The 115,343-nt window shown below is 69.9% G+C and carries 88 protein-coding genes, 2 tRNA genes and 8 pseudogenes (2 of these 98 running past the window's edge); 41 read left to right on the forward strand and 57 right to left on the reverse strand.

Annotated features, from left to right (window positions below; genetic code table 11):
* The 5 genes and pseudogenes from A3Q37_RS25105 to A3Q37_RS38010 form a co-directional block, all read right to left on the reverse strand.
* Positions 1 to 1,027, reverse strand: the 5' portion of a protein-coding gene (locus A3Q37_RS25105) for an amino acid adenylation domain-containing protein (protein WP_369691471.1). The gene continues 4,943 nt to the left of window position 1, outside the view; only the first 1,027 of its 5,970 coding nucleotides appear in the window; its start codon is at positions 1,025 to 1,027; its stop codon lies off the left edge, out of view.
* Positions 960 to 2,573 carry a condensation domain-containing protein gene (locus A3Q37_RS35985; RefSeq protein WP_079137979.1) on the reverse strand — a complete coding sequence of 538 codons (1,614 nt, stop codon included), beginning with the start codon at positions 2,571 to 2,573 and terminating at the stop codon, positions 960 to 962. The genes A3Q37_RS25105 and A3Q37_RS35985 overlap by 68 nt, the downstream gene beginning before the upstream one ends.
* 20 nt (positions 2,574 to 2,593) lie before the next feature.
* Positions 2,594 to 4,336, reverse strand: a complete 1,743-nt coding sequence (locus A3Q37_RS25110) for an amino acid adenylation domain-containing protein (protein WP_065487896.1) — start codon at positions 4,334 to 4,336, stop codon at positions 2,594 to 2,596.
* A gap of 153 nt (positions 4,337 to 4,489) precedes the next feature.
* Positions 4,490 to 4,732: pseudogene (locus A3Q37_RS38370) on the reverse strand (condensation domain-containing protein); the annotation flags it as partial.
* 91 nt (positions 4,733 to 4,823) lie between these two features.
* A pseudogene (locus A3Q37_RS38010) lies at positions 4,824 to 8,648 on the reverse strand (amino acid adenylation domain-containing protein); the annotation flags it as partial.
* A 657-nt stretch (positions 8,649 to 9,305) separates the two neighbouring features.
* Here A3Q37_RS38010 and A3Q37_RS25120 point away from each other — a divergent pair.
* The 5 genes from A3Q37_RS25120 (at position 9,306) to A3Q37_RS25140 (ending at position 13,247) form a co-directional block, all read left to right on the forward strand.
* Positions 9,306 to 10,250 carry an ABC transporter ATP-binding protein gene (locus tag A3Q37_RS25120; RefSeq protein ID WP_065487898.1) on the forward strand — a complete coding sequence of 315 codons (945 nt, stop codon included), beginning with the start codon at positions 9,306 to 9,308 and terminating at the stop codon, positions 10,248 to 10,250.
* Entirely contained in the window at positions 10,247 to 11,242 is a 996-nt protein-coding gene (locus A3Q37_RS25125; protein WP_065487899.1) for an ABC transporter permease, read from the forward strand. Before A3Q37_RS25120 ends, A3Q37_RS25125 begins: the two co-directional genes overlap by 4 nt.
* A 45-nt stretch (positions 11,243 to 11,287) precedes the next feature.
* Positions 11,288 to 11,692, forward strand: coding sequence for a GntR family transcriptional regulator (locus tag A3Q37_RS25130; protein ID WP_079137981.1), 405 nt, complete (start codon positions 11,288 to 11,290; stop codon positions 11,690 to 11,692).
* Positions 11,693 to 12,051: 359 nt separating this feature from the next.
* A complete protein-coding gene (locus A3Q37_RS25135; RefSeq protein ID WP_255311939.1) occupies positions 12,052 to 12,333 on the forward strand; it encodes a hypothetical protein in 282 nt (93 codons plus the stop codon).
* Positions 12,334 to 12,386: 53 nt separating this feature from the next.
* Positions 12,387 to 13,247 (forward strand): helix-turn-helix transcriptional regulator, encoded by an 861-nt coding sequence (locus A3Q37_RS25140; protein ID WP_065487901.1) that lies wholly within the window; start codon positions 12,387 to 12,389, stop codon positions 13,245 to 13,247.
* Positions 13,248 to 13,249: 2 nt separating this feature from the next.
* On the opposite strand, the gene dapF is transcribed toward A3Q37_RS25140, so the two are convergent.
* Entirely contained in the window at positions 13,250 to 14,134 is an 885-nt protein-coding gene (gene dapF, locus A3Q37_RS25145) for a diaminopimelate epimerase (RefSeq protein ID WP_065487902.1), read from the reverse strand.
* Positions 14,131 to 14,421 carry a hypothetical protein gene (locus tag A3Q37_RS25150; RefSeq protein WP_065487903.1) on the reverse strand — a complete coding sequence of 97 codons (291 nt, stop codon included), beginning with the start codon at positions 14,419 to 14,421 and terminating at the stop codon, positions 14,131 to 14,133. Before A3Q37_RS25150 ends, dapF begins: the two co-directional genes overlap by 4 nt.
* 115 nt (positions 14,422 to 14,536) lie before the next feature.
* On the opposite strand from A3Q37_RS25150, the gene A3Q37_RS25155 reads away from it, so the two are divergent.
* The 3 genes from A3Q37_RS25155 (at position 14,537) to A3Q37_RS25165 (ending at position 17,432) form a co-directional block, all read left to right on the forward strand.
* Positions 14,537 to 15,292, forward strand: a complete 756-nt coding sequence (locus A3Q37_RS25155) for a GntR family transcriptional regulator (protein ID WP_065487904.1) — start codon at positions 14,537 to 14,539, stop codon at positions 15,290 to 15,292.
* 101 nt (positions 15,293 to 15,393) lie between these two features.
* Positions 15,394 to 16,302, forward strand: coding sequence for a hypothetical protein (locus tag A3Q37_RS25160; protein ID WP_065487905.1), 909 nt, complete (start codon positions 15,394 to 15,396; stop codon positions 16,300 to 16,302).
* 113 nt (positions 16,303 to 16,415) lie between these two features.
* Positions 16,416 to 17,432 (forward strand): dihydrouridine synthase, encoded by a 1,017-nt coding sequence (locus A3Q37_RS25165; protein ID WP_065487906.1) that lies wholly within the window; start codon positions 16,416 to 16,418, stop codon positions 17,430 to 17,432.
* A gap of 39 nt (positions 17,433 to 17,471) precedes the next feature.
* Here A3Q37_RS25165 and A3Q37_RS25170 read toward each other — a convergent pair.
* From A3Q37_RS25170 to A3Q37_RS25225, 13 genes and pseudogenes are all read right to left on the reverse strand, one after another.
* Positions 17,472 to 19,551 (reverse strand): annotated as a pseudogene (locus tag A3Q37_RS25170) (serine/threonine-protein kinase).
* Positions 19,552 to 20,252: 701 nt separating this feature from the next.
* On the reverse strand, positions 20,253 to 20,912 hold the full coding sequence (locus A3Q37_RS36900) for an AlpA family transcriptional regulator (RefSeq protein ID WP_141693610.1): 660 nt from the start codon (positions 20,910 to 20,912) through the stop codon (positions 20,253 to 20,255).
* A 1,184-nt stretch (positions 20,913 to 22,096) separates the two neighbouring features.
* Positions 22,097 to 22,170, reverse strand: a tRNA-Thr gene (locus tag A3Q37_RS25175).
* Between the two features lie 108 nt (positions 22,171 to 22,278).
* Positions 22,279 to 23,808, reverse strand: a complete 1,530-nt coding sequence (locus A3Q37_RS25180; RefSeq protein WP_065487907.1) for an alpha/beta hydrolase — start codon at positions 23,806 to 23,808, stop codon at positions 22,279 to 22,281.
* Positions 23,809 to 23,948: 140 nt separating this feature from the next.
* Entirely contained in the window at positions 23,949 to 25,154 is a 1,206-nt protein-coding gene (locus A3Q37_RS25185; protein ID WP_065487908.1) for a DNA polymerase III subunit delta', read from the reverse strand.
* Between the two features lie 167 nt (positions 25,155 to 25,321).
* Positions 25,322 to 28,597 carry a dTMP kinase gene (gene tmk, locus A3Q37_RS25190; RefSeq protein WP_065487909.1) on the reverse strand — a complete coding sequence of 1,092 codons (3,276 nt, stop codon included), beginning with the start codon at positions 28,595 to 28,597 and terminating at the stop codon, positions 25,322 to 25,324.
* Positions 28,598 to 28,763: 166 nt separating this feature from the next.
* A complete protein-coding gene (topA, locus tag A3Q37_RS25195; protein WP_065487910.1) occupies positions 28,764 to 31,655 on the reverse strand; it encodes a type I DNA topoisomerase in 2,892 nt (963 codons plus the stop codon).
* A 281-nt stretch (positions 31,656 to 31,936) separates the two neighbouring features.
* A complete protein-coding gene (locus A3Q37_RS25200; RefSeq protein WP_065487911.1) occupies positions 31,937 to 32,134 on the reverse strand; it encodes a hypothetical protein in 198 nt (65 codons plus the stop codon).
* A gap of 880 nt (positions 32,135 to 33,014) precedes the next feature.
* Positions 33,015 to 34,550, reverse strand: coding sequence for a methyltransferase (locus A3Q37_RS25205; RefSeq protein ID WP_065487912.1), 1,536 nt, complete (start codon positions 34,548 to 34,550; stop codon positions 33,015 to 33,017).
* 127 nt (positions 34,551 to 34,677) lie between these two features.
* Positions 34,678 to 35,400, reverse strand: a complete 723-nt coding sequence (locus tag A3Q37_RS25210; RefSeq protein WP_065487913.1) for a small secreted protein — start codon at positions 35,398 to 35,400, stop codon at positions 34,678 to 34,680.
* 336 nt (positions 35,401 to 35,736) lie between these two features.
* Positions 35,737 to 38,166, reverse strand: coding sequence for a sodium-translocating pyrophosphatase (locus A3Q37_RS25215; protein WP_065487914.1), 2,430 nt, complete (start codon positions 38,164 to 38,166; stop codon positions 35,737 to 35,739).
* A 585-nt stretch (positions 38,167 to 38,751) separates the two neighbouring features.
* Positions 38,752 to 39,222, reverse strand: coding sequence for an ATP-binding protein (locus A3Q37_RS25220; RefSeq protein ID WP_065487915.1), 471 nt, complete (start codon positions 39,220 to 39,222; stop codon positions 38,752 to 38,754).
* Positions 39,223 to 39,422: 200 nt separating this feature from the next.
* A complete protein-coding gene (locus tag A3Q37_RS25225; protein ID WP_003967428.1) occupies positions 39,423 to 39,776 on the reverse strand; it encodes an STAS domain-containing protein in 354 nt (117 codons plus the stop codon).
* 79 nt (positions 39,777 to 39,855) lie between these two features.
* On the opposite strand from A3Q37_RS25225, the gene A3Q37_RS25230 reads away from it, so the two are divergent.
* Positions 39,856 to 42,336 carry a DEAD/DEAH box helicase gene (locus tag A3Q37_RS25230; RefSeq protein WP_079137982.1) on the forward strand — a complete coding sequence of 827 codons (2,481 nt, stop codon included), beginning with the start codon at positions 39,856 to 39,858 and terminating at the stop codon, positions 42,334 to 42,336.
* Between the two features lie 51 nt (positions 42,337 to 42,387).
* Here A3Q37_RS25230 and A3Q37_RS25235 read toward each other — a convergent pair whose 3' ends face one another.
* From A3Q37_RS25235 to ssd, 7 genes are all read right to left on the reverse strand, one after another.
* Complete coding sequence (locus A3Q37_RS25235) at positions 42,388 to 42,825, reverse strand: Rv3654c family TadE-like protein (RefSeq protein WP_079137983.1); 438 nt, start codon at positions 42,823 to 42,825, stop codon at positions 42,388 to 42,390.
* 59 nt (positions 42,826 to 42,884) lie between these two features.
* Positions 42,885 to 43,217, reverse strand: a complete 333-nt coding sequence (locus tag A3Q37_RS37365; RefSeq protein WP_065487918.1) for a TadE family type IV pilus minor pilin — start codon at positions 43,215 to 43,217, stop codon at positions 42,885 to 42,887.
* Positions 43,218 to 43,440: 223 nt separating this feature from the next.
* Entirely contained in the window at positions 43,441 to 43,707 is a 267-nt protein-coding gene (locus A3Q37_RS25245; RefSeq protein WP_065487919.1) for a DUF4244 domain-containing protein, read from the reverse strand.
* Between the two features lie 130 nt (positions 43,708 to 43,837).
* Positions 43,838 to 44,641, reverse strand: a complete 804-nt coding sequence (locus A3Q37_RS25250; protein ID WP_065487995.1) for a type II secretion system F family protein — start codon at positions 44,639 to 44,641, stop codon at positions 43,838 to 43,840.
* 35 nt (positions 44,642 to 44,676) lie between these two features.
* Positions 44,677 to 45,603: a type II secretion system F family protein gene (locus A3Q37_RS25255; RefSeq protein WP_176711510.1), complete on the reverse strand. Its 927-nt coding sequence runs from the start codon at positions 45,601 to 45,603 to the stop codon at positions 44,677 to 44,679.
* A gap of 26 nt (positions 45,604 to 45,629) precedes the next feature.
* Entirely contained in the window at positions 45,630 to 46,778 is a 1,149-nt protein-coding gene (locus tag A3Q37_RS25260; protein WP_065487920.1) for a TadA family conjugal transfer-associated ATPase, read from the reverse strand.
* Positions 46,775 to 47,911, reverse strand: a complete 1,137-nt coding sequence (gene ssd / locus A3Q37_RS25265) for a septum site-determining protein Ssd (protein ID WP_065487921.1) — start codon at positions 47,909 to 47,911, stop codon at positions 46,775 to 46,777. The genes A3Q37_RS25260 and ssd overlap by 4 nt, the downstream gene beginning before the upstream one ends.
* Before the next feature lie 501 nt (positions 47,912 to 48,412).
* Between ssd and A3Q37_RS25270 the strand changes: the two genes are divergently transcribed.
* Positions 48,413 to 49,258, forward strand: coding sequence for an HAD family phosphatase (locus A3Q37_RS25270; protein ID WP_065487922.1), 846 nt, complete (start codon positions 48,413 to 48,415; stop codon positions 49,256 to 49,258).
* Between the two features lie 661 nt (positions 49,259 to 49,919).
* On the opposite strand, the gene A3Q37_RS25275 is transcribed toward A3Q37_RS25270, so the two are convergent.
* Positions 49,920 to 50,744, reverse strand: a complete 825-nt coding sequence (locus A3Q37_RS25275; protein WP_065487923.1) for an oxidoreductase — start codon at positions 50,742 to 50,744, stop codon at positions 49,920 to 49,922.
* 102 nt (positions 50,745 to 50,846) lie between these two features.
* Here A3Q37_RS25275 and A3Q37_RS25280 point away from each other — a divergent pair, with 102 nt between their 5' ends.
* Positions 50,847 to 51,842 (forward strand): ATP-binding protein, encoded by a 996-nt coding sequence (locus A3Q37_RS25280; RefSeq protein ID WP_065487997.1) that lies wholly within the window; start codon positions 50,847 to 50,849, stop codon positions 51,840 to 51,842.
* Positions 51,843 to 51,989: 147 nt separating this feature from the next.
* Here A3Q37_RS25280 and A3Q37_RS25285 read toward each other — a convergent pair whose 3' ends face one another.
* Positions 51,990 to 53,336 carry a hypothetical protein gene (locus A3Q37_RS25285; protein ID WP_065487924.1) on the reverse strand — a complete coding sequence of 449 codons (1,347 nt, stop codon included), beginning with the start codon at positions 53,334 to 53,336 and terminating at the stop codon, positions 51,990 to 51,992.
* A gap of 382 nt (positions 53,337 to 53,718) precedes the next feature.
* Between A3Q37_RS25285 and acs the strand changes: the two genes are divergently transcribed.
* The 5 genes from acs to A3Q37_RS38015 all read left to right on the forward strand — a co-directional run bounded on the left by acs (position 53,719) and on the right by A3Q37_RS38015 (position 59,325).
* Positions 53,719 to 55,719 (forward strand): acetate--CoA ligase, encoded by a 2,001-nt coding sequence (gene acs, locus A3Q37_RS25290; RefSeq protein ID WP_065487925.1) that lies wholly within the window; start codon positions 53,719 to 53,721, stop codon positions 55,717 to 55,719.
* A gap of 266 nt (positions 55,720 to 55,985) precedes the next feature.
* Positions 55,986 to 57,407, forward strand: coding sequence for a Na+/H+ antiporter NhaA (gene nhaA / locus A3Q37_RS25295; RefSeq protein WP_065487926.1), 1,422 nt, complete (start codon positions 55,986 to 55,988; stop codon positions 57,405 to 57,407).
* 40 nt (positions 57,408 to 57,447) lie between these two features.
* Positions 57,448 to 57,987 (forward strand): phage holin family protein, encoded by a 540-nt coding sequence (locus tag A3Q37_RS25300; protein WP_065487927.1) that lies wholly within the window; start codon positions 57,448 to 57,450, stop codon positions 57,985 to 57,987.
* The gene (locus A3Q37_RS25305) at positions 57,984 to 59,006 is read left to right on the forward strand and encodes an alpha/beta fold hydrolase (RefSeq protein WP_065487928.1); all 1,023 of its coding nucleotides are present in this window, start codon (positions 57,984 to 57,986) and stop codon (positions 59,004 to 59,006) included. The genes A3Q37_RS25300 and A3Q37_RS25305 overlap by 4 nt, the downstream gene beginning before the upstream one ends.
* 115 nt (positions 59,007 to 59,121) lie before the next feature.
* Entirely contained in the window at positions 59,122 to 59,325 is a 204-nt protein-coding gene (locus A3Q37_RS38015) for a hypothetical protein (RefSeq protein ID WP_079137985.1), read from the forward strand.
* A 55-nt stretch (positions 59,326 to 59,380) separates the two neighbouring features.
* On the opposite strand, the gene A3Q37_RS25310 is transcribed toward A3Q37_RS38015, so the two are convergent.
* From A3Q37_RS25310 to nth, 3 genes are all read right to left on the reverse strand, one after another.
* Complete coding sequence (locus A3Q37_RS25310; protein ID WP_065487929.1) at positions 59,381 to 60,586, reverse strand: MarP family serine protease; 1,206 nt, start codon at positions 60,584 to 60,586, stop codon at positions 59,381 to 59,383.
* Between the two features lie 91 nt (positions 60,587 to 60,677).
* A complete protein-coding gene (locus A3Q37_RS25315) occupies positions 60,678 to 61,439 on the reverse strand; it encodes a CoA pyrophosphatase (protein ID WP_065487930.1) in 762 nt (253 codons plus the stop codon).
* A 114-nt stretch (positions 61,440 to 61,553) separates the two neighbouring features.
* Positions 61,554 to 62,426: an endonuclease III gene (gene nth, locus A3Q37_RS25320; RefSeq protein ID WP_255311940.1), complete on the reverse strand. Its 873-nt coding sequence runs from the start codon at positions 62,424 to 62,426 to the stop codon at positions 61,554 to 61,556.
* Positions 62,427 to 62,856: 430 nt separating this feature from the next.
* Between nth and A3Q37_RS25325 the strand changes: the two genes are divergently transcribed.
* Positions 62,857 to 63,531: a Crp/Fnr family transcriptional regulator gene (locus A3Q37_RS25325; protein WP_003967450.1), complete on the forward strand. Its 675-nt coding sequence runs from the start codon at positions 62,857 to 62,859 to the stop codon at positions 63,529 to 63,531.
* Between the two features lie 82 nt (positions 63,532 to 63,613).
* Here A3Q37_RS25325 and A3Q37_RS25330 read toward each other — a convergent pair whose 3' ends face one another.
* The 4 genes from A3Q37_RS25330 to A3Q37_RS36600 all read right to left on the reverse strand — a co-directional run bounded on the left by A3Q37_RS25330 (position 63,614) and on the right by A3Q37_RS36600 (position 66,134).
* Positions 63,614 to 64,444: an MBL fold metallo-hydrolase gene (locus A3Q37_RS25330; protein ID WP_065487931.1), complete on the reverse strand. Its 831-nt coding sequence runs from the start codon at positions 64,442 to 64,444 to the stop codon at positions 63,614 to 63,616.
* The gene (locus A3Q37_RS25335) at positions 64,441 to 65,331 is read right to left on the reverse strand and encodes an NUDIX hydrolase (protein ID WP_065487932.1); all 891 of its coding nucleotides are present in this window, start codon (positions 65,329 to 65,331) and stop codon (positions 64,441 to 64,443) included. The genes A3Q37_RS25330 and A3Q37_RS25335 overlap by 4 nt, the downstream gene beginning before the upstream one ends.
* Before the next feature lie 174 nt (positions 65,332 to 65,505).
* Positions 65,506 to 65,976, reverse strand: coding sequence for a RidA family protein (locus A3Q37_RS25340; RefSeq protein WP_006126400.1), 471 nt, complete (start codon positions 65,974 to 65,976; stop codon positions 65,506 to 65,508).
* Positions 65,976 to 66,134 carry a DUF4177 domain-containing protein gene (locus tag A3Q37_RS36600; RefSeq protein WP_003967454.1) on the reverse strand — a complete coding sequence of 53 codons (159 nt, stop codon included), beginning with the start codon at positions 66,132 to 66,134 and terminating at the stop codon, positions 65,976 to 65,978. The genes A3Q37_RS25340 and A3Q37_RS36600 overlap by 1 nt, the downstream gene beginning before the upstream one ends.
* 72 nt (positions 66,135 to 66,206) lie before the next feature.
* On the opposite strand from A3Q37_RS36600, the gene A3Q37_RS25345 reads away from it, so the two are divergent.
* On the forward strand, positions 66,207 to 67,181 hold the full coding sequence (locus A3Q37_RS25345; protein WP_065487933.1) for an ArsA-related P-loop ATPase: 975 nt from the start codon (positions 66,207 to 66,209) through the stop codon (positions 67,179 to 67,181).
* Entirely contained in the window at positions 67,178 to 68,719 is a 1,542-nt protein-coding gene (locus A3Q37_RS25350) for an ArsA family ATPase (RefSeq protein WP_255311941.1), read from the forward strand. Before A3Q37_RS25345 ends, A3Q37_RS25350 begins: the two co-directional genes overlap by 4 nt.
* A gap of 111 nt (positions 68,720 to 68,830) precedes the next feature.
* Here the strand turns inward: A3Q37_RS25350 and A3Q37_RS25355 are convergent, their stop codons facing one another.
* Complete coding sequence (locus A3Q37_RS25355; RefSeq protein ID WP_006126397.1) at positions 68,831 to 69,181, reverse strand: WhiB family transcriptional regulator; 351 nt, start codon at positions 69,179 to 69,181, stop codon at positions 68,831 to 68,833.
* A 596-nt stretch (positions 69,182 to 69,777) separates the two neighbouring features.
* Here A3Q37_RS25355 and A3Q37_RS25360 point away from each other — a divergent pair.
* Complete coding sequence (locus A3Q37_RS25360; RefSeq protein ID WP_065487934.1) at positions 69,778 to 72,027, forward strand: transglycosylase domain-containing protein; 2,250 nt, start codon at positions 69,778 to 69,780, stop codon at positions 72,025 to 72,027.
* A gap of 99 nt (positions 72,028 to 72,126) precedes the next feature.
* Here the strand turns inward: A3Q37_RS25360 and A3Q37_RS25365 are convergent, their stop codons facing one another.
* Positions 72,127 to 72,591, reverse strand: coding sequence for a GatB/YqeY domain-containing protein (locus A3Q37_RS25365; protein ID WP_065487935.1), 465 nt, complete (start codon positions 72,589 to 72,591; stop codon positions 72,127 to 72,129).
* Positions 72,592 to 72,682: 91 nt separating this feature from the next.
* Between A3Q37_RS25365 and A3Q37_RS25370 the strand changes: the two genes are divergently transcribed.
* Both A3Q37_RS25370 and A3Q37_RS25375 read left to right on the forward strand, forming a co-directional pair.
* On the forward strand, positions 72,683 to 73,621 hold the full coding sequence (locus A3Q37_RS25370) for a metallophosphoesterase (protein WP_065487936.1): 939 nt from the start codon (positions 72,683 to 72,685) through the stop codon (positions 73,619 to 73,621).
* 166 nt (positions 73,622 to 73,787) lie between these two features.
* A tRNA-Pro gene (locus A3Q37_RS25375) sits at positions 73,788 to 73,861 on the forward strand.
* 273 nt (positions 73,862 to 74,134) lie between these two features.
* Here A3Q37_RS25375 and A3Q37_RS38375 read toward each other — a convergent pair.
* From A3Q37_RS38375 to A3Q37_RS25390, 5 genes and pseudogenes are all read right to left on the reverse strand, one after another.
* On the reverse strand, positions 74,135 to 75,334 hold the full coding sequence (locus A3Q37_RS38375; RefSeq protein WP_369691469.1) for a sigma factor-like helix-turn-helix DNA-binding protein: 1,200 nt from the start codon (positions 75,332 to 75,334) through the stop codon (positions 74,135 to 74,137).
* Positions 75,309 to 75,554, reverse strand: a complete 246-nt coding sequence (locus A3Q37_RS36905; RefSeq protein ID WP_141693611.1) for a hypothetical protein — start codon at positions 75,552 to 75,554, stop codon at positions 75,309 to 75,311. Before A3Q37_RS36905 ends, A3Q37_RS38375 begins: the two co-directional genes overlap by 26 nt.
* A gap of 422 nt (positions 75,555 to 75,976) precedes the next feature.
* Positions 75,977 to 77,481, reverse strand: a pseudogene (locus tag A3Q37_RS25380) (LacI family DNA-binding transcriptional regulator).
* Between the two features lie 32 nt (positions 77,482 to 77,513).
* Positions 77,514 to 77,891, reverse strand: a complete 378-nt coding sequence (locus A3Q37_RS25385) for a helix-turn-helix domain-containing protein (RefSeq protein WP_079137986.1) — start codon at positions 77,889 to 77,891, stop codon at positions 77,514 to 77,516.
* A gap of 128 nt (positions 77,892 to 78,019) precedes the next feature.
* Positions 78,020 to 78,535, reverse strand: coding sequence for a helix-turn-helix transcriptional regulator (locus A3Q37_RS25390; RefSeq protein ID WP_065487937.1), 516 nt, complete (start codon positions 78,533 to 78,535; stop codon positions 78,020 to 78,022).
* 294 nt (positions 78,536 to 78,829) lie between these two features.
* On the opposite strand from A3Q37_RS25390, the gene A3Q37_RS25395 reads away from it, so the two are divergent.
* The 4 genes from A3Q37_RS25395 to A3Q37_RS25410 all read left to right on the forward strand — a co-directional run bounded on the left by A3Q37_RS25395 (position 78,830) and on the right by A3Q37_RS25410 (position 83,831).
* Positions 78,830 to 80,107, forward strand: a complete 1,278-nt coding sequence (locus A3Q37_RS25395) for a DUF3631 domain-containing protein (protein WP_079137987.1) — start codon at positions 78,830 to 78,832, stop codon at positions 80,105 to 80,107.
* A gap of 212 nt (positions 80,108 to 80,319) precedes the next feature.
* On the forward strand, positions 80,320 to 81,375 hold the full coding sequence (locus A3Q37_RS25400) for a DUF2637 domain-containing protein (protein ID WP_079137988.1): 1,056 nt from the start codon (positions 80,320 to 80,322) through the stop codon (positions 81,373 to 81,375).
* Between the two features lie 102 nt (positions 81,376 to 81,477).
* Positions 81,478 to 82,143, forward strand: coding sequence for a plasmid mobilization relaxosome protein MobC (gene mobC, locus A3Q37_RS25405; RefSeq protein ID WP_065487939.1), 666 nt, complete (start codon positions 81,478 to 81,480; stop codon positions 82,141 to 82,143).
* A complete protein-coding gene (locus A3Q37_RS25410; protein WP_065487940.1) occupies positions 82,140 to 83,831 on the forward strand; it encodes a relaxase/mobilization nuclease domain-containing protein in 1,692 nt (563 codons plus the stop codon). Before mobC ends, A3Q37_RS25410 begins: the two co-directional genes overlap by 4 nt.
* Positions 83,832 to 83,861: 30 nt before the next feature.
* Here A3Q37_RS25410 and A3Q37_RS25415 read toward each other — a convergent pair whose 3' ends face one another.
* Genes A3Q37_RS25415 through A3Q37_RS25425 form a run of 3 tightly spaced genes read right to left on the reverse strand, consistent with a single transcriptional unit; the run spans position 83,862 to position 86,386 of the window.
* Positions 83,862 to 84,551, reverse strand: coding sequence for a WbqC family protein (locus A3Q37_RS25415; RefSeq protein ID WP_065487941.1), 690 nt, complete (start codon positions 84,549 to 84,551; stop codon positions 83,862 to 83,864).
* A gap of 46 nt (positions 84,552 to 84,597) precedes the next feature.
* The gene (locus A3Q37_RS25420; RefSeq protein ID WP_065488002.1) at positions 84,598 to 85,266 is read right to left on the reverse strand and encodes a YdcF family protein; all 669 of its coding nucleotides are present in this window, start codon (positions 85,264 to 85,266) and stop codon (positions 84,598 to 84,600) included.
* A gap of 16 nt (positions 85,267 to 85,282) precedes the next feature.
* Positions 85,283 to 86,386 (reverse strand): helix-turn-helix domain-containing protein, encoded by a 1,104-nt coding sequence (locus A3Q37_RS25425; protein WP_065487942.1) that lies wholly within the window; start codon positions 86,384 to 86,386, stop codon positions 85,283 to 85,285.
* Between the two features lie 154 nt (positions 86,387 to 86,540).
* On the opposite strand from A3Q37_RS25425, the gene A3Q37_RS25430 reads away from it, so the two are divergent.
* From A3Q37_RS25430 to A3Q37_RS25450, 5 genes are all read left to right on the forward strand, one after another.
* Positions 86,541 to 86,969: a hypothetical protein gene (locus A3Q37_RS25430; protein ID WP_032780140.1), complete on the forward strand. Its 429-nt coding sequence runs from the start codon at positions 86,541 to 86,543 to the stop codon at positions 86,967 to 86,969.
* An 8-nt stretch (positions 86,970 to 86,977) separates the two neighbouring features.
* A complete protein-coding gene (locus A3Q37_RS25435) occupies positions 86,978 to 87,430 on the forward strand; it encodes an ATP-binding protein (protein WP_065487943.1) in 453 nt (150 codons plus the stop codon).
* A gap of 53 nt (positions 87,431 to 87,483) precedes the next feature.
* Positions 87,484 to 88,587: a radical SAM protein gene (locus tag A3Q37_RS25440; protein ID WP_079137989.1), complete on the forward strand. Its 1,104-nt coding sequence runs from the start codon at positions 87,484 to 87,486 to the stop codon at positions 88,585 to 88,587.
* Complete coding sequence (locus tag A3Q37_RS25445; RefSeq protein ID WP_065487945.1) at positions 88,584 to 88,796, forward strand: hypothetical protein; 213 nt, start codon at positions 88,584 to 88,586, stop codon at positions 88,794 to 88,796. Before A3Q37_RS25440 ends, A3Q37_RS25445 begins: the two co-directional genes overlap by 4 nt.
* A gap of 120 nt (positions 88,797 to 88,916) precedes the next feature.
* Positions 88,917 to 89,711: an aminoglycoside phosphotransferase gene (locus tag A3Q37_RS25450; RefSeq protein WP_255311950.1), complete on the forward strand. Its 795-nt coding sequence runs from the start codon at positions 88,917 to 88,919 to the stop codon at positions 89,709 to 89,711.
* A 22-nt stretch (positions 89,712 to 89,733) separates the two neighbouring features.
* Here A3Q37_RS25450 and A3Q37_RS25455 read toward each other — a convergent pair whose 3' ends face one another.
* The 4 genes and pseudogenes from A3Q37_RS25455 to A3Q37_RS25470 form a co-directional block, all read right to left on the reverse strand.
* Positions 89,734 to 90,963 carry a TerD family protein gene (locus tag A3Q37_RS25455; RefSeq protein ID WP_079137990.1) on the reverse strand — a complete coding sequence of 410 codons (1,230 nt, stop codon included), beginning with the start codon at positions 90,961 to 90,963 and terminating at the stop codon, positions 89,734 to 89,736.
* A 218-nt stretch (positions 90,964 to 91,181) separates the two neighbouring features.
* Positions 91,182 to 91,376: a hypothetical protein gene (locus tag A3Q37_RS37370; RefSeq protein WP_176711507.1), complete on the reverse strand. Its 195-nt coding sequence runs from the start codon at positions 91,374 to 91,376 to the stop codon at positions 91,182 to 91,184.
* 804 nt (positions 91,377 to 92,180) lie between these two features.
* Positions 92,181 to 96,602, reverse strand: coding sequence for a hypothetical protein (locus A3Q37_RS38020; protein WP_255311942.1), 4,422 nt, complete (start codon positions 96,600 to 96,602; stop codon positions 92,181 to 92,183).
* A gap of 589 nt (positions 96,603 to 97,191) precedes the next feature.
* Positions 97,192 to 97,869, reverse strand: a pseudogene (locus A3Q37_RS25470) (tyrosine-type recombinase/integrase); the annotation flags it as partial.
* A 1,116-nt stretch (positions 97,870 to 98,985) separates the two neighbouring features.
* On the opposite strand from A3Q37_RS25470, the pseudogene A3Q37_RS25475 reads away from it, so the two are divergent.
* Positions 98,986 to 99,557 (forward strand): annotated as a pseudogene (locus A3Q37_RS25475) (O-methyltransferase).
* Here A3Q37_RS25475 and arsM read toward each other — a convergent pair.
* Positions 99,528 to 100,265 (reverse strand): arsenite methyltransferase, encoded by a 738-nt coding sequence (gene arsM, locus A3Q37_RS25480; RefSeq protein WP_176711511.1) that lies wholly within the window; start codon positions 100,263 to 100,265, stop codon positions 99,528 to 99,530. The pseudogene A3Q37_RS25475 and the gene arsM overlap by 30 nt on opposite strands.
* On the opposite strand from arsM, the pseudogene A3Q37_RS25485 reads away from it, so the two are divergent.
* Positions 100,239 to 100,433 (forward strand): annotated as a pseudogene (locus A3Q37_RS25485) (ArsR/SmtB family transcription factor); the annotation flags it as partial. The gene arsM and the pseudogene A3Q37_RS25485 overlap by 27 nt on opposite strands.
* Positions 100,434 to 100,466: 33 nt before the next feature.
* Positions 100,467 to 100,580, forward strand: a pseudogene (locus tag A3Q37_RS36610) (arsenical-resistance protein); the annotation flags it as partial.
* A 127-nt stretch (positions 100,581 to 100,707) separates the two neighbouring features.
* Here the strand turns inward: A3Q37_RS36610 and A3Q37_RS25490 are convergent.
* A complete protein-coding gene (locus tag A3Q37_RS25490; RefSeq protein WP_065487950.1) occupies positions 100,708 to 101,289 on the reverse strand; it encodes a GNAT family N-acetyltransferase in 582 nt (193 codons plus the stop codon).
* A 46-nt stretch (positions 101,290 to 101,335) separates the two neighbouring features.
* Complete coding sequence (locus A3Q37_RS25495) at positions 101,336 to 102,124, reverse strand: DUF899 family protein (protein ID WP_079137991.1); 789 nt, start codon at positions 102,122 to 102,124, stop codon at positions 101,336 to 101,338.
* A 230-nt stretch (positions 102,125 to 102,354) separates the two neighbouring features.
* Here A3Q37_RS25495 and A3Q37_RS25500 point away from each other — a divergent pair, with 230 nt between their 5' ends.
* The gene (locus A3Q37_RS25500) at positions 102,355 to 102,750 is read left to right on the forward strand and encodes a molybdopterin-binding protein (protein ID WP_065487951.1); all 396 of its coding nucleotides are present in this window, start codon (positions 102,355 to 102,357) and stop codon (positions 102,748 to 102,750) included.
* A gap of 16 nt (positions 102,751 to 102,766) precedes the next feature.
* Here the strand turns inward: A3Q37_RS25500 and A3Q37_RS25505 are convergent, their stop codons facing one another.
* Complete coding sequence (locus A3Q37_RS25505) at positions 102,767 to 104,317, reverse strand: PucR family transcriptional regulator ligand-binding domain-containing protein (protein ID WP_065487952.1); 1,551 nt, start codon at positions 104,315 to 104,317, stop codon at positions 102,767 to 102,769.
* 203 nt (positions 104,318 to 104,520) lie between these two features.
* Between A3Q37_RS25505 and A3Q37_RS25510 the strand changes: the two genes are divergently transcribed.
* The 4 genes from A3Q37_RS25510 to A3Q37_RS25525 all read left to right on the forward strand — a co-directional run bounded on the left by A3Q37_RS25510 (position 104,521) and on the right by A3Q37_RS25525 (position 109,896).
* Complete coding sequence (locus A3Q37_RS25510) at positions 104,521 to 105,378, forward strand: xanthine dehydrogenase family protein subunit M (protein WP_065487953.1); 858 nt, start codon at positions 104,521 to 104,523, stop codon at positions 105,376 to 105,378.
* Positions 105,375 to 108,131, forward strand: a complete 2,757-nt coding sequence (locus tag A3Q37_RS25515) for a molybdopterin-dependent oxidoreductase (protein WP_065487954.1) — start codon at positions 105,375 to 105,377, stop codon at positions 108,129 to 108,131. The genes A3Q37_RS25510 and A3Q37_RS25515 overlap by 4 nt, the downstream gene beginning before the upstream one ends.
* Before the next feature lie 185 nt (positions 108,132 to 108,316).
* Complete coding sequence (locus A3Q37_RS25520) at positions 108,317 to 108,805, forward strand: molybdopterin-dependent oxidoreductase (RefSeq protein ID WP_065487955.1); 489 nt, start codon at positions 108,317 to 108,319, stop codon at positions 108,803 to 108,805.
* Between the two features lie 284 nt (positions 108,806 to 109,089).
* A complete protein-coding gene (locus A3Q37_RS25525; RefSeq protein ID WP_065487956.1) occupies positions 109,090 to 109,896 on the forward strand; it encodes an SGNH/GDSL hydrolase family protein in 807 nt (268 codons plus the stop codon).
* Between the two features lie 62 nt (positions 109,897 to 109,958).
* Here the strand turns inward: A3Q37_RS25525 and A3Q37_RS25530 are convergent, their stop codons facing one another.
* Positions 109,959 to 110,390, reverse strand: a complete 432-nt coding sequence (locus A3Q37_RS25530; RefSeq protein ID WP_176711512.1) for a nuclear transport factor 2 family protein — start codon at positions 110,388 to 110,390, stop codon at positions 109,959 to 109,961.
* 78 nt (positions 110,391 to 110,468) lie between these two features.
* Positions 110,469 to 111,308, reverse strand: coding sequence for a bifunctional 2-polyprenyl-6-hydroxyphenol methylase/3-demethylubiquinol 3-O-methyltransferase UbiG (locus A3Q37_RS25535; protein ID WP_065487958.1), 840 nt, complete (start codon positions 111,306 to 111,308; stop codon positions 110,469 to 110,471).
* 122 nt (positions 111,309 to 111,430) lie between these two features.
* On the opposite strand from A3Q37_RS25535, the gene A3Q37_RS25540 reads away from it, so the two are divergent.
* Together A3Q37_RS25540 and A3Q37_RS25545 are read left to right on the forward strand one after the other, a co-directional pair.
* Positions 111,431 to 113,257 (forward strand): prolyl oligopeptidase family serine peptidase, encoded by a 1,827-nt coding sequence (locus A3Q37_RS25540; RefSeq protein ID WP_065487959.1) that lies wholly within the window; start codon positions 111,431 to 111,433, stop codon positions 113,255 to 113,257.
* Between the two features lie 62 nt (positions 113,258 to 113,319).
* On the forward strand, positions 113,320 to 114,222 hold the full coding sequence (locus A3Q37_RS25545) for an SURF1 family protein (RefSeq protein WP_065487960.1): 903 nt from the start codon (positions 113,320 to 113,322) through the stop codon (positions 114,220 to 114,222).
* Here A3Q37_RS25545 and A3Q37_RS25550 read toward each other — a convergent pair.
* Positions 114,192 to 115,343 carry the 3' portion of a hypothetical protein gene (locus A3Q37_RS25550; RefSeq protein ID WP_065487961.1) on the reverse strand. 537 nt of this gene lie beyond the right edge of the window, so 1,152 of the gene's 1,689 nt are visible here — the last part of the coding sequence; its start codon lies off the right edge, out of view; its stop codon occupies positions 114,192 to 114,194. The two genes, A3Q37_RS25545 and A3Q37_RS25550, sit on opposite strands and share 31 nt — an antisense overlap.

The raw sequence follows: 115,343 nt of genomic DNA on the forward strand, positions 1-115,343 counted from the left end.
CGTCCGCGACGGACCGCTCGACCGCGTCACCGCCGTACATCACCGTCTTCACACCGGCCAGCAGGTCCGGGCAGTCGGTGACGTGCTGATTGAACAGCGGAGCCGTCAGCCAGATCGTCGAGACCGACCGCGCCCGGATCTGCTCCCGCAGCCGCTCGGGATCGAGCACGACGTCCTTCGAGAGAACCGCGAGCGAGGCACCGGCGGTGAGAGCGCCCCAGCATTCCAGAGTGAAGGCATCGAAGGAGAAGTTGGCCGCCTGGGCAACGACATCCGCGGGGGTGATGTCCGCGAACCAGTTGTTGTCGACCAGTCGGCAGATCGACCGGTGCTGCACCATCACGCCCTTGGGGGTGCCGGTGGATCCGGAGGTGTAGATGATGTACGCCAGGTCGTCGGGGCCGCTCCGCGGCGAGGGGTTCGTCTCCGGCCGGGTGGCGACAAGCGTGTTCCGATCAGCGTCGACAAGGATCTGAGGGGCGGCGGCGGGGAGCCGACCGGCCAGGTGGGACTGGGTGATGATCAAGGACGCCCGGGTGTCCGTGAGCATGAACTCCAGGCGGGCGGAGGGATAGTCCGGGTCGAGGGGGACGTACGCGCCGCCCGCCTTCAGCACACCGAGCAGCGCCACGATCATGTCGATACCGCGGTCCACACACACCGCTACCAGGTCACCGGCCTCGACACCCTGAGCGATGAGGTGATGCGCGAGCTGGTTGGCACGGACATTGAGCTCCGCGTACGACAGTTCCTCCACACCGAACGTCACGGCCACCGCGTCGGGGCTCCGGGTGGCCTGCTGCTCGAAGAGTTCGTGGACGGTGATGTCGTTGCGGTAGGGGACGGTGGTGTCGTTGAAGGTGACAAGGAGTTGTTCGCGGTCTGCCGCTGTGAGGATGTCGAGTTCACCGACGGGTGTGCCCGGGTCCGCGACGGCAGCGGCCAGCAGCCGGGTGTAGTTACCGGCGAGCCTTTCGACGGTCGCCCTGTCGAAGAGCTCGGTGGAGTAGACGATTTCGGCCTCGATGGTGCCGTCCGTCTGCTCGGTGAGAAAGAGAGTGAGGTCGAACTTCGATGTCTGAGCCGCGACTTCGATGGTGTCGAGGGTGAGTCCGGGAAGGGTCCAGGTGCTGTCGGGAACGTTCTGGAGAGCGAACATGACCTGGAAGAGAGCATTGCGGGAGAGATCCCGTTCGGGGGCCAGCTCCTCGACGATCCGCTCGAACGGCAGATCCTGNGAGCTCGGTGGAGTAGACGATTTCGGCCTCGATGGTGCCGTCCGTCTGCTCGGTGAGAAAGAGAGTGAGGTCGAACTTCGATGTCTGAGCCGCGACTTCGATGGTGTCGAGGGTGAGTCCGGGAAGGGTCCAGGTGCTGTCGGGAACGTTCTGGAGAGCGAACATGACCTGGAAGAGAGCATTGCGGGAGAGATCCCGTTCGGGGGCCAGCTCCTCGACGATCCGCTCGAACGGCAGATCCTGGTGAGCATAAGCACCCAGAGCAGTCTCCCGGACCTGGCCGAGAAGATCCACGAAGGTGGGATTGGCCGTCAGATCGGCCCGCATGACCAAGGTATTGACGAAGAACCCGACCAGATTCTCCACCTCAGCGCGATTACGCCCCGCAATAGGCGTACCGACCGTGAACTCGTCCTGACGCGACCAACGCGACAACAAGACCTGAAACGCCGCAAGACCCGCCATGAACAATGAAGCGCCCTGGCTGGACGCCAGTTGCCGCAGACCGAGCGTGGTACCGGCGTCGATCGTGAAGGTGACAGCGTCACCCGCACCGGAGCGGACCAGGGGGCGGGGTCGGTCGGTGGGCAGCTCCAGCGCCTCGACGCCCGCAAGGTTCTCGCGCCAGTACGACAGCTGACGCCCCTCCCGCTCCGGGGTCAGCCACTGGCGCTGCCACAGCGCGAAATCCCCGTACTGAATGGAGAGTTCGTCAAGCTGCGGCATACGGGACTCGACCGCCGCCGTGTACAGCTCGCGCAGTTCATCGGTGAGAACGGAAGCCGACCAGCCGTCGGCCACGATGTGATGGATCACCATCATCAGCAGATGCCGGTCATCCGCGAGCCGAACCACCACGACCCGCAACAACCGACCACTCGTGAGATCGAAAGGCTCTGCGGACTTCGTATCGACCAGCTCACGGGCGGCCCGCTCCCGGTCCGCCGGTTCCATGGTTCTGGGTGTTCCGGGTATCCCGGAGGAGAGGTCGATGAGTTGGGCCGGCACGTGCCAGGGGTCGTCGACGGCCTGAACGGGCTCACCGTCCTCGCCGGTGACGAAGCGGGTGCGCAGCACCTCGTGCCGGGCGACCAGACCGGAGAAGGCGGTCTCCAGAGCATCCAGATCAAGGCTGCCTTCGAGTTCGAACCCAAAAGGAATTACGTACTCCGCGCTTCCCGGCTCCAGCTGGTCCAGGAACCACAGCCGCCGCTGGGCGAACGACAGGGGCTTGTTACGAGGGCTCTCGACGCGCTGAATGCGGTCGTCCGCCGTGCGCTTGCTCATCCGGGCGAGGAGCCGCGCCTGGAGGTTGTTGGCTGCAACGTCAGTCATCAGATTCTTTCCTTACCTGGTCAGAGAGAAGTCGAGGTGCCGGCGGGAGCGGAGGCGGCGTCTTCGACCGCGAGCAGTTCGAGGACATGCGCGCTGATGTCCGCAACGGTGGGCGCGAGGAAGAACTGCCGGAGGCTGACTTCCAGTCCGGCGAGCAGGTCGATCTGGTTGATCACACGGGTGGCGAGGAGCGAGTGCCCGCCGATGTGGAAGAAGTTGTCGTGGACGCCGATGCGGTCGAGGCCCAGGACCTCGCTCCAGATCCCGGCGATGATGCGTTCCACCTCGGTGCGGGGTGCCACGAAGTCGGTGTCCGTGTCGGGGCGGTCGCCCTCGGGCTGTGGCAGCGCCTTGCGGTCGACCTTGCCGTTCGGGGTCAGCGGCAGGGCCTCGAGCAGCACGAACCAGTTCGGGATCATGTAGTCCGGCAGGCTGTCGCGCAACCGGTCCCGCAGGCCGGCGGCGGTCGGCTCGCGGCCCGCGGCGGGGACGCAGTAGCCGACGAGGCGCTTGTCCCCCGGGGTGTCCTCGCGGACGACCACGACGGTCGACGCAATGTCCTCCTGGGCGGCAAGAGCGGCTTCGATCTCGCCGAGTTCGATGCGCAGTCCGCGGATCTTGACCTGCTGGTCGATCCGGCCGAGGAACTCCAGGTTCCCTTCGGGCAGCCAGCGCACCAGGTCGCCTGTGCGGTAGACCCGCTCGTCGGAGGCCCCGGGGCCGTCGTCGAACGGGTGCGGGACGAAACGCTCGGAGGTCAGCTCGGGCCGCTCCCAGTAGCCGCGGGCGACGCCCTCACCGCCGATCCACAGCTCACCGGGAACACCGACCGGCGCGAGGCCGCCGAAACGGTCCATCACGAACACCTCGGTGTTCGCGACCGGCGAGCCGATGAGGATGACGTCGCGCGGCCGGGTGATCAGGCTCGACGTGGCGGTGATCGTCGTCTCGGTCGGACCGTACGTGTTGTAGATCGGTACGGACGTGTGCTGGAACCACTCACGTACGACCGCGGCGGGTACCTGCTCGCCGCCCAGGACCAACAGCCGGAAGTGCGGTGGCAGCGACCGCGAGCCGCCAAGGTGGGGAACGACCTGCTCCCACAGGGCAGGGGTCAGCTCGCCGACCGTTACGCCCTCGGAGGTGATCGTGCCGATGAGGGACGTGGGGCTCCACTTCTCAATACCCCGCATGACCAGCCGTGCGCCGGACATCAGGGCCGGGAAGATCTGCTCCGCCGCGGCGTCGAAGGTCACCGAGGCGAACTGCAGGACTCGGTCCTCGGCCGTGATCCCGTACCGATTCCGCATCTCCTGGAGCCTGTTGCTCATCGACCGGTGCTGGATCATGACGCCCTTGGGGGTGCCGGTGGATCCGGAGGTGTAGATGATGTACGCGAGATCGTCGGGGCCGCTCCGCGGCGCGGGGTTCGTCTCCGGCCGGGTGGCGATGATGCTCCGGTCGGCGTCGAGAAGAACCTGGGAGGCGGTCTCCGGAAGTCGGCCGGCCAGGTGGGACTGCGTGACGACCAGCGGTGCCCGGGTGTCCCTGAGCATGAACTCGATACGGGCGGCCGGGTAGTCGGGATCCACCGGAACATACGCGCCGCCGGCCTTCATCACACCGAGCAGCGCCACAATCATGTCGATACCGCGGTCCACACACACCGCTACCAGGTCACCGGCCTCGACACCCTGAGCGATGAGGTGATGCGCGAGCTGGTTGGCACGGACATCGAGCTCCGCGTACGACAGTTCCTCCACACCGAACCTGACAGCGGGAGCGCCGGGTGTGCGGGCTACCTGCTCCTCCACCAGTGCCTGGAGCGTCGTCCCGCCCTCGTACTCCACCACATCGGCGCTGGTGAGCAGCTGTTCCCGCTCGCTCCCGGAGAGGATGTCCAGCCGACCAACCGGGCGGCCCGGGTGAGCGAGCACCGCCGTAAGCAGGTTGAGGTAGTTGTCGGCGAGGCGTTCGATCGTCTCCCGGTCGAAGAGCTCGGTGGAGTAGACGATTTCGGCCTCGATGGTGCCGTCCGTCTGCTCGGTGAGAAAGAGAGTGAGGTCGAACTTCGATGTCTGAGCCGCGACTTCGATGGTGTCGAGGGTGAGTCCGGGAAGGGTCCAGGTGCTGTCGGGAACGTTCTGGAGAGCGAACATGACCTGGAAGAGAGCATTGCGGGAGAGATCCCGTTCGGGGGCCAGCTCCTCGACGATCCGCTCGAACGGCAGATCCTGNGAGCTCGGTGGAGTAGACGATTTCGGCCTCGATGGTGCCGTCCGTCTGCTCGGTGAGAAAGAGAGTGAGGTCGAACTTCGATGTCTGAGCCGCGACTTCGATGGTGTCGAGGGTGAGTCCGGGAAGGGTCCAGGTGCTGTCGGGAACGTTCTGGAGAGCGAACATGACCTGGAAGAGAGCATTGCGGGAGAGATCCCGTTCGGGGGCCAGCTCCTCGACGATCCGCTCGAACGGCAGATCCTGGTGAGCGTAAGCACCCAGAGCAGTCTCCCGGACCTGGCCCAGAAGATCCACGAAGGTGGGATTGGCCGTCAGATCGGCCCGCATGACCAAGGTATTGACGAAGAACCCGACCAGATTCTCCACCTCAGCACGATTACGCCCCGCAATAGGCGTACCGACCGTGATGTCATCCTGGCGCGACCAACGCGACAACAAGACCTGGAACGCCGCAAGACCCGCCATGAACAATGAAGCGTTCCGTTGGGTGGCGAGCGCGCGCAGGCCCTGGGCACACCCGGCGTCGATGGCGAAGGTCAAGGAGGCGCCGGCACCGGAGCGGACCAGGGGGCGGGGCCGGTCCGTGGGCAGCTCCAGCGCCTCGACGCCCGCAAGGTTCTCGCGCCAGTACGACAGCTGACGCCCCTCCCGCTCCGGGGTCAGCCACTGATGCTGCCACAGCGCGAAATCCCCGTACTGAATGGAGAGTTCGTCAAGCTGCGGCATACGGGACTCAACCGCCGCCGTGTACAGCTCACGCAATTCATCGGTGAGAACGGAGACGGACCAGCCGTCCGCCACGATGTGATGGATCGTGATCATCAACAGATGCCGGTCGGCCGCGAGCCGGATCACGGTGGCGCGGAGGAGTCGGCCGCTGGTGAGATCGAAGACCTCGCCGGCCTTCGCGTCGAGCACGCGCCGTGCGACCCCCTCCTTGTCCCCCGTCTCCGCGGTGCCGGAGGAGAGGTCGATGAGCTCGGCTGCGACCCGCCACGGGGTATCGACGGTCTGGAAGGGTTCGCCCTGCTCGTCGGTGACGAAGCGGGTGCGCAGGACCTCGTGGCGCTCGACGAGACCGGAGAAGGCGATCTCCAGGGCGGTCACGTCAAGGGGACCGTCGACCTCGAAGCCGATGGGGACGACGTACTCGGCGCTTCCCGGCTCCAGCTGGTCCAGGAACCACAGGCGCCGCTGGGCGAACGACAGCGGCAGAACGTCCGTTCCGTTCTGACGCGGGACCAGCGGCACCGCGAGCCCGCTGTCGCCGGTGGTAAGGACCTCGGTCAGCAGCGCGACCGTCGGGGCGTTGAAGATCTCGCGGACGGTCATCTCGACGTCGAGCCGCTTCGCGACACGTGAGGCGATCCGGAACGCGTGCAGGGAGTGCCCGCCGAGCTGGTGGAAGTCGTCGTGGACACTCACCTGGTCGAGGCCGAGGACCTCGCGCCAGATGTCCGCGACGATGCGTTCGGTCTCGGTGCGCGGGGCGGTGAAGCCGCCTTCGGCGATCTGGCGGGGCACTTCAGGGGCAGGGAGGGCCCTGCGGTCGACCTTGCCGTTCGGAGCGAGCGGCAGGGCGTCGAGGAGGACGAACCAGTTGGGGACCATGTAGTCGGGCAGCCGCGTGCGCAGTCGTTCCCGCAGGTCGGCGACGGTCGGTTCGTGACCGGCGGCGGGGGCGCAGTAGGCGACGAGGCTCTTGTCGCCGGGGGTGTCCTCGCGGACGACCACGACGGTCGAAGCGATGTCCTCGTGGGCCGCGAGAGCGGCTTCGATCTCGCCGAGTTCGATGCGCAAGCCGCGGATCTTGACCTGCTGGTCGATCCGGCCGAGGAACTCGATGTTGCCGTCAGGAAGCCACCGGACGAGGTCGCCCGTGCGGTAGACCCGCTCCTCGGAACTCGCGGGGCCGTCACTGAACGGGTGGGAGACGAAACGGTCGGCGGTCAGCTCGGGCCGGTCCCAATAGCCCTGAGCGACGCCCGGGCCGCCGACCCACAGCTCGCCGGGGACGCCGATGGGCGCGAGGCCGCCCGACCTGTCCATCACGAACACCTCGGTGTTGGCGACCGGGCGGCCGATGGGCATGGTGGTGATCTGTGGGCCGTCGGGACCGACGACGAAGTAGGTCGCCAGAACGGTGGTCTCGGTCGGGCCGTAGAGATTGACGAGATTCTGCGGGGCGTACGGGCCGGCGACGAGGGTGTCCGCGACGGACCGCTCGACCGCGTCACCGCCGTACATCACCGTCTTCATCCCGGCCACGAGGTCCGGGCAGTCGGTGACGTGCTGGTTGAGCAGAGGGGCCGTCAGGAACATCGTGGAAATCGACCGCTCCCGGATCTGCTCGCGCAGCCGCTCGGGATCGAGCACGACGTCCTTGGCGAGGACCGCGAGCGAGGCGCCTGCCGTGAGGGCGCTCCAGCATTCCAGGGTGAAGGCGTCGAAGGAGAAGTTGGCCGCCTGGGCGACGACGTCGGTGGGGGTGATGTCCGCGAACCGGTTGTTGTCGACCAGTCGGCAGACCGACCGGTGCTGGATCATGACGCCCTTGGGGGTGCCGGTGGATCCGGAGGTGTAGATGATGTGCGCGAGGTCCCGGGGGCCGCTCCGGGGCTCCGGGGCGGTGCCGGGCCGGGTGGCGATGGTGCTCCGGTCGGTGTCGATGAGCAGCTGGGGGGCGGTGGCGGGGAGCCGGTCCGCCAGATGCGACTGTGTGATGACCAGCGGTGCCCGGGTGTCCGTGAGCATGAACTCGATACGGGCGGCGGGGTAGTCGGGGTCCACCGGAACGTACGCGCCGCCGGCCTTCATCACACCGAGCAGCGCCACGATCATGTCGATACCGCGGTCCACACACACCGCTACCAGGTCACCGGCCTCGACACCCTGAGCGATGAGGTGATGCGCGAGCTGGTTGGCACGGACATCGAGCTCCGCGTACGACAGTTCCTCCACACCGAACGTCACGGCCACCGCGTCGGGGCTCCGGACAGCCTGCTGCTCGAAGAGTTCGTGGACGGTGGCGTCGTCCCGGTACGGAACCACGGTGTCGTTGAAGCCGATCAGGAGTCGCTCCCGCTCCTCGGCACCGAGAATGCCGAGGCGGCCGACCGGTCGGGCGGGGGCAGCGACGGCCGCCGCCAGCAGGTTGACGTAGTGGCCCGTGAGGCGCTCGACCGTCGCCCGGTCGAACAGCTCTGCCGCGTAGGCGAGCGTGCCGGCGAAGCCGCCGTCCTCGGAGGGCCTCAGAACCAAGGAGATGTCGCACGCCTCGGCCTCCGGCGTCACGGCCACACCCGTATGCCGCTCGTCCTCGCACAGCTCGAACATGACCTGGAAAAGGGGGTTGCGGGAGAGATCGGTATCGGGTGCGATCTCCTCCACGATCCGACCGAACGGCAGGGCCTGGTGCTCACAGGCGCACCGCGCCGTGGCGTGAACCTGATCAAGGAGAGCGGAGAAGGACGGGTCGGCGGAAAGGTCCGCCCGCATCACCAGGATGTTGGGAAACACATCGCCCGCACCCGCGTCGATGGGGGTGCCGACCACGATGTCGTCCTGCCGCGACCAACGGGAAAGCAGAGCCTGAAGGCCCGCGAGCCCCGCCGCGAACACAGAGGCGTCCTGCGCCGAGGCGAGCTTGCGCAAGCCCTCCGCCGTGGCGGCAGGAACGGTGAAGCCGACCGCGTCGGTGATACCGGGACGGCTGAGTGGCCGGGGCCGGTCCGTCGGAAACTCGAGTGGTTGCACCCCGGCCAGGCTCTTTTTCCAGAATTCCAGCTGCTGGGCGAGCACATCAGCGGGTACGAAGAATTCCATGGAAAGCGTCATGTCATCACCGATTCAGATTCAGGAGCGCCGGAGGAATGGCGCCAGTTGCGCGGAGAGAGGCGCCGGGCGGGAAAGAGGGGAAGCTCGGCGTGAAATCGGAACTGCTGCCACCGAGAGGGCCTCATGGGGCCAACCGGGGAAGTTCGAGGTCAGGACGGTTGCCTGCGACCTGATAGTCGTCCTGTCGATCCGCCGACCGGCTCGGCTGAACCTGGCAAAGAGTTGCCCGGACTACGCGTCACGCCCCTATGAACAAGCGTTCCGATATTCACGATCACTCCCCTTCCCGTCCCTGCCCTCGTCGACGTACGGACATCAGCGTCGAAGAGTCGCCACTGTCGGCCATTTCCTGGGGGTCAACCCCCGGTGATCACAGCTTTGCCTGCTTCTCGGAGGGGTGAAAGAGAGATCCGGTGGCCGGAATCGGCACCGTCATGAACCGTCCTGGCCGATCACCTTCATCGCCATCGACCGGCACCTGGGGGGGAGGGCGTCACGAGCACCGGCGCAGCCGGCCCGCCCCGGCCCACCCCGGCCCACCCCGGGCTCCCCCGGCCCGCGGAGCTTGACAGTCATTCCCTCGCGACTCCATGATTCCATTAATTGATTCATGGAATCGCATGATGGATCACGGATCACGGAACCGAGGTGAGGCGCGTGGCAGACACGAGCACCCCGAACGCGACGTCCGGCAGCTGGGCGCTGGAGGCGCGTGGGCTGGGCAAGCGGTACCGGCGCGGCTGGGCGCTGCGTGACTGCTCCTTCCGGATTCCGGCCGGCCGCATCTGCGGGCTGGTCGGGCCGAACGGGGCCGGTAAGAGCACCCTGCTCGGGCTGGCGACCCGGCAGGTGCAGCCGACCGCCGGCGAGCTGCGCGTCTTCGGCGTGCCGGTCGACGACCTCGCCGTGCTGCCCCAGGTCGCGTTCCTCGGCCAGGACAAGCCGCTGTTCAAGCGGTTCACCGTGGCGGAGACGCTGCGGATGGGCGCCGAGCTGAACCCGGGCTGGGACGCGGCCGCCGCGGAGCGGATCGTCCGCGCGGGCAACGTGCCGGCGGACGCGAAAGTGGGCACGCTCTCCGGCGGGCAGCGCACCCGGGTGGCCTTCGCGCTCGCCTTCGGCAAGCGGCCCGAGCTGCTGCTCCTGGACGAGCCGATGTCGGACCTCGACCCGCTGGCGCGGGACGAGATGAGCACCCTGCTGATGGCGGAGGCCGTCGAGCGCGGCACCACGGTGGTGATGTCCTCGCACATGCTGACCGAGCTGGAGGACATGTGCGACTACCTGCTGGTCGTCTCCGAGGGCCGGATCCGCATGGCCGGTGACGCGGACGCGCTGGTGCCGGCCCACACCCTGGTCACCGGGGTGTCCCGGGACGGCTCGCTGCCGGCCGAACTCGCCGGTCACACCGTCGTCGAATCCCGCGTACAGGGGCGGCAGTTCCAGGCGATGATCCGTCCCGGCGGCCCGCTCCCGGCCGACTGGGAGCGGGCCGAACCCTCGCTGGAGGAAGTCCTCCTCGCCCACCTCCGCTCCCCGGACGCGCCCCCGCTCTACACCCAGGGCGCCCGCGTCGATGCCGAAGGGACCCAGACAGCATGAGCAGCACCACCCTCACCGAGAAGCCCCGGAAGCCCGGGAAGTCCTCCGAACTCGGGTCCGGGCGACGCCTGTTGCGCGGTCTTCCCTGGCTCGTCGTCCGCCAGCACCGGGTCGCACTCGCCTGTGTCCTCGGCCTCACTCTGCTCACCGCGCTCTGGATCGCGTACGAGCGCCACGAGCTGGTGCAGCTGCTCGACGCCAAGGGCTGGCCGGAGAAGGACCCCGGCCGGCCGATGGACAACAACCGCGGCTACAACTACATCACCAGCATCATCAACGGCCTGCCGCTGATCCTCGCCGTCTTCGTCGGCGCCCCGCTGATCGCGGGCGACCAGGAGAGCGGCACCGCGCAGCTCGTCACCACCCAGTCCGTGACCCGCCGCCAGTGGCTGATCGCCAAGCTGGGCCTGGCCTACGGCCTCGCGCTGGTCTCCGGCCTGGTGCTCTCGGCGCTGTTCACCTGGTGGTGGCGGCCGCACCGTTCCCTCTTCCTCAGCGAGTGGCTCGACGGCGTCATCTTCGACAACACCGGCCCCGTCCTGCCCGCCTTCCTTCTCTTCCTCACCGCCGCCGGCATCACCATCGGCGCCCTGGTCCGCCGGATGCTCCCGGCCATGGTGGGCGCGTTCCTCTTCACGGCGGTCACCACCATGTTCGTCTGGGACGAGATCCGCGTACGGCTCGGCTCCCCGAAGATGTTCACGTACCCGATGGACACCGAACTTCCGGCCCGCTTCAACGACGCGCGCGAGCTGGACCGCTGGGTCGGCAGCGCGGACGGGACGCTGTACGGCTGGGGCACCTGCGCCGAGGCGACGGAGAAGGCGCAGAACGCGTGCATCAAGGAGCACGGCATCGTCAACGACGTGATCGAGTACCTCGATTTCGGCCAGATGGCGACGATGCAGTGGACCGCGGCGGGCATCCTGCTCGCCGGAACGATCCTGCTCACGGCGTTCACCCTCTGGTGGACCTCGCGCCGCCCGCTGTGATCCCCGCGCCCTCCCCTACGCAAAGTGTCGGCAATCGAGCGGAAGGTGAAGTCCGTGGTCGTGTTCCGCATCGACCGGCGCAGTGGAGTGGCGACCTATCTCCAGATCGTCCGGCAGGTCGAGCAGGCGCTGCGCATGGGCGCGCTGGAGGAGGGCGACCGGCTGCCCACCGCGGCCCAGGTCGCCGCGACTACCAAGGTCAACCCCAACACGACCCTCAAGGCCTACCGCGAACTGGAGCGCATGGGCCTCGCCGAGGTACGCCAGGGGGCGGGCACGTTCATCACCCGCACCCTCGCCCAGCCCCAGTCCGGCCCCGACTCCCCGCTGCGCGCCGCCCTCGCCGACTGGCTGGACCGGGCCCGCGCCGAGGGGCTCACCGGGCAGGACGTCACGGCGCTGTTCCACTCGGCGTTCGAGAGCGCGTACCCGGGTGAGGCGCCGGACTGACGGACAGCGGACGGGCAACCGACGGGCAGCCGACGAACAGAGACAGATCCGAAGGGCTGTCACGGACCATGCGTTCGTGACAGCCCTTCGGGTTGCGGCATCGCACGCGGACAGGTGGCGGCCACGCTGCCGAAGGTCACGCTTCACGCGCAATACGCCGCAAGCCACCTCTTTTCCGTAAGACATGCCTGCTTCCCGCCTTCCCGGCATTCGCGACGAAGAGCGAGCACGTTCGGGCACACACATCGGGATCACCGAAAAGGTGCGGCAAACAGAGGCAAGTCGATGGCGGGGCAAGCCCGGGCGAAGCAAGCTCATCAGCGTCACGTCGCCGAAATCCACGCCAGCGGGAGGAACTCATGGCACTTCGCTTGCTGTGCAAAGACCCGGAAAGCCCCAACAACGGCAGTCCGACCCTCTATTACGACGACAGTTCGGGAACGTATCTCTTCCAGTCGTGGAAGGTCCTCGATACGGAACGCCTCTCGGGAATCGTCGTCCCCGAGCACGAGACGGTCATCGAGTTTCCCGAACGCCTGCTCGCCCTCTTTCCGCAGCCCGCATCCAGGCGCGAAGCGGGGCAGTGCCTCTGCGGAGGGGCACCGGCGGACAGCGGGGAACCGGGCCCCGGCCAGCCGTAGCGCGCTCCGGTCGGCCGCTGGCCAACCGGGTCGGCGGCCACCACACTGATCCCATGGCAATGGTGAGCATCGATCAGGCGAAGAAGGCGCTGGGCAGTCAGCTTCGGGCCCTGCGCCGCCGACGCGGAATCAGCGCTCGCGAGCTGGCCGCCCTGGCCGGATGGCACGAATCCAAGTGCAGCAAGATCGAAAATGGGAAGACCATGCCGTCCGAGGCGGACATCCGGCTCTGGGCCCGCCTCTGTCACGCCGCCGACCAGGCCGACGACCTGATTTCCGCTGCCGCGGGAATCAAGGACATGTACGTCCAGTGGCGCCATATGGAGGTCCCCGGGCTCCGGAGCGCCCAGAACAAGGTGCTGCCCGTCTGGGAGAACACCACCGAGTTCCACGCGTACTCCCACTCCCTGATCCCCGGCCCGCTCCAGACCCGCGAGTACACCCGCACCGTCCTCACGTCGATCAAGGTCCGCCGTTCACTCGCCGTCGACGACGTGGACGCCGCGGTCGACGCCCGTATGCGCAAACAGGAGCTCCTTCACGACAGCCGCCGCACCTTCCGGATCGTCATCGAGGAATGCGTACTGTGGAACCGCATCGGCGGCCCGGACATAGCCGTCCGCCAGATGGCCCGGCTCGTGGATATCAGCACGCTTCCGAACATCGAACTCGGCGTCATCCCCGAGAACAGCGACACCGTGACCCGGGACCTGATGTGGCCCGTCGAGGACTTCTGGATATTCGACCGCAGGATGGTGAACGTGGAACTGGTCGCCGCCTACATGACCTTCACCACGGAACACGAAGTCCGCCTGTACGAGCAGGCGTTCAATGAGCTTTCCGAGCTGGCCGTCTTCGGAAGGGAGGCGCGTTCCCTCATCGCGACAGCGCTCAAGGACACCGCCGGCGGTTGACTTCAGTGACGTACGGGCCCGAAACGGCCATGGGCGACGATCACCGCAGATCCGGCCAGCTCCATCGTCCCGTCGGAGCGCACCGCCACCCCCAGGCTGCCGCCCGGGGAGTCCACCCGATACCGGCCGGGGCCCGAACCGCCCTCGACGGCACGGTACGCCGCCACAGCGGCACACGCGCCCGTACCGCAGGCGGGTGTCTCCCCCACCCCCCTTTCGTGAACCCGCAATTGGAGGTGTCCGGCACCATGGGATACGACGAACTCGACCGTGACCCCGTGCGGATAGGCACCGGCCGGCTCGACCCGCGGCGCTGAGCGCAGATCTCCCAGGGCCGCCAGGTCGGGGACGAACGCGACCGCATGCGGATTGCCCATGTCGACCTGGACCGCCGGCCAGTCGTGGTCGCCGAGCGCGACCCTGACGGTCTTGGCGTCGCGCCCCGGCCCGGACCGTCCGGCCCCCAGACCCGGCAGTATCGGCGTGCCCATCAGCACGGCGACCGGGACCCGGGGATCGGCCGGAACATCCACCTCACGGACACCGGCACGGGTCGCCACGGCGAACCGCCCGGCGGGCACGCGGCCGGTGTCCACGAGGTAGCGGCCCAGGACGCGCAGACCGTTGCCGCACATGCCGCCCCGGCTCCCGTCGGCGTTGCGGTAGTCCATGAACCAGGCGGCCTCGGCACGCATCGCCGCGGCCTCCGGCTCGGCGGAACAGCGGACGGCCCTCAGGACGCCGTCGGCCCCGAGGCCCGCACGGCGGTCGCACAGCCGCACGGTCTCGTCCGCGGACAGATCGAGTTCACCACCTGGGTCGGGCAGCAGCAGGAAGTCGTTGCCCGCTCCGTGGCCCTTGGCGAAAGTCCAGGAGGGTCCGGTCACGTCCGCGGATCCGTGCCGTGGACGGGAGCGGGTCCGGGCCGCGGACCGGTGCCGCGGGGGACGCGCAGCCAGGCGGTCGTCCGGGTCGGCGTCGTGCGCAGTCCGTAGGTGCCACCGCTTTCCAGGACGGAGAGCAGCCGGTCCCAGGACGCGCCCCGCACCCCGGTGACATCGGTTTCGATGCGGACCGCGTCGGGCTCGTCCACGACCTCCGGCGGATTGCCCGTCAGCGCCGTGAGCCGGCTGACCGCGCTCCGTATGAGCGCGCTCTCGCCCCTGTCCCTCATGGCTGCCACCGCTTCGGCCCGAGTTCGATCACACAGAGAGATTCTGGTTAACCAGCTTGTGACCCGCACGTTAGCTTGTCAATCCGTACACGTTGGCCCTGCCGCGAGGAGAGGTATGACTGACGGGGCAGCAGCGGCGCACCCGTACCAGCGTGTGGCCGCCGCCCTGCGGGACCGGATCGACCGCGGCCTCTGGCCCACCGGTCACCGGCTGCCCTCCCGCTCAGCCCTGGCCCTGGAGTTCGGCGTCGGGGAGAACGTGGTCCGGCGCGCCCTGGAGCTGCTGGTGGCCGAGGGCAGTCTGGAGGGCCGCGCCGGTTCGGGCACGTACGTACGGCTCCGGCAGGAACGCCGGATCATGCTGCGCAGCCTCATCAGCCAGAGCCGCGCCGGCATCGCCCCGCACGGATTCGAGGGGACCTGGGAGGCGGAGAGCGCGGCCCGGGTGCCGCCGCCCGCGCCGGTGGCCCGGCGCCTCCGGCTGACCGACGGCGAGCTGTGCGTCCGCACCGCCTACGAGTTCCTGGCGCCCGACCGGCGACCGGTCATGCTCACCACGAGCTGGGAGCCGATGGCGCTGACCGGGAAGACGGTGGTGGTCCTGCCGGAGGGCGGGCCGCTGGCCGGTCAGGGCGTCGTGGCCCGCATGTCCCACATCGGGATCACCGTGACCCGTGCCGTGGAGCGCATCCACCCGGTCCGGGTCGACCGGCCCCAGGCCGAGCTGCTGGGCATCGCCACCGGCGCCCAGGCGACCTGCATCCAGCGCACGCACTACGACACCGACGGCCGCCCCGTGGAGACCGCCGACATCGTGGTCCCGGCGGAGCACTGGGAGATCGCGTACGAAATCCAGATCCAGTTGACCTGACACAGCACGGGCGGGCCCCGCACCCCACGGGTACACGTGCCGTCAGGCACGCGACGCGTACCGGAACCGGGGCGGGGCCGCCCTCCGGGGGGAGTCTCCGCATGACCGAACAACGCCGTGACCCGGTGTCCCGCGCGACCGAGGTGCTCCTGTCGCCGGTCCTCAGCTCACTCGTGGGCCTGGCCGGCGTCGTCGTCCCGGTCGCCGCCTGGGTCAGTGAGCGGGCCGAGGTCAGGAACGCTTTGATGATCGCCGAAACGGTGATCGTCATCGCCCTGACGGCAACGCTTCTCTGGCTGCGCAAGGCGCACATCACCCTGCGCCGGGTGAACAACCTCAAGCACATGGACGACGCCCGCTACTACGGCCTGATCCGCAACCACCTGGAGAACGAACTCGTCTCGGACTACAGCGATATCGCGGACGGCCACATGCGCGTCTACGCGAGCGAGGTCCCGCAGCTGTCGGTCCTCCTGGTCGACACGCTCACCACATCCGCGTCCGCTCCCCGCCGCATCCTCGCGGCGGACCTGACGACCAACCCCTCGCTGCTCACCCAACGGCACGAATACCTCGCCGCCAACCGCCGCTTCATCGAGGGCGGCGGGGAGATCCGCCGGCTGTTCATCGCCTACCGGGACGATCTGGTCGAGGAGGGGTACGCCACCAGTCTCCTCGAACTGATCGACCGTCACCGCGATCTCGGCGTCATCTGCGGCATCGCCGTACGGGACCGGCTGCGCGCGGAAGAGGCCGTGGACTTCATCGTGTTCGCCTCGGCCGCCGTACTCGTGGAGGAGGAACAGGGGGACTCGGCCTACCGCCGTGGGCGCTCCAGCGTCTACTTCAAAGGCGTCGGGCGCTGGATCCGGCGGTTCGAGTCCGTCTGGGGTCAGGGGTCCGGTGCGGGACCACGGCGACTGGAGAAGTACGAGGCGGCCGTCCGCCCCATGCTCGGCACGGACCAGTGGGTTCAGGACAGGGTGGATGCGGTTCTGGACAGCTTCTGATCGCGATCGGCTCCGATCGGCCAACCGCCCCGCAAGCTGGTGCACCAGCTATACGGTGAGTGACGTCCTGGGCGGGACTCTCCCGCCCCGCGTCTGCCTCGGGGTTCCTCACCATGCTGCTGGCACTGAGTGTTCTCGCGTCGGGCGTGGTCCTCCGCCAAGTGGACCGCGCCTGGTTCGCCACAGACCGACCGCGCGCCGCGAGTGCGGGCGAACTCCTCGCCCACCAGCGGTCCCGGGCGAACAACACGACCCCCGCACTGCTGCTCGCCGGGCAGTGGACGCAGATCCTCGGCTGGTGGCTGCTGGCCGCCGAAGGCCCTCTCGGCGCGCTGATCGCGGCGTTCGGCGTCGCCGTGCAGTTCCGGCACCTCCAGGAAGTCAGCCACTTCGCGGTCCACGGTGTCCTGGCCCGCACGTCCCGGGCCAATCACATCCTTGCTGAAACGTTTGTGCACCACCCCATGGCCCTGGGACCGGCCCGTGCCCGCCGCATTCGGCACGTACGCGAGCACCACCCCAACGCCACCGTGACAGGCGCCGACCCGAACCTCGCCGAGCTCGAACAGGCGGGCCTCCGCCCGGGCATACGGACCGGCCGCCTCGTGCTGGCGCTGCTGCACCCGCTGACCGCGGCAGGCATGAGGACCACGGGGCGCACGCTCCGCGACAACCTTCTCGGCCATGGCGCCGTGAGCAGGGTCGGGGCCGTCGTGGCCCTCCTGGCCGCAGCCCAACTGGTCGGCGGCTGGCAGGCCGTGGTCTTCGGCGTACTCGTACCGCGGCTCCTGCTGTATCCGCAGCTCGCCTGGTTCAGCCTCTTCGTCGAACACACCTGGTTCGATCCGGACCCCCGCAGCGGTCCGCCGGCCTGGACGGAAGCGGGGCGATGCCTGCGGCTCTACCCGCGCAACCCCGCCCTCGCCCTCCTGGCCCGCGGCACCTGGCTCCCCTACGGAGACCTGTACCACTACGCGCACTCGGCCCATCCGGGAATGCGCTGGAACTACCTCCGCGCCTTCGAACTGACCCTGGACGAACCACACTTCCTGCCGGACGGACTCGTGCTGGGCTCCGCATCGGTGCTGCGCCGCCATCGCTACGCGCTCGCGCGGGCCGCGTCCTCCTGACGACACGCCCGGGCCCGCCCGCGGCGAACCCGGGCCCGCTCAAGCGCGGTTGTAGCGGTAGCCGCTGCCGTGGGCGGGCCCGACGTCGTGCAGGATGCCGGACCCTGCGACGGTGAAGAACGAGGGGTCGGTGTCGCGGCACATCGGGCCGGAACGGGCCTTGTCCACCACGGCGGTACCGACGTTGATCCGGTTCCCGCCGTCCGCCACGGAGCTGAGCTTCGCCGTGTACTCGCAGTGCCCCGACCCCTGTACGTCGGCGATGAGGGTCACCGCCGACTGCCCGGGCGACACCCGCCGGATGACCACGGTGTGCGGCTGGAGGACGTCGTACTGGGACGCGATGGACCAGGTCCCGACGAAGTGCTGCGGCACCCGGCCGTCGGGGGCGGGATCCGGGGCGGGCGGCTTCGCGGCACCGCCCGACCCGGATGAACCCGACGAACCGGAGCCGCCCTGCGTACTTCCACCGCCGGAGGCGCCGGCCCCCTCGGCCCCGGACGATCCCCCGCCGGCAGCGGAACCGTCGCCGCTGCCGACGCCCTTCCCGCTGCCGGGGTCGCCGCCGCCCTCTCCGTCCTGCCCCTCTTCCGTACGTTCCTTGTCCTTCTCGTCCCCCTTGCCCTTGTCCTTCCCGTCGTCCTTCGAGCCGTCCTTGCCGCCCCCGTCTTCGCCCTTGTCGTCCTTTCCGGCGGGGGCGGCCGGGTCGCCGGAGGGGCCGTCACTGGCGGCGGGCGGGGCGGCGGACTCTCCGCCCCGGGCATCCGCGCCACCGCCGGGGTCGCGGTTGAGGAAGGCCGTGGTCCCACCGGCGGCCAGAACGGCGACGACGACGGCCGCGACGACCCAGGCTCGACGCCGCTGCCGACGCCGCGCCCCGTCGGCGACCGGAACTGCCGCGGCGGCACCGGTCGGTTCGGGGCTCGGCCCTGTCACCGGTTCCGGTCCCGGTTTCGGTCCCGGTTTCGGTCCCGGTTTCGGTCCCGGAGCAGGCCGCAGATCGACCGTACCGAGGTCGCGAGACTCGGGTTCCGGAGGCTCGGGAGCAACCGGAGAAGCAGGCTCCTCGCCGCTCCCCGCCGCCGCGGACTCCACCTTCTCCGGTACGTCCACGCCCTCCGGTACGTCCGTGGGCTCCGGCACATCCGCACGCTCCGGCACATCCGCGTCGAGCAGCAGCGCCGACTGCTGCGCCAGCCGGGCCAGGAGCACCGGCGGCAGCCAGGCCCCGCGCAGCGCATCCGGGGACCGGTCGGGCTCCAACTCCTCCAACAGCGCGTCCACGCCCGGGCGTTCGGCGGCACTCTTGATCAGACAGCGTTCGACGATCCCGCGCAGGGAGGCATCCTCCACCGCGTCCAGGTCCGGCGGGGACTGGACGATCCGGAACATCACCGCGTGCTGGTTGCTCGCACCGGCACCGAACGGCAGCTGCCCGGTGGCCGCGTACATCAGGACACAGCCGAGGGAGAAGACATCCGCCCCCGCCCCGGTCTCCTCGCCGAGGATCTGTTCCGGCGCCATGAACCCGGGCGAGCCGATGACCATGCCCGTACTGGTCAGCAGGGACTCCACGGAGACCTGGAGCGCGCGGGCGATGCCGAAGTCGATGACACGGGGGCCGTCGACAGTGAGCAGGACGTTGGACGGTTTCAAGGTCCCGGTGGACGATCCCGGCGGCGTGAATACCGCGCAGGGCCCTCAACAGCCCGTCGGCCAGGGCGTGGACCGAGGCGGCGGGCAGCGGACCGTGCTCCCGTACGGCCTGTTCGAGCGAGGGCCCTGGGACGTAGCCGGTGGCCACCCACGGCCGTTCGGCGTCGGCGTCGGCATCGAGTACGGGAGCGGTGTACCGCCCGCCGACGCGGCGGGCCGCCTCGATCTCCCGGCGGAAGCGGGCCCGGAACTCCCCGTTCGCGATGTGCTCCTCGTGCACCACCTTCACGGCAACGGTACGCCCGCCCGCCGAACGGGCCAGGTACACCCGGCCCATCCCGCCCGCCCCGAGCCGGCCCAGCAGCGGATAGGGCCCGATCCGCACCGGATCACCGGCCGCGAGCGGCCGTATGCCCTCCATCGCCGTGTACCCCCGGCTGCCCTTGCCCGCGCCCTCGCTCATGCCGACCCGATCCCCCGATGGCCTTATTACCTGCGGTCGTTGACGCCCGGCCGAAGCCGTGCGCGCGATCAGGATAGGCCGGAGGCCGGTCACACAAGCATGAGCAATACCGCTTTCCGGCCTGGCCACGGGAAGAAACGACTCGGGACCGGGGCAGTGAGGGAGAAATCTGGCGGACGAACGACGGTGAGGAGAGATGGAGGAGAAAGGCGGAGGAAACATGAGAAGCTGGCATCCCCTGGCTGCCGAACTCCCCATGCAGCACTGGCTCGTTGCGCAGCAGCTTCGGGCACTCAGGGGCCGCGAGTTCCGCCGGCCCTGGGCCGCAACGCGGCGGACCCGGCGCTGCTGCGGGTGCTATGGCGCACGGCCGGATACTCGCGGCTCCCCGCCCCTCCGATGCCGGTCGGCGCCCCCGGACCAGGGCCTTTCGTTCGAATCAGGTCGGATCAGGGGAGCGGGGTCCGGCGCGTGCAGCTGCAAGGCGGAGGATTGAGGCAACGCGATGGGGTCTCCCCTGCTCGAGCAAAGCCCGAGAGCTTGGGGAAGTGCGCACCAGACCGTGCGAGCCCGACATGATCCAAACGAAAGGCCCTAGGGGAAGCCCCCGCCGCGAGGCCCGCGATGCACCTGGAACATCCGCGATCACCCGCACCCCGGCCTGGCCGAGTCCCCGGACGATTCCGCCGACTACACCACAGTTACGCTGCATCATCACGCGCATGAAGAGCGCCATTCTCAACGTCGTCAATATACACAATGGCGTCTGGAATATCCTTGAAATGCATGAGCGCCCTGACGGACACTCTGTAACTCCGACCCGCCCTCGCTACCGGGAAAGGAAACTGACCAGCACTGATCAGTCGACGTGCGGCAGATTCAGCGATCCCCATCACGCTTGCAGCTTCTCGTAGCCCGATATACGAGGGATAGAGGTCTGAAGCGTAATAGTAGTGATTCGGGTTGGAAATCCAGTATCGATGCAACCCCGAAGCTTTGCTCTTACTGACCGAACCCAAACGGCGGCCAGCACGAATCTCCTCATGGAAGAATCGCACGGCATCGAAATGACCTAACCTCTCGAAAAGCGCCCCGAAACGCTCACCTCTGATCTGTTCCACAAAATCCGCGTCACGCATGAAGTTCAAGTCAATGACGGATGCCGCCTTCAAACTGGTGCGCGGCCCAGATATATCTGGGCCGTCGTAAATTTCGACGTCATCAGTCGGGTACTCCGATGGGCTGGAATTTCCGAGTTGCCAGGCCACATCGAAAGCCGCCTTCACCATTCGATCTCGCACATGACGTGGCGGAACACCTGCTGCAGTGTCCGCCCAGACTTCCAATGCAGTTGCCACCATGGCAGATCGGAGCTCTTCACGATCGACGCGAAAATCTCGGGAGATCCTCGTCGAGGTAGTCCGGAAACAGGGAACTATGCAGTCGAGAATCACTAACCTCCACGTATCGTCACCCTCGAGATCACTCAATCTCCCCATGGCAATAAGAGACTCCCACAGACGGGAGCTCGCAGCCGACCGGACTCCCGACGATATCGCCTCAGCGCGAAACTTGGGGTAAGTGGGATGCCGCTTGATCTCACACTCTTCAACATTCCCTACATGCACACAAACTGGACCCTCCCCGAAAACATCGCGAACTTTCCATTCGATCCGGTCGAAAACATCCGGCATGACCTTCCCCAATCCGTGATCTCCGCCAGCCACTCCGCGACCAACTATGAGGGATCAGGAACAAGCCCAATGCCCAAAATCCGAACTACCTCACCCGATCGTGTTGGAAACTTCAGTACTCACCCCATGTGGTTCACATATCAGCTAGGGCGCCGTCAACGTCAGATCCCGCGGTTCCGGCAAGCACCCGGATAGCTCGCGGCACAAGAGGAGGGCGGGTGCCACGTGGGCGGGAAGGAGGTGTGCCTCGCCACACCGTGCGAGTTGAGGCGGCGTCGCCTTTCTGCTCGGCAGAGGGCCTTCATGTCGCCAGTTGGCCGCTCATCAAGCGGGACTCATCGACCGTCTCGCGCTCACCGCCCGGACAGGGGGTTCCGTCCCGAGCAGGGACGCCCTTCGAGAGGTGCTCCGGAAGGCAAACCTCTCCCACCGCGAGGTTGCGGTCATGAGCCATGGAGCTCTGAAGCGCTCCACGATCGGAGCGGTACTCCGCAGCGAACGCAGCGCCCGACCGCGAAAGGCGGCGAGAGCGGAAATGAGAGGCGTACAGCTTCCTGCGGCATTCCGCAGCCTCCCCGGCCACCGGAAGGCGTCAGCCTGGTCCAGGTACATGAGAAGCAAGAACCGTGAGGAAATTCTGCGAGTCCAGGCCGACCGAAGCTGAGCGGGGCAGCCACCGCCTCTCCTCACACCCGCATCAGACACTCCTCCAACCTGCGCCCTCACCGGAGGGCTGACCCAGACTGAAGAAACACACCCGGGGCTTCCCGAACCGCACCCCCTGTTCCCAGGGAAACCATCCCGGAAGCGAAAACCCCAGGTCACGAGTTACGCAACCTGGGGTTCTTCTGAGCCGCCTTCGGGATTCGAACCCGAGACCTACGCATTACGAGTGCGTTGCTCTGGCCAACTGAGCTAAGGCGGCGCGCCCTGTCGCACTATGGTGCGATCAGCAGCGGAGCCAAGTCTACACAGTTTCCGGGGGTGCTCCGCACACGGCACCCCCGGAGGCGTTTGCCCTGGTCAGAGTGGGTCAGGTGCACTTCTTGGCGTCGGTGGGCGGGGTGCCCTCCAGGAGGTACGTGTTGATCGCCGTGTCGATGCAGTCGCTGCCCCGGCCGTACGCGGTGTGGCCGTCGCCCTCGTAGGTGAGCAGGGTGCCGGAGGAGAGCTGCTCCGCGAGGGCCTCGGACCACTTGTACGGAGTGGCCGGATCGCGGGTGGTGCCGACGACGACGATCGGGGCCGCACCCTTCGCCTCGGTGCGGTGCGGGGTGCCCGTGGCCTTGGTCGGCCAGTACGCGCAGTTCAGGGAGGCCCAGGCGAAGCCGCGGCCGAAGACCGGGGAGGCCTTCTCGAAGTCCGGGACCGCCTTCTCGACCGCGTCGGGGCCGTCGAAGGCGGGCGGCAGGTCGAGGCAGTTCACGGCGGCGTTGGCGAACATCAGGTTCGCGTACTTCCCGTTCGGCTCGCGCTCGTAGTAGCTGTCGGCCAGCGAGAGGAGGCCGGAGCCGTCGCTGCGCTGCGCGCCCTCCAGCGCCTCGCGGAGCTGGGGCCAGGCCGCCTCGTCGTACATCGCGGCGATCACCCCGGTGGTCGCCAGGGACTCGGTCAGCTCGCGGTCGTCGCCGGTCGGGATCGGCTTCGCGTCCAGGTCCGTGAAGAGCTGCTTGAGGGCGGTCGCCGCGTCGGCGGTGGACGTGGTGCCGAGCGAGCAGTCCGGCTGCTTCACACAGTCGGCGGCGAAGGACTGGAAGGCCCCCTCGAAGCCCGCCGTCTGGTCCCGGTTCATGTCGATCGCCTTCAGGGACGGGTCCATCGCGCCGTCCAGGACCAGCCGGCCGGCCCGGTTCGGGAAGAGGTCCGCGTAGGTGGCGCCCAGGAACGTGCCGTACGACGCTCCGACGTAGTGCAGCTTCTCGTCGCCGAGCAGGGCGCGCAGGACGTCCATGTCGCGGGCCGTGTCCACGGTGGAGACGTACGGGAGGATCTCGCCGGACCGCTTCTCGCAGCCCTCCGCGAACTTCTCGAAGGCGTCGGTGAGCTTCCGGACCTCCGCGTCGTCGTCCGGTGTCTGGTCGACCTGCGTGAAGGCGTCCATCTCCTTGCCCGTGAGGCATTCGACGGGCTCGCTGCGGGCCACGCCGCGCGGGTCGATGGCCACCATGTCGTAACGGGCCCGCACCTGGGCCGGATAGCCGAGCGCCGCGTACCCCTGGAGATAGCCGATCGCGGAGCCGCCGGGGCCGCCCGGGTTCACCAGGAGGGAGCCGATCCGCTTGCCCGGGCCGGTGGCCTTCTTACGGGAGACGGCGAGCTCGATGTCGCCGTCGTCCGGCTTGTCGTAGTCCTTCGGCGCCTTCATCGTCGTGCACTCGAACCCCTCCACCCCGCAGTCGCGCCAGCTCAGCTTCTGCGCGTAGTACGACGACAGCCCCTCGGGGGCCGCGGTGCCGGTGGCCGAGGCGTTCGGCGAGGAGCCGCTGCTGCTACAGCCGGAGATGAGCAGGCCGGCAGTGCCGATCCCGATGGCGAAGGTGCGGAGCAGGCGCCTGGTATCCATTCAGGGAGCGTATCCGCCGGGTGACGAGTCGTACGATTCCCTGCTCATTCGGGTGAACAGGGCCCCGGAACCGGCAGAGTCCCGAGCCTGGACCTTGAGCCCGGAATCCTGCGGCCCCGCGGCCGAAGACTCCAGGAGCCTCAGCCCGCCCGCAGCGCCATCGTCATCGCCTCCACCGCGAGCAGCGGCGCCACATTCCGGTCCATCGCCTCCCGGCAGGCGATCACCGACTCGATCCTGCGCAGGGTCTGCGCGGGCGTCGAGGACTCCGCGATCCGGTCGAGGGAGTCCCGCACATCGACATTGGCGATGGCCAGCCTCGAACCCAGCTGGAGCGCCAGCACATCCCGGTAGAACCCGGTCAGCTCGGTCAGCGCCAGGTCCAGGCTGTCGCGCTGCGTACGCGTCTTGCGGCGCTTCTGCTTGTCCTCCAGCTCCTTCATCGCCCCCGCCGTACCCCGCGGCATCCGGCCACCGGCCACCCCGCCGAGCGCCGCCTTGAGGTCCTCGGTCTCCTTCGCGTCGACCTCCTCCGCCAGCTGCTTGGCGTCGTCGGTCGCCGTGTCGATCAGCTCCTGGGCCGCCTTGAGGCAGCCGCCCACATCGGCGACCCGCAGCGGAACCTTCAGCACCGCCGCCCGCCGCGCCCGCGCCCGCTCGTCCGTGGCGAGACGGCGGGCCCGCCCGATGTGCCCCTGGGTGGCGCGCGCCGCGTTGTGCGCCCGCTCGGGGTCGACGCCGTCGCGGCGGATCAGGACATCGGCCACGGCCTCCACCGGCGGGGTGCTCAGGGTGAGGTGCCGGCAGCGGGAACGGATCGTGGGCAGGACGTCTTCGAGCGAGGGGGCGCACAGCATCCAGACCGTGCGCGGCGCGGGCTCCTCGACGGCCTTCAGCAGGACGTTGCCCGCGCCCTCGGTGAGGCGGTCGGCGTCCTCCATGACGATGACCTGCCAGCGCCCGACCGCCGGGGAGAGCTGGGCGCGCCTGACCAGGTCCCGGGTCTCCTTCACACCGATGGAGAGCAGGTCCGTGCGGATGACCTCGACGTCGGCGTGCGTACCGACCAGGCTCGTGTGGCAGCCGTCGCAGAAGCCGCAGCCGGGGGCCCCGCCCAGCGCCCGGTCCGGGCTCGTGCACTGGAGCGCGGCGGCGAACGCCCGGGCCGCCGTGGACCGGCCGGAACCGGGCGGTCCGGTGAACAGCCAGGCGTGCGTCATCTTCGAGCCCTGGTCCAGCGGCTTGCCGTCGGACACAGCGGTGACCAGCGCATCGGCGTCCCGGGCGGCAGCGGCGAGCTGTTCCCGCACCCGGTCCTGTCCGACCAGGTCGTCCCATACGGTCATGGGTCACCGCCCTTCCGGTGGTGTCGTGCACTGCCCGCGAACCGCGGTGCGGCGTCGCTCTCCATTGGTCGCTCTCCATTGTGGAGGACGCCACTGACAGTCCGGCCCGCCCGCCCCCGGAGGGACGGACGGGCCGGGACTTCACCGTCAGCGGTGGGGCGGGTACGTCAGCCGCGCGGGCGGCGTCCCCGGCCCCCGCGGCCGTCGTCGTCCTGGCCGCCGAGCAGCTCGTCCGCCAGCGTCGGCAGATCATCGAGCGGGGTCTCCTCCGCCCAGTCCGGTCGGGGGCGCTTGCGGGCCCGCTTCTGCCGGTCCGGGGCCGGAGCGTTCGGGTCCTCGACCTGCGGCAGTTCCCGGGTGCGCTCGTTCTCGCTCTCGGCGGGCGAGGGCGCCGGGCTCTCGTCCCGGAAGAAGCCCCGGGGCACCCGGTCGGAGGGCCGGTCGTCCCGCACCGGCGGCAGCACGGCGGTCTCGTCGGCGTCCCGGTCCTGCCGAGACCCAGCCGATCCCGCCGATCCCACAGATCCCGCCGCTCCCGCAGACCCCGCCGATCCCGTCGGCCGCTGGTCCGTGTAGCGCGGCAGCATCGCCGTCTCGTCGTCCCCGGAACCCGAACCAGAGCCGGAACCGGAACCGGAACCGGAGCGACCGGAACCCGAGGATTCGGAACCGGAAGGCCCGTCATCCTCCGGTCGCGCCGCCGGCACCGGCTGCGTGATCTCGTTCGGGTTCACGATCGGCGTGGGGACCGTGATCTCGTTCTCCGGCACCGTCGGCCCCGACACGCCCTCGGAGCGCGAGGACGTCTCCGTACCGGACGTACGCGACAGCCGCTCGGCCTCGGCCCGTGCCGCCTCCGTACGCGCGGCCGCCTCGGCCTCCGCCCGGCGGCGGGCCTCCTCGGCGCGCAGCAGGGCCTCTTCGGCCTTGCGCTGCTTCTCCAGCCGCAGCGCCTCGGCCTCCTGGCGCTGCCGGGCCTCCTCCTCGGCCTTCAGACGCAGCCGCTCCTGCTCGGCGGCGCGGACCCGCTCCTCGGCCTCCAGCCGGAGCCGGTCCTCCTCGGCGCGGCGGCGGGCCTCCTCGGCGCGCTGCCGGGCCTCCTCCGCCTGGCGTTCGGCCTCGCGGCGGCGGGCCTCCTCCAGCTCGCGCTGCTTGCGCTCCTCCTCCTCGGCGCGCAGCCGGGCGAGCTGCTCCTGGCGCTCCTTCTCCAGGCGCTCCTCCTCGGCCTTGCGGGCGGCCTCTTCCTCCGCCTTGCGCCGCGCCTCCTCCTCGGCCTTGCGGCGGGCCTCCTCGATGGCCTCGATCTCGGCCTCGGAGAGCGGAAGGAGCTGGTCGAGCCGGTGCCGTACGACCGTGGTGATCGACTCCGGCTCCTGGCCGGCGTCCACCACCAGATAACGCGTCGGGTCGGCCGCGGCCAGGGTCAGGAACCCGGACCGTACCCGCTCGTGGAACTCCGCCGGCTCCGACTCCAGCCGGTCCGGCGCCTCCGTGAACCGTTCCCGCGCGGTCGCCGGGTCGACGTCCAGCAGCACCGTCAGATGCGGTACGAGGCCGCTCGTCGCCCACCGCGAGATCCGGGCGATCTCGGTCGGGGCCAGGTCCCGGCCCGCGCCCTGGTAGGCCACGGACGAGTCGATGTAGCGGTCGGAGATGACGATCGCGCCGCGCTCCAGCGCCGGGCGGACGACGGAGTCGACGTGCTCGGCGCGGTCGGCGGCGTACAGCAGGGCCTCGGCGCGGTTGGAGAGACCGGCGGAGGACACGTCGAGCAGGATCGAGCGCAGCCGCTTGCCGATGGGGGTGGCCCCGGGCTCGCGGGTGACGACGACCTCGTGGCCCTTGGACCGGATCCAGTCGGCGAGCGCCTCGACCTGGGTGGACTTGCCCGCTCCGTCACCGCCCTCCAGGGCGAGGAAGAAGCCGGTGGCCGCCGGCGCGACGGCCGGTTCGTCGCCGCGCAGCGCCTCGCGCAGGTCCCGGCGCAGCGGCACGCCCGCCCGGTCGTCCGTCTTCGCGAGGACGAAGGCGGCGACGGGCAGCAGCAGCGCGCCGAGCAGCATCAGGGTGAAGGCGGCCCCGCCGTGGGCGAAGACGAAGTCACCGGCGACCAGGCGGTGCCGCCCGATCGCGGCGGCCAGCAGCGGTCCCGCGACCGCGCCGAGGGCGACGAGCACCCGGACGACGGCCTGGAGGTGCTCGGTGGTCCGGGCCTGCCGGAACGCCTCGGTCTCCTGGTCGATCAGGGTGTGCCCGGTGTTCGCGGCGACCCCGGCGGCGTAACCGGCGAGCAGGGCGATGGCGATCCCGGTCGCGGTGTCCGGCACCAGACCCAGCGCGAGGAGCGCGAGGCCGATGACCATGACGGCCAGCGCCAGCAGACGGCGGCGCGACAGGGTCGGCAGGACGTGGCGTGCGGTACGGATGCCGAGGGCGGTGCCGCCGGTCAGTCCGAGGATCAGCAGCGCGAAGGTGGCCGGCCCGCCGCCGAGGTCGTAGGCGTGCAGGACGGTGACGGCCGCCGCGGCGGCGATGGCTCCGGCGACGGAGGCGCAGACCGCGACCAGCAGCGGGACGGCGCCGGTGCGGCCCTTGTCGGGGCCGGTGCCGGTGGCGGGGCGGCGCAGGCCCTCCAGCGGGGAGCGCGGCCGGGGCGTCCGGTCGGCGGGGAACTCCAGGAAGTACAGGGTGGAGATGGAGGCGGAGAAGAGCCCCGCCGCGACGTAGGACCCCAGGGCCGCCTGGTGGAAGGAGAACCACTCCAGACCCGAGCCGAGGAGGTTGCCGACCAGCGTGGCGGCCAGCAGGACCACCGCAGCGGCCGGCACGGCGAGGAAGTTCGTCCGCAGCGACAGCCGGCGCAGTGCGTCGAGGTGGTCGGGCAGGGGGCGTACGGCCGCGCCTTCGAGGGGCGGGCCGGGCAGCAGCGCCGGGGCGGCGCCGTCCTTGGCCACGGCCCACAGGCGCTCACCGGCACCGGTCACGAAGACGGTGATGAGGATCATCATGAGCGCCTTGTCGGGCGTCCAGTCGATCCACAGCGGGGCGACGACCAGCAGCGCCAGGCGCAGCCCGTCCGCCCCGATCATCAGCCATCGCCGGTCCAGCTTTCCGCCGGGCTCCGTGAGGGACGTCAGGGGTCCCAGGAGTACGGCTCCGAAGAACAGGGTGGAAAGGATCCGGGCACCGAAGACGGCGGCGACGGCGAAGGCCGCCCCGCGGTATCCGGTGCCGAATGAGCCCTCAAGGACCGCCGCTTGCAGCGACAGCAGCACCAGCACGAGAAGGGCGAGTGCATCGCCGATACCGCCGACGAGCTGGGCGCTCCACAACCGCTTCAGCGGAGGAATGCGCAACAGGGCCCGTACGGCGCGCTCGCGTGAGTCTGCGGCAAGTGTGTCGGAGGTGGGGCTCACGACCGTTGGCTGCTCGGCTCGCGTCATCCGCCCAGCCTATCGGCAGCGGCGCCGTGACTGTCGGCCCGTCCGAACATATGGACGCGGACACTTTCCGGCCAGGTCCCTCACCGGCCGATGACACACCGCCGCCCGGCGCCGGGATCGCGGAGATCGAGGCGCCGGGCGGGGTGCTATCCGCTCGGTGCGGCTGTCAGTCGTCCGACGGGGCGGCGGACGAGGCGGTCTTCGTGGCCGTCGCCTTCTTGGCAGCGGTCTTGGTGGCCGTCGCCTTCTTGGCGGTCGTCGTCTTCTTCGCCGCGGTCTTCTTGGCGGCCGTGGTCTTGGTGGCCGTCGTCTTCTTCGCGGCCGTCTTCTTGGCCGTCGCCTTCTTCGCGGGCGCCTTCTTGGCCGTCTTCTTCTTGGCGGGCCCCTTGGCGCGCTTCTCGGCGAGCAGTTCGTAGCCGCGCTCGGGCGTGATCTCCTCGACGCTGTCACCGGTCCGCAGCGTCGCGTTGGTCTCGCCGTCGGTGACGTACGGGCCGAAGCGGCCGTCCTTGACCACCACGGGCCGCTCGCTGACCGGGTCGGTGCCCAGCTCCTTCAGCGGGGGCTTGGCGGCGGCCCGGCCGCGCTGCTTGGGCTGGGCGTAGATCGCCAGGGCCTCTTCGAGGGTGATGTCGAAGAGCTGGTCCTCTGAGGTCAGCGACCGGGAGTCGGTGCCCTTCTTCAGATACGGGCCGTACCGGCCGTTCTGCGCGGTGATCTCGACACCCTCGGCGTCCTCGCCGACGACGCGCGGCAGCGACATCAGCTTGAGGGCGTCGGCGAGGGTGACCGTGTCCAGGGACATGGTCTTGAAGAGGGAGGCGGTCCGCGGCTTCACCGCGTTCTTGCCGGTCTTCGGCGTCCCCTCGGGCAGCACCTCGGTGACGTACGGGCCGTAGCGCCCGTCCTTGGCGATGATCTGGTTGCCGGTCACCGGGTCGGCGCCCAGCTCGAAGTCGCCGCTGGGCTTGGCCAGCAGCTCCTCGGCCAGCTCGACGGTCAGCTCGTCGGGGGCCAGGTCCTCGGGCACGTCGGCGCGCTGGTGGCCCTCGGCGTCCTTCTCGCCCCGCTCGATGTACGGGCCGTAGCGGCCGACGCGGAGCTTGATGTCGTTGCCGACGGGGAAGGAGGAGATCTCCCGGGCGTCGATCGCGCCGAGGTCGGTGACCAGCTCCTTCAGACCGCCGAGGTGGTCGCCGTCGCCGTTGCCCGCGTCGGACGCGGATCCCGCACCGGCCGGGTCGTCACCGGAACCGGTCGTTCCGAAGTAGAAGCGCTTCAGCCACGGTACGGACTTGGCCTCGCCCCGCGCGATGCGGTCGAGGTCGTCCTCCATCCGGGCGGTGAAGTCGTAGTCGACGAGCCGGCCGAAGTGCTTCTCCAGCAGGTTGACCACGGCGAAGGACAGGAAGGACGGAACGAGAGCGGTGCCCTTCTTGAAGACGTAGCCGCGATCCAGGATGGTCCCGATGATCGAGGCGTACGTGGAGGGGCGGCCGATCTCGCGCTCTTCCAGCTCCTTGACCAGCGAGGCCTCGGTGTAGCGGGCCGGGGGCTTGGTGGCGTGCCCGTCGACCGTGATCTCGTCGGCGGTCAGCGCGTCGCCCTCGGCGACCTGCGGCAGCCGGCGCTCGCGGTCGTCCAGCTCGGCGTTCGGGTCGTCGGCGCCCTCGACGTACGCCTTCATGAAGCCGTGGAAGGTGATCGTCTTGCCGGACGCGGAGAACTCGGCGTCCCGGCCGTCGCTCGCCCGGCCGCCGATCTTGACGGTGACCGAGTTACCGGTCGCGTCCTTCATCTGGGAGGCGACGGTCCGCTTCCAGATCAGCTCGTACAGCCGGAACTGGTCGCCGGTGAGGCCGGTCTCAGCCGGGGTGCGGAAGCGGTCGCCGGAGGGGCGGATCGCCTCGTGCGCCTCCTGCGCGTTCTTGACCTTGCCGGCGTACGTGCGCGGCTTCTCGGGGAGGTAGTTCGCCCCGTACAACTGCGTGACCTGGGCCCGGGCCGCGACGACCGCGGTGTCCGAGAGGGTCGTGGAGTCCGTACGCATATAGGTGATGAAGCCGTTCTCGTACAGCTTCTGCGCCACCTGCATGGTCGCCTTCGCACCGAAGCCCAGCTTGCGGCTCGCCTCCTGCTGGAGGGTCGTGGTCCGGAAGGGGGCGTACGGGGAGCGGCGGTACGGCTTCGACTCGACGGACCGGACCGTGAAGGCGGAGTCGGCGAGCGCGGCGGCGAGCGCGCGGGCGTTCGCCTCGTCCAGGTGCAGGGTCTGGGCGGAGCCGGCCTTGAGCTGCCCGTCGGGGCCGAAGTCGCGGCCCTGGGCGATCCGGCGGCCGTCGACCGCGCTGAGGCGGGCGGTGAGGTTCGAGGGGTCGGAGGCGTCGCCCGTACGGCCGGTGGCGAACTTTCCGGTCAGGTCCCAGTACTCGGCGGAGCGGAAAGCGATGCGCTCGCGCTCCCGCTCGACGACGAGGCGGGTGGCGACGGACTGGACGCGGCCCGCCGAGAGCTTCGGCATGACCTTCTTCCAGAGGACCGGCGAGACCTCGTAGCCGTACAGGCGGTCGAGGATACGGCGGGTCTCCTGGGCGTCGACCATGCGCTGGTTCAGCTCGCGCGGGTTGGCGACGGCGGCCCGGATCGCGTCCTTGGTGATCTCGTGGAAGACCATCCGGTGGACCGGGACCTTGGGCCGCAGGACTTCCTGGAGGTGCCACGCGATGGCTTCGCCCTCGCGGTCCTCATCGGTGGCGAGGAAGAGTTCGTCGGACTCGGCCAGCAGCTGCTTGAGCTTCCTGACCTGGGCCTTCTTGTCCGCGTTGACGACATAGATGGGCTGGAAGTCGTGCTCGACGTCCACGCCGAGGCGGCGCACCTCACCGGTGTACTCGTCCGGGACCTCGGCCGCGCCGTTCGGGAGGTCGCGGATGTGCCCGACGCTCGCCTCGACGACGTATCCGGGGCCGAGATAGCCCTTGATCGTCTTCGCCTTGGCAGGCGACTCGACGATGACGAGTCGGCGGCCGCCCTGTGCGGTCTCGCTGGTCGGGGACAACTTCGCTCTTCTCTCCGGTCGACACTCGGTGGGCATCCGGGCGGCGTCATGACGCTGCCCGCGGTGCTGTCGCTGCGGAGTGTGACGGTACAACCCGCCCCCGTGTCAAACGGCAAAAGCCCGCAACGGCCACTCGAACGGTAACCCGACTTCCGCCATTCCTGCCGCCCGGACCGCCGGGTCCGCATCACGCGGGGCCGCGGCCTGCGGCTTTTCGGAGACGGTCGCGGTGTCCGCCGGGAGAGCTGCCGACCCGGGCACCGCCCGGCCGGAGGCGGGGATCAGACGTGCGTGAAGACCCACACACCGAGGCCGAGGAAAACTACGCCGAAGAGCGTCGTGAGTGCGGTGGAGGCGACGGGGCTCACACCGTGCGCCACCGGCGCGCGGTGCAGGGCTCGCGCCCCTGTCCAGACCAGGAGGGCGGCGCCGAACAGCGTCAGGGCCGTACCGGCGAAGACTGCGGTGACGCTCTCCATGTCGTACCCCTAGACCGTCGTATGCCCCGTCGCGCGACCCGTCGGCGGGCCCCCCGGGACGGACCGGGCCCGGCGCGCCGGAGCCGGACCTCGGCGGCCCGGCACGGGGAGGCTGTCACCCCGGGGCATCGCCCACGCGAACCCCGGGTGAACAGCACTCCCCCGCCGAGGGACGGAACTCCATCGGCGGTACGCGGGGGGGTGCCCCCTGTCCCGGGGCCGGGGCCGGGGGGGTGCCCCTGCCCCCGGGACAGGGGCCCGGGGGCAGGACTCGGGCCGGGGCCGGCGCGCCCGTGACCGGAATGTGCGGGCCGGGCGCGTCACGGGAGGGCGCGGACACGAACGCGCTGGTTAATAAGGACAGCGCGTCTCGAACGACGGTCACGAACGGCGGGTACCGGAAGGTGAGCGGGGCGGGAGGCCCGGCGGCGGACGGCGACCGGGGCGAGAGACCCCGGGGGGGGCGGACGGCGACCGGGGGCGGGCAAGCGGGCGGCCAGGGCGACAGGGGCGCGGGCACCCGGGGCGGGACGGGCGCGCGGGCGGCCAGGGTGACGGGTGCGGGCGACGGGCTCGCGAGCGGCCAGGGCGACAGGCACGCGGGCAGCCAGGGCGACAGGCAGACGGACACCCGGAGCAACAGGCACGCGGGCGGTCAGGACGACGGGCTCGCGAGCGGCCGGGGCGACGGGCCCTGGGCATCCGGGGCAGCGAACGCCTGGGGCCGCAGCCGTCCGGACAGCCGAACACACCCGGCGCACAGGCATCCGGGGCGAAGGGCACCCGGACGGCCCGGACATCCGGCACCCGGGTGTCCAGGGCAGAGAGCACGTGGGTGTCCGGTCCGGCCGACCGGCACCCCGAGCCCCGCGCGGCCGGCCTACTCCCCCCGCGCCGCGACGCCGGGCACCGGCTCCAGGAAGCCCTCCTCCACCAGCAGCCGGATCGCCTGCGGTGTCCGGTCGCGCAGCAGCACCGGGTCCTCCGCCATCAACTGCGCGATCGCGTCCAGGATCCGCCCGGCGGGCAACGACCCGTCACACACGCCCGCGAACCCGGCGGCCACCGCATCGACCTTCGTCGCCCGCATCATGCCCCGGTGCTGACGCAGCACCACATGCTCGGGGTCCTCCGCCCCCGGCAGGCCGACCTGCTCCTGCACGACCTCGGCGGCGAGGGAGAAGTGCCCGGCGAGCAGCGCCGCGTCGTCCTGGTCGCGGAGGTAGTCCTGGCGGGCGAAGTGCTCCTCCACCGCCCGGCCCAGCGGCTGCTGCACCGCGTGCGGCCACTCCTCGACGACGATCGAGGGGTTCCCGTCCGCCGCGGCGGGGGACTTGCGCAGGGTGATCCAGCCGAACCCGACCGCCGTGGTGCCCCGGGCCTCGAACTCGTCGAGCCACGCCTCGTACCGCTCGTCGTACTCGGCGGGGTCGCTGCGGTGATCGCCGCTGTCCCGCAGCCACAGCTCGGCGTACTGCGTGACGTCCTGGACCTCGCGCTGGACGATCCAGGCGTCGCAGCCGTACGGCACCCAGGAGCGCAGCCGGTCCTGCCACTCCTCGCCCTCCACGTGCTGCCAGTTGGCGAGGAACTGGGCGTAACCCCCTTCGTTCAGATGGTCGCCCGCCTGCTGCACCAGCGTGCGGCACAGGTCGTCGCCGCCCATGCCGCCGTCCCGGTAGGTGAGGCGGGCGCCGGGCGAGATGACGAACGGCGGATTGGAGACGATCAGGTCGAACGTGTCCGAGCCCACCGGCTCGAAGAGGGACCCCTCGCGCAGGTCGGCGGGGGCGGCGCCGGACAGGGCGAGGGTGAGCCGGGTGAACTCCAGGGCACGGGGGTTGAGGTCGGTGGCGGTGACCCGGGTCGCGTGCTGGGCGGCGTGCAGCGCCTGGATGCCGGAGCCCGTACCGAGGTCGAGCGCCGAGGCCACCGGCGTACGCACGGTGATCCCGGCGAGAGTGGTGGAGGCGCCGCCGACACCGAGGACGACGCCCTCCTCGCGCGAGCCGATCCCGCCCGCGCCGCCGACCGCGCATCCGAGGTCGGACACGATGAACCAGTCCTCGCCGTCCGGCCCCCCGTACGGCCGTACGTCGACACACGCGCGGACCTCCCCGTCCGCACCGCCGTCGCGGGTCACCCAGCCGTCCGCGACGCACTCGTCCAGCGGCAGGGCCGCACGGGCCCGCTCCTCGGCGACGGGACGCTGGAGAAGGAACAGCCGCACCAGCGTGTCGAGCGGAGTGTCGCCCCGGGTGGCCCGCAGGGCGGGGACGGTCTCGCTGCGCGCGAGGGCTGCGTAGGCGGGCGCGCCGAGGCGGTCGAGGAGCCCGTCCGCGGTGAAGTCCGCGGCGAGCAGGGACTCACGGAGGGCGGCGGCGTGGTCGGGTGCGGGAAGGCTGCTCTTACTCACCCTCCCATTGTGTCCGCTCGCACCGACAACGGCAGCGGCCCGGACGCCCACCGGGTGTCCGGGCCGCTGCCGGAAGAGACAGAGCCACTGCCGGGAGAGACAGGGCTGCTGCCGGGAGAGACGAGGCTCAGGACTTCTTCTCCGAGGATTCCTTCTCCTCCGACTCCTTGTCCTCCGACTTCTTGTCCGCGGAGCCCTTGTCCGCGGACTCGGACTCCTTGTCCGCGGACTCCTTCTTGTCGGAGGCCGAGCCCTCCGAGGACCCGTCGGCGTCGGCCGCCCCGGAACCGGAGGGACCGGTCGAAGCGGTCTGCTTCTGGCAGCCCTCCTGCTTCGACATCGCGACCCCGACCTCGCCGGACTGGAGCTTCTTCAGCGCCTGGTCACCACCGGTACTGATCTTGTTCAGCTCGTCGGCGATGGTCTTCAGCCCGTCGGCGAACTTGCTCTGCGACTTGGTGTCGAGTGCGTCGACCTGGGTCTTGAGGTCGGCGTATGCCTTGGAGGAGGCGTTGAGCTCCTTCACCGCTGCCTTCTGCGTGGCCTCGCCGCCGTCGACGGGCGGCGGTCCGGCCGAGTCCACAGCCGTGCCCAACGCCTTGTACGCCTCGGACATCTCCTGGAAGGCGACCGAGTCGGCCTTCTGGACGTCGGCGGGCTTGTTGTTGTCCCCGGTCTTCTCGAGGATCGAGGCGTTGGCGTTGTTGATCTTCTGGAGTTGCGGCTGAACCTGGTCGCAGACCTTCTTGGCCCAGTCGTTGACCTTGCTGTCGCTGTCGTCGCTGCAACCCGACAGCGTCAGCACGAGTACCGCACCGCCGGACAGTGCGGCTGCAAGCTTCTTGTTCACCGGATCGGTCCCTTCCAAGGCTCTCGGCCCGGAACTTACACGCCGAGGGGACGACAGCCGGGTGCCGGTCATCCGGTATGCACGCTTTTGAAGCCATTTGCACCAAGGCGAATGAGGGAGATGCCACTCATGAACAGAACCGCACGCACGAGCGGTCACTCATCCGAATGACGGATTCCGCGTTGGCCGTGTCCGGGCAGGGGAATCCGCGATCCGCCCACCGAAAGACGAGGTGGGCGGACGCCCCGTCAGTACGGGCCATCCACCCACCTCTTGATCACACATCACCTCAGCCCCACAACGAGGCCGACGCCGAAGCCGCCCCTTACGTACGGGTCACGGCGCCGCCGCCGGATCCGGCGCGGGAACCGCGGGACCGCCGTCCCCCGAAGCGTCGTCGTCGCCCACGGCGATGCCCCGCCGCTTGGAGACGTACACCGCGGCGACGATGATCCCGATGGCAATGACGGCCACCAGCGCCCGCACCCAGGGGTTCGCGTCCGCGCCGTAACTGAACTGCACGATCGCCGGGGCGATGAGCAGGGCGACCAGGTTCATCACCTTGAGGAGCGGGTTGATCGCCGGGCCCGCCGTGTCCTTGAACGGGTCGCCGACCGTGTCGCCGATGACGGTCGCGGCATGGGCCTCGCTGCCCTTGCCGCCGTGGTGGCCGTCCTCGACGAGCTTCTTGGCGTTGTCCCAGGCGCCGCCGGAGTTGGCGAGGAACACCGCCATCAGCGTTCCGGTGCCGATCGCGCCGGCGAGGTACGAGCCGAGCGCGCCGACGCCGAGGGTGAAGCCGACCGCGATCGGCGCCAGCACCGCGAGGAGCCCGGGCGTGGCCAGTTCCCGCAGGGCGTCGCGGGTGCAGATGTCGACGACGCGCCCGTACTGCGGCTTCTCCGAGTAGTCCATGATCCCGGGGCGCTCGCGGAACTGCCGCCTGACCTCGTAGACCACGGATCCGGCGGACCGGGACACCGCGTTGATGGCGAGCCCGGAGAACAGGAACACGACCGCCGCGCCCAGGATCAGGCCGACGAGGTTGTTGGGCTGCGAGATGTCCAGGCTCAGCCCGAGCTCGCCCACCCCGGCCCCGACGTCGTCGACCGCCGTGGCGATGGCGTCGCGGTAGGACCCGAAGAGCGCGGCGGCCGCGAGCACGGCGGTGGCGATGGCGATGCCCTTGGTGATGGCCTTGGTCGTGTTGCCGACCGCGTCCAGGTCGGTGAGCACCTGGGCGCCGGCCCCCGTGACGTCGCCGGACATCTCGGCGATGCCCTGGGCGTTGTCGGAGACCGGACCGAAGGTGTCCATGGCGACGATGACGCCCACCGTGGTGAGGAGCCCCGTCCCGGCGAGCGCGACCGCGAAGAGCGCCAGCATGATCGACGTACCGCCCAGCAGGAACGCCCCGTAGACGCCGAGGCCGATCAGCAGCGCGGTGTAGACGGCCGACTCCAGGCCGATGGAGATGCCTGCGAGCACCACGGTGGCCGGACCGGTGAGCGAGGACTTCCCGATGTCGCGGACGGGGCGGCGGTTGGTCTCGGTGAAGTAGCCGGTGAGCTGCTGGATGAGCGCGGCCAGGACGATCCCGATGGCTACCGCGACCAGGGCGAAGACCCGCGGATCGCCGCCGTGCCCGGTGATCGCCTCGTCGCCGACCCCGTCCAGCTCGGCGTACGAGGACGGCAGATAGGTGAAGGCGGCGACGGCCACGAGGCCGAGCGAGATCACCGCGGAGATGAAGAAGCCGCGGTTGATCGCGGTCATCCCGCTGCGGTCGGCGCGGCGCGGGGCGACCGCGAAGATCCCGATCATCGCGGTGACGACACCGATCGCCGGGACCATCAGCGGGAAGGCGAGACCGGAGTCCCCGAACGCGGCCGTACCGAGGATGAGCGCGGCGACGAGCGTCACGGCGTACGACTCGAAGAGGTCGGCGGCCATGCCCGCGCAGTCACCGACGTTGTCGCCCACGTTGTCGGCGATGGTGGCGGCGTTACGCGGATCGTCCTCCGGGATGCCTTGCTCCACCTTGCCCACCAGGTCGGCGCCCACATCCGCGGCCTTGGTGAAGATCCCGCCACCGACCCTCATGAACATGGCGATGAGCGCCGCACCGAGGCCGAATCCCTCCAGCACCTTGGGCGCGTCGGCGGCATAGACGAGCACCACGCAGGAGGCCCCGAGCAGACCGAGTCCCACCGTGATCATTCCGACCACACCACCGGTACGGAAAGCGATCTTCATCGCTTTGTGCGAGACGGAGGTGAGATCCTTTTCCGGTTCGCCTTCCGCCGGAGTCGCCTCCCGCGCGGCCGCGGCGACCCGCACATTGCTCCGTACGGCGAGCCGCATGCCGATGTATCCGGTCGCCGCCGAGAAAAGCGCACCCACCAGGAAGAAGAGGGAACGCCCCGCGCGCTGCGACCAGTTGTCGGCCGGCAACAGGAACAGCAGGAAGAACACGACGACGGAGAAGACACCGACCGTACGCAGTTGCCGGGCCAGATAGGCGTTCGCACCCTCCTGGACCGCCGCGGCGATCTCCTTCATCCGTTCGGTACCCTCGCCGGCCGCCAGGACCTGGCGTACGAGCAGCTGCGCGACGATCAGCGCGGCGACGGCGACGACCGCCACGACGATGACGATCAGCCGGTTGCCGTCGGTGAGTGCCGCCGCCGCGAGGGAAGCGGGTCGGTCGGAAAGTGCGGATTCTTGCGTCAGTACTGCCATTGGGGTGGTGAAGAACTCCGCCATACGTCCTCCTTGACGCTCAGCGCTCAAGTCGTGGACGGATTGTAGGGAGCGGAACCTGATCAAAACAGTGGGCGGGAAGATAATTGATCACTCTCCCCCCAACGCCGAAAGATCAGCGGCGCGATTCTGCTCGAATGCAGTAATGAGGCAGAAGCATTACCCGCAAACCCCCAACGAGCCCTCAACGAGCCCTCAACGAAAAAGACCCTGCTCAACAGGGCCTACAAAATCGAAACCTGTGTGCGCGAGCGCAGGGGGTACGGGCACGGGCACGGCCACGGATGCGGGCACGACCACGGCACAGGACCAGATACTGCCAAGGGCACAGCGATGCGCACAGGCACGAGCGCGGTCCTCAGGGCGGGACCGCCGCCTCGGGGTCGCACCGCAGGCCAAGGGCCGGACTACGGCACCAAGCCCGACCGCGGGCCACGGGGTCGCACCACGGCTCCAGGCCCGACCGCGAGCTCCAGGGCCGGACCGCAGCTCCAGGCCCAAACCGCGGCCTCAAGGACGCACCGCGGCTTCAAGCTCGACCACCGGAAGCCAGAGCTCTACCGGGGGCTCAGGGCCGTACCGCGGGCCTCAGGACCGCACCGTGGCGTCGGCCGTCGGCCAGCTCATGCGGATCACTCCGCCACCCGCACCGGAACGGACCTCCACGTCATCGACGAGACCACTGATGACGGCGAGGCCCATCTCGTCCTCGCCCTCACCGTCGGCCTCGGAATCGGGCCGCGCCGAGCCCGCTCCGGACCCACCGGAGGCATCACGCGCCCCGGGCTCGGCCGGATCGGCGCCGGGGCCGGGAACGCTGTCCCCGACCTCGATGGAGAACGCCTTCTCCTCCTCGGTCAGCGCGACACTGACCGGCGCGGTGATGCCGTGACTGCGGTGCAGCCCGACCGCGCGGCTGCACGCCTCGCCGACGGCGAGCCTGACCTCGTCGAGTACCGCCTCGTCCACGCCGGCCCGGCGCGCCACGGCGGCCGCCACCAGGCGGGCCGTCCTGACATGTTCAGGCTGGGCGCTGAAGCGGAGTTCAACGGTGGCCATGCCATCCCCCTCGAACGTTCGGGCGTACGCCTCAGGGGCCCCGGGCGTATCGCCCGGCACCCCTGCTCTCCTCCTCCGGAAGCCGACAAAGCCGACAGCCGACCCGAGGGGTCGACCGCCTGCCCGTCGCGGCCCATGCACTGCCGCTGCCGGCCTGTTCACTGCCTGCCGACCGGCCCGGAGGCCGGTCCGCTCCGACCTCAGTCGGTGGCGGCGACAGCCTCGTCGACCGTGGTGTGAATCGGGAACACCTTGGTCAGACCCGTGATCCGGAAGATCTTGAGAATGCGCTCCTGGTTGCAGACCAGGCGCAGCGAGCCCTCATGGGCCCGGACACGCTTCAAGCCGCCCACGAGCACGCCGAGGCCGGTGGAGTCGAGGAAGTCGACGCCTTCCATGTCGACAACCAGGTGGTAGCTGCCGTCATTCACCAACTCGACCAACTGCTCGCGCAGCTTGGGCGCGGTATACACATCAATCTCGCCACCGACCTCGACGACCGTACGGTCGCCACCAGGGCCGGACACATTGCGAGTCGACAGGGACAGGTCCACGGATCCTCCAGCACCTTGCTATCGAGCGGTCGCCCCTCGGTCTCCCCGACGGAGGCCAGGGGACGGATCGCCAGCCGCGATGGCATTCAATCACTTACCAGCAGCCATGCACGACGCCTTGGGACCATTGTCCGTCACGCCAGTGACACACTCGGTGCCGATGGCCAAGAATCACCGTCCCGGACGACCAGCCGAGAGCAGGGGCTCGCGCCCCTCTCCCGCCATGATCCTCGACCGGCTCGCCACAGGGGCGGGCCGGGCCGCGCGCATCACTCATACGGAGCACTTGCCCCCGAGATCGGGAACCCATGCCATCTGGCCGGATCGCGTGCGGCCAGAAGTGATCTCGGCGATCGAGAAAGCCGGGATCGAGCATCCGTGGGCGCATCAGGCGGCCGCGGCCGAGCACGCTCTGGACGGCGAATCGGTCGTGATCGCCACCGGCACGGCCTCCGGGAAGTCCCTGGCGTACCTGGCGCCGGTCCTCAGCACCCTCCTGGACGGCTCCGAGGCCCCCAACGGCCGTGGGGCCACCGCCCTGTACCTCGCCCCCACCAAGGCGCTCGCCGCCGACCAGCGCCGCTCCGTGAAGGCCCTGGCGGCCCCCCTCGGCAACGCCGTCCGGCCCGCGGTCTACGACGGCGACACCCCGGTCGAGGAACGCGAATGGGTACGGCAGTACGCCAACTACGTCCTGACCAACCCCGACATGCTGCACCGCGGAATCCTCCCCTCCCATCCCCGCTGGTCCTCGTTCCTGCGCGCCCTGCGGTTCGTCGTGATCGACGAGTGCCACACCTACCGGGGCGTCTTCGGCTCCCACGTCGCCCAGGTCCTGCGCCGTCTGCGCCGCCTGTGTGCCCGTTACGGGGCCGATCCGGTCTTCCTGCTCGCCTCGGCCACTGCGGCGGACCCTGCGGTCGCAGCCGGGCGTCTGACGGGCCTGCCGGTCGTCGAGGTGTCCGACGACGCCTCCCCGCGCGGCGAGCTGGTCTTCGCCCTGTGGGAGCCCCCGCTGACCGACCTGCACGGCGAGAAGGGCGCCCCCGTACGCCGTACCGCGACGGCCGAGACCGCCGACCTGCTCACCGACCTGACCCTCCAGGACGTCCGCTCGGTCGCCTTCGTACGCTCCCGGCGCGGCGCGGAACTGATCTCGGTGATCGCCAAGGAGCGCCTCGCGGAGGTCGACCGCTCGCTGCCGAAGCGGGTCGCCGCCTATCGCGGGGGTTACCTTCCCGAGGAGCGCCGGGCCCTGGAGCGGGCGTTGCACTCCGGCGAGCTGCTCGGCCTGGCGGCCACCACCGCCCTGGAGCTCGGCATCGACGTCTCCGGACTCGACTCGGTGGTCATCTGCGGCTACCCGGGCACGCGGGCCTCCCTCTGGCAGCAGGCGGGGCGGGCCGGCCGCTCGGGGCAGGGCGCCCTGGCCGTCCTCGTGGCCCGGGACGACCCGCTGGACACCTATCTGGTGCACCACCCGGAGGCGCTGTTCCGGCAGCCCGTCGAGTCGACGGTGCTGGACCCCGACAACCCCTATGTCCTGGCCCCCCACCTCTGCGCCGCGGCCGCCGAGCTCCCCCTCACCGAAGCCGACATCGCCCTCTTCGGCCCCGCCGTGCCCGAACTTCTGCCGCAACTGGAGGCAGCGAAACTGCTGCGCCGACGGGCGTCGGGCTGGCACTGGACCCGCCGCGAACGGGCCGCCGACCTCGCCGACATCCGAGGCGGGGGCGGCCGCCCCGTCCAGATCGTCGAGGAGGGCACCGGCCGGCTGCTGGGCACCGTCGACGCGGCCGCCGCCCACATGGCCGTCCACGAGGGATCCGTCCACCTACACCAGGGCCGCACCCACCTGGTCCGCAAACTGGACCTGGAGGACTCCGTGGCCCTCGTCGAACAGGCCGAACCCCCGTATTCGACGGTCGCCCGCGACACGACGGCCATCACCGTCCTGGAGACCGACACCGAGATCCCCTGGGGCCAGGGGCGGCTCTGCTACGGCTCCGTCGAGGTCACCAACCAGGTCGTCTCCTTCCTCCGCCGCAAACTCATCACCGGGGAGGTCCTGGGCGAGACCAAGCTCGACCTGCCGCCCCGCACTCTGCGCACCCGCGCCGTCTGGTGGACGGTCACCGAGGACCAACTCGACGCCGCCCGCGTCAACCCGGAGATCCTCGGCGGCGCCCTGCACGCCGCCGAACACGCCTCGATCGGGCTCCTCCCCCTCTTCGCCACCTGCGACCGCTGGGACATCGGCGGCGTCTCCGTACCGCTGCACCCGGACACCCTCCTGCCGACGGTCTTCGTCTACGATGGCCACCCCGGCGGAGCCGGATTCGCCGAGCGGGCCTTCCACACCGCCCGCGCCTGGCTGACGGCGACCCGGGAAGCCATCGCGTCCTGCGAGTGCGAGGCGGGCTGCCCCTCCTGCATCCAGTCCCCCAAGTGCGGCAACGGCAACGAGCCCCTGCACAAACGCGGAGCCGTACGCCTCCTCACCGAGCTCCTCAGAGCCGCCCCCGTGCCCCCGGACGAACCAGCCACCGCAGAGGACTGACCCAACGAGGCGGAACCCAACGGCCAACCCACCCGCCACACCGCCAGAACCTCAGGGCCCGACACTCGGCTCACCCAGACCCTCGGCCAAGGGATCAGCCGAAAGCCCAACACGCGGCTCGGCCGGAGGGCCCGCGCGGGACCTGACCGTGGGTAGGTAGGGCCCGAATCCCGAGCGGGCGGTCACATCGGCGACCTCCCCCTCCACCGCGCAGCGAACGACCACGGCGTCCTGCGCCAAGGCCACCCTCCGCGCCGCCTCACACGCAACCTCCGCCCCCTCCAGCGCCCGGTCCGCAGCCGCGAGAGCCGCCAGATCCGCGGCCCCGCCCGCCCGGTGACGGGCCGCCACCGCCTGCCCCAACGCGAGCACCGCGGCGAAGACGGTGCACAGACCGGCCGCGGTGACAGCCACCCACACGGTCGCCACGCCCCGGTCCGCACCGCCGCCCGCGCCCCGGCCCCCACGGCAGCCCCACCGCCGGAACACACCCCGACTCAGTCCCCGCCCAAGGCCACCCAGCCGCCAACCCCCAACTCTTCTCGCTCTCATGGCCCGGCACCCCCCACCGTGTCCTCCGCCAGGGCAGCCGCCTCGGCGCTCAACGTCAGGGCCAGCACACCCGGCCCCCGGGTCGGCGCCTCCACCCGGACGCGCCACAGGTCCCCCGCCCGCCCCAACGCGACCCGAGCGCCCTGGGGCGCCGCGCCACGCGCGGCGTCCAGCACCGCCGCCTCCGGTTCCGAACGGGCCGCGGCCCGGGCCCCCGCCCGCGCCGCATCCACGCACCGGATCTGGTCCGCGGCGGCCGTCAACACCCAGAGCAGAGCCAAGGCGAACGCCACCAGCACCGGAATCACCACAGCCGCCTCAGCGGTCACCGCGCCCCGATCGCCGGCCCGATCACCGAGCCGATCACCGAGCCGATGGTCGCCTCGGCCGTCACCCCGGCCGTCACCCCGGCGGCCGCCCCCGTCCCCGCTCGGGGCCCGGCCCCGGTGCCGCCCGTGCGCGGGGCCCCGGCTGAAACACCGGGAGAGGCACCGGGGAAGGCACCGGCACGACGCCCCGAACCGAGCCCCCGGGCTGGCCCCCAACCCCACCTCAGAACTTCGCATCGAGTGCGCCCTCGACCAGTGACTGCAACGCCGACAGCACCGGCCCGCTGTTCACCACCTTGTAGAGCACCGCCGCGAAGGCGCACGCCGCGATCGTTCCCACCGCGTACTCGGAGGTGGTCATCCCCCGATCGGACCGGCCGAGCCGCCCCGCCCACCGCGCGGACCACTTCGCCCGCCGGTCCAGAGACTCCGTGAACAGCCGTCCCCCGCGCAGAGCGCCGACGGCCCGGTCCCAGAACTTCGTTTCCATTTCATCCCCCGATGAGCATCGATGACGATCGGGCGTCCGAATGGAACACCCGTGAGTGACAGCGAAAATGAATGACCGACAGAACGACCGACCCGATAGCCGCAGCAGCGATCGCGAACCGTGCGCGGCCTCACCGGCCAGGACCGCCGGTCGCGAGCAGGTCGCCGGCCAGGCCGATGATCACCGGCGCCACCCCGACCGCCAGGAAGGCGGGGAGGAAGCAGAGGCCGACCGGCGCGGTGATCAGCACCCCGGCCCGTTGCGCCCGCGCCACTGCCGTGGCGGCTCGCTCGGCGCGTATCGACGCGGCCAGCCTGGCGATGGGCTCCGCCGCCGGGGCCCCTGTCGCACCTGCCCGGTGCAGACAGCGGGCCAGCGGGCCTGCGCCCGGTATCTCCCCGAACCGGCCCCACGCCTCGGCAGGTTCGCCGCCGAGCCGGATCTCCACGGCGGTTCGGGCGAGCCGGTCTCCGACCGGGCCGCCGATGGAACGGCCCACCTCCTCGGCCGCCTCCCGGGGACCGGCCCCGACCGCGACACAGGCGGCCAGCAGATCCGCGGCCAGGGGAAGCTGCCCGGCGATCACGGCGCGCTCCGGAGGGCTCTGGCCGGGACGATCGCGGGGCCGGGTCCGCTGCCACCGCCACATCCCGTACGCCGCGGCCGCCCCGACCGCGCAGCCGAGCACATCGCCGACCAGAATCCATCCGGTCAGCCAGGCCCCTCCCGGAGCCGCCCATCGCCGCGCGGCCTCGGAAAGGCTCGGACCGCCGCTCGACCGAAGCCGCGCAACCAGCCGGCCCAGCCTGCCGGGCCGTGGGGCCGCATCCGTCCCCAACAACTGCGCGCCCCGCCCACGAACCGCTCGTTTCCGGTATCTGGCAACGATCACGGCTGCCACCTGCACCGCCGTCCCCAGCACCGCCGCCGACATCCCCAGGCTGTGGAGAACTTCTCCGCCCACCACGTTCACGCCGCCTCACCTCCCCGCACAATCCGGCCGGCCCAGTACAGCCCGGCCGCCTCCAGGAACGAGCCCACCGCCAGACAGGCCAGGCCGCCCGGGGTGTGCAGCAGTACGCGCAGGGGCTCGGCGCCGAGAGCCGCGCCCAGCCCCAGACCCGCGACGGGGAGCAGCGCCAGGACCACGACCGTCGACCACGCCCCCGCCAGCTGGGCGCGCAACTCCTCCCGTCTGCGCCGGTCCTCCCGTAGCGCGGCCTCCAGGCGCTCCAGCCCGGCCGCCAGGCCCGCCCCGCCGTCCACGGCGACTCGCCAGCACGCGGCCATCCCGGCCAGACCGCCCATCCCCGGGCCCTCCGCCGCCTGCCGCAGCGCGGCCGACACATCCCCGCCGAACCGTGCCGCCGCCAACACCGCGGCCTCCGCCTCCCCCAGCCTGCTGCCGGAAGCGGTCGTCGCCGCAGGTCCGTCCTGCGCGACGCCTTCTCGCAGCGCGACCAGCAGCGCCTGTCCCGGCTCGCGCCCGGCCCGCAACTCCCCGACCACGGCTCCGCACAACGCCGCGACCGCGACCGCTCCTCTCTCCGCCTCCCGCGCTCCGGCCCGCCTCCGCAGCCATCGGCGTACCAACGGGACCGCCACGGCTCCCGCGACCAGCGGCAGCACCGAACTCCCCAGCACCGCGAGCAGGACCGCGCCCGGAACACACCACCACTCCCGACGCCCCCGGGCCATCTCAGTCACGCGCCCCCAGGCCTTGAGCAGACGTAACCACCGGCCCCACGACCGCCGCGGCTCGGGCTGAGCGTCCACGAACAGCACCCGCGCCCGCCGCACCCCCGGCTCCCGCATCATCGCGATCCACACCGCCGAGCCCGCGCAGAGAGCCACCGCATGGGCCGCGTACGCCGATGTCACCGCCGTCGCCGCCATCACCATCTCCGCCGTCGCCGTCGCCGTCACAGCGCACCGCCGATCAGCGACCGCAGCCGTTCCCATCCCCGCTCCGGAACGAAGCCACCGACACCCCAGCTCAGCGCCGGGACCGTGAAGACGAGGCCGGCGGCATCCCGCTCCAGGACATGCACCTCGGCGACCCGTCGTTGCCCCGCGCGGTCCCGTACAAGGTGAACGACCACCGAGAGCGCGGCCGACAACTGGCTGTGCAGGGCGACCCGGTCGAGGCCGGCCGCAGTACCCAGGGCCTCCAGTCGGGCGGGGACATGTTCGGCTGCGTTCGCGTGGACGGTGCCGCACCCTCCTTCGTGTCCGGTGTTCAAGGCGGCCAGCAACTGGGTCACTTCGGCGCCTCGCACCTCGCCGACCACCAGCCGGTCGGGTCTCATGCGCAGCGCCTGCCGCACGAGATCGCGCAACGTCACGCGGCCCGCGCCCTCCTGGTTGGCCGGGCGGGACTCCAGACGGACCACATGGGGATGGTCAGGTCGCAGTTCGGCGGAGTCCTCGGCGAGCACGATCCGCTCGTTCACGCCGACCGCGCCCAGCAGGCTGGAGAGAAGCGTCGTCTTGCCCGCCCCGGTGCCCCCGCTGATCACGTAGGAGATCCGGGCTTCCACGAGGGCCCGCAGGATCCGGTCGCCGCCCGGCGGCACGGTACCCGCGTCCACCAACTCCGCGAGCGAGAAGGCCCGTGGGCGCACCACGCGCAGGGAGAGGCAGGTCGAGCCGACGGCCACCGGGGGCAGCACGGCGTGCATCCGTGTTCCGTCGGGCAGTCGTGCGTCGACCCAGGGCCGTGCGTCGTCCAGCCTCCTGCCGGCCACCGCCGCGAGACGCTGGGCCAGCCTCCGGACCGCCGCCGCGTCCGAGAAGGTGACGCCCGTCAGCTGGAGCCCGCCGCCCCGGTCCACCCACACCCGGTCCGGTGCGGACACCAGCACATCGGTCACCTCGGGATCCGCGAGCAACGGCTCCAGCACGCCCGTGCCGACGAGTTCACCGCGCAGCTCCTCTGCCGCCCCGAGCACCTCGGCATCCCCCAGCAGCCTCCCCTGGGCCCGCAGGGCGGCGGCCACCCCGGCAGGTGTGGGAGCGGCGCCGCTACGTGCCAGCCGCTGACGTACGGCGTCGAGCAGTTCTTCCGTCATGCCGCCCCTCCCCCGGGCAGGCCGGTCACGGGACTCGTGTCTCCCGCTGCCGCCACCTGGTCCCAGAAGGCCGCGCAGAACCGGGCCAGCGAGCTCCGGGCGTTGCCGCCGGGCGGGGTGCCGTCGTCCTGGGAGTCGAGAAGTCCTGATTCCCAGGGGAGTTCACCGACGAGCGGAAGGCCGATGGCCCGGGCCACCCACCGCCCGTCCAGTCCCGACGCATACGGGCCCCGGGGCACCACCCGCAGGTCGTCCAGCACCATTCCGGCCGTGGACGCGACGCGCTTGGCCGCTGCCACCGCGCGCAGTTCGCCCGGCACCACGAGCAGCCCGAGATCGAGTTGGGCCAGGGCCTCGGCGACTCCCTCGTCGACCCGGCGCGGGAGGTCCACGACCACCACTCCACCGAGCCGACGCGCGGCGGCGAGCACCGCCCGCATCGCCTGCGGCGGGATCACCACCTCGTCGTCCCGTCCCCAGCTCAGCACCCGCAGCCCGTGGAGCGCGGGCAGCGAGTCCTCAAGGGCTCCGCCTCCGAGCCGCCCCTTCGACTGCGCGAAATCCGGCCACCGCATGCCCTCGGCCCGTTCGCCGCCGAGCAGGACGTCGATGCCGCCTCCCAGCGGGTCGGCGTCGATCAGCATCGTCCGCCGACCCGCCCTCGCCGCACTCACGGCAAGGGCGCAGGCCAGCGTCGATGCGCCGGAGCCGCCCCGGCCGCCCATCACGCCGACGGTGAGCGCGGGCCGTCCCACGCCTTCGGCGGCGTTGGCGATCTGATCGACGAGCCAGCCCTCGGAATCGGGAAGCCGCAGCACATACTCGGCGCCGATCTCCACCGCCCGCCGCCATACGTCCGGATCGTCCTGGTCCCGGCCGACCAGCATCACCCCCTTCCTCCGGCCGGCGCCCCGGCATCGCGCGGCGGCGTCATCGCCCACCAGCACCATCGGAGCCCGCTCCCAGCTGCCACGACGCCCGGGCGGCCCGTGATGAACCTCCGGCTCGGCACCGGCCGCCGCGCACAGCCGCAGCAGGTCGTCGAGCAGCTCCACGTCCTCCGTCACGATCAGCGGGCCTCCGCGCCGCCCGCCGACGACCGCCGCCTCTTCTCCTGCGAGGGATCCAGCCACGATCTCCGCCCCCTTCTCACTGCCCCTTCAGTGCGGTTCGCGGTGTTCTCGGAGCGTTTCCGAGATGCGCGATTCCGGCACCCGCGGACTTCGCGGGTGGAATCAACGTGCAGCACCGCGGAAAAACATGTGGATCTTGATGGAAAACTGTGGACAACCCCGGGGTTGTGAATAACTTCGTCACCCAAACCAGCGACTTCCGGAGTGCAGCCCCTTGGCTACACACTGTGACGAGACGAGTCGCACGAGGGTCGGCTCACACGATCAGGCCGATGACGGCCGGATGGGAGACATAAGGTGGTTTCCGCCCCTAAAACGCGTCCGGACATGCGACGACCCCCGCCGGGGGGGAGAGCGGGGGTCGTCCCCACGGCCGACTCGGGGGGGGAGGAGTCGGACCGGGTTAGCACGGTCGCGAACGATCCGTGACTTCCATGGTGTACCCGAGGCCCTTCTCAGGCAAACCCACGCGCCGGAGTTTACGCCGAATGGTGGGCCCCTATGCTCAGCGTTGTGGAAAACTGCTTCTCGCCGCGCACAGCAGCCTTCTTTGACCTGGACAAGACGGTCATTGCGAAGTCTTCGACGCTGACCTTCAGCAAGTCCTTCTACCAAGGCGGACTGATCAACCGCCGCGCTGTACTGCGCACCGCGTACACACAGTTCGTGTTCCTCGCCGGGGGCGCCGATCACGACCAGATGGAGCGGATGCGTGAATACCTCTCCGCCCTCTGCAAGGGGTGGAACGTCCAGCAGGTCAGGGAGATCGTCGCCGAGACCCTGCACGACCTGATCGACCCGATCATCTACGACGAGGCCGCCACCCTCATCGAGGAACACCACACGGCAGGGCGCGACGTGGTCATCGTCTCGACCTCGGGCGCCGAAGTCGTCGAACCCATCGGCGAACTGCTCGGCGCCGACCGCGTCGTCGCCACGCGCATGGTCGTCGGCGACGACGGCTGCTTCACGGGAGAGATCGAGTACTACGCCTACGGGCCCACCAAGGCCGAGGCCGTGCGGGCGCTCGCAGCGTCGGAGGGGTACGACCTTTCGCGCTGCTACGCCTACAGCGACTCGGCGACCGACGTACCGATGCTGGAGTCGGTCGGCCACCCGCACGCGGTCAACCCCGACCGCGCGCTGCGCCGCGAAGCGACCCTTCGCGAGTGGCCGATTCTCGTCTTCAACCGCCCGGTCCGGCTCAAGCAGCGGCTGCCCGCCTTCTCGATGCCGCCGCGCCCCGCCCTCGTGGCGGCGGCCGCAGTCGGCGCGGCGGCCGTCACCGCCGGGCTGGTCTGGTACGCCAGCCGTCGCCGCACCGCCGCCACCGCCCTGCCCGGGTGAGGCGGAGCCAGGCGGCACCCATCGCCCGATTCGCCCTTGATTGAACCTAAAAGTAAAGAAGCGAGGCCAGGGGTTTCCGTTCCCCTGGTCCTGGAGTACAAAGGACATAACGGCCCGCGAGACCAAGGACATCCGCGAGGATGACCTGTTGTACGCAGGACGGCCCCACGGACCGCGCACGAAAGCCGAGCACCCACGCGACGTCGACCCGTCGAATACGGGCCAGCCGCACCAGGTGACGGGCAAAGTACCCGACCTGATGGGCAATTTACGAGGACGCTTGGTAACTGGGCCGACGTGCCAGCGGCGGTACCGCACACCGGTACCGCCGCAACCCTTGCACCGGGCCATGGGCCATGACCCCCGCCCGCGCCATCACCTTCGGGCCCGGACCGCCGGCCGGGCACTTCGCACCGGGCCGCCGCCCTCGGCCAGACCATCGCCTTCGGACGGGCCGCCCCCTTGCACCGACACCATCACCCTCGGGCCGAGCCACCCCCTTGCACCGGGCCACCGATTCAGGCCGAGCCATCACCCTCGGGCCGACCCGGGCCGCCCACCTTGCACCCGCACCATCACCCCCGGGCCGAGCCGCCCACCTCGCACCGGGCCGCCGCCCTGACCTCAGCCATCACCCTCGGCGCGGCCCATCGCCGGACCGTCAGGCGGCGCCTCGCTGGAGGGCCTCGCACACCGCGGTCGACTCGCGTACGCCCAACTCGATCGAGCGGCCGCAGTGGGTGATCCAGGCGGCCATGCCCTCGGGGGTTCCGGCCGTGTAGCCCTCGAACGCCGCGACATAGGCCGCCCGGCCCTGTTCCGCGTGTCCCACCTCGGCCGGGCAGATCGACTTCGGGTCCAGCCCGCTGCCGATCAGCACGATGCGTTCGGCCGTCCGGGCCACCAGTCCGTTGTGCGAGCCGAACGGGCGCAGCGCCAGCAGTTCACCGTGCACCACGGCGGCCGTGACCAGGGCGGGGGCGCTGCCGCCCGCGATGATCAGCTGCGAGAGCCCTTCGAGCCGTCCGGCGACCTCCTCGGCCCCGGGCAGCGGCGCCTCGATCAGCGGCTCGTCCACAGCCTCGCCCGCCAGGCGAGGGCGCCCCACCGCATCGTCGGGCGCCGCCCCGCCGGCGGCCACCAGATGCAACCGGGCCAGCACCCGCAGCGGCGACTGCCGCCAGATGGAAAGGAGTTGCCCCGCTTCCGCGGTGAGCCGCAGCGCCGCACCGACGGTGCGCGCCTCGTCCTCCCCGCTGAAGTCCGTACGCCGGCGCACCTCTTCGAGGTTCCAGTCGGCACCGGCCAGCGCGGCCGAACCACGAGAACCCCGCAGTGCGGCTTCGGCCGTGACCTCATTGCTGCGGCGGCGCATGACGCGGTGGCCGTAGACCCGGTCGACGGCCTTGCGCACGGAGTCCACGGCATCGGGCACGCCGGGCAGGGAACCGAGCGCGGCAAGCGGGTCTGAGGCAGTCGTACTCATAAGTAGCGAGGCTACGCGCCCAGCCCACCCGGACCACCCTCAAGTGGCCATCTTCACGAACGATGGCAGCGCAACGCGACGAACCCACTACCCTAGGTGAACATGAAGATCGCTTTCGTCGGGAAGGGCGGCAGCGGCAAGACCACGCTGTCCTCGCTCTTCATCCGCCACCTCGCCGCCAACGAAGCCCACGTCATCGCCGTGGACGCCGATATCAACCAGCATCTGGGGGCAGCCCTCGGGCTGGACGACGCGGAGGCCGCCGCGCTGCCCGCCATGGGCGCCCACCTCCCCCTCATCAAGGACTATCTGCGGGGTTCCAACCCCCGTATCGCTTCCGCCGAGACGATGATCAAGACAACTCCGCCCGGCGAGGGCTCCCGGCTGCTGCGGGTCCGCGAGGACAACCCGATCTTCGATGCCTGTGCGCGTACGGTGCGGCTCGACGACGGGGACATCCGGCTGATGGCGACGGGCCCCTTCACGGAGTCCGATCTCGGAGTCGCCTGCTACCACTCCAAGGTCGGGGCGGTGGAGCTCTGCCTCAACCACCTGGTCGACGGACCCGAGGAGTACGTCGTGGTCGACATGACGGCGGGCTCGGACTCGTTCGCCTCGGGCATGTTCACCCGCTTCGACATGACGTTCCTGGTCGCGGAGCCGACCCGTAAGGGGGTGTCGGTGTACCGGCAGTACAAGGAGTATGCCCGCGACTTCGGCGTCGCCCTGAAGGTCGTCGGGAACAAGGTGCAGGGCCCGGACGACCTGGAGTTCCTGCGCGCGGAGGTCGGCGACGACCTGTTGATCGGGGTCGGCCACTCCGACTGGGTGCGGTCGATGGAGAAGGGGCGGCCGTCGAGGTTCGAGCTGCTGGAGGCCGACAACCGGATGGCCCTGCAAACGCTTCAGGACACCGCCGAGGACTCGTACGAGCTGCGCGACTGGGAGCGCTACACGCGCCAGATGGTGCACTTCCACCTGAAGAACGCCGAGAGCTGGGGCAACGAGAAGACCGGCGCCGACCTGGCCGCCCAGGTCGACCCGGCCTTCGTACTCGACGAGCGGCACGCCGGGGCGGGCATCGCAGCACCCGCCTGAACTGAAGCGGTACGCACGGGAGTCGGCGCGGATCACCGGTCCCGGAACGTCGTTCGCCGGCCACCCCAGGGCGGCCGGCGAACAAAGCGGTGATGCCGTGATGCGGTGAGGCGGTGAGGCGACGAGACAGGAGCGGTCAGTCGGGGGTCAGTCAGTCGCTCCGGCCGGCGGCGCGCCCGCGTCGGCGTTCGCGGGCTTCTCCGCGGGCTGTGCGGCGCCCGGCTGCTTGCCGAGGTAGGACGACCAGCCCGTCTTCGGGGCCTCGCCGACACCGAGCGTCGTGAGCTTGGCCAGCGTCTTCGGGTCCTGGGCGTCCAGCCAGTCGACGAGCTGCCGGAAGGACACGCAGCGCACGCCTTCCTTGGGACACACGTTCGCGATGGTCTCCTCGACGGCGCGCATATAGGTGCCACCGTTCCAGGACTCGAAGTGGTTGCCGATGATCAGGGGCGCCCGGTTGCCCTTGTACGAGCGGTCGAAGGCCTGGAGCAGCCCGTCCCGCATCTGGTTCCCCCAGTACTCGTGCTGGGACGGGTCCCCCTGGGTGGTCGTGCCGGACTGGTTGACCATGAAGTTGTAGTCCATCGAGAGGGTCTCGAAGGCGCGGCCGGGCATCGGGACGAGCTGGAGCGGGATGTCCCAGACCCCGCCCTTCTTCTGGGGCCAGACCTGGTTGCCGACGCCGCTGGAGTCATAGCGGAAGCCCATGGTCCGGGCGGCGGCGATCATGTTGTCCTTGCCTTCGAGGCAGGGAGTACGGGCGCCGATCAGTTCCTTGTCGTAGTCGAAGGGGAGCGGGGCCTCGCCCTTCAGCTCCGGGGTGTTGGTCTTCCAGCCCTTGACGAAAGCTTTCGCCTGGCTGATTTCGCTCTTCCACTCATCGACGGACCAGGTCCCGACGCCGCCGTCCGCGCCGCAGAAGTGGCCGTTGAAGTGGGTGCCGATCTCGTTGCCGTCCTTCCAGGCGGCACGGACCTCGGCGAGGGTGTCGCGGATGCCCTCGGTGTCGTTGAAGCCGATGTCGGAGCGGCCCGGCGCGTGCTGGGGCGGGTTGTAGAGGTCCTTCTTCTCTTCCGGCAGCAGGTACACGCCGCTCAGGAAGTACGTCATCTTGGCGTTGTACTTCTTGGCCACGCCGCGGAAGTGCGAGAAGAGCTTCTGGCTGTCCTCCCCGGCGCCGTCCCAGGAGAACACCACGAACTGGGGAGGCTTCTCGCCGGGAGCGAGGCGTTCGACGGCCGGCATGTTCGGCTGGACGCCGGTGAAGGCGGTGGACCCGTCCCCGATGAGCTTGACCGCGTTCTTCGGGGCGTTGGCCGGCGGGTTCTCCTTGGCGCCGTGGGCGCCCTTCTCCGCGTCGGTCTCCGCACCTCCGGACGCCGGTCCTCCGGCTCCGGATCCGTTGCCGGACACAGAGCCGGAACAGCCCGCGAGAACGGCGACCAGGGCCGTGGACATGACGCCCATGGCGATCCTCTTCGTGGCGGCCATCATCCGCCCACCCTCTTCCTTGCAGGTCAATTGCGTCGAAGTGCGTCAAAGTGCGCTGAAGTGCGTCGAAGTGCCGACGACGGCGCGGCCAAATTCGCACGCGGTCCCACGCAAGCAAGGGCGACATACCGAATGAAAAGCTTCTTATTCACCGATAAGAGTTATCAAATAGCCCGAACGCTTCCGGCCTGAACCGGACGAGCCCAAAGCCCGTGCCATCAGATGACCCGCAGACGACCCCGTTCGGATGGCCGGAAATGCCGCGCGCCACGCGTCGTCCGGCGACTCCGGAACGCGGAGCGGGATCATGGCTCCATACACGAAAACACAGGTCTAAACCAATTCCCGGCAGACCCTTGTCACCCGGCCTCGCGCCTGATGAGCTATGCCCCGGGACACAACGGACACCCTGGGACTGGGAGAAGTCGTGAGCAACGAGAGCCTGGCCAACCTGCTTCGGGAAGAGCGGAAGTTCGCTCCGCCTGCCGAGCTGGCCGCCAACGCCAACGTCACCGCAGAGGCGTACGAGCAGGCCGAGGCGGACCGGCTGGGATTCTGGGCCGAGCAGGCCCGCCGCCTGACGTGGGCCACCGAGCCGACCGAGACCCTCGACTGGAGCAACCCGCCCTTCGCCAAGTGGTTCGCGGACGGCAAGCTCAACGTCGCGTACAACTGCGTGGACCGCCACGTCGAGGCCGGCAACGGCGACCGGGTCGCCATCCACTTCGAGGGCGAGCCGGGCGACAGCCGGGCCATCACCTACGCGGAGCTGAAGGACGAGGTCTCCCGGGCCGCCAACGCGCTCACCGAGCTGGGCGTCGGCAAGGGCGACCGGGTCGCCGTCTATCTGCCGATGATCCCCGAGGCCGCCGTCGCGATGCTGGCCTGCGCCCGCATCGGCGCCGCGCACTCCGTGGTCTTCGGCGGCTTCTCGGCCGACGCCATCGCCGCCCGTATCAAGGACGCGGACGCCAAGGTCGTCATCACGGCCGACGGCGGCTACCGCCGCGGCAAGCCCTCCGCCCTGAAGCCCGCCGTCGACGACGCCGTCTCCCGGTTCGACACCGTCGAGCACGTCCTCGTCGTACGCCGCACCGGCCAGGACACCGCGTGGACCGAGGGCCGCGACATCTGGTGGCACGAGATCACCGCCCGGCAGTCCGCCGAGCACACCCCCGAGGCCTTCGACGCGGAGCAGCCGCTCTTCATCCTCTACACCTCGGGCACCACGGGTAAGCCGAAGGGCATCCTGCACACCTCCGGCGGCTACCTCACCCAGGCCTCGTACACGCACCACGCGGTCTTCGACCTCAAGCCGGAGTCCGACGTCTACTGGTGCACCGCCGACATCGGCTGGGTGACCGGCCACTCGTACATCGTCTACGGGCCGCTGGCCAACGGCGCGACCCAGGTCATGTACGAGGGCACCCCGGACACCCCTCACCAGGGCCGGTTCTGGGAGATCGTGCAGAAGTACGGCGTCACGATCCTCTACACCGCCCCGACGGCGATCCGTACGTTCATGAAGTGGGGCGACGACATCCCCGCGAAGTTCGACCTGAGCAGCCTCCGGGTCCTCGGTTCGGTCGGTGAGCCGATCAACCCCGAGGCGTGGATGTGGTACCGGAAGAACATCGGCGCCGACAAGTGCCCCATCGTGGACACCTGGTGGCAGACCGAGACCGGCGCGATGATGATCTCGCCACTGCCCGGTGTGACGGAGACGAAACCGGGAAGCGCCCAGCGCGCGCTGCCGGGCATCTCCGCCACCGTCGTGGACGACGAGGCCAACGAGGTGCCGAACGGCGGGGGCGGCTACCTCGTCCTCACCGAGCCGTGGCCCTCCATGCTCCGCACCATCTGGGGCGACGACCAGCGCTTCATCGACACCTACTGGTCGCGCTTCGAAGGCAAGTACTTCGCGGGTGACGGCGCCAAGAAGGACGAGGACGGCGACGTCTGGCTGCTCGGCCGGGTCGACGACGTCATGCTCGTCTCCGGGCACAACATCTCGACCACCGAGGTCGAGTCGGCCCTCGTCTCCCACCCGTCGGTGGCCGAGGCCGCCGTGGTCGGCGCCGCCGACGAGACGACCGGTCAGGCCATCGTGGCGTTCGTGATCCTGCGCGGTACGGCGACCGCCTCCGACGAGCTGGTCGCGGACCTGCGCAACCATGTCGGGGCGACGCTCGGCCCGATCGCCAAGCCCAAGCGGGTACTGCCGGTCGCCGAGCTGCCGAAGACCCGGTCCGGCAAGATCATGCGCCGGCTGCTGCGCGATGTCGCCGAGAACCGCGAGCTGGGCGACGTCACGACGCTGACCGATTCCTCCGTCATGGACCTGATCACCACCCAGCTCCCGTCCTCCTCGTCCGACGAGGACTGACGAGGACCGACGGGGACCGAAGCGGAACAACACGGAACCCTGCACGCGTACGACTCCGATGGGCATCCGGCCACGCGCCGGGTGCCCATCGGGCGTTAAGCCGATGATCACCTCGTACGATCCCGCTCCGCACGCCCCAGGTAGGGTGGGCGCTTCACCGACACGTTCGGACAACTTCAGAGAACATCTCCACAGGGGCGCCGGGAAGTCTGGTCGGCACGTCGACCGACCATGCCCGTACGCCGCCCCACCTGGAGGTCTCTCCCGTGGCACCGCCCACCCAGCACACCCCGCCCACGCCCGCGCCGCCCCGCCGCCCGCTGCTCGGCAGGCTCTCGCTCCCCGAGCGGAACTACGTGGCGGAGGCCCTCCGTACCGAGACGGTCGGCGGCGTACTGCTGCTCGTGGCGGCGGTCGCCGCACTCGTCTGGGCCAACACCTTCGGCGGCTCGTACAAGCAGGTCAGCGGCTTCCACTTCGGGCCCGGCGCCCTCGGCCTGGACCTTTCCGTGGCGCACTGGGCGGCGGACGGACTGCTCGCCGTCTTCTTCTTCGTCGCCGGCGTCGAGCTGAAGCGCGAACTGGTCGCGGGCGAACTCCGCGATCCGAAGGCCGCGGCCCTCCCCGTGGTGGCGGCCCTGTGCGGCATGGCGGTGCCCGCCCTCATCTACACCCTCACCGCGGTCGTCGGCGGCGGCTCGACGGACGGCTGGGCGGTCCCGACGGCGACCGACATCGCCTTCGCGCTCGCCGTCCTCGCGGTGATCGGCACCTCACTGCCGTCCGCGCTGCGCGCCTTCCTGCTGACCCTGGCCGTCGTCGACGACCTCTTCGCGATCCTGATCATCGCGGTGTTCTTCACCTCGGACCTGAACTTCCCGGCCCTCGGCGGAGCCATCCTCGGCCTGGTCGTCTTCCACCTCCTCCTCCGTTTCGACGTACGCGGCTGGTACGTCTACGTCCCGCTCGCCCTGGTCATCTGGGGCCTGATGTACAACAGCGGCGTCCACGCCACCATCGCCGGTGTCGCCATGGGCCTGATGCTGCGCTGCACCCGGCGCGAGGGCGAGCAGCACTCCCCCGGCGAGCACATCGAGCACCTCGTCCGCCCGCTGTCGGCCGGAATCGCCGTCCCCCTCTTCGCCCTGTTCTCGGCGGGAGTCTCGGTGAACGGCGAGGCGCTGGCCGGCGTCTTCACCCGGCCCGAGACGCTCGGTGTCGTCCTCGGCCTCGTCGCCGGCAAGACCGTCGGCATCCTCGGCGGCACCTATCTGACCGCCCGCTTCACCAAGGCGGAGCTGAACAAGGACCTGGCCTGGGCCGATGTCTTCGCGGTGGCCGTCCTCGCCGGTATCGGGTTCACCGTCTCGCTGCTCATCGGCGAGCTCGCCTTCGAGGGCGATCCGGACACGGTCGACGAGATCAAGGCCGCCGTCCTGCTCGGATCGCTGATCGCGGCCCTGCTCGCCTGTGTGCTGCTCAAGCTCCGCGTACGCACGTACAAGGAGTTGTACGACGCCGAGGAGCTGGACGAGGACGAATCCGGGGTACCGGATGTCTACGAGCAGGATGATCCGGAATATCACCTGCGGATGGCCGCCATCCACGAGCGCAAGGCGGCCGAACACCGCCGTCTCGCCGAAGAGCGGGCGGGGGCAGCGAGCGACGAGCCGAACAGTCCGGCATGATCTGACATCGGATGTGTCGAAGACGGAGAGGGAGTCAGGGATGAGCGACCCCGGCAACTACGCGGGCAGCACGGACCGCAGCATCGGACAGCTGGTCGCTGCGGCGACGGCCGAGATGTCCGCGCTGGTGCACGACGAGATCGCCCTGGCCAAGGCGGAGGTACGACAGGACGTCAGGCGCGGGGCGATCGGCAGCGCCGCGTTCATCGGCGCGGGAGTGCTGCTGCTGTTCATGATGCCGATGCTGAGCTTCGCGGCCGCGTACTGGATCCACACTTCGGGCCTGGGCCTGGCGTGGTGCTTCCTGATCGTGGCCGGCGCGTACTTCCTCCTGGCCATCCTGATCGCGTTCATCGGACTGCGGAAGTTCAAGAAGATCAAGCCGCCGGAGAAGTCCATCGCCTCCGCCAAGCAGACCGCCGCCGTCCTACAGAAGGCCAAGCCGCATCCGCGCCCGTCCATCGAGGCCGCCGCGATCATCGAGCGCTCCCCCGGCTCCGGCAGCTCGCTGGCGAAGAAGGGTGTCGAGGGCGGCTCGGGCCAGGACAAGGCCGGGTCTGTGGCACGCTCGTCCACATGACCGTTCCCGATTCCAGCGCATTCGGCCCGACGGGTCCCGCGGGCCCGGAAGGCACGGCTGCCCCGTCCGACCCGGCCCCGGGCCCCTCGGGCCGGGCCGCGGCCGGGGGGCCGGTGCGGCTAGACGGCCCCTGGACCCACCGCGACGTGGCGGCCAACGGCGCGCGCTTCCACATCGCCGAGCTGGGCGAGGGGCCGCTGGTGCTCCTGCTGCACGGCTTCCCGCAGTTCTGGTGGACCTGGCGCCACCAGATGACCGCGCTCGCCGACGCCGGTTTCCGGGCGGTCGCGATGGACCTGCGCGGGGTGGGCGGCAGCGACCGTACGCCGCGCGGTTACGACCCCGCCAACCTGGCCCTCGACGTCACCGGCGTGATCCGCTCCCTCGGTGAGCCCGACGCGGCCCTGGTCGGCCACGACCTCGGCGGCTACCTCGCCTGGACGGCCGCCGTGATGCGACCCAAGCTGGTCCGCCGGCTCGTCGTCTCCTCGATGCCGCACCCGCGCCGCTGGCGCTCCTCGATGCTGTCCGACTTCGCCCAGTCGCGGGCCGGGTCGTACGTCTGGGGCTTCCAGCGCCCGTGGCTGCCGGAGCGTCAGCTCCTCGCGGACGACGCCGCCCTGGTGGGGAGCCTCATCCAGGACTGGGCGGGCCCCCGCACCCCGGAGTTCCCCGACGAGGAGACCCTGGACGTCTACCGGCGGGCCATGAGCATCCCCTCGACCGCCCACTGCTCGATCGAGCCGTACCGCTGGATGGTGCGGTCGATGGCGCGTCCGGACGGGATCCAGTTCAACCGGCGGATGAAGCGCCCGGTCCGGGTGCCCACGCTGCACCTGCACGGGTCGCTCGATCCGGCGGTCCGCACCCGCAGTTCGGCCGGGTCCGGCCAGTACGTCGAGGCGCCCTACCGGTGGCGACTTTTCGACGGTGTCGGTCACTTCCCGCACGAGGAGGATCCGATCGCCTTCTCCACCGAACTCATCAACTGGCTCAAGGACCCCGAGCCGGACCGGTAGCCGCCGGGCCCGCCCGGGCACACGTGTCCGACGAACAGCCAATTGCCTGCCGCATAGGCCAATTGGCTGACGCGCGCACGATTACCGACCTTGGGTCACGGGCAGACGTCGGGGTATGGGCTGGACGCACGACTTCACTGACGAAGCACGCAACCGCCGCTCCACCGCGTCAGCCGGTGTGAGCACTCATGAGGGGAGCGGCCCCCGGGGCCGGGTGCACCAAGTGCATGACCTTCACCGTTCCCGTCTCGGGATTTCCCGCATCCTCCGCCGCCGGGCCCGCTGGGTCTCGGCACGGCTCCGCCACCCCCGTAACTGACCCTCGCCGAAGGCCCCCGGGGGCTCTTGAAGCTTCCCGGGGCCCCTAAGGGCGTTCAGAGCGCGCAGCCCTGGCTGTCGACCTGCTGGTTCGCGGAACGGCCGATCTCGATGTCCTCGCGGATCTCGTCCGCCGTCAGCGCGTAGCCGGTGTCCGGGTCGTCGAGCGACTTGGCGAACACGACTCCGTACACCTTTCCGTCCGGAGTGAGCAGCGGGCCGCCGGAGTTGCCCTGGCGTACCGTCGCGAAGAGCGAGTACACATCGCGGCGCACCGTGCCCCGGTGGTAGATGTCCGGGCCGTCGGCGTTGATCCGGGCGCGGACGCGGGCCGAGCGCACGTCGTACGCGCCGTTCTCGGGGAAGCCCGCGACGATCGCGCTGTCGCCGGTCACCGCGTCGTCGTCCGGGCCGGTGAACTTCAGCGGCGTGGCCCGGAGGTCGGGGACGTCCAGGACGGCGATGTCGCGCTGCCAGTCGTAGAGGACGACCTTCGCGTCGTACAGCCGGCCCTCGCCGCCGATCTGGACGGTGGGCTCGTCCACACCGCCGACCACGTGGGCGTTGGTCATCACCCGGCGCTCGGAGAAGACGAAGCCCGTCCCTTCGAGGACCTTGCCGCAGCTCGGGGCCGTACCCACGACCTTGACGATCGACTTCTTGGCGCGGGCGGCCACCGGGCTGCCCACGAGGGCCGGGTCCGGGGCCTTCACTTCGGTGATCGGCTCGTTGGCGAACGGGCTGAAGACCTGCGGGAAGCCGTTCTGCGCGAGGACGGAGGAGAAGTCCTGGAACCAGCTGGGCGCCTGGTCCGGCATCACCCGGTCGACGCCGAGCAGCACCGAGGAGTTGCGGACCTCCTTGCCGAGGGTCGGCAGCGAGGTGCCCGCCAGCAGCAGGCCGATCATCCAGGCCACCAGCAGCATGGCCACGACGTTGACCAGCGCGCCGCCGGTGGCGTCCAGGGCGCGCGCGGGCGACCAGGTGATGTACCGGCGGAGTTTGTTGCCGAGGTGGGTGGTGAAGGCCTGGCCGACCGAGGCGCAGATGATCACGACGACGACCGCGCCGATGGCGACCGCCGTGGAGACCTCGGCGTCCTCCGTCACCCGGTTCCAGATGACCGGCAGCAGATAGACGGCGACGAGACCGCCCCCGAGGAAGCCGATCACCGACAGGATGCCGACGACGAAACCCTGGCGATAGCCGATGACCGCGAACCACACGGCAGCCAGCAGCAGCAGGATGTCCAGCACGTTCACCGTCGGTAGCCTCGCAGTTTCGTCACCTGGCCCGTCGGTGGTGACGGGGTCCGGGCCCGGCCCGGAACAGCGCAGCAGAACAGCCAGCGTGTCATGAGCGCCAGTCGAGCGGCACCTGTCTGGTCCTGTCCCAGGGGCGTTCCCATCCCGCGTAGTGCACAATCCGGTCGATCACTCCGGCCGTGAATCCCCAGACCAGGGCCGATTCGACCAGGAATGCCGGACCGCTGTGTCCGCTCGGGTGGACGGCCGTCGCCCGGTTCCCGGGATCCGTGAGATCCGCCACGGGAACCGTGAAGACCCGGGCCGTCTCGGCCGGATCGACCACCCCGACCGGGCTGGGCGCCCGCCACCAGCCGAGCACGGGCGTCACGACGAAGCTGCTGACCGGGATGTAGAGCCGGGGCAGCACGCCGAAGAGCTGGACGCCCCGGGGGTCGAGCCCGGTCTCCTCCTCGGCCTCGCGCAGTGCCGCCCGCAGGGGCCCGGTGGTGGCCTGGTCGCCGTCCTCGGGATCCAGCGCGCCACCGGGGAAGGACGGCTGCCCGGCGTGGGAGCGCAGGGTCCCGGCCCGCTCCATGAGCAGCAGCTCGGGTCCGCGCTCCCCCTCGCCGAACAGGACCAGGACGGCGGACTGCCGGCCCGCCCCGCTCTCGGGCGGCAGGAATCGGCTGAGCTGCTGCGGCCGGACGCTGCGCGCGGCGCTCGCGACGGGGTCGAGCCAGGCGGGCAGGCCGTCGGTGGTGACGGCGACGGCCGTGTCGGGAACACGGCTGACGGGGCCGCGGCCCGACGGGCTCTCGGCGGGGCCGTTCGTGGCCTGCGCCGTGCTGTGTGTATGCGTGTGCGTCATAGGCACCCCCGTCGATTCACAACGCCTGTCGTCGGCCATTTCGTTCCGAGCCGCTCCGTCCTGGGGATCGAATCCGCCTTGAGGGTGAACCTGAGCAATCAGCCGGCCCGAGGTTTATCCGGCCCCCAGCGCGGGCGCGGGCTTGCCCGGGTAGTCGGCGGGCGGGCTGAGGCGCTGCCCCGGATAGCCGCCCATCTCGTACTTCAGGAGCTTCCTGGCCTTCTCCGGATCGGTCTCGCCCTCCCCGTACGACGGGCAGAGCGGCGCGATCGGGCAGGCCCCGCAGGCGGGTTTGCGGGCGTGGCAGATGCGGCGGCCGTGGAACACGACGCGGTGCGAGAGCATCGTCCACTCGCTCTTCGGGAAGATCCCGGCGACGACCGCCTCGACCTTCACCGGGTCCTCCTCGTCCGTCCACTTCCAGCGCCGCACCAGGCGCCCGAAGTGCGTGTCGACCGTGATTCCCGGGACTCCGAAAGCGTTGCCGAGAACGACGTTGGCGGTCTTGCGGCCGACGCCGGGCAGCTTGACGAGATCCTCCAGCCGCCCCGGGACCTCGCCGCCGAACTCGTCCCGCAGAGCGGCCGAGAGCCCTATCAGCGACTTGGTCTTGGCCCGGAAGAACCCGGTCGGCCGGATGATCTCCTCCATCTCCTCCGGCACCGCCGCCGCCATGTCCTCGGGCGTGGGGTACGCGGCGAAGAGCGCGGGCGTCGTCTGGTTGACCCTGAGGTCGGTGGTCTGGGCGGAGAGGACCGTGGCCACGAGGAGCTCGAAGGGATTACGGAAGTCCAGCTCGGGGTGGGCGTACGGATAGATCTCGGCCAGCTCGCGGTTGATCCGGCGCGCCCGGCGGACCATCGCGAGATGCGACTCGGGCTTGGGCGCCTTGCGCGGGGCCGCCGCCTTGGCCGTGGCTGCCGCCTTACGCGCCGGGGCTGCCGCCTTGGCCGTGGCCGCCGCCTTACGCGCCGGGGCCGCCTTCACTTTCTTTCCGGATGTGCCGGGCGTTTTCCTTCCGGATGTGCCGGGCGTTGACGATGACACTGCGGACCTCCTGGCCGACTTCCCGAACGACTTCCCCGGCCCTCCGGGGGAACCGTGCGCGTCTCCGAGGGAGCCATTCGCGGCATTCTTCGGGCGCGGCCGGCGTTGTTCGCCCACAGCGGAATCGTCGCCCTTCACCACCCCGTCAGCCCCCTTGGCCTGCGCTCTCCCCGGCGATCTGGACACCCGGCCAGCCTAGGGCCAGGCACCGACAACCACCCTTGCCACGGCATATCCGCCCCCGATCGGCCCCCTGCCGTAGGGTCCGGCACGCCCGTGCGTCAAACTGGTTTGTGATTGATCGCACTGTTTTACCGTCCGGCATGATGGGGACCACGGTTCCCTGGACAGGCCGACAAGGAGAGAACTCGTGGACGACGTTCTGCGGCGCGCCCCGCTTTTCGCGGCGCTCGATGACGAGCAGGCCGCGGAGCTCCGCGCCTCGATGAGTGAGGTGACCCTCGCGCGCGGAGACGCGCTGTTCCACGAGGGCGACCAGGGTGACCGCCTGTACGTGGTCACCGAGGGCAAGGTGAAGCTCCACCGCACCTCGCCCGACGGGCGCGAGAACATGCTGGCCGTGCTCGGCCCCGGCGAACTGATCGGGGAGCTGTCGCTCTTCGACCCGGGCCCGCGTACGGCGACCGCCTCCGCACTGACCGAGGTCAAGCTCCTCGGCCTCGGCCACGGCGACCTCCAGCCCTGGCTGAACGCCCGGCCCGAGGTGGCCACCGCGCTGCTGCGCGCGGTCGCCCGCCGGCTGCGCAAGACCAACGACCAGATGTCCGACCTGGTCTTCTCCGATGTGCCGGGCCGTGTGGCCCGCGCCCTCCTGGACCTGTCGCGCCGCTTCGGCGTCCAGTCCGAGGAAGGCATCCACGTCGTGCACGACCTCACCCAGGAGGAGCTGGCCCAGCTGGTCGGCGCCTCCCGCGAGACGGTCAACAAGGCGCTCGCGGACTTCGCGGGCCGCGGCTGGCTGCGCCTGGAGGCCCGCGCGGTCATCCTGCTGGACGTCGAGCGGCTGGCGAAGCGCTCGCGCTGACGCACGAAGGGCCCGCACCTCCCGGAGTACGTCCGGCAGGCGCGGGCCCCTCACGTTCGGGCAGGCCTCGGATGCGCAGGCCTCAGATGAGCCCGTGCCCCGCGAGGTATTCCAGCTGCGCCCGTACGGACAGCTCGGCGGCCGGCCACAAGGAGCGGTCCACGTCGGCGTACACCGCCGCCACCACATCCGACGGCGTACGGTGCCCGGCCTCCACCGCCGTCTCCACCTGGGCGAGCCGGTGCGCGCGGTGGGCCAGGTAGAACTCCACCGCCCCCTGCGCGTCCTCCAGCACCGGCCCGTGGCCCGGCAGCACCGTGTGGACGCCGTCGTCGACCGTCAGCGACCGCAGCCGCCGCAGCGAGTCCAGATAGTCGCCGAGCCGCCCGTCCGGGTGCGCGACCACCGTCGTACCGCGGCCGAGGATCGTGTCGCCCGTCAGCACGGCCCGGTCGGCGGGCAGATGGAACGAGAGCGAGTCCGCGGTGTGCCCCGGCGTCGGCACCACGCGCAGCTCCAGGCCGCCGGTGGTGATCACGTCACCCGCCCCGAGGCCCTCGTCGCCCAGCCGGAGCGCCGCGTCCAGGGCCCGTACCTTCGTCCCCGTCAGCTCCGCGAACCGGCCCGCGCCCTCCGCGTGGTCGGGGTGCCCATGGGTGAGCAGCGTGAGGCCCACGCGCCGCCCGGACCGCTCCACCGCCCCGATCACGGCCCGCAGGTGTACGTCGTCGAGCGGCCCGGGATCGATGACGACCGCGAGATCCGAGTCGGGCTCGGCCACGATCCAGGTGTTCGTCCCGTCGAGCGTCATCGCGGACGGATTGGGTGCGAGGACGTTGACCGTACGGGCGGTCGCGGGCCCGGAGACCACGGTTCCGCGCGGCTGTCCGGGCAGGGCTGCTGCGTCCGTCATGCGGCACCGCCTCCCTCGCCCGCCGTGGGCACGTGTTTGGTGAACTCGTCGTGTCCCGGCCAGGTCAGCACCAGCTCGTCACCCTCCAGCCGGGCCTGCGCGAGGACCGGCGTCATGTCCTGCACATCGGCGGCCTCCAGGGCCTCCGCGGCCGTCCCGTACGGCGCGAGGGCCCGCAGCGTGGTCACGGTGGGCGGCATCATCAGCAGCTCGCCCGCGTCGTAGCGGCGGGCGGCCTCCGCCGGGGCGATCCACACCGTACGGTCGGCCTCGGTGGAGACGTCCCGGGTGCGCTGCCCCTCGGGGAGCGCGGCGACGAAGAACCAGGTGTCGTAGCGGCGGGGTTCGAACTCCGGGGTGATCCAGCGCGCCCAGGCGCCCAGCAGGTCCGAGCGCAGCACCAGGCCACGCCGGTCCAGGAACTCCGCGAAGGACAGGTCCCGGGCGACCAGCGCCTCCCGGTCGGCCTCCCAGTCGTCCCCGGTGGTGTCGCCGACCACGGTCGTGGCGGTCGGCCCGGCGAGCAGGACGCCCGCCTCCTCGAACGTCTCGCGCACCGCCGCGCAGACGACGGCCTGCGCCTCGGTGACCGTAGCCACGCCGAGCCGGTCGGCCCAGTACTCCAACGGGGGCCCGGCCCACCCGATCAGCCGGTCGTCGTCGCGCGGATCGACTCCGCCACCCGGATAGGCGTACGCGCCTCCGGCGAACGCCATCGACGTACGGCGGCGCAGCATGTGCACGACGGGTCCACCGCCCTGTGCGTCCGTGTCGCGGAGCAGCATCACCGTGGCGGCCCGCCGGGGCGTCACGGCCGTCAGCTCACCGGCGGCGAGGGCGCGGATCCGGTCGGGCCATTCCGGGGGGTACCACTGACCTTGGGACATGGCCGGAGGCTATCCGGAACCGCGCCGATGTTCGAGAGGCTCCCTGATCACCACGGCGACCCGACATGCCCCGTACACACACGATCCCGCCCGGTCGCGGGGACCGGGCGGGATCGGAGACGTACAAGAAATACAAGAAATACGAGGAAGGTGAGGAAGGTACGGAAAGGGTCCTCAGGCCTCGACGAGCTCCACCTGGACCTCGACCTCGACCGGTGCGTCCAGCGGCAGCACGGCGACGCCCACGGCGCTGCGCGCGTGCACGCCCTTGTCGCCGAGGACCGCGCCCAGCAGCTCGCTGGCGCCGTTGATCACGGCGGGCTGGCCGGTGAAGTCGGAGGCCGAGGCGACGAAGCCGACGACCTTCACGACGCGCTTGATCCGGTCCAGGTCACCGGCGACCGACTTCACGGCGGCGAGCGCGTTGAGCGCGCAGGTCTTCGCGAGCTCCTTCGCCTCGTCGGGCGTGACCTCGGCGCCGACCTTGCCGGTGACGGCGAGTTTGCCGTCCACCATCGGCAGCTGGCCCGAGGTGTACACGTACACCCCGGACTGCACGGCCGGCTGGTACGAGGCCAGCGGCGGCACGACGGCGGGCAGGGTCAGGCCCAGCTCGGCGAGGCGCGATTCGACGGCGCCCGCCACTACGCCTTCTCCCGCTTCAGGTAGGCCACGAGCTGCTCGGGGTTGTTCGGGCCGGGAACGACCTGGACCAGCTCCCAGCCGTCCTCGCCCCAGGTGTCCAGAATCTGCTTGGTCGCGTGCACGAGAAGGGGCACGGTCGCGTATTCCCACTTGGTCATGGGCCCGACTGTAACGCCTGGCACGTACGGTCCCGTGCGTAGGCCGGGGCAGGACTGGTTAGGCTCGAATACGTGAGCAGGTTCCAGGTCGTCAGCGGCAAGGGCGGTACCGGTAAGACCACGGTCGCCGCCGCCCTCGCGCTCGCCCTCGCGACCGAGGGCAGGCGCACCCTTCTCGTCGAGGTCGAGGGCAGGCAGGGCATCGCCCAGCTCTTCGGTTCCGACGCGCTGCCCTACGAGGAGCGCAGGATCGCCGTCGCGCCGGGCGGCGGCGAGGTGTACGCGCTGGCGATCGACGCCGAACGCGCCCTCCTCGACTACCTCCAGATGTTCTACAAGCTCGGCAGCGCCGGCCGCGCCCTGAAGAAGCTCGGCGCGATCGACTTCGCCACCACCATCGCGCCCGGCGTCCGGGACGTCCTGCTGACCGGCAAGGCCTGCGAAGCCGTACGCCGCCAGGACAAGCGGGGCCGCTTCGTCTACGACCACGTGATCATGGACGCCCCGCCGACCGGCCGGATCACCCGCTTCCTGAACGTCAACGACGAGGTGGCCGGGCTGGCGAAGATCGGCCCGATACACAACCAGGCCCAAGCGGTGATGCGGGTCCTGAAGTCCCCGCAGACCGCGGTCCACCTGGTGACGCTGCTGGAGGAGATGCCGGTCCAGGAGACCGCGGACGGCATCGCCGAGCTGCGCGCCGCCGAGCTGCCCGTGGGCAGCGTCTTCGTGAACATGGTCCGCCCGCATCTGCTGGACGAGGACGCCCTGCGCACCGCCGCGGGCGGCCGCCGCAAGGAGATCGCCAAGACGCTGACCCGGGCCGGAGTGACCGGCTCCGCCGCCCTCGTACGTCCCCTGGTCGCGCAGGCGGCCGAGCACGCCGAGCGGGTCGGCCTGGAGCGGGAGCAGCGCGCGGTGCTGGCCGGTCTCGGCCTGCCGACGGCGGAGCTGCCGCTGATGGGCGACGGGGTGGACCTCGCCGCGCTGCACGACCTGGCCACGGAGCTCCGTAAGCAGGGCGCGGGGGAAGAGGGGGACGCATGAGCGCGGACACCGACGCTGTGCCCGGAGCCGGGCCGGACGCGGACGCTTCGCCCGGAACCGGCCCGGACACCGGCACCGTGCCCGGAGCCGGCCTGGACACCGACGCGCTGCTGGACGACGCGGGCATCCGGATCATCGTCTGCTGCGGCTCCGGCGGCGTCGGCAAGACCACGACCGCCGCGGCCCTCGGCGTACGGGCCGCCGAGCGCGGCCGGAAGGTCGTCGTCCTCACCATCGACCCGGCCCGCCGGCTCGCCCAGTCCATGGGCATCGACCAGCTGGACAACGTGCCCCGCCGGGTCGACGGCATCGAAGGCGACGGCGAACTGCACGCCATGATGCTCGACATGAAGCGGACCTTCGACGAGACCGTCGAGGCGCACGCGGACGCCGAGCGGGCGAAGGCCATCCTGGAGAACCCCTTCTACCAGTCCCTGTCGGCCGGGTTCGCCGGTACGCAGGAGTACATGGCGATGGAGAAGCTCGGGCAGCTGCGGGCGCGCGACGAGTGGGACCTGATCATCGTCGACACCCCGCCCTCGCGCTCCGCGCTGGACTTCCTGGACGCGCCGAAGCGGCTGGGGTCGTTCCTCGACGGGAAGTTCATCCGGCTGCTGATGGCGCCCGCGAAGGTGGGCGGCCGGGCCGGGATGAAGTTCCTCAATGTCGGTATGTCGATGATGAGCGGCACGCTGGGCAAGCTGCTCGGGGGCCAGTTCCTGCGGGACGTCCAGACGTTCGTCGCCGCGATGGACACCATGTTCGGCGGCTTCCGCAGCCGCGCGGACGCCACGTACAAGCTGCTCCAGGCGCCCGGCACGGCCTTCCTCGTGGTCGCGACGCCGGAGCGGGACGCGCTGCGCGAGGCCGCCTACTTCGTGGAACGGCTGGCCGCCGAGGACATGCCGCTGGCCGGTCTGGTCCTCAACCGCGTGCACGGCAGCGAGGCTTCGCGGCTCTCGGCGGAGCAGGCGCTGACCGCCGCAGAAAATCTTGACGACGCCCGCATTGTGGATCAGAGGGCCGGGAAAGCTGGCCTTGGTGACCGGGTAGCCCCCGACCCGGCGGTCACCGCTTCCGGAACGACCGAGCCGCCCCTCTCCCCCGAGGCCGGGCAGGCGTCCGGCCCGAAGACCTCAGCCGAGCACCAGGACACGACGGAGAACGAGCCGCCCCACGAGAACATCGCGCACGCCGCGACCGCCCCTGAGGGCGCCACCGTCGACGCAACGGACATCGTCGACACCACAGACGCGACCGACACCACCGACGCCGCCCATGCGGTGGACACGGCCGACGCGCTCGACGTCATCAGCATCGAGGAACTGACGGCGGGCCTCCTGCGCCTGCACGCCGAACGCATGCAGGTCGTCGCCCGCGAGAGCCGCACCCGCGACCGCTTCACCGTCCTCCACCCGGAGGTCCCGGTGACGGCCGTGGAAGCGCTGCCCGGCGACGTACACGACCTGGACGGCCTCCGGGCCATCGGCGACCGGCTGGCGGACGGTTCCGCCCCGTCCCCGGCCGGAGCCGCGTAGAGCCGACGCCGCGCAAAGCCGGAGCCACGTACGTAAAGCCGACGCGGCGTGGAACCGGAGCCGCGTACGTGGATACGTAGAACCGACGCGCCGAGCGGCGTAGCGGACGCGCTACCCCACCGCGGCGTACGTCTCGTGCAGTTCCTCATCCTCCAGCCCGATGACTCCGGGCAGAATGCCGGTGGACCGCTCGTATTCGCTGCGTGCGGTCTCCAGCAGTCGGCGCCAGGACGTGACGGTCGGCCGGCGGCGCAGCAGTGCGCGGCGCTCCCGCTCCGTCATTCCGCCCCACACGCCGAATTCGACGCGATTGTCCAGCGCATCGGCCAGGCACTCGGTCCGCACCGGGCATCCGGTGCACACCGCCTTGGCTCTGTTCTGCGCTGCCCCTTGTACGAACAGTTCATCCGGATCGGTAGTGCGGCAGGCTGCCTGCGCACTCCAGTCGGTTACCCAGCCCATGCCGGCGCCGTCCTCTCCCGAATCGAGGCTCCCCCACGGCGGTAGCGGCATATTCACCGCTGCCAGTTGAGGACGTTACGGAAGGTGGGGACAGCACAACACCCCCTTCGGGCCCAATCTTGAATGGTCCGAACGGACTATGCGTATGCGGCAGATCACCCAGGGGAGTGAGCCGAGGACATACGCGACTATCACCGTGAAAAAGGGACAGTGCACTCAAGTCGCAAAGGACTCCTCACGACATACGGGGCGAATTCGGGAGCGCCTCGATGGATGCGTGAAGAGCGATGCGGCGCAACATCGACCGGGCGAAGAATGACCAGAAGATGTGCATGGGGCGGCGGGGGGCTTGATACGGAACCGGACTGCTGTGACAGTTGAGAGCAGCTTAGGCCAACGCCTGCCCGTCTGTCCGGCGAATGGGAACCTGGGCGCCCCACGTCCGCGCGCGCCCGCACCACGACGGTCCAACGGCGTGGCCGTGCCCCCGGCCGTGGTGCCGGCGACCCGCCCGGATGTCACGGTCTGGTACGCGAACGCTCCGAGAGCCCCCTGCTCCTGCGACACGTTCATCACTACGGATTAGGCTGCCCCCTATGCCAAAGAAGCGCTCGGGCGGCGGTCTCACCACGACTCAGCAGGCCGCCAAGTTCGTCGGTGTCGCCGCGCTCTCCGGAGCTGTCCTGGCAGGTATCGCGCTGCCCGCAGCCGGAGCGCTGGGGCTCGCCGCCAAGGGGACGGTCGAAGGGTTCGACGAGATCCCCTCCAACCTCAAGACGCCACCGCTCAGTCAGCGGACCACGATCCAGGACCGCGACGGCGGCACCATCGCCACGGTGTACTCCCGCGACCGCACGGTCGTCCCGCTCAAGGACATCTCGCCGTACATGCAGGACGCGATCATCGCGATCGAGGACTCCCGCTTCTACGAGCACGGCGCGGTCGACCTCAAGGGCATCCTGCGCGCGATGAACCGCAACGTACAGGCGGGCGGGACCGCGCAGGGTGCGTCGACCCTCACCCAGCAGTACGTGAAGAACGTCTTCGTCGAGGAGGCGGGCGACGACCCGGAGAAGGTCGCCGAGGCCACGCAGCAGACGCTCGGCCGCAAGGTCCGCGAGCTGAAGTACGCGATCCAGGTCGAGGAAGAGCTCGGCAAGAAGAAGATCCTGGAGAACTACCTCAACATCACGTTCTTCGGGCAGCAGGCGTACGGCATCGAGGCCGCGTCCCAGCGCTACTTCTCCAAGCACGCCAAGGACCTCAAGCTGGAGGAGGCCGCGCTGCTCGCCGGCATCGTCCAGTCCCCGAGCCGTTACGACCCGGTCAACGACACGGAGGAAGCGACCAAGCGCCGCAACACCGTGCTGACGCGGATGGCCGCGGTCAAGGCCGTCTCGCAGGCCGAGGCCGCCAAGGCCATGGAGACGCCCATCAAGCTGAAGGTGTCCCGGCCGAAGAACGGCTGCATCACCGCCGTCAGCGGCTCCGGCTTCTTCTGCGACTACGTACGCAAGACGATCCTCACCGACCCGGCCTTCGGCAAGACCGACGAGGAGCGGGCCAAGCTCTGGAACCTCGGCGGTCTGACCATCCGGACCACGCTGGACCCGCGCGCCCAGCAGGCCGCCAACGAGGCCGCCACCGCGAAGGTCAACAAGGACGACAAGTTCGCGGCGTCCGTGGTGCAGGTCCAGCCGGGCAGCGGCAAGATCCTCTCGATGGGCCAGTCCCGCCCGTACGGCCTCGACCAAAAGCAGAACGAGACCGTCCTGAACCTCGCCGTCAGCAACAAGATGGGCGGCAGCACCTACGGCTTCCAGGTCGGCTCCACGTTCAAGCCGTTCACCGCGGCGGCGGCGCTGGAGAAGGGCATCAGCCCGGCGACGACGTTCTCCTCGGACTGGAAGATGACGCTCCAGGAGCAGGACTTCCGCAACTGCTCCGGCTCCCCGGCCGGCTACCAGCCCTGGGAACTCCAGAACGAGCTGGAGTCCGAGAAGGGCACCTGGGACATGACGAGCGCGCTCGGCAAGTCCATCAACACCTACTTCGCGATGCTGGAGCAGAAGGCCGGCCTCTGCGAGACCGTCGAGATGGCCAAGAAGGTCGGCTACGAGCGCGGCGACGGCAAGAAGATCGAGGAGTACCCCTCGATCACCCTCGGCGGCGAGGTGAGCACCCCGCTCTCCATGGCCAGCGCGTACGCCGCGTTCGCCAACCGGGGCACGTACTGCACGCCGATCGCCATCGAGTCCATCAAGGACCCGCAGGGCAAGTCGCTCGACGTACCGAAGACGTCCTGCTCGCGCGCGATGAGCGAGCGGACCGCGGACACGATCAACCAGATGCTCAAGGGCGTCGTCGAGGACGGCACCGGTACGCAGGCCGGACTCAGCGACCGGGACAACGCGGGCAAGACCGGTACGACCAACGACCGCAAGGACGCGTGGTTCGTCGGGTACACGCCGAACCTCTCCACCGCGGTGTGGGTCGGTGACGACATCGGCGAGAAGAGCTCGATGTTCAACGTCACCATCGGCGGCCAGTACTACGACAAGGTCTGCGGTGGCTGTCTGCCCGGCCCGATCTGGCGCATCGCGATGACCGGGGCGCTGAACGCGTCCGAGACTCCCGGGTTCAACCCCGTCTCCGTGCCTCGCGGCAAGGAGAAGGAGGACAAGGACGAGGACAAGCGCGACCGGGGTCGTGGCCGGGACCGTGACCGCGGCGACGAGGACGACAAGCCCGGCAACGACGGCAACCGGTTCCCGGGCATCGAGCTCCCGGAGGGCGTGATCGGCGGCGGCCGGGGCGGGCAGGACGGCGGCCAGAACGGCCCGTGACCGTACAGAGCGGTTAGAGGAAAAGCGGTGGGCGCCCGGTCGAGGACCGGACGCCCACCGCTCTTTTTGCTGTCCTACTGCCGCTTCCTCGGCGTCGGCTCAGCCGGCGAGGAGCTTCTTCACCGCGGCGGCGACGCGGCCGCCCTCGGCGAGCCCGGCGACCTTCGGGTTGACGATCTTCATGACGGCGCCCATCGCGCGCGGCCCCTCGGCCCCGGCGGCCTTGGCCTCCTCGACGGCGGACGCCACGATCGCGTTCAGCTCGTCGTCGGAGAGCTGCTTGGGCAGGTAGCCGTCGAGCAGCTCGCCCTCCGCCCTCTCCCGCTCGGCCTGCTCGGTCCGGCCGCCCTGGGCGAAGGCCTCGGCCGCCTCACGGCGCTTCTTCGCCTCCTTGGCGATCACCTTCTGCACCTCGTCGTCGGAGAGCTCGCGCGCCGACTTGCCGCTGACCTCTTCCTTGCTGATCGCGGTGAGGGTGAGCCGAAGGGTGGACGAGGTCAGCTCGTCACGCGCCTTCATGGCCGTGTGGAGGTCTTCCTTGAGCTTGGACTTGAGCGTGGTCATGCCGTGATTGTGACAGGTACGAGCCCGGGCCCGCCCACCGGTTTTCCTCTCGGCTTTTCTCCGGGCGTTCCGCTTCTGCGACGATGGGCGCATGCGCGCACGCTACGGAGTACCCCTGAAAGTCACGGCAGTCGGCGCGGCGGTCGGCGCCGCCGGACTCGCCTACGCCGCCGGATTCGAGGCCCGCTCGTTCCGCCTGCGACGGGTCACCGTTCCCGTACTCCCGCAGGGGGCGCGTCCGTTGCGCGTGCTTCAGGTCTCCGACATCCACATGGTGTGCGGCCAGCGCAAGAAGCGCGCCTGGCTCCAGTCGCTGGCGGGCCTGCGCCCCGACTTCGTGGTGAACACCGGCGACAACCTCTCCGACCCGGACGCGGTGCCCGAGGTGCTGGACGCGCTGGGCCCGCTGATGGAGTTCCCGGGCGTGTACGTCTTCGGCTCCAACGACTACTACGGCCCGAGGCTCCGCAACCCGGCCCGCTACCTCCTGGAGAAGGCCCAGGGCAAGCACGGCCTCAACGGCAACGCCCCCGCGGTCGGCGTCGTCCACAATCCGTGGGAGCCGATGCGTGACGCCTTCGACGAGGCGGGCTGGCTGGACCTGTCGAACACCCGGGGCCGGCTCAAGCTGGAGGGCATGGAGCTGGCGTTCACCGGCCTGGACGACCCGCACATCAAGCGGGACCGTTACGCCGAGGTCCAGGGCGGCCCGGAGACCGGCGCCGACCTCTCGATCGGCGTGGTCCACGCCCCGTACCTGCGCTCCCTGGACGCCTTCACGGCCGACGGCTACCCCCTGATCCTGGCGGGCCACACGCACGGCGGCCAGCTGTGCATCCCGTTCTACGGGGCACTGGTCACGAACTGCGACCTGGACACGGACCGAGTGAAGGGCCTCTCCACCCACACGGCAGGCGCCCACCGCTCCTACCTCCACGTCTCCGCAGGCTGCGGCACGAACCGCTACACCCCGGTCCGCTTCGCCTGCCCCCCGGAGGCAACGCTGCTGACGCTGGTGGCCAAGGCCTGAGGGACGGGCGGGAGGCGCGGGGCGGCGGGCGCGGGCCCTTCGGCGGCCGCGGCGCTCCTGCTCCGGCCGGACGTGGCGGGGTGGATCCGGCACCGAAGAAACCGGATTTCGCCTCCGGCCGCCGGTGGGCTAAAGTAATCGATGTCGCCGGGAGTCCGGTGGACATCGGGGTGTAGCGCAGCTTGGCAGCGCGCTTCGTTCGGGACGAAGAGGTCGTGGGTTCAAATCCCGCCACCCCGACAGCTGAAACACCAGGTCAAGGGCCTGATCCTCTCTGAGGGTCAGGCCCTTCCTGCATCTCCGGAGATCGTTTGGGAGAAATCTGGGAGAAGATCTTGGTTGGGGTCTCCCAGATGACGCTCGCCCTCAGCCAGTCCTGCCGAAGCTCGGCGAGCGCGAGAGTTGGGCAGTCGCAAACACGCTGGACTGAACGGCTGCCCGTGCTCCTCACTCCCTGCCGATTCGGATCATGTACACGCACCCATACTCGGTGCAGCCATATCAGGGGGCGGGTCACCCGGACCGCCTCCCCTTCCTCTCTGGCCGCTTACCCACCGGCGCCCTCTGGTGGCCTTCCGTGTCCTTCTTGCCCCACGCTCGAGCCCGCTTCCGGTCACGTTGCCAGTCGGCCAGCTTGGACTGCGGCCAATCCGGTCTGTCTCCCCTCGGCGAAGACCAATCAGTTCCTGTCGGTCTAGATGGCAGCGGGATCCATCCTCGGAGCCCACGATCAGGTTGCCGGGCATGGCCGCGCATTGCAGGTATCCCAAGAAGCATCGGGCTGGTCAGAGTTCTGGCTGCGCCATCGCGGGCCGCATAAGAGGTCATCGAGCTCAAGGACAAAGCCTGCTGCCCGAAACGCCCCCAGGAGTTCTCTCCGCGGACGGCCAGTGCGCGCCAACGACCTTGAAAAGCCACGCTACGCAACGACCCCACGGAGCTTAGCGATATGGCACGTGCGCGATGAGAACCGTCGATCAGCATTCGATAGGAATCGCCTACGGATGATCCAGGATTGGCAAGTTCAGACGAGATAAGGCTCCACGCCATACCCAGAGAACCGGGCCTCACCCCCAGAACGCGGGCTCCCACCAGCGAGGGACTAGTTCCACGTGACCAAGCCGCGAGGCGAGGCACGATGTGCTGCCTGAACGCCGGGTGCTGAAGCGCCGCGAACGGCGCAGGGAGTTCCGGCACATCGGCCCAAGGATCCCGAATCGTGAAACGCCTACGGATCTTCGGCGGGGCGGGAAGTGGCGGCGCCTCCTTCCCACTTCGACGTCTTCTGTACGCCTTCTGTCGACACGCACTCGAGCAGTACAACCGCGTGCGGCCTGTGGCCGGTTGAGTAACGATGGCTTCGCACTCAGGCCCGATGCAGCGTTGCAGCACCACCACTTCGCTGGAGTGAGCCCTCACCACCTCAGAACGGAGCGGACCATGCTCCCACCGCATCTCCTCCAAGAGGGAGCCGGCGTACCCGGAAGTACGGAGGGTCTCCAGCGCGTCTGCGACAACGGCTTCCACGTTGGATGGAGGCGTATCAAGGCGACGGGCGACTTGGGTAGTTGGGGCCCCTTGTAGCCTCAGAAGAAGAAGGTCCCGTTGAGCATCGTCAAGTTCCGCGAGAGCCTGGCTCAGGACGTCGCTGCCCACGTACCGGGCCGTGGGATCGCGAAATGACCTTCTACGCCTGGCGGCCCTGGTTCGCATTCCCTTCACCTCCTCCCTCTTCCATCACCCGAAGACCGCCCTCGTCCTGAGCAGACAACGCCTCTGCCGTGGGAGGCTGCACCTCGCTCAGATTCCGACGTGACCACGGCACCAGGCCAGCCAGAGCTCGGCCAACGGCCTCGACCATGCGCACCATGTCTTCGGGACGGGCACGGCAGACCGCGACAAGCGCAATCAGCCCGAAAACGATGAGAGCCACGATCCCAGCCTGTGCCAGATCGTGAGTCCACCCAGAGTCGGCCGCGAGCAGGAGTGATTGAGTCAACAGAATGCCCTCTCAGTACAGACGCAAAAAGCCCCCGGCTGACCACTCCGGGGGCTTCTCCGCGCAACTGAACAACAAAAAAGGCCCGCCGGAAGGCGAGCCTTGCGTCCGGGCACAAGTGTGCTGGACGAGAGGACTATAACGCGAACGACCACCAAGTACAACCCACTTGGCGGCTTCCATAAATCTGCAGGTCAGAGCCATCTAGACGCCAACAGGATGACAGGCAGAACGAATGAGAGTTTCGTAACGCAGGCTCTGGACCCTCAAGCCCTGTACACGAAATCACTGTTGGGTGCCTGGCCTCCCAGAAGGAGCCCAGGCACCCAACAGCACTGCACCGACCACCGCACCGCCTACGCTCGGGCGTCCAGGAGGCCATCGAGCACAGCCACCGGGGAGCGAGTACACATCGCACGGCGAACTTCGAGAGCTGCCTCCCATTGCTCGGCCAGCCCGGACATCAGGCGCTTGCGCATGCCGGGCGTGACGTGGGCGTAGCGCGCGGAGACCGAGCCGTCGATGTGGCCCATGCGTTCGTCCATGAGGACCTTCTCGGTGCCGAGGTCCTCCATCATCGTGCGGTGGGTGTGCCGGAGCCCGTGGGGTGTAAGACCCTTGGCGATCGGGAGCCAGCAGGCGTCGGCCCGAGCAGCAGCGCCTCGGCCTCTGGCCGGGATGCCGGGCCACGGCTCGCCGAGGATCGGTACCGGGCGGGCCTCCTGCGGTGCCTTCTTCGGATACCAGCCGGAGGTCGCCGGAGTGAACAGCCACGTGGCAAAACCGTTTCGGCGCCAGTGGGCCGCGTGCTCTGACGCGGCTCCGCCGCGTACGAACCCGAGCTCTGCGATGGCGAGTTCGACGCGTACGCGGGTGTCCTCGCGTACGCGGTCGGGGTGGTTGAGGACGTTCGAGACCGTGCCTGTGGAGACTTCGGCACGGCGGGCGACGTCGACGAGCTTCGCGCCCTGGTGGCTCCTGTGCGCGCCTTGCCTTGACCTCGGAAGACGTACGTCCTGCCATGGCAGGGGCAGGGCGTCGGCTTCGTACGGGCGATGTGGTTGAAGACCAGGGCCGACAGCCAGTCCGTCGAGTCGATGTCGCGGTAGCTGTCGTCCTTGGGCGGGCAGCGGACAAGCTCGCCGGTGTCCAGTTCGTACAGCTGCCACTCAACGCGGAACGCGCCAGGCCGGACAAACTCCGTTTCCAGGCCGACGATTTCGCCCCACCGTTTACCGGTGTAGCCCTTGAGGACCGTGGCGACGAACTCGTCGTCGCGGCCGGAGAGCAGGGCCGCCCGCTCAGCGGTAAGCAGGATGCCGAGCGCGTCGGTGACGACCTTCTCCGGGCCGCGGTCGCGGGAGCGGCCGGCACGCTTGCCCCGTCCGCGCCGCCTGGCCGCCGGGTTCGACGTGATCAGGCCCTCGTCGATCGCGTCCTCGAAGATCAGGTGGAGTGTCGCGCGCCACGTCTTGACGCTGGAGGCCGCGTACGCCGCCCGCTCCTTCTTCTCCCACAGCTCGACGTCCGTGCGCAGAATGCTGGCGAGCGCCTTGTCCTCGAAGTCGGGGAGCAGGTGCTCCTCGATGTGGCGCTTGTAGTTCTGCATGGTCGAGGCGGCCAGGTCCTGGGCGGCGTACCAGCGGCTCGCGTACTCGCCGAAGGTTTCCTGGCCGAGGCCCGGATCGCGCCACTGACCACGGCGAACGGTCACCTCTTCGGCGTCTGCGGCCTGCTTGGCCTCGCGCTTGGTGGCGAACTTGACCACGGTGCCCATGGAATCGGCGACGGTGCCGTACTTGCCGTCCTCGATCTTGTAACGGCCACGCCAGTAGCCACTGCGCTTCTCTGCGTACCCCACGGCTTTCCCTCCCTTCCGTCGTGTGGGGCGCGTTAAGCAGCAGTTCCGTACTGGGACTTGGCCATCCGGCGCGGGGGCCGGGCCTGGAGCCGGACGGTGGGTACAGCCACATCGGGCCGGTGCCGAGCGGGAGGCTTGCGCGTCGGCGCAGGAGCGCCGCCGGTGCGCTGCGCATTCACGGCGGGGCGCTCTTCGTGCATGCGGATGATCTCCGCGAGGTGCTCGTCCGAGAAGCGGTAAGCACGGCCGACGCGGGTGAACGGGATGAGCCGACGGCGAGCGCGGTCCTTGACCCACCAAACGGAGCAGCCGAGTACGGCGGCGACTTCCTCGGGGACGTAGAGGCGCGGCAGGCCGGCCTCGGCGGGCGACGTCAGTTCGGAGGCAGGGGTTATCGCGGGTTGACGCAAGGGGTGGGTCCTCTTCTGGCGGTTCTGGGGCGCGGCAACGCCGACTCGCCGGTCGATCGCTAGGGATGTGGGTGAGATATGCCCATGCTGGGGGTCTGCGGGCCCAGGGCGGCAGTGGGAACGGGCGGCTACGCGTCGGCGACGGGGCTGGTGTCGCCGCGCTCGCCGAGCGGAGGGCCGTGCATCTTCAACATGGTCTTGTTGGCCTCTTCCGCGATGGTGGACTGGACCATGAGGTCGGCCTCCTCGCTGATGTCAGGGTGCTCGGCGAGGTAGGCGTCGAGAGCGTCGCGCGCCTCGGTGAAGGCCATGTTGGCTCTCTGCGTCGCGCGGAAAGCGTCCAAGACCTCGTCGATGAGCTCCATAGCTCGGGCCTTGGCCGCCAGCTGAGGTGGCCCGACGAGGTTGCGCAGGTCGATGCCGAAGACCTCGGCGAAGCCGATGGCGTCATCGAGGTTGATGCGGCGCTTGCCATTTTCGATCCGCCAGACCGCGGATGGGTTCATGTCGAAGCCGGCCTCGTTGAGCCGGTCGGACAGGGCATTGGTACTCCAGCCGCGCGCCTCGCGCTCCACCCTGATGCGGGTTGCGACGTTCGCCTCACCGCTGAGCAGAACGCCCTCGGACGGCTCTTCCTCCGCCACCGCCACCTCCTTCGGTTCGTAGCAATGCACTGCGGTTTGCAGCACAGCCTAAACAGTAGCATCGATACTGCGAGATGCAAAACACTTCTGCGATCCGCAATTCGTATGGCATAGTGGTGGCACCCCACCCCACTGACCTCAGGAGTCCGCACGCCCACACGTCACATGAAAGAAGCCCCCGGCGATGCCGGGGGCTCAAGCGCAAACCTCTCAACCGCCATCCCTAGCGATCGACCTGCGGAGTCCGGGATTGCCGTCCCATATGGCCCGCAAGCAGAGGAGCTGATGCCCAGTATGACCGATGCCCAGCCGAATACGCCATCCCTTCCCGACAGCTCCGGCACGTCGTGGCCCCTAGTCGCCGTCCCCGGCCAGCCGTCCGGCGCTGCTGCGCCTCCAACAGAAGAGGGCCCCGACGACACCGCCTCGCCTACGCCGCTATCCGAGGGGGTGCAGATCCTGGACGACCTGCGGGCGCAGCTGAAGCGGTACGTGGCGATGCCGAGCGAGGAGGCCGTCACGGCGGTGGCCTTATGGGTCGCGGCAACGCATCTTCAGCGTGCGTGGCAGCACGCGCCGCGCCTGGCGATCGTCGCGCCGGAGAAGCGGTGCGGTAAGTCCCGCCTGCTGGACGTGGTCACCGAGACCGTGCACAACCGGCTGATCACGGTCAACGCCAGCGCGGCTGCGATCTTCCGGTCGATCGACGGGGACGACCCGCCGACTCTCCTGGTCGACGAGGCCGACACCATGTTCAGCACCACCAAGGGCGCGGAGAAGAACGAGGAGGTCCGTGGTCTCATCAACGCCGGACACCAGCGCGGTCGGCCGACACTGCGGGTGTCCGGCCCCGAGCACCAGGTGCAGGAATTCCCCACCTTCGCCATGGCGGCACTGGCTGGGATCGGCGATCTGCCGGACACGATCATGGACCGTGCGGTGGTCATCCGCATGCGCCGCCGAGCAGCGGGCGAGAAGGTGGCGTCCTTCCGCACCGGCCGGGACACACCCGCTTTGAACGCGATCCGCGATCGCCTCCGCGCCTGGCTTCAGCCGCTCTATGAACTGGACATGGAGATGGAGCCACCGATGCCGGTCGAGGACCGCGCGGCGGACACCTGGGAACCGCTGGTCATCGTCGCCGATCTCGCCGGAGGTGACTGGCCCGCGCTGGCCCGCTCCGCCTGCCGCACCATGACCGACTACGAGGCTGGCCAGGACGAGGAAGGCGGTCTTCGCACCCGCCTCCTGGTCGGCATCCGCCGCGCCTTCGCCGCCGTCGGCGACCCTGCCGTGCTCAGCACGAAACACCTGCTGGAATCCCTGAACGCAGACAGGGAAGCACCGTGGGCGGAGTACGGCGCAAACGGCCTGACCCCGCGCGGCCTGCAGCTGCTGCTCAAGCCGTACGGCATCGGCTCGGCCAACCGCCGCTTCCCGGAGGGCACCCAGGCCAAGGGCTTCGCGCGCAACCAATTCCTCGACACCTGGGCGCGCTACTGCCCCGAGCCGAAGGCGACAGACGCGCTCGCCTCTTCAGGCGACGGCCCGGCGCCCAGCACCGCAGCCTGACTCGACTCCACTCGCATCACTCGTCCCCGCGCAGGTCAGCGCGGGGACGAGTGAACGCCTCGCAACGAGTCGTCTCGACATCGCTACGCCACTCGTACCTGTGCTGACCAGGCACGCGACGAGTGGTACGAGTCCCCGCACCTCACGGCGGCCACGCCCTGCCCTCCCCCGCACCAAGGCCGCCGCCTCAAGCCCACCTGGAGCACCCCCGCTTGCTTGCACGCATCACCGCCCTGCTCAGCCGAACTGATTCGCATCAGCGTCGCCCCGCTGCCGATCCTGGAAGTGGACGCCGGGCGGGCGCACGCGCCACCCTCGTCCTCGGCCTGATTGCCGTTGTCCTCATGGCCTTCCGGGTCTCGTGGAACGCGCTGTCCGACGTGGCCCGCGCCATCGGCGCCGATCCCACCGCCGCCCTGCTCTACCCGATCGTGGTCGACGGGCTCATGGCCCTCGCGCTCATCGCCACGCTTGTGCTGACTGGCCCCGACCGAGAGTTCGCGCTGCGGGTACTGGCGACCTATACGATCGCCAGCCTCCTGCTGAACTACGTCCACGGGCTCATACCGACCCTGCACACCGAGTCGACCCGGCTGGGTCGACTCACCAGCTGGGAGCCTGCGAACTGGGCCCTCGTACTGCTGGCCACGTCACTCCCAGTCGGGTCGATCTACTTTGGCTCGGACCTCGTGGCAAAGGTGCTGCACCACAAGCACGAGGAGGCCGACTCGGCCCAGTCGATCAGCCGGCAACGAGAGGAATCCGCTGGCCAGCGCGCCGGTGAGCACGCCGCACCGTCGGTGGCCGACCGAGCCGAACCGGTTTCCGAGGAGCCGTCCGAGTCGACCTCCGTGAAGGTCGACGAGGCACGCACAACGGGATCGGCCAAAGGCGGCGAGTCGGCCCTCGTTGCCCGCCCGCCCCGGTCGACCACCGTGGCGAAGTCGACCGAAGTCGCCCCACACGGGACGACCGGTCCGCGTCTCACCAGCACCGAGTCGGCCGCCGACCGCCACCGCACCGACGCCGAAGTGCTCGCTGAAGGCCGCCGCCTGACCGCCGACTGGAGCGACGACCAGTTGACCGCCAAGCGCCTGCGCAGCGAACTGCGGATCGCCCAGACGCGCGCCGGCGCCGTGCGCGACCGGCTGCGGGCCGAGCGCGCCAGTCGGCCCGAGCCTGTCGCGGACGATGGCTTCGGGGGCCAGCATCTCGGCACGTACGACGACGCCAAGTTCCAGCAGAGGGAAGCCGCCGCAACCCCCTGATCCAGCGCACGCCCTGGCCGCCCCCCTCCATGCCGACAAGCACGAGGGGGGCACCCACATACAGCGAGCACTCGCCCCCAGCACTCCACGGAGAACCAGCCCATGCACGACCCGCACCACGAACTCGCCATCCCGCATCAGGAGATGACCACCGGCATGAACAGCGCAGCAAGGTATCCCGCTGGACCGTCCAAGGGCCGGTCTCACGGGGAAGCCTCCGCCCCGGGGGTGGCGGAGGCACTCGGACACCAGGGGGTGCCCGAGCAGGAACAGCCCACCGCCATCGCCGACAGCACTGCTGCCGTCGAGATGCCGTTGCCGCGTGCAGCAGAAGAAGCCGCCTTGCACCGCGTCGCCCAACGTCGCAAGCCCGACCCCAACGGCCGTCGCGAGGGACGAGTCGACGTCCGCTACAGCGAAGAGGAAGAGGCCGTCATACGCGCCAAGGCAACGTCGCTGAACCTCAGCGGCGCCCACTACGTTGCCGCAGCCACTCTGGCCCACGTCCACGGCGACCTCACCCTGGCCAGCCAGCGCACCCAGCTCGACGACTACATCGACGAGATCAACGCCCTGCGCGAGCAGGTCACCGCCATCGGCCGCAACGTCAACCAGATCGCCAAGAAGCTCAACTCCGGCGGCCATCCACACCCTGGGGACAGCGCTCTCCTCGCCCAGACCGACCGGACCCTGGACGCGGTCGGTGAGACGGTGAGCCACATCGCGGCCGCCGCGAACCAGGCCGTCAGCCACAAGGCGCCGCGATGATCGCGAAGATCACCGGAGGCAAGGACACCGCCAACCTGATCCGCTACCTCTACGACACGAAGAAGAAGGGCCACACCGACCCGCACCTGGTCGCCTCCTGGGACGGCTTCGCCCCCGACCCCGGCCGCACCAATGATGTCGATGCCACGAAGCGGGCTCTCGTCGCCGACCTCGACCTGCACGTCAAGCAGGCCGAGCGGCTCGGCCGCGCACCCGAGAAGCACGTGTGGCACTGCTCGATCCGTGCCACCAAGGCCGACCGCCACCTCAGCGACGACGACTGGGCTGACATCGCCCACCGCATCGTCGCCGCCACCGGCATCGCACCCGACGGCGATCCGGACGGCTGCCGCTGGGTCGCCGTCCGCCACGCCCCCGACCACATCCACATCGCCGCCACCACAGTCCGCGCCGACCTGCGCACCGCCCGGCACTGGAACGACTACCTCACCGCCGACCGCGAACTCGCAGCCGTCGAAAAGGAGTACGGCCTCTTCCAGGTCATACGCGGGGATCGCACAGCCGCGAAACGGCCTACCCGTGCCGAGCAGGAGAAGGCCAAGCGCGCCGGCCAAGCCCGCACCGCCCGCGAACACCTGCGCACCACCGTGCGCACCGCCGTGGCCGCCGCCACCAGCACCGAGGAGTTCGTCCACCTGCTGGAGCACACCGACGGCATCCTCGTGGACATCAAGCACTTCCCGTCCGGTGATGTACGCGGCTACACCGTCGCCCTCGACGGCGACGTCAACGCCCAGCAGGAGCTGATCTGGTACTCCGGCTCCGAACTCTCCCCTGACCTGTCCCTACCCAAGATTCGCAAGCGTCTAGAAGCCACCGAACCCCAGCACAGCCCCCGTCGGGTGAACCCGTGGCACCAGGCAACCGCCGCCGCGGAGCGCATCCCCCACCACCTCGACGGCGATGCCGATGCAGCCGCTCAGGCCCACCTGGCCGCCTTCGGCGAAGCCCTCGACGCCCTGCCCATGCTCGCACCCCAGGAAATTCGTCCCCAGCTATGGCAGGCAGCCGAGGCGTTCGAGCGCGCCACCCGCTCCCGCGTCCAGGCCGAGCACCAGCACGCCCGCGCCCTGCGTAGCACCGTACGAGCCATGGTCCGCGAGCCCGCCCCCAAGGACGGCGCGCTGCTGGCGATGCTCCTCGACGCCGCAATCCTCGCCGTCATCGCCGCCGCCCGCTGGCACCAGCTCCGCCGCCACGACCAACAGGTGGCCACAGCCCAACAGACCCTGATCCATCTGCAGGCCGCTTACAAGCAGACAGCCACCGCACCACTGACCGTCCTCGCCCAGCGCCGGCCACCCCAGCAGATGGTGGAACGGCACACCCTCCTCATCCGACAGGCCATGCCGGCCCACGCCGAGCAGGTGGTCGAGGACCCGGCCTTCGACGCCCTCACCGCCGCCCTCGCAACCGCCGAGAAGGCCGGGCATGATCCGAAGCAGCTACTGCAGCAGGCCACCGACGAACGGGCACTCAACGACGCCCGAAGCCCCGCACGGGTAGTGACCTGGCGCGTCGAGCGGCTCAGCACCAGGCCAGTTCCGAGCGACCGTGCACGAGTGGCACGGATGCGGAGCGTGGCACGGCGACAAGGCACATCGGTCAGCCCGGCAGCGGTCGCGCCGGCCTCCCAGCCACAGCCGCCACAGGCACGTCGACGTTGATCACACCCGCTTCCGTACCCGAAGCGGGTGTCAGGCCGCGCACCCCAGCGCATCGTGGGCGAACGCGAGAGCCCGAAACCGAGCTCCCACAGCGTCGGGGCCGCGGAAGGCCAACGCCCGCAGAGCACTGACCTGTCGCCCCGAGGCCCACAGACCAGTGGCCGGCGAGAGAAACGGGACGACGGCTACGCCCAGCTCGGTGAAGGGGGCATGGTCCAGGTAGGTCATGCCGCCGGTGCCGCACAGGTACGCGCGTGCGCCGGTGGCGTCGGCCAGGTCGGCCAGCCGCTCGGATCGACCCGTGCGTGCGGGCAGGGCGCTGCTGGTGAAGATCTGCCCCCGCCAGCCGAGCAGTTCGAGCAGGGCGCGAGTCGAGGCCGTGGCGACCGGCGCGACCCTTCCTGTGTCGAACGCATTCCAGACCGGCTGAAGGGCACGGTCAAGTGCGGGCCAGTGAGGACTGGTCCCGTACTGCTGGCGCAGGATCGATGAGGCTCTGCGTCGGGCCGCGGCAGGGTCGGCGATCAGGGTGTCTCTGATAAGGGTGGCGCGCCCGGAGGGGCGGTGAGCGGGGATGGTCAGCCACCGGTTCGGGCCGAGGCCGTCGAGTGTGGCGATGCGGGCGCGATGCTGGTAGTCGCGGCGGGCGAACTGCACGTCGTCCAGGACGATCCAGTGGTCCGACGCGAACAGCTTGGCCAGCGTGGTCAGCCGGGGCATGAAGTTGGGCTGGTGGATGGCGCACAGGCTGCCCGGGGAGGAGAGTTCAGGAAGCGATAAGGCGGCTGGTGAAGCCGGCGTGGATGAGGGATTCATACGCAGCATGCACGTCCTCCGGGACCTCCTGCTCGATGGCGAACCCGAGCTTCGGATACTCGATCACCCGCTGGAGGTCGCCGACGAGCATGTCCACCACTAGCTTCTCGTCACCGATGGACTTGAGGTAGTCGTCGAACTCCAGGGTTTCCGAGGCGCACACCATCTCGACCTCGGGCCACAGCTTGCGGGCGGTGGCATACGACCGCCGTTCCATGTAGGGCTTGGAGACCAGCAGCACCTTCTCCGGGGTGATGCCGGCGTCGGCCAGGACCTCGCGGGCGAGGGTGATGTTCTGCCCGGTGTTCGCGGCGTGGGGCTCCAGCAGGATCGCTGAGGCGGGGACGTCGAGGTCGATGGCGTGCTCGCGGAAGTGGACCGCTTCGCCGCGTGGGAAGACCTTGGCGGTGGTCGGGCTGTTGCCGCCGGTGAAGACCAGCGTGGGGAAGAGACCCGCGTGGTACAGCTCGGCGGCGCGCGTGGCCACCCCCAGGTCGTGGCTGCCCAGGCCGATCGCCACGTCCGCGGGATGGGCCTGGTGGTGCATCTGGTGGTAGTCCCAGATCGCCTTGGCCTGGTGCCACTGGTCTTCAGTGATGACCTGCTGGCTGTCACTCATGCGTTCGTCTCCCTGATCACCGTCGGCGGGGCCCCGGGCGCCCTTCACTGCTGGCCTTGACGCTCTCGATACTGCGCAGTTGGTGCACGAGGCCGTACTGCGCGGCCGTCCGAGCGGCCTGGCCGAGAACGCGTAACCCATCATCGCGGGTCGCCGCGTCGGACAGCAGGATGTGGCCGTGAGCGGTGTCCAGTCGTACACGTTGCATCGGTGAGTCGCTGCTCCCGCTGCTTCGGGCGATGTCGATGAAGTGCAGGGCTTGGGTGAGGTCCCCGACGCCCCGGCGGGCCAGGGCGAGCTTCTGATGGGCCACCGACCAATCGTCGGGTTCGGTGAGGTCTTCGAAATCACGGGTCGCGGCCTGCATCACGCGGGTCGCGTAGTCGTGGTTGCCGTCCTTGCTGAGTGCGGTGCCCACCCACAGGCGGGCTCTGGCCCGGTCACGGCGAGAGAGCCGGTCGTCGACGGCGAGCGTTTCGTACGTTCGGGCCGACGTCTCCAGGTCACCGGACATCTCCGCGACGACCGCGAGGGACAGATCGAGCTGGGCGACACGGCGGGGAATGTCGAGCTGGGTGAAGATCGAGCGCGCGCCCGCGTAGGAGTGGCGTGCGGACAGTGGTCCGAGCACCGCGCCCTGATCGCGCTTGAGGTCTCCGAGTAACGCGGTGGATCGGGCGTAGAGGTACAAGCCCTTGTCATCGAGTTCGGCGGCCGTGAAACGGTTGAGCCATCGGCCCAGCAGGCTGTCGGCGAATGTGAAGTTCTGCCGGGACAAGGCGACGACGGCACGGTCCAGGTCATCGGTCCACGACTCGTACTCCCAGGCTCTGGGCCCGGCGGCCGTCACCCGGCGTCCGGCTGCCACCTGCCCGGGGCCGGCCATCTCCGACAGGAGCGTTTCGAAGCGCAGGTGCACGGAGGCATCGGCGCGACCGAGCGCGGTGTCGAGAATGGCCTGCGTGTCAGGGCGGGGCTCGGTCGCGGACCGGAGCTTTTCCCACTTCGAGATGGTCGCGACGGCGAGACCGAGGCGCTCGGCGAAAGCACGCACGCTCAGGCGGAGGGCGAGCCGTAGAGCTCTGGCCTCCAGGCCGGTCCAATGGTGCACGGTCGCCACGCGTCGCTCCCTTCCACCAGCCATGGAAGCAGAAGCGTGCGGCCGGTGGGGCGGAAGTAGAGCGCAAGTGGAACAGCCGGTGATTCCCTGCGCATTGAGGTACGGCGACGCTCAAGGGGTCTCTTTTCGCCGAGTCCCTTGGACGGTCACCAGCATGGAACTCCTTACCGAGCACCGCCCGGTCAACGGGCCCGTCGTCTACGGCTTCCTGCGGCTGGCCGGAGTCTCCGCAGCCCGTCAAACGGCGTTACAGGCGTCGCTGACGGAGTACTGCCGGATCCATGAGCTGCAGCTCTCCGGCGTCTTCAAGGACAGGCTCGCGACGACCGAACCGAGCTCCACCGCGTTCACCGGCCTGCTGGACGCGCTGGCCCTTCCTGACGTCTACGGTGTCATCGCCCCCGCCCTGTCTCACCTGGGGCCGAAGCACCTCGCCGCCGAACGCACCCGCCTTATCGAGGCCGCCGGCGCCCGCCTGCTGCTGGCCCGCCGCCCCCGCATCGGGCCTGGCCACGTACCTCGTCAGCAGACCGCCCACCGCCGCTTCCCCGCGCCACTCCTCCTCCTGAGCACGGAGTCATGAGGCACCCCATGCCCGAGTCGCTTCAGCAGTTCTTCGAGGCCCGCCGCCAGTCCGTACGCAAAGCACGGGAGTTTGCCACCAGAGCGCTGGACGGCTGGGGTCTGACGAGCCGCACCGAGGACATCTGCCTGTGCGTCTCCGAACTCGCCACGAACGCCGTTCTCCACGGCACCGCCCGCGGGCACGGCTTCCTCGTCCGGCTCGACATCGACGACAACTGCGTACGCCTGGAAGTGCACGACAGCCGTCGCCAGCAGCCCGTCGTACGCGAGCCGACCGCCACAGACATCTCCGGGAGGGGCCTGACGTTGGTGGCCGCGCTTTCCGACGAGTGGGGAGTGAGGGACCGTACACCGCTCGGGAAGATCATCTGGTCCTGCTTCAAGACCGCGGACGACGCCGCACAGTCGATCAGCCCTCCCGTCCCAAACCACGACGACCGCCCTCTGGAGGTCCGATGACCGAAACCGGCACACCGGATCGGGCGGCGCCTGCCGCGTCAAGCACGCGTCTCGTGGCCAGCCCGTTCCTCGCACAGCACCTCCTTCTTCAGCCAGGCCGAGCGGTCGGTGTGCGCATTCCTGGGATTCGCTACGAGGAGCTGCGCGCCGCGAGCCACGTCGGAGGCTCTCTGCCAGCTTGGCTTGTTGATGCCGCGCGGCAGGCGTGGGGCACCGAGCTGCCTGACGGACCGGTCGGCGATTTCGTCCTTGTGCGCGAGCGATCGCCGTACGGGTACGCGAAGGCGTCCTGGGAAATCACCCTTGGCTGCGACTACGACTGCGAGTTCTGCTACCTCGGCGAGAAGCGGTTCGAGGGCCTGGACTGGGCGGGCAAGCAGCAGCTCCTGGAGACGATGCGGGACGCCGGCGTGGTCTGGCTGCAGATCACGGGCGGCGAGGCGCTGATCGACCGCGAGTTCGGCGCGGCCTACGAATACGCCCACCAGCTCGGGATGATGGTGCAGGTCTCCTCGAACGGGTCGTCCCTGCGCAAGCAGCCGATCCGTGACCTGTTCGCCCGCCGCCGCCCGTACCGGCTCACGCTCAGCGTCTACGGCGCGACCGCGGGTACGTACGACAAGGTCACTCGCAACCGCGGCGCGTTCGGCCGGTTCATCCAGGGTCTAGACGCGGCCCACCAGGACCGGCTGCCGGTCCGGCTGAACGTGATCGTGTCGGACGACAACGCCCATGAGGTCGACGCGATGGTGGCTCTGTGTGAACGCTACAGCTTCCCACACCAGGTCTTCACGAACATGTCGCCGACGATCGACGGTGAAGCGAACCCGCTGGCGACGCAGGCCAAGGGCCACATCAAGGCCCGGAGCGTCTTCACCGGCTGCAATGCCGGCCGGACGTTCTTCCACGTCAACCCGCACGGCATCGCGTCTGTCTGCAAGGTCGGCCGCGACCCGAGCGTGAACCTCGTGACCGAGGGCGTCGCCGCCCTCACCCGGCTCGGCGCTATCGCCGAGTCCCTGCAGCTCCGCACCGGTGGATGCTCCGGCTGCACGAAGGTCGGCACCTGCCGTACCTGCCGGCCGCTGGCCAAGCTCTACCAGGATGCGGGGGACCAACGAGAGCTCTACTGCCAACACGGAGGCTACGGATCATGACTCCACCCACCACAACCCTCACCCCGCCGCGCGAACTGATGCTGCTCACCATCGGCCGGCGCCCCACCGATGGTGCAACCGGCACCCTGCCCGTGCCACTGCCGGCCGGGGCCATCCGCGATGACGAGGTCCAGATCGTCACCGACCTGGACGAGGCCGCCGAGGGCGCGGAGTGCAGCTGCTCGGCCGGCGACGACCAGCCGTACTAGATCCACCGCAGGCGGGCGCCGCACCGCTCGCGTACGCGCCCCATGAGTGCCGCCCCGGTCGTACCCTGGCCGGGGCGGCACTCCCTTGTCTCCGAGCCCCATGAGGAACCGCGCGTGTCCATGTCTCGCATTCCCTTCGATCAGCTCCCAGCCGACGCCCGCCAGGCTGTCACTGACAAGACCGGCCCCGTGCATCAGGCGGTGACCATGACCGGCGGCATGAACTCCGGCGTCGCCTCCGTCCTGGAGACCGAGAGCGGCAGCGTTTTCGTGAAGGGCATCGCGAGTGATCATGCGCAGGTCGCAGCACAGCGCCGCGAGGCGGAGATCGCCCCCCACCTGCCTACGTCCTGCCCCCGCCTGTACTGGCACCTGGAAGTCGGTGGATGGAGCCTTCTCGGATACGAGGTCCTCAGCGGTCGCCACGCCGACTACAGCCCCGGTTCGGCCGACTTGGTGCCCGTAGAAGCCGCGCTCTCCGAACTGCAACGGATCACCGCTCCGGCCGACATCGAGATTAAGGACGCGGTGGAACGCTGGGCGGATTACGCTCCGACCGGAACGCTCCAGCACTTCAGTGGCAACACCCTGCTGCACACCGACTTCGCACCGCACAACGTCCTGATCGCCGACGGGCGTGCCCGCCTCATCGACTGGGCGTGGCCAACGCGCGGTGCGGCATGGATCGATCCAGGCACCTTGGCGCTGAGGCTCATGGACGCCGGCCACCCGGCGGAGGACGCGATCGTGTTCGCAGGCCGCTTCCCGTCGTGGCGGAACACCGACCCGGAGGCACTGACGGCATTCGGTTCCGCATCTGCGGCGCTGTGGCGGGAGGTCGCCGAGGAAGATCCGACGCCCTGGAAGCAGGGGATGGCCAAGCGGGCCGCTGCGTTCAGGCTCGCACTCCTCTGAGAGTCCATGCTCGCCGTCAGATCTACCTCGTCTTGAACTCGATCTTTCCGGTACTCATACGGAAGTTCCCACTCGAGTACAGCGTGGGTCGGGCCTCAACGTGGTTGCCGCTGTACTTCTCCACATGCCGGATCTCAACACCGCCTGGAACATTGAAGTCGATCAGGGCAATGGCGACCCAGTAGGACAGGTTGCGATTGTTGAACAAGGGCACCGTCACCGTGGACCCGCGCCCATCCGTGACCACCACCTGAGCGCCGTACGACTTGAAAGAACCTGTTCCGTTCTCCACCGCGCTGTAAGCGCATAGCAGGACGTAGCCCTGGAGGTCTGGGCGACGGATGGTGATCGTCTCTCGACCTGGAGCCTTGGAGTCGCCGTCCAGTGCGATGTAGGGGGGCGCTACTGACGATCCGAGTTGCCGGTAGTAGACGGCCTGGTCCGTCTTGACCGGGCGCTGCCCGGGTGAGGTGACCAGACTCCGGGGGACGTAGAGGGCGTAAAGATCCAGGTCCGCTCCAGCCCTTCTTCGTGCCGCACTTCCGCCGTTCCACGCAAGAGTGGCTGTCACTACAAGGCTCGGGTCGTCCTTACGCATGTCGATGGTCGCCTGGCCAGCCTTGGTGAGGAGCACTTTGCCCAACGGCGCAGGGAGCCGGGCAGGTGTTGTCACCGGCCTCGGCGGCGACGCCCCAGGTGACAGCTGGCGGCTTCGCGCGGGTGTAACGGTTGGAGGGGCCGCTGCGGTAGGGCCCGGGTCATCTACAACGATGCCGAAGTCCGACGCCAACCCCGCCAGACCCGTGTCCCACCCCTGGCCCACTGCCCTAGCCTTCCAGCTGCCCGCCCGCCGGTACAGCTCGACGAGCACAGCCACTGTCTCCCGGTGCATGAGCGGCGGCGGCTCAAAGGTACTTCGAACACCGCCACACTCGATGACCGCATGCGGGGTGCTACTCGCGTCGAAATACCTCACCCGCAGCTCCGGATCGATGCTGGCGACGATGGCAACGCGGTCCACCGTCTCCGGGATTGCGGCAAGATCCGCGACGATGGTCTGCCCGCTCAGCCTGACCCCGTCCTGCGCAGCATGGTTGTAGAAGATCAGGTCGTCATCACTCCGCACCCTGCCGTCCGGCCCGAGCAGGACAGCGGACACATCAATGCCCGTCGTAGGGGAGCTGAGGGTGACGCGGCATGCCGCCGCAGCAGACAGGGCAGTATTGCCGCCTTTTGCAAGAGCAGTGGTCATAAGTCAGCCTCTCTCCGAGATCCGTACATGATGGTGGCCCTGGCCGTCCTACGCAGTGCAAACACGGATTCTTCTAGCTGTCCGTGCCGTGGACGTGGCGTGGACGGGCCGCGAGTCCCTCACAGACCAGGATCGCGGAGACACCCGCTCCCCACGCTCGGTCCCGCCAAGAGGGGCGACTCCGTGCCAGGTCCAAACGCGGTATGAGGCAGAGGAGTTCAGGTGACTGATGCACGGCCCAACCAGCAGATGCGCGACCTCGGAGTCGTCCAGCACGGCGCGCCGGCATCCTTGCCGAACCGGCCCGCACCTTCACCCTGCCCGCCGAGCGCGACGAAGCCGAGCGCATCACCGACGAACTGTTCGCCGCGATAAAACAAGTCAGCCAGGTCCCCCCTCTTCGCCAAGGGCATGGGCATCGCCGCCCCACAGATCGGCATCGGCCGCTCCGCAGCCGCCGTCCGGCGACGGGCCAGCCGTCATCCTGCCCAACCCGAAGGTCACCGGTCGCTCCGGCCAACTGGACGAGCAGTACGAGGGCTGCCTCAGCTTCTTCGACGTCCGCGGCCTCATCCCCCCGCCCTCTGAAGATCACCGTTGAGACCACGACCCTGACCGGCGAGACCGTCACTACCGTGTGCAAATTCGGCCTCGCGTGCCTAACCCACCACCTCGACGGCCGGCATACACCGCCCGCATGCGCACCGGGGTCGAGCCGATCTCCGTTGAGGAGTACCGACAGACCGGCAGGGCCTGGGCATACGAGCAGTAGCCGTCAACTTCACGTGGGGTCCTTCTGGCCCCACGAGGGCGTACTTGATGGCCTACTTGCGATACCGCGCTGGAGAAAAGGCTCAATTGCTTACTCAGCAAGCCGCTGACGCCGACGTCTTCCCTAACGCGTTCTTCTCTGATGGCGTGGAACCATCGCTGCGCGATGTCGCAGAGCCATGGCTCTGCGACATCATGGCCACGTGGTGGCCGTACGGACTCGATCCAGATGGGACACCAACGAAGCCCTGGTGAGCAGACACGGCAGGTGAGACAGAAATACCATTATTGGCTCGTGACGACGGAGACCATCGAACTGGCTTCCCCAGTCGCGATCTCTGTCAGGTGCCCGCCTCCCAGGAACGCGATCACTCGACGCTCACTCGATCCACCTCCAGATAACGCTCGGCTGAGGCAGAGGTAGGAGCGCGTATAGGCCAGCTGAGTCAGCGTTCGTTTTCCAGGGCGGCGTTCAGCCCGTAGGCGCCTGCTTGCGAGAGCCTGTCGATAATGTCCAGGCATCGAATCCGTAGCGCGGGCGGACTTTGGCGGTAGAGCCGGATGACCGTCGAGACCAGGTGAGGGCCGTCCGCTGCGCGTTGGGTTCTGATGTCGCCGAGTTCTTTGCCCACGTGCCGGACTATGCGCTCGCATACCTCGATGGCCACGGTTGGCAGAGGTCCAGTGTGGTCGTGGAGGGCAAAGACGAGGTGCTCGAGGTGGTCCACGAACGCCCGGCTGTCAAGGAAAGCTCTGACGAGTTCGTCGGCCTGTGCGGGAGGCAAGTCGAATGCATACCTCATGGCCAGGGAGGCGTTCTTGCGGACCTCGGCGTCGCCATCACCGAACAGAGGGATGAGGTGCGGATAGTGGTCAACGTGGCGGGCGAAGACTGTCGCCGCGCCACGGCGTGCGGTGTCACCAAGTTCTTGCACGGCCATGGGAATACCTGCGGCAAGACGCCCCTGGACGGCAGCAACGGCCCATGTCTGCCCGGCGAGTTCGGCCGTGCTCTCGGAGCCTTGAAGCGCGCGGCCGAGGTGAGGGACGAAACGCGAGTAATCGTGGACCAGTGCGTGGATGAGCAATCGCTGGGCGGTGGGGGCATTGTGGACATTGGTGTCCTGGTGGGTCAGTAGCTGCTCGGCAATGTCCAACGCGGTCTGCGGGTCATGTTTCATCAGCGCCAGCACGGCTTCGGCAGCACAGACCCGGACGGCGAGCACTGGATCGTTGGCCAGACGGGTAACCAGAGGCGTCAGCACGTGCAGGTGCTGGCTGTCGTGGAAGAGCAGGGCAGCAACGGTGAGGGCTGCCTGGCCGCGAGTGGCGTTTATGCCGGCGGTCAGCAGATCCGTGCGGGTTCCTTCGACATCAGGACGAGGGACGTCATCTTGGGGACGGGGGTCTGTGGTGTAGCCGTCAAGGGCAGGGAGCAGAGAAGGAGTGAAGTTCTGCGGGGCCGCCTGCAGAGTGCGGCAGATCGTGTGCGCTGCCTCGGAGCCGAGCGTCTGGAGGGTGTAGAGGACCAGCCGCTCCCAGTGGTCGGCATCCAGATGGGACGTGACCGCCTCCACGATCGCGCAGAGGTAGGCGGCTGGTGAGCCTGGGCCCAGAGTGAAGGCGAAGTCGGTGAAGCGATCGGGTTCCTGTTGCGCGCGGCTACCCAGTGTCCGGGCGAGCTCGTGGACACCTCCCCGACGAGGCCAGAACCGTTCGGGCTGGGGCTGGGCATACTTGTCCAGGGCGCGGTGCCACTGGTCATCGGTCATGTGCCGGGCCGCGTGGTCACTGATCGGTGAGCCGACGACCCCAGCCTGAATTGGTGCCGGTGGCGACGGGGCCTGGCCGGGGAACTTGCGGTCGCATTCGGCGAGCCGACGGCGTACCGCTGCGCTACGGCGCGAGGGGCAGATCGCCGACAGCAGCTCGTACTGGCTCCAGCCCCAGGCACTGCCCTGCCCCTTCTGCCGTCGGCGCTCCCATGCCGGGTAGTAGCCGAGCAGCACTGCGGTCAAGCGGTCCAGCATCTCGTCCGCGCAGTGGGGGGTCGTGGTCTCGATCAGTTCGCGCGAGGCCCAGCGCGCGCTGTCCACCCATCCCAGTCGCAGGTTGCGTTCATCGTTCAGGAGCCAGGCGATCGCCTCATCGGGCCATCCCAGGGCAGCATGCAGGCGACAGGCGAGGAAGCGGAGTTCCTGAACTGGTGAGGCGGTCAGTTGCCGCAGGGCGTCGGCAGCAGCAGTAGGGGCTTGGCTGGCCAGGGAGCGCAATGCCGTGTCCAGGGCAGCAAGCAAGACGGCGTCGACACCGTGACCGCCCACGAGGCGGTAGGCCCAGCGGCCACCGAGGTCATGGGAGTCGGCGCGGGCCGCGCTGCTAGCCGTGGCCACGTCAATAACGAAGGGTAGAACCTGATCGACGTAGGTCTCCGGCTCGGCCTGCGCTACGCGGGACAGGACGGTGTCAGCCGCCATTGAGTTCGTGGACAAGTGCTCGGACGCGAAGGGGTCGCCTGATCCGTCGGCGCGCGCACGGGCTAGGTGACGACGCAGATAGGCGCCGACAAGGCGCGCAGCAGGAGCGGGGGCGGTTTCAGAGAGGCCGTAGAGGAGCGACCAGAAGTCGCTGTTGACCGCGATCGGTCCCCTGGCCTCATCCGCATACCCTTGCTCGATCAGATCGACAGCAAGTTCAACAAGGTCAGGTGTGAGCGCCCACTCGATCAGCCCCACCAACCGACGCCGCCACTGCGGCGTAGCACCTACGTACGGTCGCACCAGTTCTGCGATACGTTCGGGCCGGTGTCGCGCGACGGCCAGCAGTTCAGAAAACGCAGCATCGGCGGTCTGCGGCGTGCTCAGCCAGCGTTCCCACCTCTGATCGTGGTCGGCGGCGTCGAACCATCGCGGCAGGGCGAGTAGACCGCGCGCTTTGCCCGCGACAGGAGCCTGACCCCAGGCGAGCGGTTCGATGGCCTGCCAGTCCGGCAGGATGGCATCAAGCTGTCGGAGAACCGCGATGATCACATCATGCAGGTGTGGGCGGATCCGGTCGGAGCCCAGGAGCTGGTCCACTGTGGTGCGGAAGCGTTCGCGGTCCGTGCCGGCGAGGTGCTCGAGGATCTGCCTGGTCTGGGCTCGCCGGAACAGGTGCTGGCCGGAGTCGGCCAAGAAATCGTGGATGTCCGCTCCGGCAGAGATGAAGGATCGGGCGAAGAGGAAATCGAAGTACGTCTCGTGGAAGAACCCGATTTCCTCCGCGTCGCGCACCAGGACGCCATGCGACTCCAGGGCCCTGACCTGCCGACGTGGAAAGACGTCGAGCAGGGCCGCCGCAGCCTGGAGCGTTTCGCGCTCGCTCATTGAGGCGCACAGCGCACTGGTGATCCCCGCCCAGTCCAGTGCTCCAATTTGTTGCTCGACCTCCTCGCGGACATCGTCGGTGTAGCGCGTGTACAGCTGCTGCAGGGTCCGGTAGGAGGCAGTGCGCGCCGCGGGAGACAGACGACCGAAGACCGACAGGTGCAAGGGAGTTCGCAGCAGCTCCAATGTCACCGGGCCCAGGCTGTCGGGATCCGTCCCGCTCGCGGCCAGGACCGCGCGCACCTGTTCGATGTCCAACGCCCCGAGAGGGAACCTTGCTACCCGGGTACTGTCGGCCACCAGCTTCGTCAGTCTCGGATCGTTGTCGATGTCGATGGTGCGGGCCACCAGTACGACCTTGACGTTCGGGGCGACTGACAGCTGCGCCAGCGCGTCCTCCACGGCCTCATAGGCGTCCGACATCCGGCCGCTATAGGTGCCGACAGCATCCAGTTGGTCGATCAAAAGCAGCGCCGGGTCTCCATTCGCAACACCGGCCAGCAGCACCACTGGCGAGTCCGGCAGGCTCATCCTGGTGCCCAGGTCCTTGGCCGTCTGCATGCTCGCGTCGGCCCCGTCCATCCGCACCGCAGCTACCGGCCAACCCCGCTTGGCCAGCCGGGCCAGCACGTCGGCGACGACCGTCGACTTCCCTGAACCCGCTCCGCCCTCACACACCACGGTCTGCGGACCGTCTTCGGCTACCAAACGCTCGTACAGCTGCTCCACGTGTGGCCGGGCGGCCAGCCCGAAAACGGGCCTGTCACGGTCCACGCGTCGCACGAACCGCTGCACGGTGCCAGCCAGGGCCGTCAGCGTGCTGGTGTCCCCGGCCAGCAGCCGCGGGCGCACCCCCGGCACGGTCAGCAGATGACTGCGGATCTGGGGAGCGGTGAGGCGCTGGTGAAGGTGATCGTCCAGATAGCCACCCAACTGCTGGACAATGACTTCCGGATCCCCGACGAACAGCAGCTCGTAGGTCATGGACACCAGGCGCCGCAAGGTCTCCGGAGGATGGTGCTCCACGTACACCATCCGCAGATACCGCCAGCCGGCCTCCCGGCTGACCGGCACGCCGTTCACGGACCAGTTCCGAATCACTGAAACGAACCGAGGGCCCTGGGCCTTGGTAAGAACCTCCTCGAACTCGGCGAGCGATTCGGCGGCCCGGGCTCGTTCGGAAAGATCGCGTAGCTCAGGAGCCCCGGTGGACAGCACGAGGCGCACCTTCTTGCCCTGGGCAAGGTGCCCGGCGACCGCCTTGAGAACCTTCCCCACCGCGTCCAGGGTCCACGCTCCCTTGGAGGGGACGTCCTTCACCTGTTCACACCAGATGCCGTCGGCCTCTTCGACCTCGAACTCGATTCCGGCGCCCGCCAGGCCCGGGGGCTCCAACCGGATACCCGACGCCCGCCCCCGCAGCACGTCCGCTACTCGCAACGCGGTCCACCAGTCCTCGTACCGGTTTCCCGCCTTGTCCGCGGCCCCACCCGGCAGTCCCACCCGGCCTCACTCCCCAAAAGCCATGCAAGCTCCCCAGGGAGCCCCGCGTCCCGCGACCCTACCTCCCCCCACCGACACTCACTCAGACCAGAAAAGATCACGAACTCCTCCCCACTCCCGCAGCCCTGCGAATACGCCACACGCCCCTCCAGGACTTCGAATCAGTCTGGGTCGACGCCGGGCAATACCTCGTGGCAGGAGGCGCCTGCCGTATCAGCCGACAGCGTCTGGGCAGAACAGCGAGGAGTCGGAATGCCTCGACCACACGCAAACTTGCTCACGCAACGATGCCCAGGAAAGACACCACGCCTCGAGAACGCCCAAAGCTGGGAGAATTCTGGGAGATGATCTTCTTCCGGAGGCCCGCCGAAGGCAGCCAAGACCAACCCACCCCAAGCCCGTGACCAGTACGGATGCCCATTTGACCTGGTGTCGATCTTGCCCGACCCTCGTTCGGGACGAAGAGGTCGTGGGTTCAAATCCCGCCACCCCGACAGCTGAGCACCAGGTCAGAGGGCCCCTACCGATTCGGTAAGGGCCCTCTGGCGTTGTTGTGTGTCTATCTGCGTGACTATCGCTTCCTGCGTGCCTACGGCTTCCGTGGGTCCGCGCCGAAGATGTCGTCCATGACGACGGCACCCGTCTGGATCACCGGCCTGCCGAGAGATCTCCTCCAGGGGGACGCCACGGTCGGAGAGCAGGGACACGAAGCTGTGCCGGAGCTCCCGAGGCGTCCACTCGGCCGCGTCGACCCCGTCGACGTCCTTGAGCGCCTGGCGCAAGGCGCGGCGGATGTTGGCGGCGTCGAGCGGCTTACCGACCGCCGAGGAGAAGACGAGCCCGTGCTCCTCCCCGTCGTCGCCGGCGGCGAGCCGGTCCCAGCCCTGATCCTCGTCCTGCCTCCAGAGCGCGTCGATACAGCGTGAGGGCAGGGCGAGCGTGCGCCGGGACTTGCGGGTCTTGGTGTCGCCGCTCCGCCGGACCAACCGCCATACGGCGATGTGCGGAGGCTGCGGCGGGACCAGGTCGTGCCGCCCCTTGAGGAAGACGTGGTCCCAGGTGAAGGACCTCAGTTCCTCGGTGGGGCACCGGTCAGGAGCGCGGCGACGCTTTAGGCGTACATCGTGGTTCCCTCAGCTCCCCGGAGAACAGCCTCCGCCTGGGCGAAGGTGAGGGCTTTCGAAGGTCGCCCGGACTGCCCCCGGGGCACCGAGCACAGCTCCACGACGTTCCGCTTGACCTTGTCCCGGGCCATAGCCCGCTTGAGGAGTAGCGGGACCCAAACCCTGGAACTCCTTCGCACCGAGCGGACAGCGCGCCCAAGCGGTGATTCCCAAGCTCAGGGCTTCGGCACCGGATATGCGGTGGCCACCTGGCACATCGTTCTGTACCTTGCCGCCATGACCGACAACCGAAGGGGCAATGCCGCGTAGGCGCCCATCAGCCCTGCGGGGCGACCTCCCTGTCCGTTCCCTAAGACGGCGACGGTATCCGTTCATTGATCGCCTTTCAGGATCTTGCACGGCTGACCTACGTCGGCTGGAGCGGACCCGCTTCTGGCCCGAAGCCACAGAGGAAGCGTTCTGGCACTGGCAGGCCTTTGCCCATGGCCCCCTCAGACAACTTGTAGATCCACTCGCAGGGCCTGATTGCGGCGTCGTTGAGTGCGGGTGCTACGGCGCCGGCTTCCGCGAGCACCTCGAAGCCGTGCTTCACGCGCTGCCCAGGAAGAGCGCGCGTGAGTTGCGCGCCCTCGTACGGGCCCTCGATGAGAAGATCCTGGCAAAGGCCAAGGTCATCCCGGCTGACAGCCTGGACGCGCCATGGTGGCGAGGCCAACTCTAGGATCGTGGGCGGCCGTCTCAGTTTCCGTCTCATTCAGATCCGTTCACGGACGTTCAGGCGAGACGCGCAGCGCTCCCAGCACCGGCGACCAGGCGCCCATAAACGCAGGTGAACACCCCTGTACACAGCCCACCACCCCACCACCACAGTTGGAAAGCGTGCGTCTGTCCACGCGGGAGGGGGTGCACGGTCGGCTCTGGCAGGTCATCCGCTGGCCATCGACGAAGCCCGACCGTCGGTTAGGTCCCGGACGATTCTCCGGGCCGCCCCCAGACAGGCCGGGGATGCAACCATTCCCTTCAGAGCTGGAACCCCCGGAAGCCGACCGCGCGCTTGAGACCATAGACGCCAGCACTGACAACCGACTCGCACCAGCCCAAGGCAGCACCGGTGCCCAAGTTGCTTCGGGACGAAGAGGTCGTGGGTTCAAATCCCGCCGCCCCGACAGCTGAGAAGCAGGTCCCCCAACCTATTCGCATGAGTAGGCATGAGTAGGTTGGGGGACCTGTCTTTCTTTTGTGCACGACCAGGGGGGTTCGTGATCATGACAGAGCGTGCGGTTCCGTCTCGTGTGGTGGCTGCTGAGCGTCTCGCCTCCGAGGCGGGGTTCACCAAGAGCTGCGTCCCCGAGGTGGGCAGGTTGCTCAAGGTGGCCGCCGCCGCGAAGCCCCACGGAGTCGTCGCGGAGAGCGGGACCGGCTTCGGTTGGGTACCGCCTGGTTGCACAGTGGGCTGGGGGCGGGTGCCCGGCTGGTCACCGTGGAGCGTGACGAGGAGATTGCCCGTCGGGCTGCTGGGGTGTTCGCGGACGACGACCGTGTCAGCGTGCTTGCCGGGGACTGGCGGCTGCTTGAGCAGCACGCCCCGTTCGATGTCTTCTTCTGCGACGGTGGGGGCAAGCGTGACGACCCCGAGAAGGTCGTCGAGCTGCTTGCTCCCGGTGGCCTTCTGATTCTGGACGACTTCACCCCGTCGCCCCATTGGCCGCCTCGTTTCGGCGGGGAAGTGGATGAGCTTCGGCTGTTCTACCTCAGCCATCCCGCCCTGGACGCCACCGAAGTGCTGACAACGCCCACCAGTTCAGTGGTTGTCGCGGCTCGCCGCCCCTAGCTTGGTGGCTCGGACCGTGGCGGAGTGCAGTCCGTCGGCCACCGCGTGGGTGGGGGCGAGTTCGATGTCCGTGAAGCCGGCGGCCGCCAGGCCCTCGCGGTACTCGGTGTCGGTGAAGGACAGCGCGCCGGCGATGCAGCCCACGTAGTCCCCGCGCTCCGCCCGCTGGTCGGGCGTCAGCCGGTCATCGGCGACCACGTCGGAGATGCCGATGCGGCCGCCCGGGGCCAGGACCCGGAACATCTCGGCGAAGACCGCGGGCTTGTCGGTGGACAGGTTGATGACGCAGTTCGAGATGACGACGTCGGTGGTGTTCGCCGGGAGGGGGATCGCCTCGATCGTGCCCTTGAGGAACTCGACGTTCGTGGCGCCCGTCTTCTTCCGGTTCGCCAGGGCCAGGGCGAGCATCTCCTCCGTCATGTCCAGGCCGTACGCCTTGCCGGTGGGGCCGACACGGCGGGCGGAGAGGAGTACGTCAATGCCGCCCCCGGAGCCGAGGTCGAGGAATCGGTCGCCCTCGTGGAGGTCGGCGACCGCGGTGGGGTTGCCGCAGCCGAGGGAGGCGGCGACGGCCTCCGCGGGGAGGGCGTCGCGTTCGTCGGCGGCGTAGAGGGTCCAGCCGAAGTCGTCGCCGACCTCGATGGTCTGCGGGCCGCAACAGGCGGTGCCGCCTTCGGTGACCTGGACGGCAGCAGCGGCGTAGCGCAGGACGAGAGCGGCTGCTGCCCCACCCTGCTGGCCGCGCCGCTCGACGAGAGCCAGGCCGTCGAGCCGGCCAAGGTGTTCAAGGCGCTCGGCGACCCGGTGCGGCTCCGCCTGTTGTCGATGATCGCCTCGCGTGAGGGCGGTGAGATCTGCGTCTGCGATCTCACCCCTGGCCGGACGGCCTGCCGCATCGGAGAACTTCCCGTGAGCGCTCCGGTCGCGGCTCGGCTGTCCTTGGTGGACCGCTACCTCGCGGTGTAGATCCTGGTCGCGATGGCCGCCGGTATCGGCCTTGGGCGTCTCGTTCCCGGGCTCGGCGCCCCTGCCGCGTCACCCGCCGTCGCCCCGGAAGGCCCCGTCCGTGTCTGACACCGCCAAGCCCTCGGTCCTGTTCGTCGCCCTGATCGCCGAGATTGCTTCTCGGTAGGGCGTCAGGCGCTCTCGCTCAGCGGCACGGCTTGCTCAGGTAGAGGGCGTACTCGCCGGCCGAGGCGGTGAACTCGTAGAGCGAGGTGTCCAGGCCGCAGAGCGCGAAGCCCATCCTGCGGTACGCGTGAAGGGCGGGGGCGTTGATGTTGGTGACCTCCAGCCAGACATGGCCCGCGCCGCACTCCCGGGCGAACTCCTCCGCCCGGGACATCAGCGCCCTGCCCACGCCTCTGCCCCGGTGGCCGGGGGCGACCTCGATGTCCTCCACGGTGAGGCGGCGGTTCCACCCCGCGTACGAGACGGAGACGAAGCCTGCCAGGGAGCCGTCGGGGGCCAGGGCCAGGAAAGTGGGATGCCCCTTCTCCGACCGCTCCGCCTCGTCTTCCTCGGCCCCTGAGTCCTCGTCCTCCTCATCCTCCGGGAACACCTTGGTCAGCGGTGGGTCCACCGGGGTCTCCCGCAGAGTGAAGCCGTTCTCAGCTGTCTCCACCTGGAAGACCGTGGCCGTGGTGAACGAGCCGTCCAGCGCTTCGACGAGCCCGGTGTCCTCGGGGGTGGCGGTGCGGATCTCGTACGTCGTGTCGTCGGCCGGGGGCATGGGACGAGACTACGGCGAGGTGAGCCGGCGTCAGCAGGCCGCCTCCTCAGGAGCCGGGCGTCAGGTCGTCCGAGCGGCCCGCCTCGATACGGGACCACTGCGGGATGGGGCGGCCGTTGGTGCGCATGGGGTGTTCGGGGGGCGCGTCCATCGTCTGCGGCCAGCCGGGGGGCGAGTCCTCCCAGAGTTCCTGGCGGCCGTACACCGTCAGGTCCATCAGCGCGTAGTCGTAGTCCATCACCTCCACCCCGCGCAGCGTCGTCCAGTACGTCTCGTAGACGCGGTCGCCGTCGCGCAGGTAGCAGACCACGTGCATCATGCCGACCTGGCGTCCGGTCAGCAGCTCGTCGTTCGACGGGAGCGCCGAGTACCACGGCATCTCCCAGCCCATGAAGTCCCGGTAGCGGCGGCCCTCCTCGTACGGGCCCTGGCAGAACACCGCGTACGTGATGTCGCGCGAGTGCAGGAAGGCCAGCTCCCGCACCTGGTTGGTGACCCAGGTGCAGCCCTCGCACTGGCCGGCCGCGTCGTGTCCCTCGTGCCACATGAAGTAGTACGCGATCAGCTGCCGGCGTCCTTCGAACGCGTCCAGCAGCGTGACCGGGCCGTCCGGGCCGGTCAGTTCGAGGCCGGCGTCCACCTCGACCATGGGCAGCCGGCGCCGGGCCGCCGCGATCGCGTCGCCTTCCCTGGTGTGCGCCTTCTCCCGGAGCCGCAGGGCGTCCAGTTCGGTCTGGAAGGCCGCCCGGTCGGCCACCGGCGGCAAGGCCGGCGCGCGGTCGGGGTCCGATACCTGGTCCGGGTGCGGTGTGTTGCCGCTGTCCTGCTCGGTCACGGTCGTGTCCCGTCGTCGTACGTCGTCACGAGCCCCGTCGGCCGGAGGTCGGCCTCATCCGTCGGCATCATCCGTCGGCCCCGTCCACCGGCCCCGTCCGCGGGCACGCGAGTTTCCCAGGAGCGCCCCGCCCCGATCCAGCTTCCCGCCCGGCGAGCCGGTCACCGCACCTGGACGCCACAACCGGGACGCCGTGACCGAGCCCGGCCGGCAGGCCCTAGAGTGCCTCCGTGCCGACGTACAGCATCGGCCGGGCCGCGGAGCTGCTCGGCGTCAGTTCGGAAACCGTCCGCCGGTGGGCCGACGGGGGGCAGCTCGCCATGGAGCGGGACGGGGCCGGGAACCGGGTGATCGACGGGGTCGGGCTCGCCGCGTTCGCCAAGGACCGGGCCGCCGGGCTGCATCCCGTGCCCGGGGAGACGCGGACCTCGGTGCGCAACGCGTTCGCCGGGATCGTCACCGCGGTCACCGTCGACGACATCGTGGCCCAGGTCGAGATCCAGTCCGGGCCGCACCGGCTCGTCTCCCTGGTGAGCCGTGAGGCGGTCGACGAGCTGGGCATCGAGGTCGGGGTGACCGCCACGGCCCGGGTGAAGTCCACCAACGTTCATATCGACCGGTCGTAGGGACCAGAGCCTCGGGTCAGCGGCAGAGCAGTGCCGCCTTCAGGTCCAGCTTGTGGTCCAGCCGGGCCAGGTCGCGGCCCGTCAGCATCTCCACGCGCTGGATGCGGTAGTGCACGGTGTTGACGTGCAGATGCAGCGCCTCGGCCGTCCGGGCCCAGGAGCCGTTGTGCGTGAGGAAGACGTCCAGGGTCTCCAGCAGCATCCGGTGCGACGGGTTCGTGGCGTCGGCGAGCGCACCCAGCGCGTGGATGCCGAAAGCCGTACGTACGTCGGAGGGGATGCCCGTGAGCAGGGCATCGAGCGTCGTGAGCTCATCGATCGCCGTCAGGCGGGACGTGGACGCCGCGGTCCCCTGCGCCTTCTCCGAGCGCGCCGCCGTCAGTGCGTAACGCGCCTGCGTCAGCGCGCCCTTGAGGAGCTGCGGGGTGGCGGCCGGGGTGCTCATGCCGCCGTGGAAGGGGACGCTCCCGTTACGGGACTGGAGTGTCGGCCAGAGGCTCTTGAGTGCCGTTGCGATGGGGTCCTCGCCCGACTCAGCGGACGTGCCGATCACCGCCGTCGCCTCCCCCGGTTCCCCCGTCGGCAGCCTCCCCACCGCGAAACCGCGATCCGTCAGGTGGTGCAGCGCCTCGGTCAGGGCATCGAGGGTGCCGTCGTCGTCCGCCTCCCCCTTCACCGTGATCACCGTGTACGGGTCCTGATCCGCCAGTCCGCACGCCTCCAGCGCCCTCCGCAGCGCCGCCGGGGCGGCCGGGCTCGACGGGGTGTCGATCAGGGCCAGGAGGTCCGAGGCCAGGGCGCGGGCGGTCGTCTCGCGGCGGCGCGCCGTCCGGCGGTGCTGGGCGAGCACCTCGGCTATCTCGTGCAGCATGCGCGGCGGCGTCCCGACCGGCTCGGGCAGGTGCAGATGCCACTGGCCGTACGGCGAGGCGTCCGGGTCGACGCTCAGGGTCGTGGTCGCCGTCAGGGCCTCGGCCGCCCGGCTCACCGGCAGCGGCGCGGCCGTCGGGGTGCGGGCGATCGTGCGGCCCGTGGCGCTGAGGACGTACGCGGGCGGAGTGCCCAGATGGGCGACGGCCCGGGTGAGCAGCGTGTCCGGGTCCGTGCCGTCCGCCAGGAGCCGGCTCAGCTCCGCCCGGACGTTCTCGGGCAGCGCGTAGGGGGCGGCGGGGCGGCGGCTCAGGTCGCCCCACTGCCGGAGGTACACCGTGTCGGTGACGGCCCGGAACGACGTGTGCACCGGCACCGAGAGGATCGCGATGCCGTGCCGCCGGCACGCCTCGACGAGCACGTCCGGCACGCCCCCGTGCGTCTCCTCGCCGGCCAGCAGGGCCGCCGCTCCGGCCTCCCCCAGGGCGGCGACGAATCGTTCCGCCTTGGCCTCGTCGTCCGCCGGGGCCCACCACACCAGTCCGCTGAGCACCAGCTCGCCGCGCTGGAGGAAGCGCCCCGGGTCCTCCAGGTCCGTCGCGGTCACGCCGCTGATCTCCCGGGTGAGCTGCGGGCGGTCGCCCCAGAGCAGGGTCAGGTCCAGGGACTCCAGCCGGAGAAGGTCTTCGACGTGCATGGGCGGTCTCCTTGCGGGGTTCCGGGCACCCCTCCCGGCATCTCACATTCACGAGGTCGAGACGAGTCATTGCATCGTAAATGCAAGGCCAGGTGGCGCAAACACCTCTTGGTTGTTCCTCCAGCGTTACGGCTTCTGCCTGGTGTATTTCCGTACGGTGAACCAGTCGTGCGGGGCCCGTTCGCGCGGCTTCACTGGCGGGCATGGACCTCAACACGGTGCTCGACGTACGGGACGCCCGCAGCCCCGTTCCCTGGCGGCCGGGCGACGCCTGGCTCGGCGGGGGCACCTATCTGTTCTCCGAGCCCCAGCCGCATCTGCGCCGGCTCGTGGATCTCGGCCGGATGGGCTGGGAGCCGGTGCGGGAGCTGCCGGACGGGTCGCTGGAGATCGCGGCGACCTGCACGATCGCGCAGCTCTCGCGGTTCGGGAGGAGCTGGGGCGCGACCGCGGCTCCCCTGGTCGAGCAGTGCTGCCGCGCCTTCCTCGCCTCGTTCAAGATCTGGAACATGGCCACCGTGGGCGGGAACCTCTGCAACGCCCTGCCCGCGGGGCCGATGATCTCGCTCACCGCCGCCCTGGACGGGGTGTGCCTGCTGCGCGCCCAGGACGGTTCGCTGCGCCGGGTGAAGGCCGCGGACTTCGTCGTCGGGGCGGGGCGCAAGGACCTCGGCGAGGGTGAGCTGCTGCGGTCGGTGACCCTGCCCGCCCGCGCCCTCGCCTCCCGTACCGCCTTCCGGCAGGCGTCCCTGTACGGGCTCGGGCGCTCGGGGGCCCTCGTCATCGGGGCCCTGGACCCGGTGGACGGGTCGCTCACCGTGACGGTGAGCGCGGCGACGGTCCGGCCGTTCCGCTTCTGGTTCCCGCTGCCGCCGGACCGGGACACGCTACGCACGGTGATCGACGCGGCGGTCCGGGCGGAGGACTGGTTCGACGACATCCACGGACTGCCCGCGTGGCGGCGGCACATGGCCCTCCGCTTCGCCGAGGAGATCCGCCGGGAACTGACAGCCGGCACCACCGACACCGCCGACGCACCGGCCCCGGGAGGGCTTCGATGACGTACTCGATCCGGGTCAACGACCAGCCCTTCGACGACGAGCCGCGCCCCGGCCAGTGTCTGCGCACCTATCTGCGCGACCGCGGCTGGTTCGGCGTCAAGAAGGGCTGCGACGCCGGGGACTGCGGCGCCTGCACCGTCCACGTCGACGGCGAACCCGTCCACAGCTGCATCTACCCCGCCGTACGGGCCGAGGGGCGCGCCGTCACCACCGTGGAGGGGCTGGCCGACGCGGACGGCGAACTCCATCCCGTACAGCGCCGGTTCCTTGACGCGCAGGGGTTCCAGTGCGGGTTCTGCACCGCCGGGTACCTGATGACGACGGCCGCGCTCGACGAGGAGCAGCTCGACGATCTGCCGCGGGCCTTCAAGGGGAACATCTGCCGCTGCACCGGCTACCGGGCCATCGAGGACGCGGTGCGCGGCGTACGGCACACCGAGGATCCCGGGGCCGGGCAGGCCGTCGGGCGGAATCCGGGGGCGCCCGCCGGGCCGCTGGTGGTCACCGGCACCGCGCGCTACACCTTCGACGTCGACGTTCCCGGCCTCCTCCACATGAAACTGCTGCGCTCCCCGCATCCGCACGCCCGCATCGTCTCCATCGACACCTCGGCCGCCCTGCGCGTCCCCGGCGTGCACCTGGTCCTCACCCATCACGACGCCCCCGAGCGCCTCTACTCCACCGCCCGCCACGAGCACCCCACCGAGGACCCCGACGACACCCGGCTCCTGGACGACACCGTCCGCTACATCGGCCAGCGCGTCGCCGCCGTCGTCGCGGACAGCGAGGGAGCGGCCGAGGAGGGCTGCCGCCGTATCGAGGTGGTGTACGAGCAACTCCCGTACGTCGTCGACCCGGAGGCGGCCATGGCGCCCGGCGCTCCCGTCATCCACGACAAGGGCCCCGAGTCGCGCATCGCCCGGCCGGAGAGCAACGTCGTGGGGGAAGTCCACGGGGAGATCGGGTCGGTGGAGGAGGGGTTCGCCGAGGCGGACGTCGTGTACGAGGAGACCTTCCGCACCCAGCGCGTCCAGCACGCCAGCCTGGAGACGCACGGCGCGGTCGCCTGGTACGAGGCGGGCGAGGACGGTCAGGAGCGGCTGACCGTGCGCTCCAGCACCCAGACCCCCTTCCTCACCCGGCGGGCGCTGTGCGCGCTGTTCGACCTGGAGCTGAAGCAGGTACGGGTGCTGGCGGGCCGGGTCGGCGGCGGCTTCGGCGGAAAGCAGGAGATGCTCGTCGAGGACATCGTGGCGCTCGCCGTGATGCGGCTGCGGCGGCCGGTGAAGCTGGAGTACACGCGCCCCGAGCAGTTCTACGGGGCGACCACCCGCCACCCGTTCACCATCCGGGTACGGGCGGGGGCCCGGGCGGACGGCACGCTGACCGCGCTCCAGCTGCGCGTGGTGGCGAACACCGGGGCGTACGGCAATCACGGTCCGGCGGTGATGTTCCACAGCGTCGGCGAGTCGATGGCCGTCTACCGCGCCCCGCACAAGAAGGTCGACGCCTTCTCCGTGTACACCAACTCCGTTCCCGCCGGGGCCTTCCGGGGCTACGGGCTCGGGCAGGTCGTCTTCGCCGTCGAGTCCGTGATGGACGAGCTGGCCCGCCGCACGGGCGTCGATCCCCTGGTCTTCCGTGAGCGCAACATCATCGGGCCCGGCGAGCCGATGCTCAGCCCCGGCGGCGAGGAGGAGGACCTGGAGATCGCCAGCTACGGGCTCGACCAGTGCCTCCAGGTCGTACGGGACGCGATCCGGCGGTACGGGGACGGGTCGGCCGACGACGTGCCGGAGGGGTGGCTCGTCGGTCAGGGCACCGGGATGTCGATGATCGCCACCGGGCCGCCCGGCGGTCATTTCGCCGACGCGACCGTGAAGCTCCTCCCGGACGGGACGTACGACATCGCCGTCGGGACCGCCGAGTTCGGCAACGGCACCACGACCGTCCACCAGCAGATCACCGCCGGGGCGCTGTCCACGACGGTGGACCGGATCGTGATCCGGCAGTCGGACACCGATGTCGTCCGGCATGACACGGGCGCGTTCGGCTCGGCCGGGACGGTGGTGGCGGGAAAGGCCGTGATGCGGGCCGCCGACGCGCTCGCCGTGCAGATCCTGGAGTTCGCGGCGGGGCAGCTGGGGGCGGCTCCGGGCGACTGCCGGCTGACGGTGGACGCGGTGGAGTGCGCCGGGCGCGCGATCAGCCTGAAAGAGCTGTTCCAGGCCGCCCGCGCGGCCGGGCGGGAGTTGTCGGCCGACGGGCACTGGGGCGGTTCGCCGCGCTCGGTGGCGTTCAACGCCCAGTGGTTCCGGCTCGCCGTGGATCCGGGTACCGGCGAGATCCGCATCCTGCGCAGCGTGCACGCCGCCGACGCGGGCAAGGTGATGAACCCGATGCAGTGCCGGGGGCAGGTGGAGGGCGGGGTGGCGCAGGCGCTCGGCGCGACGCTCTTCGAGAACGTCCGGCTCGACGAGCGCGGCGAGGTGACGACGGCCGCGTTCCGCCGCTACCGGCTGCCGCAGTACGCCGATGTGCCGCGCACCGAGGTGCACTTCATGGAGACCTCGGACGCGATCGGGCCGCTGGGCGCGAAGTCGATGAGCGAGAGCCCGTTCAACCCGGTCGCCCCGGCCTTCGCCAACGCGCTGCGCGATGCGACGGGCATCCGCTTCACCGATCTGCCGCTGACCCGCGACCGGGTGTGGCTGGCCATCGACGAGGCGTCGGGGAAGCCACAGGTGCTATGAGAACGGCGGGTCCGTGTTGTCGGTTGCGATGGAAGAAGGGTATTTTCGCTGGCTTTTGAGGGGGCACGGGATTTCCGGGCGGCGCTTGCGGGCATCACGTAGGGCGTGGATCGCGACGTAGGGCGTGGATCGCGGCGGGCCGGATCGCCGACGGAGACTCCCGACAGACCTTAGGGGGGCAGCCCATGCCGGTGGACCGACTCGGAACGCGGGGCGTGGCGGTACGGTCGCTCGCCCTGGTCGGCGCGTTGCACCGGCCCGTGACGCTCACGGTCACCGATCTGCGCGGGGGCTGGGAGCAGCACCGCGCGGAGGTGACGTTCGACTGCGCGAAGGAAGGCCCGCAACACCACACGTTCGAGGGGCCGTTGCTGCGGGAGGTCGTCGCGGACGCGGGCCCGGCCTTCGACGTCCGCCGGCGCAAGGACCGCTCGCGCTTCCTGCTGGCCGTCACGGGCGGGGACGGGCACCACGCGGTGCTGTCCTGGGCGGAGATCGACGCGGACTTCGGCGATGCGCCCGTGCTGCTCGCCACCCGCATGGACGACCGGCCGCTGGAGCCGGAGGGCAGCCAGCTGGTGATGCCCCGGGACCGCTGCGGGGCCCGCTACGTCAGCGCCATCACCCGGGTCTGGGTCGGGGCCGCCCAACTCCCCCCGTACACCGAAGGCTGAATCTCAGCGCCCCTCTGCGCGCCCGGCGTTGAGCCGCCCGGATGAACCCGTCGGATTCGCGGGATCCCCGGGGCTCTCGGAGCCCTCCGGGCCGCACACAGAATTCCCCCGAACTTGCCTTCTCCGTCACGGAGTTGAGGTTTATCTACGCGCGGAGCACGACCCACCGAACGATCATTCGGGCATATCAGACGACTTCTCGCACGGGCATTACCGGCGGGTACCGGGAGCTGCTAGAAACTGCCCATCCCCACATCCCCCCACGCTTCGAAGGGCTGGCAGCCATGTCAGTACGAAGAATTTGGGCATCTCTCTCCACTCTCGCGCTCGCCGCCGTGGCGGTCATCGGTGTCGCCGGGCCGGCTTCCGCCGCCGACTCGGCCGCCGCGGGCGGCTATGCCGCGCTCGGCGACTCCTACTCCTCGGGCGTCGGCGCCGGAAGCTACCTCTCCGACAGCGGCGACTGCCGGCGCAGCACCGCCGCCTACCCCTATCTGTGGCAGGCGGCCAACTCCCCCGCCTCGTTCGACTTCGTCGCCTGCTCGGGGGCGACGACCTCGTCCGTGGCGAGCAGCCAGCTCGGCGTGCTCAACGCGTCCACCTCGCTGGTCAGCGTCACCGCCGGAGGCAATGACGTCGGGTTCGCCGACGTCATGCAGGACTGCGTGCTCGGCAGCGAGGCCACCTGTCTCAGCAGCGTGGACGCGGCCGTCGCGCAGATGAACAACACCCTGCCCGGCAGGCTCGATTCGCTCTACGGCAGCATCCGGGCCCGCGCCCCGCAGGCCCAGGTCGTGGTGCTCGGCTACCCCCGCTTCTACCAGCTGTCCGGCAGCTGCATCGCCGGTCTCAGCGAGGCCGAACGGGCCGCGATCAACAACGCGTCGGACGTGCTGAACGACGTCATCGCCAAGCGGTCCGCCGACGCCGGGTTCACCTTCTCCAGCGTGGTGGACGAGTTCACCGGACACGAGCTGTGCTCGGGCGACGCCTGGCTGCACAGCGTCACCGTGCCGGTCTACAACTCCTACCACCCCAAGGCCGCGGGGCAGTCGGGCGGCTATCTGCCCGCCTTCCGCTCGGCGGTGTAGGACGGCAGAACAAGCTGAACGAGGCAGCGGCGGTTCACCGGACGACCGGTGGGCCGCCGTTCTCAGTAGCGCTCGACCAGATGCTCCCGGCCGGCCGGAGGCTCGTACGACTCGGGCCAGAAGTCCGTCACCCCGGTGATCAGCCCGCTCTCGTCGAACGTGAAGAAGTGGATCGCGTCCAACTCCTGCGGTGGCTCGCCCTCCTGCTCCCCCGTCACCGTGAACCCGGTCCGGGCCGCGGCCTGCCGCCCCTCCGCGTCGGCGACGATCCGCTCGACCCGGACGTGCCAGTCGCCCGGATACTCCTCGTTGAACCGGAGATAGCGCTCCTTGCCGCGGATCCGCTCGCGCGTCTGCGGCAGTTCGTACACCACGTCCTCGGCGAGGGTCGCCCCGAACGCGCTCCAGTCGCGCGCCTCGGCCGCCGACCAGTACGTCTCCACCGCCCCGCGCAGGGCAGCCGTCGTCGCCGTTCCCGAAGCACTTCCTGTCATGTCGGTCATGGAAACGAGTGTGACCCCCACCACTGACAATCGCCGGGAGAAGCCCCGCGGGGCGACTCCGGCCTGCGGTTATCTCTGACCCCCCACCGGGCGGGTCGCCTTGATCGAGTACATGAGCGGGATCCTCGGCCGCCCCGCCGGGAAGCGGTAGTGGCCGTCCGCGTGGCGCTCCAGCGTGTCGAAGCGCGGGACGAGCGAGACGTCGTGCTCGTGGAGGAACTCGATCCGCAGCCCCGCCGAGGCGAGCGCCGTCACCACCCGGCCCACCGGGTGCTGCCACTCGACGCTGCGGTTGTGCACGGTCGGCGCGTCGAGGTCGGCGTACGTGCCCGGTGTCTCGTCCACCCAGGCGTCGCGGCTGAAGTAGTCGTCGGTGACCACCGAACCGCTCGCGTCCATCGAGTCGGTCAGCGGATGGAACTCCGCCAGGTAGAGGAACCCGCCGGGCGCGACCAGCGACGCGGCGGTCTCGGCCCAGCGGTCGATGTCGGGCAGCCAGCCCAGCGCGCCGATGCCCGTGTAGACGATGTCGTACGCGGAATCGGGAACGGCGACCTGGGCGTCGTACACATCGGCCACGACGAACGCCGCCCGGTCCGGCCCGAGCCCCAGCGACCCGGCCAGCCCCCGGGCGGTCTCGACGGCGGGCTCGGAGAAGTCGAGGCCCACGACCTGCGCGGCGCCGTGCCGCGCCCAGGACAGGGTGTCCAGGCCGAAATGGCACTGGAGGTGCAGCAGGGTCTTCCCCGTGACGTCCCCGACCTCGGCCAGCTCGAAGGCGCGCAGCGCGTCCTTGCCGGCCAGGAACGCGTCCAGCTCGTAGTAGTCGCTCGCCACATGGATCGGCACGCGTTCGTCCCAGCGCGCGCGGTTGGCCGCGTGCCAGTCGTCCGGGGTCGGGGAGTACATGCCCGGGAAGCTACCGACGTGCCCGGCGGAACGCGACCGGTTATCCACAGAGTGCGGGAGACCGGCAGGGTCGGCGGAGAGGTTATCCACAGGGTCCCCGGCGAAGCGGCCGATCGGGTTGGATGGAGTGCATGAGCCAATCACAGAACGCCTCGACCGCGCCCGAGTGGGAGCAGCGGTTCCGCGCGCCCCGGGTGTCCCTTCCGGACTGGGCCGAGGACGCTCCCGACCGCTCGCTGTTCGTCTCCAACGCCACCGGGACCTACGAGCTGTACGCGTGGGACCGGGCGAGCGGGCGGCAGCGGCAGGTGACCGACCGGCCCAACGGGACCACCGACGGGGTGCTGACGCCCGACGGGGAGGCCATCTGGTGGTTCAGCGACACCGACGGTGACGAGTTCGGGGTGTGGATGCGCCAGCCGTTCGGCGGCGGGGAGGACGAGCCGGCCGCGCCGGGGCTCGCGGCCTCCTATCCGGCGGGTCTGGCCATCGGGCGGGACGGTTCGGCGGTGATCGGCCGGTCGACCGACGAGGACGGCACGACGGTCCATCTGGTGCGGGCGCCGGGCGCGGAGCCCGTGGAGATCTACCGGCACCGGGAGTCCGCGGGCGTCGGGGACCTCTCGCACGACGGGACGCTGATCGCGCTGGAGCACACCGAGCACGGCGACGCGATGCACTCCGCGCTGCGCGTGGTCCGCCCCGACGGGTCGACCGTGGCCGAGCTGGACGACACCGAGGGCGGCACGAAGGAGCTGGGGCTCAGCGTGCTGGGCTTCGCTCCGGTCGCCGGGGACACCCGGCTCCTCGTCGGGCATCAGCGCCGGGGCCGCTGGGAGCCGATGATCTGGGACCCGGTCGCGGGCACGGAGACCCCGCTGCCGATCGATCTGCCGGGCGATGTGGGGGCCGAGTGGTATCCGGACGGCTCCGCGCTGCTCGTCGAGCACGAGTTCGAGGCCCGCAGCGAGCTGTGGCGGTACGAACCGGGGGCCGCGGCGCCCGTGCGCGTGGAGACCCCCGCCGGTACGGTCTCCGGCGCCACGGCCCGGCCGGACGGGACCGTGGAGTACCTGTGGTCCTCGGCCGCGCAGCCGCCCGTGGTGCGGTCGACCAGCGGTGCCGTGGTCCTGGATCCGCCCGGTGCCAAGGCCCCGGCGTCGGTGCCCGTCGAGGACGCGTGGGTGGAGGGGCCCGGCGGCCGGATCCACGCCCTCGTGCAGAAGCCCGCCACCGGTGAGGGCCCGTTCCCCACCGTCTTCGAGATCCACGGCGGGCCGACCTGGCACGACAGCGACGCCTTCGCCTCCGGTCCGGCCGCCTGGGTGGACCACGGTTTCGCGGTCGTACGGGTCAACTACCGCGGCTCCACGGGTTACGGCCGTGCCTGGACGGACGCGCTGAAGCACCGGGTCGGCCTGATCGAGCTGGAGGACATCGCCGCCGTACGGGAGTGGTCCGTCGCCTCCGGGCTCGCGGACCCGGAGCGCCTGGTCCTGGCCGGCGGGTCCTGGGGCGGCTATCTGACCCTGCTCGGCCTCGGCACCCAGCCCGACGCCTGGGCGCTGGGCCTGGCCGCCGTCCCCGTCGCGGACTACGTCACCGCGTACCACGACGAGATGGAGGCCCTGAAGGCGATGGACCGCACGCTGCTGGGCGGCACGCCGGAGGAGGTTCCCGAGCGGTTTACGGCCTCGTCCCCGCTGACGTACGTCGACGCGGTGCGCGCCCCCGTCTACATCTCGGCGGGCGTCAACGATCCGCGCTGCCCCATCCGTCAGGTGGAGAACTACGTGGACCGGCTGGCGGCGCGCGGCGCGGTCCACGAGGTCTACCGCTACGACGCCGGGCACGGCTCGCTCGTGGTGGAGGAGCGGATCAAGCAGGTGCGGCTGGAGCTGGAGTTCGCCCTGAAGCACCTGGGGGGTGGTGCCGTCCAGGGGGCGTAAGGGCCAGATAAATCACGGACCCCGCTCCGGGGCGCCGGGGCGGGGAACCGTACCTTTGAGGGGTGTACCGGTTCCTGCTGACCCCACGGTGGTGGGGGATCAACCTCTTCGTCGTGCTGGCCATCCCGTTCTGCGTGTTCATGGGCACCTGGCAGCTCGGCCGCTTCGAGGACCGTGTGCAGTCGCACGCCCAGGCGGAGAAGGCGCCCGATCCGGGCACCCGGGCCGCGAAACCCCTGGACGAGCTGCTGCCCGTCGACAAGGTGACGTCCGGCCGCCCGGCCACCGCCACCGGGACGTACGCCGACCAGTTCCTGGTGCCCGGCCGTGAGCTGGACGACCGGCGGGGCTTCTACGTCCTGAACCTGCTGCGGACGGACACCGGCAAGGCCCTGCCGGTGGTACGGGGCTGGCTCCCCGGGTCCGCGGACGACGCCCGGGTCCCCGCCGCGCCCACGGGCGAGGTCACGGTGACCGGCGACCTCCAGGCCTCCGAGAACACCCACAGCAACGGCGTCGACGTCCGGGGCGGGCTCCCCTCGGGCCAGGTCGGCATGATCAGCGCGGCGACCCTGGTGAACCTCGTCCCCTACGACGTGTACGACGCCTGGGTGACGCTTCCGAAGGCCGAGGCAGGCGGTACGGGCGGCGCGATGAAGCCCGTACCGGCGGCGGCCCCGGAGGGCAGCGGCCTCGATCTGAAGGCCTTCCAGAACCTCGGCTACACGGGCGAGTGGTTCGTCTTCGCCGCGTTCGTGCTGTTCATGTGGTTCCGGCTGGTGCGGCGCGAGGCCGAGGCCGCGCGGGACATCGCCCTCGGGCTCGTACCGGAGGAACCCGGCCCGGATGCGAAGGACGCCCCGGAGACCCCCGAGACCCCGGCGTCCCCGGAGGGCACCCCACAGGGCGCCCCCGAGGATCCGTCCTCGCCGGACTACGACGTGGCGAGCACGCCCGTCCGGTAGATCGTGCCCGAGCAGGCGTTGGGGATCTCCGTCTGCGCGGTGGGCGCTCCCGACTCCGGGGTGTGCGTCACGGCGACGCTGCCCTCGGCCGTGGTCCCGCCGTCCTCGTACAGCCACTGCGCTTCGACACCGGACTGGTTCTCGGCGCCCTCGCCGACCGAGCCGCCCGCGCCGTCGTCCGACGGGGTCGGCGTCGGTGAGGGGCCCACGGCCGGACAGGTGTCGGTCGGCACCCAGGCGAACCGCACCTCGTACGCCATGGCCGGCTTCAGCAGCACCGTGCCCGGCTCCTGGGACGGGTCGGGCAGACCGGGGGCCGCGTCGCCCGCCGCGTGCTGGACCACGACGATCTTCTGCGAGTCGGCGGCGCCGAGGGCGGTGAAGCCGACGGTGCCGTTGCTGCTGACCGTGCAGTCGGTGCCGGACACGTTGGCGATCCTGAAGCTGCCGTAGACCGTGCCGTCGGCTCCCGGCGCGTCGGTGCTCGCGGACGCGACGCCGAGCTGGCCGGGGTCGCAGACGGGCAGGGACGCCAGGTCCACGCTCGGGGAGTCGGGCTTCTCGCCCGCCACCGCCGCGTCGGGGTCGCGCCCCGCGCCCCGGGAGGGGGTGGGGTCCGGGGCGGCCTCGCCCTTGCCGCCCTCGCTCTCGCGCTCGGTGGGCGCCACGCTCCGCCGGCCCGGCTCCTCGGGGCCGGGCTCCTCCCCGTTGCCGCCCTGGGCCTGCTCGCCGTGTCCGGCGATGGCGGGGCGGGCGGCGGAGGAGCCGTCCGAGGTCGCCACGTGCACGAAGGCGGGGACGGCGGTGCCGATCAGCAGGGCGGCCGCGGCCGCCCCGACGACGGCCTGCCGCCGCCGGGCCCGGCGGGCGGGAACGGCGCGGTGGAGGTGGTCGAGGGTCCCCTCGGAGGGGGTGATGTCGCGGACCGCACCGTGCAGCATGCGGCGCAGGGCCACCTCGTCCAGCTCGCCGCCGGACCGGTCGGGGGCGCGTCTGCCTTCGGCGAAGAGGTCGGTGAGTGTGGCGAGGAAGTCGTCGTCGGAGGCCGCGGGGGCATCGGCGTCACCGGGGGCGGAGGCGGCGGCGCCTGCCTCTGCATGCGTGTCGTCGTCGCCGGACTT

This window comes from Streptomyces sp. PTY087I2 (assembly GCF_001687325.1).
GTDB lineage: Bacteria > Actinomycetota > Actinomycetes > Streptomycetales > Streptomycetaceae > Streptomyces.

What these genes read in the sequence shown, in the direction of transcription:
- A3Q37_RS25125 (WP_065487899.1), top strand. Translation starts at nt 10,247, where the DNA reads ATGAGCAGCACCACCCTCACCGAGAAGCCCCGGAAGCCCGGGAAGTCC.
- A3Q37_RS25135 (WP_255311939.1), top strand. Translation starts at nt 12,052, where the DNA reads ATGGCACTTCGCTTGCTGTGCAAAGACCCGGAAAGCCCCAACAACGGC.
- A3Q37_RS25140 (WP_065487901.1), top strand. Translation starts at nt 12,387, where the DNA reads ATGGCAATGGTGAGCATCGATCAGGCGAAGAAGGCGCTGGGCAGTCAG.
- A3Q37_RS25150 (WP_065487903.1), bottom strand. Translation starts at nt 14,421, where the DNA reads ATGAGGGACAGGGGCGAGAGCGCGCTCATACGGAGCGCGGTCAGCCGG.
- A3Q37_RS25155 (WP_065487904.1), top strand. Translation starts at nt 14,537, where the DNA reads ATGACTGACGGGGCAGCAGCGGCGCACCCGTACCAGCGTGTGGCCGCC.
- A3Q37_RS25160 (WP_065487905.1), top strand. Translation starts at nt 15,394, where the DNA reads ATGACCGAACAACGCCGTGACCCGGTGTCCCGCGCGACCGAGGTGCTC.
- A3Q37_RS25165 (WP_065487906.1), top strand. Translation starts at nt 16,416, where the DNA reads ATGCTGCTGGCACTGAGTGTTCTCGCGTCGGGCGTGGTCCTCCGCCAA.
- A3Q37_RS36900 (WP_141693610.1), bottom strand. Translation starts at nt 20,912, where the DNA reads ATGGTGGCAACTGCATTGGAAGTCTGGGCGGACACTGCAGCAGGTGTT.
- A3Q37_RS25180 (WP_065487907.1), bottom strand. Translation starts at nt 23,808, where the DNA reads ATGGATACCAGGCGCCTGCTCCGCACCTTCGCCATCGGGATCGGCACT.
- A3Q37_RS25185 (WP_065487908.1), bottom strand. Translation starts at nt 25,154, where the DNA reads ATGACCGTATGGGACGACCTGGTCGGACAGGACCGGGTGCGGGAACAG.
- tmk (WP_065487909.1), bottom strand. Translation starts at nt 28,597, where the DNA reads ATGACGCGAGCCGAGCAGCCAACGGTCGTGAGCCCCACCTCCGACACA.
- A3Q37_RS25200 (WP_065487911.1), bottom strand. Translation starts at nt 32,134, where the DNA reads ATGGAGAGCGTCACCGCAGTCTTCGCCGGTACGGCCCTGACGCTGTTC.
- A3Q37_RS25215 (WP_065487914.1), bottom strand. Translation starts at nt 38,166, where the DNA reads ATGGCGGAGTTCTTCACCACCCCAATGGCAGTACTGACGCAAGAATCC.
- A3Q37_RS25220 (WP_065487915.1), bottom strand. Translation starts at nt 39,222, where the DNA reads ATGGCCACCGTTGAACTCCGCTTCAGCGCCCAGCCTGAACATGTCAGG.
- A3Q37_RS25230 (WP_079137982.1), top strand. Translation starts at nt 39,856, where the DNA reads ATGGCATTCAATCACTTACCAGCAGCCATGCACGACGCCTTGGGACCA.
- A3Q37_RS25245 (WP_065487919.1), bottom strand. Translation starts at nt 43,707, where the DNA reads ATGGAAACGAAGTTCTGGGACCGGGCCGTCGGCGCTCTGCGCGGGGGA.
- A3Q37_RS25250 (WP_065487995.1), bottom strand. Translation starts at nt 44,641, where the DNA reads ATGTCGGCGGCGGTGCTGGGGACGGCGGTGCAGGTGGCAGCCGTGATC.
- A3Q37_RS25255 (WP_176711510.1), bottom strand. Translation starts at nt 45,603, where the DNA reads ATGGCGGCGACGGCGGTGACATCGGCGTACGCGGCCCATGCGGTGGCT.
- A3Q37_RS25260 (WP_065487920.1), bottom strand. Translation starts at nt 46,778, where the DNA reads ATGACGGAAGAACTGCTCGACGCCGTACGTCAGCGGCTGGCACGTAGC.
- A3Q37_RS25270 (WP_065487922.1), top strand. Translation starts at nt 48,413, where the DNA reads ATGCTCAGCGTTGTGGAAAACTGCTTCTCGCCGCGCACAGCAGCCTTC.
- A3Q37_RS25275 (WP_065487923.1), bottom strand. Translation starts at nt 50,744, where the DNA reads ATGAGTACGACTGCCTCAGACCCGCTTGCCGCGCTCGGTTCCCTGCCC.
- A3Q37_RS25280 (WP_065487997.1), top strand. Translation starts at nt 50,847, where the DNA reads ATGAAGATCGCTTTCGTCGGGAAGGGCGGCAGCGGCAAGACCACGCTG.
- A3Q37_RS25285 (WP_065487924.1), bottom strand. Translation starts at nt 53,336, where the DNA reads ATGATGGCCGCCACGAAGAGGATCGCCATGGGCGTCATGTCCACGGCC.
- acs (WP_065487925.1), top strand. Translation starts at nt 53,719, where the DNA reads ATGCCCCGGGACACAACGGACACCCTGGGACTGGGAGAAGTCGTGAGC.
- A3Q37_RS25300 (WP_065487927.1), top strand. Translation starts at nt 57,448, where the DNA reads ATGAGCGACCCCGGCAACTACGCGGGCAGCACGGACCGCAGCATCGGA.
- A3Q37_RS25305 (WP_065487928.1), top strand. Translation starts at nt 57,984, where the DNA reads ATGACCGTTCCCGATTCCAGCGCATTCGGCCCGACGGGTCCCGCGGGC.
- A3Q37_RS38015 (WP_079137985.1), top strand. Translation starts at nt 59,122, where the DNA reads ATGGGCTGGACGCACGACTTCACTGACGAAGCACGCAACCGCCGCTCC.
- A3Q37_RS25315 (WP_065487930.1), bottom strand. Translation starts at nt 61,439, where the DNA reads ATGACGCACACGCATACACACAGCACGGCGCAGGCCACGAACGGCCCC.
- A3Q37_RS25330 (WP_065487931.1), bottom strand. Translation starts at nt 64,444, where the DNA reads ATGACGGACGCAGCAGCCCTGCCCGGACAGCCGCGCGGAACCGTGGTC.
- A3Q37_RS25335 (WP_065487932.1), bottom strand. Translation starts at nt 65,331, where the DNA reads ATGTCCCAAGGTCAGTGGTACCCCCCGGAATGGCCCGACCGGATCCGC.
- A3Q37_RS36600 (WP_003967454.1), bottom strand. Translation starts at nt 66,134, where the DNA reads ATGACCAAGTGGGAATACGCGACCGTGCCCCTTCTCGTGCACGCGACC.
- A3Q37_RS25350 (WP_255311941.1), top strand. Translation starts at nt 67,178, where the DNA reads ATGAGCGCGGACACCGACGCTGTGCCCGGAGCCGGGCCGGACGCGGAC.
- A3Q37_RS25355 (WP_006126397.1), bottom strand. Translation starts at nt 69,181, where the DNA reads ATGGGCTGGGTAACCGACTGGAGTGCGCAGGCAGCCTGCCGCACTACC.
- A3Q37_RS25360 (WP_065487934.1), top strand. Translation starts at nt 69,778, where the DNA reads ATGCCAAAGAAGCGCTCGGGCGGCGGTCTCACCACGACTCAGCAGGCC.
- A3Q37_RS25365 (WP_065487935.1), bottom strand. Translation starts at nt 72,591, where the DNA reads ATGACCACGCTCAAGTCCAAGCTCAAGGAAGACCTCCACACGGCCATG.
- A3Q37_RS25370 (WP_065487936.1), top strand. Translation starts at nt 72,683, where the DNA reads ATGCGCGCACGCTACGGAGTACCCCTGAAAGTCACGGCAGTCGGCGCG.
- A3Q37_RS38375 (WP_369691469.1), bottom strand. Translation starts at nt 75,334, where the DNA reads ATGCGAACCAGGGCCGCCAGGCGTAGAAGGTCATTTCGCGATCCCACG.
- A3Q37_RS25395 (WP_079137987.1), top strand. Translation starts at nt 78,830, where the DNA reads ATGACCGATGCCCAGCCGAATACGCCATCCCTTCCCGACAGCTCCGGC.
- mobC (WP_065487939.1), top strand. Translation starts at nt 81,478, where the DNA reads ATGCACGACCCGCACCACGAACTCGCCATCCCGCATCAGGAGATGACC.
- A3Q37_RS25410 (WP_065487940.1), top strand. Translation starts at nt 82,140, where the DNA reads ATGATCGCGAAGATCACCGGAGGCAAGGACACCGCCAACCTGATCCGC.
- A3Q37_RS25415 (WP_065487941.1), bottom strand. Translation starts at nt 84,551, where the DNA reads ATGCCCCGGCTGACCACGCTGGCCAAGCTGTTCGCGTCGGACCACTGG.
- A3Q37_RS25420 (WP_065488002.1), bottom strand. Translation starts at nt 85,266, where the DNA reads ATGAGTGACAGCCAGCAGGTCATCACTGAAGACCAGTGGCACCAGGCC.
- A3Q37_RS25430 (WP_032780140.1), top strand. Translation starts at nt 86,541, where the DNA reads ATGGAACTCCTTACCGAGCACCGCCCGGTCAACGGGCCCGTCGTCTAC.
- A3Q37_RS25435 (WP_065487943.1), top strand. Translation starts at nt 86,978, where the DNA reads ATGCCCGAGTCGCTTCAGCAGTTCTTCGAGGCCCGCCGCCAGTCCGTA.
- A3Q37_RS25445 (WP_065487945.1), top strand. Translation starts at nt 88,584, where the DNA reads ATGACTCCACCCACCACAACCCTCACCCCGCCGCGCGAACTGATGCTG.
- A3Q37_RS25450 (WP_255311950.1), top strand. Translation starts at nt 88,917, where the DNA reads ATGTCTCGCATTCCCTTCGATCAGCTCCCAGCCGACGCCCGCCAGGCT.
- A3Q37_RS25455 (WP_079137990.1), bottom strand. Translation starts at nt 90,963, where the DNA reads ATGACCACTGCTCTTGCAAAAGGCGGCAATACTGCCCTGTCTGCTGCG.
- A3Q37_RS37370 (WP_176711507.1), bottom strand. Translation starts at nt 91,376, where the DNA reads ATGCCCTTGGCGAAGAGGGGGGACCTGGCTGACTTGTTTTATCGCGGC.
- A3Q37_RS25490 (WP_065487950.1), bottom strand. Translation starts at nt 101,289, where the DNA reads ATGCCCCCGGCCGACGACACGACGTACGAGATCCGCACCGCCACCCCC.
- A3Q37_RS25505 (WP_065487952.1), bottom strand. Translation starts at nt 104,317, where the DNA reads ATGCACGTCGAAGACCTTCTCCGGCTGGAGTCCCTGGACCTGACCCTG.
- A3Q37_RS25510 (WP_065487953.1), top strand. Translation starts at nt 104,521, where the DNA reads ATGGACCTCAACACGGTGCTCGACGTACGGGACGCCCGCAGCCCCGTT.
- A3Q37_RS25515 (WP_065487954.1), top strand. Translation starts at nt 105,375, where the DNA reads ATGACGTACTCGATCCGGGTCAACGACCAGCCCTTCGACGACGAGCCG.
- A3Q37_RS25520 (WP_065487955.1), top strand. Translation starts at nt 108,317, where the DNA reads ATGCCGGTGGACCGACTCGGAACGCGGGGCGTGGCGGTACGGTCGCTC.
- A3Q37_RS25525 (WP_065487956.1), top strand. Translation starts at nt 109,090, where the DNA reads ATGTCAGTACGAAGAATTTGGGCATCTCTCTCCACTCTCGCGCTCGCC.
- A3Q37_RS25530 (WP_176711512.1), bottom strand. Translation starts at nt 110,390, where the DNA reads ATGACAGGAAGTGCTTCGGGAACGGCGACGACGGCTGCCCTGCGCGGG.
- A3Q37_RS25535 (WP_065487958.1), bottom strand. Translation starts at nt 111,308, where the DNA reads ATGTACTCCCCGACCCCGGACGACTGGCACGCGGCCAACCGCGCGCGC.
- A3Q37_RS25540 (WP_065487959.1), top strand. Translation starts at nt 111,431, where the DNA reads ATGGAGTGCATGAGCCAATCACAGAACGCCTCGACCGCGCCCGAGTGG.